An 85,587-nucleotide genomic window follows, 5' to 3' on the forward strand; every position below is an offset into this window, starting at 1 on the left:
CACGCGGCTCGTCAGCGGAGAGTTTCCCCTCGGACTCGGCCTGTTCGTACTCCTGCTACTGCCGGAGACCTTCGTGCCGATTCGGCAGGTGGGCTCGGCCTTCCACGCGTCGACCGAGGGTCTCGCGGCCGCCACCCGCGTCTTCGACATCATCGAAGACGACGGCGACGCTGCACGTGTGCGCTCGGCGACTGCTGCGGCGCCGGCTGCAGCGGGGGCGGGCGCCGATGCGGAAGCGGTTCGCGGCGTGCGTTTCGACGCCGTGAGTGTGGCGCGCGGTGGGCGCCGCGTGGTGGGCCCCGTGAGCTTCGACGTCGCCCCCGGCGAGGTCGTCGCGCTCGTGGGCCCTTCGGGCGCCGGCAAGTCCACGCTGCTTGCAGCCCTCCTCGGCTTTACCGCGCCGATTCGCGGTACGATCACCGCGCCCGAGCGCCTCGCGTGGGCCGGCCAGCGCCCGGGCCTCCTGCACGGCACGATCGCCGACAATGTCGCGCTCGGTGCCGATTCCATTGATCATGAGCTGGTGCGGTCGGCACTGGCCGACGTGGACCTCGCAGACCTTGATACGGCGTTCGAGCTCGGCGCCGGTGGTACCGGGGTGTCAGGCGGACAGGCGCAGCGCATCGCCGTGGCGCGCGCACTGTACCGGGCGCGCGTACTCGACTGCGGCGCGCTCGTGCTCGATGAACCGAGCTCTGCCCTTGACGCCGCGAGCGAGGCGCGCATCGGCATGATCGCCCGCGCCGAAGCCGACGCCGGCCGTGCCGTGCTCCTCGTGACGCACCGCGCCGCGCTGCAGGCGACGGCCGACCGCGTCGTGCAGGTTGTTCCAGCCGCCGCCGAAGCTCCCGGCACCGAAACGTCCGTCTCGGAGGTGGCATGATGAGTCGGCTCACCGAAACCGCGCAGCGAACGGACGGGCAGCGCACCGGCCTGAGGCGCACCGCAGCACAGCGGGCCGTGCTCGAGCGCGCGATGCCCAGCCGTCGACGTCGTGCTCCCGGCATCGTGCTGGGCATTCTGGCCGATGCCTGCGTGGTGGGCCTGCTCGGTCTGAGCATGTGGCTCATCGTTCGGGCGGGCGAGCAGCCACCCATTCTCCACCTCACGTTTGCGATCGTGGGGGTGCGGGCGCTCGCGATCGGGCGTGCCGCGTTCCGCTACGCGGAGCGTCTCTTCAGCCACAATGCGGCGCTCGCGCAGCTCGCCACGCTGCGGTCGCGCACCTTCGCAGCCCTCGTGCCCCGGGTGCCGGGCGGCATCGAGTCCCATCGCCGCGGAGAGGTGCTGGCCGCGTTCGTCGATGACGTCGATCAGCTGCAAGACGAACCCCTGCGCGTGCGTCAGCCGCTCATCGTGAGCATTGCGGTCACGGCCCTCAGCGTGGTGGTCATCGCGGTGATCTCCCTGCCCGCCGCCCTGGTGCTGCTCGCGGCGCTGCTCGTCGGTGGCGGCGCAGCTGTGGCCGTCGCCTCGCGTTTCTCGGGGGCCGATGATCGCCGGGTGAGCGCCGCGCGCGCTGACGTCGTCGACGCGCTCCTTGAGCGGTTCTCTGCGGCCGAGGTGCTGTCCGCATTTGGGGCGGTGGATCACCAGCGCGCTCGCATCAGCGACGCCGAGCGTCGGCTCGCGCAAGTGCAGCTCCGCCGCATCCGCACCGCCGGATTCTCGGGCGCCGTGCTCGGCCTGGCATCGGGACTCGCGGCGATCGTCGGCCTGCTCGTGATGCTGCCTGCGCTCGGCGCGGAACCCGGTGCCCTCACCGCACCCCTGTTCGCTGCCGCCGTCGTGGTTCCCGCGGCGGTGTTCGAAGTGTTTGCCCAGGTGCCGGCAGCGCTCAGTGCCCGGCGCGCAGTGCAGGCGAGCGCGGAGCGCGTCGCCGACTTGACCGAGCGCTCGCTTCCGGCTGAGCTCGTGCCGGCCGCGTTCGCCGACGACGCAGATGAGACCGTGTCGGCGTGTGTGCCCGAACCGGGGGCACCGCTCGTCGAGGTGCAGCAGCTCGCGGTGCGACACCCGGGCGCCGACCACGATGCGGTCTCGGGCGTCTCGTTCAGCGTTGCGGCGGGGGAGACGCTCGTAATCACCGGCGCGAGCGGGGCCGGCAAGTCCACGTTGGCTCTGGCACTCGTGCGCTTCCTCGAGTCGCGCGGCGGGTTCGCAGTCGGTGGCCGGGATGCCCGCGAACTGGCACCCGAGAGCGTGCGCGAGATCATCGGACTCTGCGAGCAGCGCCCGTACCTGTTCGACTCCGACCTGCGGCAGAACCTCAAGTTCGCTCGCGACAGCGCTGCACGCGGTTCGGCGACCGATGACGACCTGTGGGCCGTGCTCGACCGAGTCGGGCTCGCCGATTGGGCACTGGAGCGCGGCGGACTCGACGCGCGTCTGGGCGCCGACGGCGCGTGGATTTCGGGCGGTCAGGCGCAGCGCATCGCGCTCGCACGCGCCATCCTCGCGGACTTCCCGGTGGTCGTGCTCGACGAGCCGACTGCCGGGGTTGACCGCGAACTCGCCGATCGACTGCTGACCGACCTGCTCGGCGCGGTCCCCGCTGACCGCGCGGTGATCCTGATCACCCACACCGAGCTGCCGGAGGGGATCAGCGCGGCCCGTCTGTCGCTCTGACCGGCTCCCAGCTCCGGTCGAGCACGGCGCGGAAGCGCTCGAGTCGCTCGGGGTTGGGCGAGACGAGAGGCGTGCCGTCGAGGTGCGTGACCGGCCGGATGCCGTGCAGCGCATTCACCGCCCACATTTCGCTCGCGCGGAGTTCGTCGGGGGTGACACGCGCGGGCGACAGGTTCGTCACTGCCGCCCGTAGTGTGGCCTCAGTGACCGATGGCACGCGAGCGGCCTGCGCCACGACGGAACCCTGGTGCGCGGTTCCGCGATCCGGCCACCAGATGACGCTGGTCGTCGCGCCCTCGAGCACCCAGCCGGCCTCATCGGTGAGCAGCGGCTCGGCCCCGAGGTCTCGGATCAGCGCGCCGTAGCGGGCGATATTGGGGCCCTTGCGCTCGGCCCCGGGTGCAACGCCGCGCGGCGCCGACGCAAGTGACACCTGGTCACTGAGCACGGGGAGCGGGCGCAGCGCGAGTGCCAGACTCGGTGCGGACGCCTCAGCGGTGGACTCAGCACTTGCCGACCAGAGTTCGAGCCGAGGGAATCCATCGCCCGACACAGCGATGCGCTCGCGGGCCTCGGAGATGAACGCGGCGAGTGCCTCCGCGATGCGTTGCGGGTCTGCGGTGCGATCGTGCTCCAACCACGCGGCGCTTGCCGAGGCGGCGAAGCGCGTCAGATGCGCACTGAATGCCCGCACCTGGGGTTCGCCCGCGTGCGTGCTGACTCGGAAGGAGTCCGCGGCGAGCAGGTGCGGCTCGGAAGCCGGCTCGTGGCGCCCCGCGCCACTCGAGACCGACAGGGAGCTCACGCGGAGCTCCGGTGCGGAGCCGGGTGATCGCTATCGGGCGCCGCAGCCGGTGCTGCGAGCACCGAGTATCCCGCGGGCAGAGAAGCTCTGCCGGTGAGCGTGAGCAGCAGCGTGGCGCCAGACCCGCCTCGGGCCGCGAGCGACCCGGCCAACTGCAGGCCACCCGCGAGCACCTCGGCCGGCGGATCGCCAGGCCTGTCAGACGATGCACCGCGTGAGCCGGCGGTGGCGCGTTGAATGTCGAGACCGTGCACCACGAGCTCGAAGGCCCGGGTCGGCAGATATACATCGAGTCGCATGCCGCCCACGATCGTCTCGATCACCGGGTTGCCGGCGTCGCGCACGGCGCGCAGCACGCGGGCGGCGATCTCCGCGAACGCCAACGCCGGGTCAGCGCCGAGTGCCGCGCCGGCATCGACGCCGCGCTGCAGCACGGCGGCCTCGTCTGCGCTGGGCTGCGCGAGGGTGCGCGCGTAGTAGTCCTCGGCGCTGCGCACCACCTCGACATCTGTGGGCCGGGCGAGGTACGTTTCGACGGTGAGCAGGGCCCGGCTCGTGTGCCCCACGAGCGCGCGCAGGTTCCACGCGCCGAGCCCAGGCCCCTCCCAGTCCGCGTCGCCGAGCGCATCGACGACCTCGACCGCCCAGACCGCGGCCGCAGCGAAGTTCGTGCGCGACTCCGCGATTCCGTCGATCTGCATGTCGCGAGCGTAGCACCGGCGGTACGCTGTGACGATGCCCGAAGACCGGTCCGATCCGCGCGCTGCACCGAGTGGTGCCGTGCGTTTCTTGGGCACGTTTATCGAGGACGCCGTCGAGCTCGCCCGGCGCTTTGCGGCCACAGGACGGGCCTGGTGCTGGTTCGATGGCGCGGTCTCGGCGCCCGGAGAATCGCGAGTGTCGTACTTCGCGCTCGCGTCGGAGGTGCGCCGTGCCGAACGCGGACGCGAGTCGGCATTTCTCGATGCGCTGCGGGCGGACGATGCGGCACCGACCGCGGGCACCGGCGACCGCCCGGTTCGCAGCGGTTGGGCCGGCGGTTGGGCGGTGGCGCTGGGGTACGAGTTCGGAGTCGCGCTGCTCGGCCTCGAGCCGCTTGCCGATGTCGACCACCGAGTCCGCGACGATCGTGATGCCCAGCTCGCACCCGGGTTCGCGCTTCGCTGCGAGGTGGTGCTCGCCATCGACCACGAATCGCTGACCGCGCGACTGCACGGCCCGAGTGAACACGCGATCGACGCCTGGCTCGCCGAGCACGGTGGCCTCCTCGCCGCAGCGGCATCCGCGCCGGCACCCACACCCACACCCGCAGCCGAACCCGGGCCTTCGGCCGATCCGCGTGGCGCCGCAATCGCGCCCGGGGCACAGGTCTCAACGCATCCGCAGTGGCGCCGCGACGACGCGAGCTACGCAAGAGAAGTGGATGCGTGTCGCGCCGCGATCCGGGCGGGCGACGCGTACGTGCTGTGCCTGACTGACACGGCGGATGCGGCGGGGGTTCCGCACGATGCGCGCAGCGCCGTCGACATCTATGCGCGGCTGCGCGCCGTCGGCACGCCGATACGCGGCGGCATCATCGATGCGGGAGACCGGGCGCTCGTGAGCGCCAGCCCCGAACGATTCCTCTCCGTGCGCGGCGATCGTGTGGTGACGCACCCGATCAAGGGCACACGGCGCCGAGGCGACACCGCCGCCGCAGATCGGGAGCTCGCGGCGGAGCTCGCGGGAGACCCGAAGGAGCGCGCCGAGAACCTGATGATCGTCGACCTGATGCGCAACGATCTGAGCCGCGTGTGCGTGCCGGGCACGGTGCGGGTCGAGCGATTCCTCGAGGTCGAGAACCACGCGCACGTGCATCAGTTGGTGAGCACCGTCGCCGGCCGGTTCACCGAGCACGCTGGAATCTGGGACGCGATCACCGTGGCATTCCCGGGCGGATCGATGACGGGCGCCCCCAAGCGGCGCGCAGTGGAGCTGCTCCAGGAAATCGAGGGCGGCCCGCGCGGGCTCTATTCGGGGTGCTTCGGATGGGTCGATCGCGGAGGCGACGCCGAGATCGCCATGACCATCCGCAGCGTGGAACTGCTGCGCGAGCGCCGCGACGGCGGCGCAACCGCCACCGTGGGCGCGCGCCTCGGCGCGGGCGGCGGCATCACGATCGACTCGGTGCCGCAGCGCGAGGTCGCCGAGAAGCACCTCAAAGCGGCGGCACTGATGGCCGCGCTGACGCCCGAGGCGATCGCGGACTAGGCGCCGGACGCCTCACCCTCGGCGATGCTCGCGAGGCCTTCGGTCGCAGCGGTCCACCCTTCGGTGAAGCCGAGGTCCGCGTGCGTCTGGCGATCCCGCGCCGTCACATGACGAGCGGTCGCCCGATATTCCGTGCCCTCGGGGTGATCGGTGAATGTGAATTCGGCGGTGAGAGCGATCGGAGCGGGAGCCACCGGTCGCCACTCGGCGTCGATCGCGTTGGTGAAGACGATGCGCCGGGCCGTTTCGGCCGTGAGGAAGACCGCGCTCATGTGCGGAACAAACGTCGAGCCGTCCTCGCTCATGCGGGTGACGAAGGCACCTCCGGGCACGAGCTCCAGGCGGTCGATGCGGGTGGTGATCGGTCCCGGGATCCACCACTGCGCGAGGCGCTCCGGGTCACTCCACGCCCGCCAGACGACCGCTCGCGGCGCGCGAATGATGCGGCTGACTTCGAGGTCGAGCTCGGCGTCGAACGGGGTGAATGACATGTCGGCTCCTGTCGGTGAGTGCCGGGTGCTGTCGGCATTGGATGGCGGATCGCACGGCGTCGTCTCAGTATGCGCCGCAGGCGCGGTCGACGCGAGCATTCCGCAGCGCTCGACGCGGTATCCTGGACGGAAGTGTGCGCTCGCGACGGCGGGCGATTCCGAACGAGATCGAGGTATGTGTGACCGAGCAGCAGGGCCGCGACGCCGAAGGCTACGACTTCCAGGCGATTCAAGACCGCTGGCTTCCCGTATGGGATGAGCTGAAGCCCTTCGAGGTGACGAACGAGGGTTCGGAGAAGCCGAAGAAGTACGTGCTCGACATGTTCCCGTACCCCTCGGGCGACCTGCACATGGGCCACGCCGAGGCGTTCTGTTTCGGCGACGTGCTCGCGCGGTACTGGCGCGGGCGCGGCTACGACGTGCTGCACCCGATCGGCTGGGACTCGTTCGGTCTCCCCGCAGAGAACGCGGCGATCAAGCGCGGCGTCGACCCGCGCGAGTGGACGTACGCGAACATTGCGCAGCAGAAGGCCTCGTTCCGCCTGTACGCGCCGTCGTTCGACTGGAGCCGCGTGCTCCACACGAGCGATCCCGAGTACTACCGCTGGAACCAGTGGCTGTTCCTGAAGATGTACGAGAAGGGTCTCGCGTATCGCAAGGCGAGCTGGGTCAACTGGGATCCGGTAGACCAGACCGTGCTCGCCAACGAGCAGGTGCTCGCCGACGGCACGTCCGAGCGCTCGGGCGCGATGGTCGTGAAGAAGAAGCTGACGCAGTGGTACTTCCGCATTACGGACTACGCGGATCGCCTGCTCGACGACCTCGACAACCTCGAAGGCCAGTGGCCCACCAAGGTGCTGAACATGCAGCGCAACTGGATCGGCCGCTCGCGCGGTGCCGAGGTCGAGTTCGAGATCGAGGGCCGCGATGAGAAGGTGCCCGTCTTCACGACCCGTCCCGACACCCTGCACGGGGCGACCTTCATGGTCGTGGCCCCCGACTCCGACCTCGCGGCCGAACTCGCCGAGGGCGCGTCCGAGGAGTCGCGTGCGGCGTTCCAGGAGTACCTGGCCGCGACGCAGAAGCAGACCGAGATTGAGCGTCAGAACGCCGATCGCGAGAAGACCGGCGTCTTCCTCGACCACTTCGCGGTCAACCCGGTGAACGGTGAGCGCATCCCGGTCTGGGCCTCCGATTACGTGCTCGCCGATTACGGTCACGGCGCGATCATGGCGGTGCCCGCGCACGACCAGCGCGACCTCGACTTCGCGCTGAAGTTCGAACTTCCGGTGCGCGTCGTCGTCGACGTGCGCGACGCCGACGGCGCCGAGCTGCCCGATCCCGCCGAAAGCGGCGTCGCGACGGCAGGCGAAGGCGTGCTGATCAACTCGGGCGAGCTCGACGGCCTGCCGAAGACCGAGGCGATTGCGCGCGCGATCGAGGTGCTCGAGCAGCGCGGCACCGGCCGCGCATCGACGACCTACCGCCTGCGCGACTGGCTGATCTCGCGCCAGCGCTACTGGGGCACGCCGATCCCGATCTTGCACGGTGCCGATGGCGAGATGCGCCCGGTCGACGCCGATGCGCTGCCGGTCGAGCTGCCCGCCTCCGAGGGGCTCGACCTCAAGCCGAAGGGCGCTTCGCCGCTCGGCGCGGCCACCGAGTGGGCGACCGTGGTCGACCCCGAGACCGGCGACACTTGGACGCGCGACCCCGACACGATGGATACGTTCGTCGACAGCTCGTGGTACTACCTCCGGTTCCTGTCGGCGACCGACAGCACGCAGGCGTTCGACCCCGAGGTCGTCAACGCCTGGGGTCCGATCGATCAGTACGCGGGTGGCGTCGAGCACGCCATTCTGCACCTGCTCTATTCGCGCTTCATCACCAAGGTGCTGCACGATCTCGGCTACCTCGACTTCGATGAACCCTTCACCTCGCTGCTCAACCAGGGCATGGTGCTGCAAGACGGCGCGAAGATGTCGAAGTCGAAGGGCAACCTCGTCGAGTTCGCGAGCGAGCTGCAGGCGCACGGCGCCGACGCGCTGCGCGTGACGCTCGCGTTCGCCGGCCCGCCCGAAGACGACATCGACTGGGCCGACGTGTCGGTGCAGGGGTCTGCGAAGTTCCTGGCGCGCGCCTGGCGCATCGTCGACGACGTCGAAGCCTCGGGTGCGGCCCGCGGCGCCGACTTCGCGGCGGGCGACAAGGCACTCCGCCGGTCGACCCATCGCTTGCTCGCCGACGCCCCGGGGCTCGTCGAGGCGTACAAGTTCAACGTCGTGGTCGCGCGCCTCATGGAGCAGGTCAACGTGACGCGCAAGGCGATCGACTCGGGCGCCGGTGTTGCCGACCCGGCCGTGCGCGAGTCGGCTGAGGCGATCACCCAGATCCTGTCGCTCTTCGCACCCTACGCGTCCGAAGATATGTGGGCGAAGCTCGGGTACGAGCCGAGCGTCGCGCTCGCCGAGTGGCCGTCCGCCGACGAGTCGCTGCTCGTCGAAGACGAGGTCACCATGGTCGTGCAGGTCGATGGCAAGGTGCGGGATCGCCTGACGCTTCCCGCCTCGGTGTCTGAGGCGGACGCCGAAGCAGCGGCCCGCGCATCGGCCGGTGTGCAGCGCGCGATCGGCGACCGCCAGATCGTCAACGTCATTGTGCGCGTGCCGAAGATCGTAAGTATCGCGACGAAGCCCGCGGCGTAGGTCGCGGCGGCGCGGCATCGTGCTCGCGCTGTGCCGCACGCGTCCACAGCGTCGCGTATGACGCCCGTGGTGGAGATCTGTTCACAGATTGCCACCACGGGCGTTGTGCGTACCCGACGCCCCCATAGCGTTTCGGCATGGATGTGGAGCAAGCCGGTCGCGGTGCGGCAAGACATGAAGCGATCGAATCACCTCGTGGGCCCGAGACTCAGGCAGTGCTGCATGACACCGTGCCGGTCGATATCGCCCCCGCCTGGACATCGGAGCGTGTGCTCGAACGCGGACACTGGGCCCGAGGCGAATCCTCGGGTCTGTCGAGCGATGCTGCCCCCGGGGCGCTGGCCTGGGCACCCGCGACGCGCGTCCGAGATCGGCTGAAGCGTGCGGTTGCTCTCCCCGTGCTTGTCGGCGTGGTGGTATTCGTCGCAGCCGTTGCCGTGGCGATTGGGTTCACGATGGTCCGCGGGCACGCGGTGCCCGCGGACGCAGCCTCCCTCGACACCGATCTCGTTGCTGGGGAGAACACCGGCGATGGTGATACCGATGAGGGTGCTCTTACCGATGGAGTGATCGAGTCAGGGGGCGGCGCCGCACGTGAGCGGTCGTCGAGCGGTGCAGACCCTGCTGCAGCCGGCGGCACGGTGACCCTGCACGTGGTCGGCGCGGTGGCAGCCGCGGGCGTCGTCGAACTGCCTGAGGGTGCTCGGGTGTCCGATGCGATTGCTGTGGCGGGCGGCGCCACCGAAGCGGCTCAGCTCGATGCGGTGAACCTGGCGCGCACCGTCGTCGACGGCGAGCAGATCGTCGTGCCCGACGCCGCGCTGGCTGCGGTCTGGGCCGAACAAGGCTCGGGAGGGCTCTCCGCTGGGCAGAGCTCGGCGGCCGAGGCACCGCCGGGCTCTGGAGGGCCCGGAGGGGCAAGCGCGAGCGCGGGCAAGATGTCGCTCAACTCGGCGACGATCGCCGACCTCGAGACCCTGCCGCGGATCGGGCCCGCGCTCGCGCAGCGCATCATCGATTGGCGGGAGGCGAATGGCGGATTCGGCTCCGTGGATGAGCTGCTCGAGGTCTCCGGGATCGGAGCGAAGACACTTGAGGGGTTCAGAGATCTGGTCGTGCCGTGACCCGCCGCCCCGCACCCGCGATCGATGATCCCTCAGCCGTGAGCGGCCACTCCGCACCCACGACCGACCAGTTTGTCTCCGCGACGCGCGCGCCACCGGGAATCTGGCGGCTCTTCGCCCCGGCACTCGTGATCTGGGCCGTGGTGTCCGTGTGCATCGTGCTCCCGGGCACCGGCGGCCGGCTTGCTATCGGGGCGGCACTAGCCGGCACGATCGCGATCATCTTGACGCGCTGGTTGACTGCGCGACGTGTGCTCGCCTGCGTGGTCGTGCTGTGCGGGTTCGCCGTGGTGCTGGGCGCGCGAGTGGACGCGCTCGAAACGGTCCGAGCCGACCCGGGGTTCCGCAGTGCGGCCGAGCGCGGCTCACCGCTCGAGCTCGAGGTGACGCTGCGTGCGTTTCCGAAGCTCGGCACGGATGCCGACGGACGACGTGCCGGGTGGGTGTCTGCTGCAGCTCAGAGTCGCAGCGGGGCGGTGCCGGTGGTGTTGTGGTTCGACGACCCGAAAGGGGTGGAGCAGTGGGCCCCGGGCTCTCGGCTTCGGGTGCAGGGCCGACTGGTGATGCTCGAACCCGGCTCATCGGCCGCATACGGCGTGCGCGTGTCGGAGGCCGAGATGAAGAGCGACCCCGATGGGGCGAATACGGTGCGTCGAGCGCAGGCGGCACTTAGCCGGTGGGCGACGCATCTGCGCGGGGGATTGCGCGATCTGTCAGCGGGCGCACCCGGGGCATCGCTCGTGCCAGGATTTGCCGTCGGCGATACGTCCCTGGTTTCCGAGCAGCTGAACGCCGACATGCAGCAGAGTTCATTGACCCACCTCGTCGCGGTGTCCGGCGCCAATTGCGCGCTGGTCGTGTCGGCGATGGCTTCGGTCGTCGCGAGACTCGGTGTCGGGCGGCGGGGGCGAATCATCGGTTCGGCGGTGGCACTCCTCGGCTTCGTCGGTGTGGTCGGGCCCGATGCGAGCCTGCAGCGGGCAGCGGTGATGGCCGCGGTCGTGCTGGTCTCCGGGTACGGCGGAAAGCGCGCATCGGCGCTTCCCTGTCTGGCGCTCGCGATTCTCACCCTGCTGATCGCTGATCCCTGGCAGGCGCTGCAACCCGGTTTCGCGCTCTCGGTCACGGCCACCGCGGGCATCCTGCTCTGGGCACCCGGCATATCGCGAGCGATTGGTCGAGTGTTCGCGGTGCCGCAGTGGGTGCGCCTCCCCGTTGCGGTGGCGATCGCCGCACAGTTCGCCTGCGGGCCACTCTTGCTGCTGGTGCAGGATGGCTTTCCTGCTGCCGGCTTGGTCGCGAACGTGCTCGCCGCGCCGGCCGCGCCGTGGGGCACGGGCCTCGGACTGCTGGCCATGCTCGCGGAACCGGTCTCGAGCTCGGCCGCGGCGGTGTGCGTGTGGGGCGCGGCGATTGCGGCGAGATGGATCGAGGCAACCGCTGCGGTGACCGCAGCGCTTCCGGCCGCGCGTTGGCTCTGGCCGGGTGGGTGGAGCGGCGCGCTGCTGCTCGGAGCGGTCGAGGCGCTGGTACTGATCGTGTGGTGGATCCTGCGCGATCGCCCGGGAGAGGGAGGAGGCCGGTCGCAAGGCCTGAGTGCTCGGGGGAGTCGCAGCGCAGGCGAGGTGGGTCGAGAAGCCTGCGCCGAATCTTGCTCCTCGCTGGCGAGCGGGCCCGACCCCTGGGGCGAGGTGCGCCCGCGTCCGACCAAGATACGGGTCTGGCTCGCCGCACTCTCGGCTGCGGCTGCCGGAGTGTTCCTCGGCCCGACGTTGATCGTGCCGACTGCGGATCAGATCGGCACTCCCGGAGACTGGAGCGTGGTGGCCTGCGACGTGGGGCAGGGTGACGCACTGATGCTGCGCGACCCCGCCGCACCTGACGCGGTCATGATGGTCGACACGGGCGATGACGTTGATTTGCTGACCGCATGCCTGGATCGTTTCGGCATCGGGCGTGTGGCGATCCTCGTCCTGTCCCATGACGATCGCGACCATGTCGGTGCCCTCCCGGCCATCATCGATCGTGTCGATCGTGCCTTGGTCGCGCCGAACAATCGTGAGGACGGGGACGCGAGGCCGGTCGTCTCAACGCTCTCGAAGGCCGGCGTGCCCGTGACTCCCGGGGTCGCCGGCGTGCGTGGTGCACTGGGAGACCTGCGCTGGGAAGTGCTCGCGCCCGCCCCAGATATCGTGCCCGCTGATACGAACGCGGCCAGCCAGGTGCTGCACGTTGACACCGGTGAATTCACAGTGCTCCTCCTCGCCGATACGGGGGAAACCGAGCAGGTTGCACTCGAACGGTCAGGCGCAACGCTCGAGGCTGACGTCATGAAAGTCGCGCATCACGGCTCGTCTGACCTCGATCCGGCGCTATTTGCGCGCGTGCACGCCGAAGTCGGATTGATCTCGGTCGGGGCAGACAACTCGTACGGTCACCCAACGGCCTCCGCGCTCGACGGGCTGGCGCGGGCGGGGACGCGAGCGCTGCGCACGGATCAGCTCGGGTCCATCGCGCTGAGCGGGCGTGCGGGGGCGCTGCGCACCTGGGTGGAGCGGGGGAGATGAGGTCAGCTCTCCGCCGGTATGGACGGCCGCAGGCGTCTCGATGTCGGAGCGCGCCGGTAGGCTGGTGAGGTGGCACAGGCACGGAAAGCGGCACCCCGATCGGCTTCTGCGAAGGCGAAGATTCAGCAGCTCGACTGGAGCGAAGCACGACCGGCTTCTGTCGTGCTCATTTCAGGTCCCGAGGCCTTTCTCGCCGACCGCGCCGGCCAGGCGATCAAGTCTGCTCTCGTCGATGCGCACACCGACCTCGAAGTACACGATGTCGATGCCGCTTCGTACACGGCAGGGGAGCTCTTCACCATCGCCAGTCCGTCGCTCTTTGCTGAGCCCCGACTCATTCGGGTCGACGGCGTTGAGAAGTGCTCCGACGCGTTCCTCGAAGATGCGAAGCGTTACGTGGTCGAGCCCGCAGACGACACGACGCTCGTGTTGCGACACTCGGGCGGGCAGCGCGGAAAGGCGCTGCTCGATCTGGTGCGTGGTGGCGCGGGGGCCGGCATCGAAGTGGTCTGCCCTGAAATGAAGAAGGATCAAGACCGACTGGCGTTCGTGCAAGCCGAGTTCCGTCGGGCCGGCGCGCAGGCGACTCCGGGCGCCGTGCGCCAGCTCGCTGCGGCGTACTCAGGCGGAATCGGTGAGCTCGCCGGTGCGATCACGCAACTCGTCTCTGACGTAGGTACGCGCATTGACGAAGATCAGGTCACCCGCGCCACCGAAGGGCGCGTGGAGACGAACGCCTTCCGCGTGGCAGACGCCGCGACAGCGGGGCGCGCAGCCGACGCGCTCGTGCTGCTGCGTCAGGCGTTCTCGACCGGCACCGATCCGATTCCGATGCTCGCGGCATTGAACATGAAGGTGCGCGCGATGGCTCGGGTGTACGGAGCCGCGGGATCCGGCGGCCAATTGGCGAAGGAGCTCGGCATGGCACCGTGGCAGGTCGACCGCGCATTGCGTGAGGTGCGGGGGTGGCGCGAGGAGGATCTCGCGCGGGCCATCGATCTGGCCGCGGAAACCGAGTGGCTGCTGAAGGGTGGCAGTCGTGATCCCGAGTACGCGCTCGAGAAGTACTTGCTGTTCGTCGCGAAGCGCGGCAGGGTGTCGTTGCGCTGAAATGCGGTGGCGCGCGCGAAGCGCGTCGTCCTCGCGCGGCACGTCATCGACCGCTGGAAAATGGCGCACGAAAAAGGGCCCCGCCGAAGCGGGGCCCTCAAGACTGCTGCGCAGTGAGCGTTAGAGCGCTGCGACCTGTGCAGCGAGGCTCGACTTGCGGTTCGCAGCCTGGTTCTTGTGGATGACGCCCTTGGAGACGGCCTTGTCCAGCTTGCGGCTTGCAACCTTCAGCTTTGCCTCGGCAGCTGCCTTGTCGCCACCGGCGATAGCGGTGCGGGTCGCGCGCACGACGGTGCGGAGCTCGCTCTTGTACGCACGGTTGCGCTCGGTCGCCTTGAGGTTGGTCTTGATGCGCTTGAGCTGCGACTTAATGTTTGCCACGTTGAGATGTGTCCTTTGAAATCCAGTTGACGGGTTTGATCCGCACGGTGAGAGAGGGCACCTTACGGGAGGTGTGGTTGTTGACCACACGCAAGCCAAGAGTCGAGTCTAGCAGAACTCGGAACGTGATACCCGGCATTGCTGCCGTGTCAAGAATGTCGGTGGTCCCTGGTGAGATGGAAGCATGACCCCCGACACCCGTGAGCACCCCGCCACAGGCGGCGAGATGACTGTGGCTGGTGCGGCCGCAGGAGGTCTGTCGGCTCCGTCGGCTCCATGTTCCGCAGCCGGTGCGGCTCGGCGTGCGCGCGTCGATGAGTTGCTGAACTGGGTGGAGCACCTCGAAGGCGTGCAACGGGCCCTCGATGCGGCGCGGAGCGAGTTTCTCGGTGCGGCGGTCGAGCTGGCCACCGAACCCGGTGAAGGGCGGAGTACCGAGTTGGAGTACCGGTCACTGCGTGCGGAGGCGGCACTCCTGCTGGGAACGAGCGAGCGCGCCGCCGAGGCGCGCATGGATGCGGCGTACACGCTGCGTCGTCACTATCGCGGCGCGCACTCGGCACTCGCGAGCGGCGAGATCTCGGCGACGCATGCGCGAGTCATCGTGGATTCCGGCCTCGTGATTGGGGCGGGCGATGCCTCGACCACCGCCGCGCGCCGCGCGGACTATGAACGCGCAGTGCTCGTGCACGCGCGCGTCGAGACTGCCAACCGACTGCGGCCAATCGCGCGCAGACTCGCCGAGGAGTACGCCGAGCGCACCCTCGATGAGCGACACGAGGAGGCCGTGCGCCAGCGCCGCGTTGTCGTGACCGCGGTCGCCGACGGAATGTCCGAGCTGACGGCGGTACTGCCGACCGTCGAAGCCTTCGCGATCCACGACCGGTTGACGCGCATCGCTCGCGAGGTGGATCGAGTGTCGACGACTCGAACACGTGACCAGGTGCGAGCCGACGTACTGTGTGACTTGGTGTTGGGAGGCAGCGGGGCGGGGCTGCGTATTGCGCGACACCCCGACGGCAATCGGGCCGGCGAATGCGCCATCGATGCCCGCGTGCAGGTCATCGTGCCGTGGGAAGCGCTACACGCGCCACGATCGGGCAATAGCGCACCTGTGGCAGAGCTCGTCGGTGCGGGCCCGGTACCGCTGCAGGGCATCCGCGCACTCGCGGCCACCTCACCCGTGTGGCAACGCGTCGTGACGCATCCCCAGACCGCCGACGTGCTCAGCGTTGACCGGTACCGCCCGAGCGCGAGCATGCGCCGTCGGCTGGGAGCACGCGATCGGCACTGCCGCTTTCCCGGGTGCGGCGTCCCCGTCGCGCGGTGCGACCTCGACCACACGGTCGACGCGGCGCTCGGCGGTGCGACTGCCACCGACAACCTCGCCCACCTGTGCCGTGGTCACCACGTGCTGAAACACCACTCCGATTGGCGCGTGCGGCAGAGCGACGACGGTGTGCTGCACTGGACGAGTCCCGCTGGTCGTGCATACGCAGACCGGCCTCCGGGCCGCGTGAGATTCGCGCGTTCCGCTGAGGGGGCTGCGTCGGCGAGAAGGCCGCCGGGTGACGATGAGGTTGGAGACCAATCGGATGGCGATGCGTTCAGAAGGCCCTACCCGGGTGAGCCCTTCTGATGCTCCAGAACGACCAGATGTCGGCACGCGCGCGATCCGGCGCCTGCGCGTGCGATAATTGCGAACAATGTCTCCACGCAGCTTGAACCCCCCGGCACCGGCGTCGACCGACCCCGCGAAGATCCGCAACTTCTGCATCATCGCGCACATCGATCACGGCAAGTCGACGCTTGCCGACCGCATGCTGCAGGTCACCGGAACGGTGCCCGACCGTGAAATGCGCGCGCAGTACCTCGACAAGATGGATATTGAGCGCGAGCGCGGCATCACGATCAAGTCGCAGGCGGTGCGCATGCACTGGGCAACCGATGCGGGTGACTTCGCTCTCAACATGATCGACACCCCGGGGCACGTCGACTTCAGCTACGAGGTATCGCGCTCGCTCGCCGCGTGCGAGGGGGCGATCCTGCTGGTCGACGCCGCGCAGGGCATCGAGGCGCAAACGCTCGCGAACCTCTACCTCGCGATGGAGAATGACCTCGAAATCATCCCGGTCCTGAACAAGATCGACCTCCCGGCTGCCGACCCCGAGCGCGTGTCGCGCGAGATCGCTGATCTGATCGGTGGCGATCCCGACGACATTTTGAAGGTGTCGGGCAAGACCGGTGCCGGCGTGGAAGAGCTCCTCGATCGCGTGGTTGAGCGCATCCCCGCGCCCGTGGGCGTGGCCGATGCCGCCCCGCGAGCGATGATCTTCGACTCGGTGTACGACCCGTACCGCGGCGTCGTCACCTACGTGCGCATGATCGACGGCAATCTGTCGCCGCGCGAAAAGATCCAGATGATGTCGACCGGGTATGACCACGAGGCGCTCGAGATCGGCGTGTCGGCGCCCGAGATGCGACCGACGCAGGGGCTTGCCGTCGGCGAGGTCGGTTATCTGATCACCGGTGTGAAAGATGTGCGGCTCTCGAAGGTCGGCGACACCGTCACCGCAAAGCGCAACCCGGCGACCGAGGCGCTGCCCGGCTACACCGACCCGAAGCCTATGGTGTTCTCGGGCCTGTACCCGCTCGACGGCTCCGATTACCCGGTGCTGCGTGAGGCGCTCGACAAGTTGAAGCTCGAAGACGCAGCGCTCCAATACGAGCCCGAGACGTCAGTCGCGCTCGGCTTCGGCTTCCGCTGCGGCTTCTTGGGCCTGCTCCACCTCGAGATCATCTCCGAGCGACTGCGCCGCGAGTTCGACCTCGACCTCATCGCGACGGCGCCGAGCGTCGTCTACCAGGTCACAAAGGAAGACGGCACTGAAGTAACGGTGACGAACCCGTCGGAGTACCCCGACGGCAAAATCCGTAACGTGCGCGAGCCCGTCGTGAAGACGGCGATCCTGGCGCCGAAAGACTACGTCGGCGCCATCATGGAGCTCTGCCAGAGCCGCCGCGGCAGCTTGCTCGGCATGGAGTACCTGGGCGAGCGCGTGGAGCTCCGCTACAGCATTCCGCTCGGCGAGATCGTCTTCGACTTCTTCGACCACCTGAAGAGTCGCACGCAGGGCTACGCAAGCCTCGACTACGAACCCATGGGCGATCAGGAAGCCGACCTCGTGAAGGTCGACATCCTGCTGCAGGGAGACACGGTCGACGCCTTCAGCGCGATCGTGCACCGCGACAATGCCTACAGCTACGGCACGATGATGGCGGAGCGACTCCGCAAGCTCATCCCGCGTCAGCAGTTCGAGGTGCCGATTCAGGCAGCCATCGGCGCGCGAGTGATCGCTCGCGAGACGATCCGCGCGATTCGCAAGGACGTGCTCGCCAAGTGCTACGGCGGCGACATCAGCCGCAAGCGCAAACTGCTCGAGAAGCAGAAAGAGGGCAAGAAGCGCATGAAGATGGTGGGGCGCGTCGAGGTTCCCCAAGAAGCCTTCATCGCAGCGCTCTCCGGAGATGTGGAGGGCAAGGAAGGCGCCAAGCGATGAGCAAGGAGCAGCCCCCGCGTCGCAGCAGCCACGTCGAGATGCCGGTGACGTATGCCGCTGTCGGCGCGTCGAAGCAACCCGATATCGTCAAGTTTCCGCCGGAGGGCATGACCTCATACGAGGAAGAGCTCCGCCTCGGCAGCGGACAGGAGCGCTTCCTGCTCGCATCGAGCCTGCTCATGACCTGGGGTGCGCAACGCGGTTCGGGCGTGCGCGTCACCGACATCGTGCGCGGCTCGGGCGCGGAGTACGCCGGCCCGTCGTTCTCGGGGGACGGCATCCCTGAAGCCGCGGGTGAACTCGAAGAGCACTTCGGGCCCGATGGCGAACCGTTCATCGTCGCGGGAACGACAGCGACGCTGCACGCAGGCGGCCAAGACCCACGAGGCATACTCGTGATCTACACCATCGATGACGACCGATGCGTCGGTTTCGCGTGGGGCACCCGAGACGAGCAGGGCGCCGTGGGGGAGCAACGCTTCGCGATCGAATTCCGCCCCGATGACACGGTGTGGGCGGTCGCCCGCGGATTCGTCGCTGCCCCGAAGAGCGGGCTGCTGGGACTCAAGGGGCGTGCCGACGTGCGCATCGCACTCGACGCCGTGAAATCGCAGCTGGCGAGCCTCGCCCCGGGCGCACAACCCACACCGAACTTGGGGGCGGCAGACGATGAGACATCCGTCGCCATCGCTGACGACGGCGATGCCGCTGACGTCAGCGGGCGAGTCGAATCGTCGCCGGAGGCATCCGAAGTGCTCGAACCGGAGTTCGTCGAGTCGGGGGAGACGCCCGCGTCCGATGAGCCGTCTGAGCCAAGTGCGGCATCAGAGCTGATCGTGGAGGAGGAGACGGTCGCGTTCGCTGAGCCCGAAGTGTCTGCCGAGCCGGACGCATCTGCCGAGCCGGAAGCATCGCAAGAGCGCACAGCTTCGCCCGTACCCGAAGCATCGCCCGAGACAGAAGCTTCGCCACTGCCCGAAGACTCGCTGGAGCCCGAAGCATCTGCAGTGACCGCAGATTCACCGCAACCCAGTCCGGTGGCTGAACCTGTCGAGACTGCAGGCGACGACTCCTCCACCTCCGAAGTGCCCGTGTCGACCACGCATCAGCGTCGGCCGAGCAGCCGTCGGTGATCCGCCGTGCCGAGCGCGCTCCCCGAGGGTGATCCGGCTCCCGATGACGGCTCGCTTCCTGCGAGTGTCGCAATCGGGGCCGAACACCGAAACTTCGGCGTCTACGTGCACGTCCCGTACTGCCGTGTCCGCTGCGGGTACTGCGACTTCAACACCTACACCGCGAGTGAGCTCGGCGGCACGACCCGCGACGATTACGCGTCTCAAGTCGGCCAGGAGCTCGCGCTCGGTGCATCGGTGCTCCGCGACGCGGGTCTGCCAGAGCGCCCGGTTTCGACCGTATTCTTCGGGGGTGGCACGCCGACGCTGCTGCCGGCGAGCGATCTTGCGACCATGCTCGGCCGCATCCGCGAGGAGTGGGGGCTGGCGCCGGGAGCCGAGGTAACGACGGAAGCGAACCCCGATTCCGTTGACGCCGCGTACCTGCGCACGCTCGCCGAGGCCGGTTTCACCCGCGTGAGTTTCGGCATGCAGTCGGCCGTGCCGCACGTGCTGGCCACGCTCGACCGCACCCACTCGCCCGAGCGCGTGCCGCTCGTCACCGAATGGGCTCGCGACGCTGGCCTCCAAGTCAGTGTCGACCTCATCTACGGCACGCCAGGCGAAAGCCTTGCCGATTGGGAACGCTCGATCGACGCCGCACTCGCGTGCGCTCCCGATCACATTTCGGCGTATGCGCTGATCATCGAGCGCGGCACCAAACTCGCAGCGCAGATTCGTCGTGGCGAGGTGGCGGAACCCGACGAGGATCTGCACGCCGAGATGTACGAGCTCGCCGACGCGCGCTTCGCTGCCGCTGGCTTCTCGTGGTACGAGATCAGCAATTGGTCGCGCACCCCTGAGACCCGCTCCCGGCACAATCTCTCGTACTGGACGGGCGAAGACTGGTGGGCTGCGGGGCCAGGCGCCCACAGCCACGTCGGCGGCGTGCGGTGGTGGAACGTCAAGCATCCTGGTGCCTATGCGCAGCGCATGGCAGCGGGCGTCTCCCCAGCGCACTCACGCGAGACCCTCACCGATGCGTCACGCCGTGAAGAACGCATTCTGCTCGAAACCCGGATCGCCGAGGGCCTGCCTGCCGAGGTGCTGACGGCGGAGGAGCGCCGGGCGATCCCGCAGCTCATCGCCGACGGACTCATCGACGGGCGAGCCGCGATCGGCGGCCGGGTGATCCCGACCCTGCGCGGTCGGTTGCTCGCGGATACCGTCGTGCACCGGCTGCTCGGCAGCTGACATGAATCGAGCTCACGCCTCAGATCTCGCCGCAGGCGAACACGGAGCCGCCACTCCGAATGCCGCCTGATCGTCGGACTGCGGTAGGCTTAGCACTCGGAATATGCGAGTGCCAGTGCCCGTGCGCGAGGCCCGCATCCACGATTCGGCGTCAGGAGGGGCAATGGTTTCCGAGCGCAGCCTCGCCGTACTGCACGCGATTGTCAGTGACTACGTTTCCTCGAACGAACCGGTGGGCTCGAAAGCGATCGTCGATCGCCACAGCTTCGGGGTGTCTGCGGCGACGATTCGCAACGATATGGCGCTGCTCGAAGAAGACGAGTTGATCGCGCAGCCGCACACATCGTCGGGCCGCGTCCCCACCGACAAGGGGTACCGGCTCTATGTCGACACCCTGGCTCGCATTCGCCCATTGACGGTCGCCCAGCGCACGGCGATCGAGCGGTTCCTCGGCGATTCTTCAGACCTCGACGACGTCATGGCCCGCACCGTGCGTCTGCTCTCGCAACTCACCAATCAGGTTGCTGTGGCGCAGTACCCGTCGTTGCGTCGCACCGCGGTGCGGCACATCGATCTCGTGGCGCTCGGTGAAGATCGGGTGCTGAGCGTGCTGATTCTCGGCAGCGGGGTCGTCGAACAGCAGGTCGCCTGGTTGCCGGCCTCGCGCGTCACCGAGGCCTGGGTGCACGGTCTGCGTCAGCGGATCGCCGAAGCGGCGGTCGGCATCGACGTCGAGTCTGCAGCCGCGGCCGTCGCCGAACTCGAGGCGGATATCGAGAGCTGGGCGCAACCCGACGAAATCGACCTCGTGCGGCGCGTGCTGACCGTCGTCTTCGACCAGCTCCAGGCCAATCGCAACGACCGCATCGCCGTCGCCGGCGCAGCCAATCTGTCGCGCCCCGACGGTGAATTCGCCGGATCGTTGCCCGTGGTGCTCGAAGCGATCGAAGAGCAGGTGACCCTGCTGCGACTCTTCGGCGAACTCGCGCACGATGGCAGAGAAGTTTCTGCGTCGATCGGGCGAGAAAACGAGCCGTACGGGTTATCCGAGACCTCGATCATCGCGTCCACATACGAAGAAGGCACCGCCGTGTCGAAGCTCGGCGTGCTCGGCCCGCTGCGCATGGACTATGCCGGCAACATTTCGACGGTGCGCGCGGTCGCCCGATACCTCAACCGATTCCTGGGTGAAGAGCGGTAATCCGCCGCCTCATCCGACCAGCACTTCCCACCACCAACCCCTAGGAGTACAACAGCGTGGCCGATCACTACGAGACCCTCGGAGTCACCCGCGAGGCGACCCCCGAAGAGATCAAAAAGGCCTACCGGCGTTTGGCGCGCCAGCTGCACCCGGATGTGAATCCGAGCGAAGACGCGGCAGAGAAGTTCAAAGACGTGACGCACGCGTACGACGTGCTCAGTGACCCCGAACAGCGTCAGCGCTATGACATGGGTGGCGGCCAGGGCGGGGCGGCGGGCTTCGGCGATATCTTCGAGACCTTCTTCGGGGGCGGCTTCGGCGGCGGTCAGCGCGGCCCGCGCTCGCGTTCGGAGCGCGGTGACGATGCGATGATTCGCGTGGACGTCTCGCTCGAAGACGTCATCTTCGGCACCCAGCGCGAGATCACGGTCAATACGGCGGTGCTCTGCAACGTCTGCCAGGGCAGCTGCTGCCAGCCCGGCACCCACCCCGTCACCTGCGATGTCTGCGGCGGACAGGGCCAGGTGCAGCGCCAGGTCCGTTCGCTGTTCGGCAACGTGGTCACGATGCACCCGTGCGGCAGCTGCCAGGGGTATGGCACCGTCATCGAGCATCCCTGCGTTGAGTGCGCGGGCAAGGGGCGCGTGCGCGAGCGCCGCACCTTCCCGATCGACGTGCCCTCGGGCATCGACACCGGCACTCGCCTGCAGATGCGTGGCGGTGGCGAGGTCGGCCCGGGCGGTGGGCCCAATGGCGACCTGTTCATCGAATTCCGCGTGATGCACCACGATATCTTCAGCCGCGACGGCAATGATCTGCTCTGCACGATGCAGCTGTCGATGACCGACGCGATTCTCGGCGCGAGCGCGAAACTCGCGGGGCTCGACGGCGAGGTCGAGGTCGAGGTCGAGGCCGGCACCCAGTCGGGCGACATGCTGACGGTGCGCGGGCGCGGCATCCAGGGGCTGCGCAGCACGACGCGCGGCGACCTGAAGATTGCGGTGCAGGTGGCGACGCCGACCAAGCTGTCGAACCGAGAGAAGGATCTGGTGCGCCAGCTCGCCGCGCTGCGCAAGGACGAGCAGCCGCATCTCGGGGAGTTCCACCAGGGCTTCTTCGGCAAGATTCGCGACCGCTTCTTCCGCCAGGGCTGAGCATGGCGAACCTCTACTACCGCGAAGATCTCGACGATGCGGCGTTCGCTCCGGGCGCGCTGGTCGAGATCACCGGTGAGGAGGCGCGGCACGCGGTTCGCGTGAGCCGTCTGCGCGTGGGCGAGCGCATTCTCGTGGGCAATGGTCGCGGCGCGATCGGTGCCGGCACCGCAGAGCAGGTCGCGAAGGATCGCTTCAGCGTGCGCATCGATCACGCCGAGGGCGGTGACGCCGCGGTCGGGCCTCGCCTCGTGCTCGTTCAGGCACTCGCCAAGGGCGATCGCGACGAGCGCGCTGTCGAGCAGGCGACCGAGTTCGGCGTCGACGCGATCGTGCCCTGGCAGGCGAGCCGCTCCGTGTCGCGCTGGGACGGCGCGGGCGGTGCGGAGAAGACCGCGAAGGGCGTCGCAAAGTGGCAGCGTATTGCGCGTGAAGCGGCGAAGCAGTCGATGCGGGCTGCGATTCCCGTTGTGGGCGAACCCGTCGCACTGTCCGACCTCGAACTGCTGGCACGGAGTGATCGTTCCGCGGTGATCGCTCTGCATCCGCGGGGTGCGCTGACGCTGTCGGAGTGGGGGCGATCCGCCGCGGCCAGTGCAGATGCGATCGACGACGTCGTACTCGTCGTCGGCCCAGAAGGCGGGTTTGCCGATGCCGAGCTCGACGCGCTCGAAGCGGCGGGGGCACACGTTCTCGTGCTCGGCACGACCGTGCTCCGCACCTCTTCGGCGGGCCCGGCTGCGATTGCCGTGCTGAATACGACGTTCGGGCGCTGGTAAGGGCCGAGGCGCTTTGGCCCCGGCCCACCATCGCCCAGTGCGTTCAGTTCACTTCGGCGGGAATCCGTTCGGCGACGGCACGCTGCGGCTGCGGCGCGGTCGACGTCGTGTTCGCGGCGCCGTGCCCGTCGCCGGCGAGCATCGACTCGTCGAACGGGAGCGCTCCGCCGAGCACGCGACGCACACGCTCGGAGTCGATCTGCCGCGTCCACGACCCGATGAGCAGCGTTGCCACCGCGTTACCGGTGAAGTTGGTGAGCGCGCGGCCCTCCGACATGAAACGGTCGATGCCGACGATCACGCCGACGCCGTCGACGAGTTCGGGGCGGTAGGCCTGCAGTCCACCCGCGAGCGTCGCGAGACCCGCACCGGTGACTCCGGCGGCACCCTTCGATGCGATGATCATGAAGACGAGGAGGCCGATCTGCTCGCTCAGATTCATGGGGTCGCCCATGCCCGTCGCGATGAAGAGCGACGCCATGGTGAGGTAGATCGCGGTGCCGTCGAGGTTGAAGGAGTAGCCGGTCGGCACCGTGATGCCGACGACGGGCTTCGAGACCCCGACGTGCTCCATCTTGGCGATGAGGCGGGGGAGCGCCGACTCCGATGACGAGGTGCCGACGATCAGCAGGTACTCCCGGCCGAGGTACTTCATGAGACTGAAGATGTTGACGCGGGTGACGGCGTAGAGCAGCGTGCCGAGCACCCCGACGATGAACACGATGCAGGTGAGATAGAACGCAATCATCAGTACGCCGAGGCTCCAGATCGCCGCGATGCCGGTCTTGCCGACAACGGCGGCGATCGCCCCGAATGCGCCGACGGGAGCGATCCACAGGATCATGCTGAGGATGCGGAAGACCAACGCCTGCAGGTGCTTGATGCCCGCCATGATCGGTGCGCCGCGCTCGCCGAGCCCTTGCAGCGCGAAGCCTGCCAACAGTGCGATGAAGAGCACCTGCAGCACGCTCTCGCCGGTGAAGGCGGAGAAGAACGTTGTGGGGATGATGCCGAGTAAGAATTCGTGCGTGCCACTTGCAGCGCCTTCGGTGGCGTACTCGGCGCCCTGCATGTCGAGGCCGGCGCCGGGGTGGATGACGTTACCGACGACCAACCCGATGGCGAGTGCGAGGGTCGACATGGCCATGAAGTAGACCAGGGCGAGGCCACCGATCTTGCCGACCGTCGCCGCCTTTGCGATCGACCCGACGCCGATCACGATCGTGCAGAAGATGATCGGTGCGATCATCATCTTGATCAGACCGACGAAGGCCTTGCCGAGCGGCTCAAGGGCAACGGCGAAGTCGGGTGCCACCAAGCCGACCGCGGCGCCGAGCACGACCGCGATGATGACGGAGACGTACAGCCAGGTGTGCTTGTCCCACCGACGCCGGCGGGCCGGGCGTGGGTCGTGTGCTTCGTTCGGGCGGGAATGCCGCGCGGGGGCCGGGATGACCATGAAGTTCCTCCTGAGAACGCCGTTGTCCATGTGCAATGCGGCGGTGATCGAGAAGCACTCGGTGCCGTCGCGTTCAACACGCTAAGCGGCGCGAAGATGACGAGTGCATTTCGGGCTTATCGGACCCCGGCGGGGTGAGATCGGAGCGTTCGGGCGGGGTCCGGTCCGTGCCACAATGTTCCGCATGGCAGCGAAGGCGGTACCGCGAACGGCGCGCAGCGCGACGTCCCGGGTGTTCCTCGTGCTCTCCGCCGCCGTGCTCGTCGTCACGGTCGCGGTTACGGCGCTCCTCGTTTGGGACAGCCGCCGCGCGGAATACGGCGAGGCCGAGCGCACGACGCACGCGCTCTCGCTCGCTCTTGCCGCATCTCCCGCGACCGCCACGGCTTTGGGCGAAGGGATCGATTCGGAACCCACCGAGGAGCTCCGCGCGCTGGTATCGCGTCTGAGCCGTGAGGCCGGCGTGAGCTATGTCACGGTGATGGATGCGCAAGGCATTCGGTTCACGCACCCGGACGCGAGCGAGATCGGCCAGCACTATCGCGGCACGATCCCCGCCACCCCCACGGTGCTTTCCGAACGGTGGACCGGTACGCTGGGCCCCTCCGTGCGCACGATCGCTCCCGTGGTCGCGGTGGGGGATCCGGCGGCTCCTGACCGTGTGCTCGGCTGGGTGTCGGTCGGCATCACCGTCGAGTCGATCGGCGGTGAGATCGTGCAGGATCTGCCGCTCGTGTTCGGGGTGAGTGCCGTGTTCGTCGCACTGGGCGTGCTCGCCGCGGTACTCGGCCGGCGTGCGACGCGGCGCATCACCGGAGATCTCTCGGCGTCGGCGGTGCACGAGGCGCTCGTGTCGCATGAGTCGCTCCGCACGCTGAGCGAGTCGCTGCGCGCCCAGACTCATGAGCACGCGAACCGTTTGCACACCGCGATCGCGCTGCTCGAACTCGGTCGCACCCCAGACGCGATCGAGATGCTTGCCGACACGTCGCGGCGCAGTCAGGAGCTCGTCGATCGTGTGACCGCGCCGACTGCGCTCGATCCGGTCGTGAGCGCGCTGATCCTGGGAAAGACGGCGCAGGCGGCCGAACGCGGCGTGGAACTCGACGCCGACATCGACCTCGCGCCCGGAGACGCACAGCTCGTGGAAACGATCGCGCTGTCGACCATGGACCTGGTCACCGTTATCGGCAATCTTCTCGACAACGCCATCGACGCTGCCGCGTCCGGCGCGGCGCGGCCGAGGAGCGTCTCTCTTGAAATCGTGTGGACGACGGAGGGCGGGCTCCGCGTGACCGTCTCGGATTCGGGCGACGGTATCGATCCGGCGCTGCTCGAGCGCGTGTTCGACTGGGGCGTCTCGACCAAGACGACCGCGATGGGTGCCGCTCCCGAAGAGCGAGGGGTCGGGCTCGCGCTCGTGTCCCGACTCGTCAGGAACGTTGGAGGAGACGTGGCGGTGTCGAGCGAGCCGACGCGGTTCACCGCGGTCGTGCCCGCCAGCAACGTCCCGACCGTGTCCGCTGAGGTGGTGCCGTGACGCAGTTCGCTTCCGAAGCTTCCGGATCATCCGCCGCCATCCGGGTCATCCTCGTAGATGACGACCCACTCACGCTCGAACTGCACCGCGCCCATTTGCAGCGCGCGGGTGGGTTCTCGGTGGTGGCGGAGTGCCGCGATGCGCGTTCGGCGGCACGCGCCGTCACCGACCCCGGACTCGCCGCCGATCTCGTGCTGCTCGATGTGACGATGCCGGATGGGACCGGCCTCGAGGTACTGCGGCACGCACGCGCACGCGGTGTGCGCACCGACGTCATCGCGGTGAGCGGTGTGCGTGACGTCGACGTGGTGCGCGAGATGGTGGCCCTGGGGGCGGTGCAGTATCTGATCAAGCCCTACACGTTTGCGATGTTCCGCGAGCGAATCGAAGCGTTCCGGGAGTACCACCGCAGGTCGCATCAGACCACCGGCGACGCGACACAGCACGAGGTCGATGCGATGCTCGCATCGTTGCGAACCGCGCCGGTGAGCACCCTGCCGAAGGGGATCGCCGCGGCCACCCTCGAGTCGGTCACCCGTGTGGTGCGCGATCGCGGCCCGAGCACGGCGAGCGAAGTCGCTGCCGGGCTCGGAATCTCGCGCGAGGTGAGCCGGCGCTATCTGGAGTACCTCGCAGACGCCGATCGCCTGGTGCGCGAGCCGCGGTACGGCGCGCGCGGTCGACCGCAGGTCGAGTACCGCTGGCACGACGGGGCGGCGCCCTCCGGCAGCGTCTAGACTGGACGCATGGCAGTAGACACCGTGTTCGGCAAGATCGTGTCCGGCGAGATCCCGGTCGAGATCCTCGCGGAGACCGAGCGCGTCATCGCGTTCCCCGACATCAATCCGCAGGCACCGGTGCACATCCTCGTGATCCCGAAGACCACGGCGTACGAGAATGTTGTGGAGCTCGCGGCGGCCGAGCCCGAAACCCTTGCAGAGATGGTCGCGGTCGCGAAGCGGCTCGCCGAAGAGCACGCGAACGGTGAGTTCCGCCTCGTCTTCAACAGCGGTGCGACCGCGGGTCAGACCGTGTTCCACGTTCACGCACACGTGCTCGCGGGCGACCTCGAGGAGCGTTCACTCGGTGACGCCTGATCCTGAGCTGCAGCGCACCATCCTGCTCGCCGGGGTCGACCTCGCGTCGTTCCTCGGGCATCGCGACCAGTTGATCTCCGATTTGGAGGCGCAGCACCCCGACGTGCGATTCCATGCGCGCGACCAGGTGCTCACGCTGCACGGGCCGTCGGGCGCGGTGCGTGCTGCCGAGCAAGTCGTCAACGAAATACTCGAATTGGCACGTCGCAGTGGTGCGGTGTCGCGACGCGACGTGCAGGAGGTGACACGCATGGTGCACGACGGTCAGGGGCCGACGGCTGCGCAGGTGCTCAGCGAACCGATCCTGTCGGTGCGCGGGCACGCCGTGCGCGCGCAGACCCGCGGGCAGCGCGCCTACGTCGACGCCATCGATCAGCACACCATCGTGTTCGGCATCGGGCCGGCCGGAACGGGGAAGACCTACCTCGCAATGGCGAAGGCCGTGCAGGCGTTGCAGCGCCGCGAGGTCGCGAAGATCATTCTGACGCGCCCCGCGGTCGAAGCCGGGGAGCGTTTGGGGTACCTCCCGGGCACGCTCGAGGACAAGATCGACCCGTACCTTCGGCCGCTTTTCGATGCGATCGGTTCGATGATGGATGCCGACGTGGTGCCCAAGCTCCTCGCGAGCGGCACGATCGAGGTGGCGCCGCTCGCCTACATGCGCGGCCGCACGCTCAACGAGTCCTTCGTCATTCTCGATGAGGCGCAGAACACGACCCCCGAGCAGATGAAGATGTTTTTGACGCGTCTCGGCTACGGCTCGAAGATGGTGGTCACGGGTGACATCACGCAGGTCGACCTGCCGATCGCGGCAAGCGGTTTGCGCGTCGTCAACCGCATTCTCCGCGGAGTCGAAGACATCCACTTCGCCGAACTCGGCTCTGACGACATCGTGCGGCACAATCTCGTCAGTCGCATCGTCGACGCCTACAGCGCATACGATCAGTCGGCCCAGCAGCACCAGAATGGAGGCGCCCAGTGAGCGTCGAAATCAACAACGAGTCAGGGATCGACGTGGAGGTCGGGCGCATGCAGCGCCTTGCCGCATTCGTGCTCGAGTCCCTGCACGTGCACCCCGATACCGAGGTGGGCGTCATGCTCGTCGACGAGGGGTCCATCGAGCGCCTGCACATTCAATGGATGGACGAGCCCGGGCCGACCGACGTGCTCAGCTTCCCCATGGACGAGCTGCGACCGGGGCGATCCGACGCGCAGACTCCCGCCGGCCTCCTCGGTGACATCGTGATCTGCCCGCAGGTTGCCGAGGCGCAGGCAGACGCGGCGGGGCATGATCTGCCCCAGGAGATTTCCGTGCTGCTCACCCACGGCATGCTGCACCTGCTCGGGTTCGACCATGCAAACCCGGAGGAGGAGGCGGAGATGTTCGGGCTGCAGCGCGATCTGCTGCTCTCCTTCGCCATGCACGAGCGCTCTCGATGAGTCTGCCGCTCGCACTGCTCTTTCTCGCAGCTGCGGCGGTGCTGCTGGCGGTCGGCGGCCTGCTTGCTGCGACTGATGCTGCCCTTGGGGTGCGCTCCAAGGCCGAACTGCTCGCGCTTGCCGAAGAATCACCGCGCACCGGCGCTGCGATTCGCGCGATCGCGGAAGATGAGGCCCGCCATGCGAATGCGCTCGGATTCGCGCGCGTGTTCGCCGAAACACTGTCGGCCGTGCTCATCACGCTGGTGCTCGCATACTCGCTTGAGCAGTTGTGGCTTGAGCTGGTGCTCGCCACCCTGGTCATGACCGCGGTGACCTTCGTGCTGGTGGGGTCGAGCCCGCGCACGGTGGGTTCGCACCACCCCGACGCCGTCATTCGTTTCGCAGCCCCTTTGCTGCGCGGGCTGCGCGTCATTCTCGGCCCGATCGCCACGGGTCTCGTGCACTTCGGCGATCGAGTGACTCCCGGGCGCGGCACGAATCGGCGCATTCGCGATGAGCAGCAGCTGCTCTCGATGGTTGATCAGGCCGCCGAGCAGGCCGTGCTCGAAGACGACGATCGCGATTACATTCACTCGCTCGTCGAATTCGGCGACACGCTGGTGCGTGAGGTGATGGTGCCCCGTATCGATATGGTGACGGTCGATGCCGATCAGACCGTTCGTGAAGCCCTGGAGCAGCTGCTCGCGGCGCGGCATTCGCGAGTGCCGGTCATCGACGGCGACGTCGACGACGTGGTCGGCATCGCCTATCTCCGGGATGCGAGCGGGTTCATGCTCCGCCGGCCCGAAGAAGCCGAGCAGGCGCCGGTCACGCGCATCACGAAACCCGCGATCTTCGTGCCCGAAGTGCAGCGCGCCGACCGACTGCTGCGACAGATGCAGCAGGAGTCCAACCATCTGGCACTCACCGTCGACGAATACGGCGGCATCTCCGGGCTCGTCACACTGGAAGACCTGATCGAGGAACTGCTCGGCGACATCTCGGACGAGCACGATCGAGATGTTCCCGAGATCATCACTCGCGACGACGGCTCGTTCCTCGTCGGCGCGCGCCTCTCGGTCGACGAGCTCGGTGAGCTCTTCGGCATCGAGCTGGAGGACGACGAGGTCGAGACCGTCGGCGGATTGGTCGCGAAAACCCTGGGTCGCTTGCCTGAGCGCGGCGATACCGTCACTATTGCAGGAATTGAGCTCACGGCCGCCGACACGGAACGACGGAGACAGCGGTTGCGCACTGTCGAAGCGCGCTGGGTCGGGCAGGCCGAAGGAGAGGAAGAACTATGACCGAGCAGCCAGAGGAGACCACGGTGGATTCGCCGGAGTTCCGGGCAGGATTCGTCTCGTTCGTGGGGCGCCCGAACGTCGGAAAGTCGACGCTGACGAATGCCCTCGTCGGGGAGAAGATCGCCATCACGAGCCCGAAGCCGCAGACGACGCGGCGGGCGATCCGAGGTATTGCGCATCACGCGCATGGCCAGCTCATCATCGTGGACACTCCGGGGATTCACCGTCCGCGCACCCTGCTCGGTGAGCGTCTGAACGCGCTGGTTGAAGCGACACTCGGCGATGTCGACGTCATCGGGTTCTGCGTCCCCGCAACCGAGAAGCTCGGCCCCGGCGACAAGTTCATCAATGATCGCCTCAACGATTTCCCCCGTGCGAAGAAGGTCGCCGTACTCACCAAGGTCGACCAGGCGTCGAGCGGCGAGATCATCGATCAGCTCACGCGCCTCGGTGAGCTCCGCGAATGGGACGCGGTGGTGCCGATCTCGTCAGTGACGAATGATCAGCTCGACGTGTTGACCGACGTGCTGCTCGAACTCATGCCGGTGTCGCCTCCGCTGTACGAGGAAGAGCAGACGACCGACGAAGGCGAAGACGACCGTATCGCCGAGCTGATTCGCGAGGCGGCGCTCGAAGGGGTGCGCGACGAGCTGCCGCACTCGCTGGCAGCGACCGTCGAAGACCGCGAAGAGCGTGAAGACGGACTTCTGGAGATCTACGCGAACCTGTACGTGGAGCGCGACAGCCAGAAGGGCATCATCATCGGGCACCGCGGGTCGCGCCTCCGCGACGTGGGCGAGCGAGCGCGCAAGGAGATCGAAGCGCTGCTCGGCCGACGCGTTTACCTGTCGCTTCGGGTCAAGGTACTGAAGGAGTGGCAGCGCGATCCCAAAGCACTGGGAAAGCTCGGTTTCAACTAAGCTCTCGCGTAGGTGGCGCTGCAGGGGTGCCAGCGCATCGAAGGGGTCGCCATGGATATCACGGACGAGACGCAGATCACCACGTTGTTCCAGAGCTACGGCATCGTCGGCATCGCCTGGTACATCGTCATTGCGATCGCGCTCTGGCGCGTGTTCTCGAAGGCGGGCTATCCCGGAATTCTGGCGATCATCCCGATCGTCAACGTCTTCGTCCTGGTGAAAGTAGCCGGGTACTCCGCGTGGATGGGGCTGCTCTACCTGATTCCGATCGTCAACATCATCTTCGGCATCTTCGTAGCGATCCGGCTCGGTGAACGCTTTGGCAAGGGTGGCGCGTTCTCGTTCTTCCTGCTCTGGCTCTTCGCGTTCATCGGCTACCTCATCATCGGGTTCGGTGACGCGAAGTACCGACGCAGCTGAACCGTCGGGGCGAGGGGGCGGGCCGATCACCGTCCGCCGGAGAAGCCACCGCCCCCGCCACCGCCGGCAAACCCACCGCCGGTCGATCCGCCAGAACTGCTCGAGGTGTAGCTCACGGATGAATTCAGCGACTGCGTGAACTGTGAAATCGTGCTGGTCGCGTGTTCGATCCCGGCGAGCCCGACGGCGGGGTACCACAGCGGCACGGACGCCGAGTGCTCCTGATAGGCGACTTGAAGCACGCGCGTCCACTCTTTCTCCAGGCCGAACAGCATGGCATAGGGGAGCAGGCGTTCGTACAGGTGCACGACGTGCACTGTGCCATCCGCTGCACGCTCCGCACCCGTGTACGACTGCAGCATCCTGAGTCGATCGGCTTCAGCGACGCGGATGAACTCGCGAACGCCCTCGAGGTACTCGCGCGCCTCGGCGCCGGCGGGCGTGCTCACGCGCTGCTTCACGATCGACCCGATCGCGAGAACCGCAGCGAACAGCCCCATCGCGATGAACGCGACCGCGAGTCCGTTGTTGCGCTGCGCAAGCGCGAGGAACGTGAGCACGGCGAGCACCGCGACGCACGCCAGGGAGATCCACCCCCAGCGCCGGGCGGGACGACTCACGATGCGTTCCCAGTACCCGCGATCCGTCGCCGCGGTGGTGCCCGCCGACTGCAGCGCCGCCATACGCTTGCCGAACTTCTCGTCGCGCTTCGGGATCGAGAACGCCTCGCCCGGCGTCCCTGACGGAAAGAGCTCGCGCAGCGTCGCGATATCGAGGGGATCGGCGGCCCGTGACGGGTCGATGAGGCGGAGCACGGGCTGGCCGGGCTTCTCGCCGAAGAAGCCGTGTTCTGGCTCGCCATCTTCAATGCGGATCGCCCCGCGCACCGCCAGGTGCACGAGTTGGGCGGAGGCCGTCTTGTCCGAAGCCCCCACGAGGGGGCCGGCGATAAGCGGCGGGAGCGAATCGGGCACGTCGTACTGCGCGACGATGGTGCCCCGGCCGTGGGCGCGCTTCCGACGCGTGGAGAGTGCAGACCCGACGCCCGCACCTGCCGCGGCGAGAGCGGCGCCGCCGACGATGAACGGCAACGCGTCGAGTGTGAAGTTCGGCAGCCGAGCGGCTGGCTGAGCGACGGTACCGGCGACAAGCCCGATTGCCACGCTGAGTCCCTGCCGAGGGGCAAGGGGGAGCGGCGCGATCTCGAATGACGTGCCCGCCCGCGTCATCGCGCATGCGTCGGTCGAGCCGGCAGCACCCGCAAGACAGCGCATATTGCCGTTCAGGTGATCCGCCAGCGCATCTGAGAAGTTGACTGTGGCGCTGAACGCTGCCACGGGTTGCAGGTGCTCGAAGTCCATCAGGTCCCAAAAGAACTCGTCTGCGTCGCCGTCCGCACGCGCGAGCACGACATCGCGCAGCGTGTATGAGATCACGTAGGTCTGTTCGCCGTGCACGTACTCGTCGGTGCCGGTGAGCACCGCGATGAACCCATCGTCTTCCTCGATGTCAAACGGCACCGCATCGCCTCGGGCATCGGTGACGGTGAAGTTCGACGGATCGGTATCGACGCCCTCGTACTTCTCGGGGAGGCCGCGAACGATGCCGCGATTCTGATCGACATCGGGGAACTCGGCGACGAGCGTCTCCGTGATGTGAGCGGTTGCCCGGCCCTCGGCATCCGTGTCGAGGTGCACATCGACATGCCAGCTCCGGTAGGAGAAGTCAGAGACGTCGGCGTGGGCCGGGGCGGAGGGGAGTCCCCATCCGAGGAACGCGAGTGCCGCGAGCAGCAGTGCACCGACGGTCGTACGGGCGAGGCGGGAACGAGTGGCCATGCATGCCAGGCTAGGGCACTCGTGCGGTGAGCGCCGAGGTCACGTGTGCGTCTTCGAGGCGCGCACATCGTCCGAACGCGGAGCCGCGAAGTGCTAGAGTGATCCACATGCTGTTCGGCTCGCTTCTTCTTAGCTGCCGCGACGAGTCCTCGACTTCGAACTAATCAGTCTCTGGCCTCTCTCGTCGCGGCGTTTGTGTTTGGCTGAGCAAGTTTTCGACGAGAAAGACGAGTCCATGCAGAATCTGCAGCAGCCTTCGGGAATGCCCACGCACCGTTACCGCCCGTTCCACGAGATCATCGACGTGGAGTTGCCGGATCGCACCTGGCCCTCGCGCCGCATCACGGAGGCCCCGCGCTGGTGCGCCGTCGATCTCCGTGACGGCAACCAGGCGCTCATCGACCCGATGAGCCCCGAGCGCAAGCGCATCATGTTCGATCTGCTCGTGAGGATGGGCTACAAGGAGATCGAGGTCGGCTTCCCCTCGGCGAGCCAGACCGATTTCGATTTCGTGCGTCACCTGATCGAAGACAACGCGATCCCCGACGACGTCACCATTCAGGTGCTGACGCAGGCGCGCGAGCACCTCATTACTCGCACGTACGAATCCCTGATCGGTGCGAAGCGCGCCATCGTGCACCTCTACAACTCGACCAGCATTCTGCAGCGCGACGTCGTCTTCCGCTCGGACCGCGCAGGCATCAAGCAGATCGCCGTCGAAGGCGCGAAGCTGTGCAAGGCGAGCGAGCACATTTGTGCCGACACCGAGATCTACTACGAGTACTCGCCCGAGTCGTACACCGGCACCGAGCTCGAGTACGCCGTCGAGGTGTGCAATGACGTGCTCGAGGTGTTCGAACCGACGGCGGAGCGCAAGGTGATCATCAACCTCCCCGCGACGGTCGAGATGGCGACGCCCAACGTCTACGCCGATTCGATCGAGTGGATGAGTCGGCACCTGAACCACCGCGAGAACGTGATTCTCTCGCTGCACCCACACAACGACCGCGGTACGGCGATCGCGGCGGCCGAGCTCGGCTACCAAGCCGGTGCCGACCGCATCGAGGGCTGCCTGTTCGGCAACGGCGAGCGCACGGGCAACGTCGATCTCGTCGCCCTGGGCATCAACCTGTTCACGCAGGGCATCGATCCTCAGATCGATTTCTCGCGGCTCGACGAGGTGCGCCGCACCGCCGAGTACTGCAACCAGCTCCGCGTGCCCGAGCGCAGTCCCTGGGCCGGTGACCTCGTGTACACCGCGTTCTCCGGATCGCACCAGGATGCCATCAAGAAGGGCTTCGAGCGCATGTCGCACGACGCCGACGCAGCGGGCGTGACCGTCGACGACATCGAGTGGGCCGTGCCCTACCTGCCCGTCGACCCGAAAGACTTGGGGCGCTCGTACGAGGCGGTCATTCGCGTCAACTCGCAGTCGGGCAAGGGTGGCGTCGCATACCTCCTGAAGACCGATCACCACCTGGACCTGCCTCGTCGCCTGCAGATCGAATTCAGCTCAGTCGTGCAGGGCGTGACCGACTCCGAAGGCGGTGAGGTCTCGAGCGACGAGATCTGGCGCATCTTCCAGGACGAGTACCTTCCGTCGCAGCACGCCGATGCCGAGCGATGGGGCCACTACGAGATCTTCCGCACCTCGTCGACGAGTGCCGGTGACGGGGTCACTGAACTCACCGTCGATTACCGAGTGGGGAGCGAAGATCAGCAGACAACGGCGCGGGGCAATGGTCCGGTCGACGCATTCATCGCCGCGTTGAACGCTGGTGGGCATTCCGTGACGCTCTTCGACTACGTCGAGCACGCGATGAGCTCGGGCGGCGACGCGGTCGCTGCGTCGTACGTCGACCTCGAAGTCGACGGTCAGCGGCTGTGGGGCGTCGGCATCGACCCCGATACGAGTCGGGCGACGCTCGAAGCGATCATCAGTTCGGTGAACCGATCGATCCGTAATGCGGCTGAGACCGGCGCGACCGCAGAGCCGGCCCAGCTCGGCGCCTGACGCATCGGCAGCGCCGCTCCCGAATCGTACATATGTTCGATTGCACGGAGTGGCGCTGCGGCCGATGTCGATGGAACCTCGTAGGGTGATGGGGTGATTGCTTCGATTCGCGGGCCGGTGCTCGCCTCCGGTGCCGGCTGGGTAGTGATCGAGGTCGGCGGCCTCGGTATGCGTGTGGAAGTGCCGCACGGGCGCGTCGCTCAAGCGGTACCCGGCGATGAACTTCTCCTGTTGACGTCGTTGGTCGTTCGCGAAGACTCCCTCACGCTCTTCGGGTTCGCCTCGCAGCAGGAACTCGACGTCTTCGGCCACCTGATCGCGGTGTCGGGTGTCGGCCCACGGAGTGCGCTGGGTGTGCTCTCTGCCTTGACGCCCGGTGAGATTGCCGGCGCCGTTGCGAACGACGACGAGAAGCCGTTCCGCAAGGTGTCAGGCATCGGTCCGAAGACGGCGAAGCTCATCACTGTCTCGCTCGCAGGCAAGCTCTCCGAGATTGCCCTTGGTGCGGGGCCTGGCGGTGAAGCCGCATTGGTTCCGGACGCCGGTGAGGCGACCGCCGCCGCCGTGGCCGACGGGCTCGCGGGACTGGGCTGGAGCGAATCCGATGCTCGCGTTGCCGTCGATGACGCGGTCGCGGCCGGGGCGCCCGCCGACCACGCGGGGCTCCTCAGGGCAGCCCTGGCGCTGCTCCAAGCGGGTCGCAGCGGCAGTCGTGGGTCGAGAGGCGCCCGATGACGGGGGAGCTGTCGGCGCAGGCGACGCCCTCCGAGCAGGGCTACGAGGGTGCATTGCGCCCTGCGACGCTTTCAGAGTTCGTCGGCCAGGCGAAGGTGCGTCGGCAGCTGTCACTGCTGCTCGATGCCGCGACCATGCGTCGCCACACTCCGGATCACATCCTGCTCGCTGGGCCGCCCGGGCTCGGCAAGACCACGCTGTCGATGATCGTCGCCGCTGAACTCGACAAGCCGTTGCATCAGACCTCAGGCCCGGCGATTCAGCATGCGGGCGACCTCGCCGCTGTGCTCTCCGCGCTCACCCCGGGCGAAGTGCTGTTCATCGATGAGATCCATCGCATGGCGCGCAGCGCCGAAGAGATGCTCTATCTGGCGATGGAGGACTTCAAAGTCGACATCATGGTCGGCAAGGGAGCCGGAGCAACATCGGTGCCCCTCGATTTGGCGCCGTTCACGCTCGTCGGCGCGACGACTCGCGCCGGGCTGCTCCCGAACCCGCTGCGCGATCGTTTCGGGTTTACCGCGCATCTCGAGTTCTATGCCGATGAAGAGCTGGCCAGTGTCGTGCGCCGCGCAGCCGGACTGCTCGGCTTCTCGTTATCTGAGACCGGTGTCGAGGAGATCGCCCGTCGTTCACGCGGAACGCCGCGCATCGCGAACCGACTGCTGCGACGCGTGCGCGACTACAGTCTGGTGCACGAGGCACCGGGTGATACCGGCACCGTGCGCGCCGCGCTGGCACTCTATGACGTGGACGAGCACGGACTTGACCGACTGGACCGCGAGGTGCTCCGAGCGGTCGTCGAGCGCTTCAACGGCGGGCCGGTCGGCTTGTCGACGCTCGCGGTGTCGGTCGGCGAAGAAGCGGAGACGATCGAGGCGGTCGTGGAACCGTTTCTCGTGCGCACCGGGTTGCTGTCGCGCACGCCCCGCGGACGTGTCGCGACGCGCCTCGGGTGGGAGCACGTGGGCCTTGAGCCCCCGACGGCGGGGTAGCCGCATCCGCTCGTGCTGGCGGGAGCATGTGATCCACCCAGAAAATCATCAGATGGCGGGGGCATTCACAGCGACCTCCCGATAAACTGATCGAATCTGTGCCTCACGAGACGCACGTGCACGCCCATTGAAAGGACCATTGTGGCTCTGGACCCGATCACTATTGTGATGTTCGCGCTGATCGCGCTGTTGATCTTCTTCATGTTCCGCAACGGCAAGAAGCGTCAGGCAGCGATGCAGGAGCTGCAGAATAACGTCCGCCCCGGTGCCGAGGTGATGCTGCAGTCGGGCATTTACGGCACGATCGATTCGATCGACGAGGAAGACAACAAGGTAACCGTGCGCAGCGGCACCTCGACCTTCGTCGTGCACCGTAACGCGGTCTCGCAGGTCGTTTCGCCGGTTGATGCAGCTGCCGCTGCACCCGCTGCAGATCTCGCACCCGATGACGACCCCGCGTTCGGCGAGCGTCTCGGAGCTCAGAGCGAGACGTCGCCGATCGCGGATGCCGCTGCGGAGGCCGAAACGGCTTCGCAGAATGGCGCTGCCGCCGCTGAGTCCGATATTGCGGGCAACACCGGCGAAACCCCCGATGCCGATGAGACGGGAACCGGTTCAGCGCCCAAGGCCTGATCCTGTGGTTGCGGCTCTCGGGCCGCAACCATCCCCGCTCGTGTAGAGAGAAAGCAGTCCAGTCTTGGCGTCTTCACCCGCCGTGAGGCGAGCCCGTCGCTCACTCATCTTCCTTCTGATCATCATTGTGGGCCTCTCCGGTCTCATCGCCTACGGCGTGTTCCGGAGCAGCGCAACGTGGACGCCAAAGCTGGCGCTCGACCTCCAAGGCGGAACTCAGATTCTGCTCGCGGCAGAGCAGACCGATGGCGAGACGGTCGCGGGCGACCAACTGCAGCAAGCAGTGTCCATCATCCGCCAACGTGTCGACGCCGCCGGCGTCTCCGAGGCCGAGATCACGACGCAGGGCAACCAGCACATCTCGGTCTCGATTCCTGGTAAGGCCGATGAAGCCACGTTGCAGCGCATCGAAGCCTCGGCGAAGCTCGACTTCCGCCCGGTCCTGACGTACAACGTCGGTGCGAGTACCGCGACAGCGGATACCGAGGGCAGCGAAGACGATGCGGCAGCGGCAGAGGATGACGCGAAGGACGCTGACGCGAAAGCCGACGACGCGGCCGCGACTGACACGAGCGATCTCGACCCCGAGACGATTCCTGAGAGCGCGGGCGATCTTGCCTGGATCACCCCGGCGCTCCAGGAGAAGTTCGATGCGTTCACTTGCAACTCCGAGGACGCGCTGGGAGCCGGTGACGCTCCTGACGACCGTCCGCTTATTACCTGCGACGACACGGGCTCGCTGAAGTACATTCTCGGCCCCGTTGAGCTCGACGGTTCCGTGATCAGCGACGCGACGGCTCAGGTCGGCACGACATCCACGGGCGCCTCCACCGGCGAGTGGGTCGTGCAGATCATTATGAACAAGCAGGGCACCGAGACGTTCGGCAAGATCAGCACGCGCCTCTTCGGGGCGACTGCGCCCCAGAACCAGTTCGCCTTCGTGCTCGATGGTCGCGTGCTCTCCGCGCCGACGATGCAGGCTCAAATTCTCGACGGTCGCCCGTCGATCAGTGGCCAGTTCACACAGGAGTCGGCTGCCGCGCTCGCCGATCAGCTGAAGTTCGGCGCACTGCCGATCGACTTCACCGTGCAAAGCCAGGAAGATATCTCCGCGACGCTCGGCACGAACCAGCTCGCGGCCGGGCTCCTCGCCGGTTTGATCGGCCTCGTGCTCGTGGTCATCTACTCGGCGTTCCAATACCGCGCGCTCGGTTCGCTCACCGTCGCATCCCTGGTGATCGCCGGTATTCTGACCTACCTCTTGCTCACCTTCTTCTCGTGGCGACAGGGCTACCGATTGTCGTTGGCCGGCGTCGCGGGCATCATCGTCGCGGTCGGGTTCACAGCGGACTCGTTCATCGTGTACTTCGAGCGCATTCGAGACGCGCTGCGCGACGGGTTCTCCATCGAGAGCGCAGTCGAGCACGGGTGGAAGCGCGCATTCCGCACGGTGCTCGCCTCGGACGGCGTCAACTTCCTTGCCGCAGTGATCCTGTTCATCCTGGCTGTGGGCAACGTGAAGGGCTTCGCGTTCACACTGGGCCTCACGACACTCGTGGACGTTGCAGTCGTGGCACTCTTCACACACCCGATGATGACGCTGCTCGCACGGACCCGGTTCTACCAGGGCGGGCACCCCTTCTCTGGGCTCGATCCGAAGAAGCTCGGCGCGGTGTACCGAGGTCGCATGCAGTTCCGCGAGCCGGTGGTGGCCAGCCAGGGCGCCGGTAAGAAGAACGCACGCAGCCAGGGCGAAGCCGCCCGTCGCCAGACGATCGCCGAGCGCAAGGCCCTCGCAGCCGACGCCTCGACCGGAAAGGACAGCTGATCATGGCTCGTCGCTCATTCGCCGAGTTCGGCAACGCGCTCTATACCGGTGAGAAGTCCATCAACTTCGTCGGTCGACGCAAGACGTGGTACCTGATCTCCGTGATCCTGATCGTGATCTCGATCGCGGGTCCTATGCTGCGCGGCGGGTTCGCTTTCGGTATCGAATTCACCGGTGGCAGCCAGTTCCAGGTGCACCTCGCCGACGGCCAGGACCGTGACCCGGCGATCGCCGAAGCGGCGGTCAAAGAGGCGTTGCCATCGAGTGCGCCTCGTGTGTCTCAGCTGGGCCCCACCGACATTCGTGTGCAGACTGAGGCGTTGGACGACGCGGAGAACCGTGTCGTCGCCGAGGCGCTCGCCACGAAGTACGATGTGCCGGTCGATGAGGTCACGACCTCCTACATCGGACCTGCGTGGGGGCAAGACATCACTCGTCAGGCGATCATTGCTCTGATCGTGTTCATCTTGTTCGCGGCCTTGGTCATGGCGATTTACTTCCGCACCTGGAAGATGTCGCTCGCCGCCATAATCGCGTTGCTCCACGACCTGGTGATCACGGCTGGCATCTACGGAATCTCCGGGTTCGAGATCACGCCTGCGGCGATGATCGGGTTCCTCACGATTCTGGGCTACTCGCTGTACGACACCGTCGTGGTGTTCGATAAGATCCGTGAGAACACGGCGCCGGGGGAGCTGAACGATCGACGCACGTTTGCAGAATCGGTCAACTTGGGCGTGAATCAGACGCTGGTGCGTTCGATCAACACCTCGATCGTCGCGCTGTTGCCCGTCGGTTCGATTCTCTTCATCGGTGCATTCGTGCTTGGCGCGGGAACACTGCGCGACATCTCGCTCGCGCTCTTCATCGGTATCTTCGTGGGAGCGTATTCCACGATCTTCATCGCCTCTCCGGCATATGCGCACCTGCGCGAGAGCGAAGCGGCGATCAAGAAGCGCGATGCCAAGGTGCTGCGGTTGCGCGAGCGCAACGACGCCGCGGATGCGGTGGCAGACGCCGGCGACGGCGGGCTCGAGGAGCCGGTACGCTAATGCGCGTCTACGAAACGCCGAGGGAACGGGTTGCCGTCTCCCTCGGCGTTTCGTGTATCCATCGGGGTACGCGCGACACTTCGCTCGTTTTGCTCCGCGCTGGGCGCGGGGTGTAGCGTTCAATCATTCCAGGGAGGTGAGCCGTGGCGACACAAGACGCAACGACCAGTGGCACGACGGCGCTCCGGCGCTTGGTGCCCAGAATCTTCTCGCGGGGCAGCGCCCCGGGGGCCGTGGATCAGTTGATTCGCACGGTGCGAGGCAACCACCCGCGCGCCGACCTGTCGGTGATCGAACGAGCCTACGCGGTTGCCGAACGCGCGCACCGGGGCCAGAAACGGCGCAGTGGCGAGCCGTACATCACCCACCCCATCGCGGTCGCCCAGATTTTGGCCGACTTGGGCATCGCGCCCGTGGCCATTGCGGCTGCGCTGCTCCACGACACAGTCGAAGACACGGAGTACACGCTCGACCAGTTGAGCCAGGAATTCGGCGACGAGATCGCGATGCTCGTCGATGGCGTGACAAAGCTCGACAAGGTGAAGTACGGCGACTCTGCACAGGCCGAGACTGTGCGCAAGATGGTCGTCGCAATGTCGAAAGACATTCGTGTGCTCGTCATCAAACTCGCTGATCGACTGCATAACGCGCGAACCTGGGGGTTCGTGTCGAGCGATTCCGCGAAGCGCAAGGCGCAGGAGACCATCGAGATCTACGCGCCGCTGGCGCATCGACTCGGCATTCAGTCGATGAAGACTGAACTCGAAGATCTCTCATTCGCCGTATTGAAGCCCAAGCTCTACGCCGAGATCCAGAACCTCGTCGCGCAGCGCAACCCGCAACGCGATGAACTCGTTGGCGTGGTGATCAGTTCCATTGAAAGTGATCTCCGCGAGTCGAAGATCCGCGGTGAGGTCACCGGTCGCCCGAAAGAGCTCTACTCGATCTATCAGAAGATGATCGTGCGAGGTCGCGACTTCGACGAGATCTACGACCTCGTGGGAATCCGTGTGCTGGTGAACTCCATCCGCGATTGCTACGCGGTGTTGGGCGCTGTGCACGCGCGGTGGACTCCGATACCCGGCAGGTTCAAGGACTACATCGCGACGCCGAAATTCAACCTGTACCAGTCGCTGCACACGACGGTGATCGGGCCCGACGGCCGAGCAGTCGAAATTCAGATTCGTACCGTCGAGATGCATCAGCGTGCTGAGTACGGTGTCGCGGCACACTGGAAGTACAAGCAGCGTCAATCGGGCCAGACGCAGACGTCAAACGATATGGCGTGGTTGGCGCATATTTCGGATTGGCAGGCCGAGACTGAAGACCCGAGCGAGTTCCTCGACGCGCTGCGCTACGAGATCGGAGCGAAAGAGGTCTACGTCTTCACGCCGAAGGGGCGCGTGATTGGGCTCCCGGCGGGAGGAACGACCGTCGACTTCGCGTATGCCGTGCACACCGAGGTTGGCCATCGCACGATGGGCGCGCGCGTCAACGGGCGCCTTGTGCCGCTCGAAACCGCGCTGCAGAACGGCGATGTGGTCGAGGTCTTCACCTCCAAAGACCCGAATGCCGGGCCCAACCAAGACTGGCTCAATTTCGTTCAGAGCAAGCGGGCGCAGAATAAGATCCGTCAGTGGTTCACGAAGGAACGTCGCGAAGAGGCGGCGGAGGCTGGCAAGGTCGAGATCACGAAGGCGCTGCGCAAGCAGGGTCTCCCGCTGCACCGTGTCATGAACTCTGCGGCGCTGCAACAGATCGCCCTGCAACTGCGATATCTTGACGTCACCGCTCTCTACGCCGCCGTGGGCGAAGGGCACGTCTCCGCGCAGTCTGTGGTGGAGAAAGTCACTGCTCTGGTCTTCGACGAGCAGACGTCAACGGAACCGGCGCTTGCCACGCTGCCGATCATCGAGGCTCCACGTGCACCCAAGAGCACCGACTCAAGCGGCGTCGTGGTCACCGGGGCGTCCGATGTGCTCGCAAAGCTCGCGAAGTGCTGCACCCCGGTTCCCGGCGATGAGATCCTCGGATTCGTCACCAAGGGCCAAGGGGTCTCGGTGCATCGTGTGGATTGCCATAATTTCCTCGCGCTTCGCGAGCAGGAAGACCGCGTAGTGGGCGTCGAATGGGCGCCGACGTCGAAGAGCGTTTTCCTCGTGCAGATTCAGGTTGAAGCACTGGACCGTTCGGGCTTGCTTTCGGACGTCACTCGCACACTCTCAGAGCACCACGTGAACATTCTTTCGGCCTCTGTGAACACGTCAAGCGCGCGCCTCGCGATCAGTCGTTTCGTGTTTGAGATGGCGAACGCGACGCACCTCGAACACGTGCTCAACGCTGTTCGGCGCATCGACGGCGTGTACGACGTCTATCGCATCACGAATTAAATTGACCGGTCAGTGCCTGCGCACTGAGCTTGGTCTGGGGAGCTCACAGAGCGGCCAGACGGCGCAGCGCGACTTGTCGATGGCGAAGTGGGCCCCGCTGCAGAGCCTCGGTCACTGCGTGTCGTGCGCGGTCAATACGGAGGAGCAGCAGTCTGCAGGCGACTCGATCTGACCGTGAGAACTCGCCGGGTGTACGGAGCAGATCGCAGATAACGCGAATCGGTGCTGCGACGCCGAGACCACCGAACCACGATGCATCGCAGGTGTCGAGCGCATACTCGTGGATGACCACTCCGGGAGGCGGTATGTGCGGGTACCGCTGTCGTCGTTGCGTAGAGAACTCGAGCGGGGTGCGCGGTGCCCGAGCCACGCCCCATACCCACGCAGCGGTCGAAGAAACGGCGATCAGCCGTACATCGCTATGCCCGAGCAATACGGACGCTTCAAGCGCGGCGAGCCGTATCCGAGGGTTCTCAGGCCAGCCGATCGGCCGGTACCCCGGGCCGCACGAGACGAGTGATCCACGCAGGCGCTCAGCGGCGATGACCGCAACCGGCCAACGCCCCAGTGCCGGAGGCGTTCGGCGGGGGATTCGTGCGCTGGGAAGCGGTGGAAAAGCGTTCGAGCGGGTCATTCTCCCATCATGATGGGAGTCCGACCCGCCCGAACGTGAGTGCGGCGGAATTGTGGAGAACTCGAGCGCACGGCTCGAAGATCGTGCCTAGAGTTAGTCGCCGAGTGCCGCGAGCCACGACTGCTGCGCCGCAAGCTTCTCTTCGGCGTCGGCGACCTTGCGGGCGTTGCCGGCGCTCCGCGCGGCGTCGAGCTCAGCAGTCAGGTCGGCGATCGACGACTCCAGCTGCCCGCGCAGACCTTCGCTCCGAGCCTTCGTCTCGGGGTTCGTCTTACGCCAGTGCTCTTCTTCGAGCTGCTTGACGTGATCTTCGATCTTGCGGAGACGACCCTCGATGTCTCGAAGAGCCTCGCGGGGCACGCGTCCGAGCTCGTCCCAGCGCAGCTGCACCGCGGTCAGCTGCTTGCGCGCTGCCGCATGCTCGGTGACCTGCAGAATGGGCTCTGCCTCGTCGAGCAGTGCCTGCTTTGCAGTCAGGTTTTCTGCGTACTCTTCGTTGGTCTGCGCGGCTTCGGCAGCCTTCGCCTCGTAGAGCACGTCACCCGCGGCCTTGAACCGAGCCCACAGCTGATCGTCAAGCTTGCGACTCGCGCGCCCGGCTGCCTTCCAGTCGTCGAGCAGCGATCGATACGCGGGGATGCCCTCGATGCCGCGCGGTGCCAGTGCCTCCGCAGCGGCGATGATGCGCTCCTTGCGCTGCTTGACGTCCTTGTTCGTGGCGTCCATCTGCGCGAAGTGCGCACGGCGAGCGCCGTCGAAGCTTTGGCGTGCACTGCGGAAGCGCTTCCAGAGCGCATCGGCTTGCGCCTTCGGGATCTGAGGGCCCGTGCGCTGCGCGGTCTGCCAATCAGTGAACAGCTGCTCAAAGGCCTGGCTGGTGTCTTTCCAGCGAATGGAAGCCTCGGGCTGTGCGGCCAGGCGTTCGGCTTCGATCGCGATCGCCTCGCGCTGGGCGACGGCTTCCTGCCGGGCGGCCTCACGTTCTGCCTGCTGCTTCTCGCTGAGCGCAGCGGTCTTCGTCCCGAGCTTCTCGACGCGTTCACGCAGCGCGGCAATGTCCCCGACGGCGGCAGGTTCAACGAGCGACTCGCGGAGCTTCGCGACGGTATCGGCGGCAGAAGCGTCGGCGGTTCCGCGGGCGATGCGCGCTTCGAGCAGCGTCACCTGACCTTCGAGGTCTGCGAACTTGCGCGTGAAGTAGGCGAGCGCCTCCTCAGGGGTGCCATCGGGGAAGGACCCCACGACGCGCTCAGCATCGCCTTCGCGCACGTACACGGTGCGGTCCTCATCGACTCGTCCCCAGGACGTCTCGTTGCTCGCTTCGCTCACGATTCTGCTCACCTGTCGTGTGTGGGGCCGGGGTTCCGGCCAGACGGAATAGTCACCCCCACTATGCCATAGTGCGCGGCTGAGAACCCGAGCGCTGGGAGGAGTTCGAACGGAGGTGATCCTGCGCTCGTTACGATGGATGCGTGCAAGCCCGACCCGTACCCGCGCAGACTGCGCCGCTTGCGGTGCGCATGCGCCCGCAATCGCTCGACGAGGTCGTCGGGCAGCAGCATCTGCTGAAGCCCGGGTCGCCGTTGCGCACGCTGGCCGCAGACGCCGAAGGCGGCGGCGGGGCGGTGTCGGTGATTCTCTGGGGGCCGCCGGGTACCGGCAAGACCACGCTGGCGCAGGCGATCGCGCATTCGAGCGGCCGTCGATTCGTCGAGCTGTCCGCGATCACAGCGGGTATTAAAGATGTGCGCACCGTGATGGAGCGGGCGCTGAACGACCGAGACCTTTATCAGATCGCGACCGTTCTCTTTCTCGATGAGATTCATCGTTTCACCAAGGCGCAGCAGGATGCGTTGCTGCCCGGCGTCGAGAACGGATGGGTGACGCTCGTCGCCGCGACCACGGAGAACCCGTCGTTCTCGGTGATCAGCCCCTTGCTGTCACGGTCGCTCCTGCTCACGCTCGAACCGCTTGAAGACGCTGACCTGCGCACGCTGCTGGAGCGCGCCGTGCATGATCCTCGCGGACTGAACGATGCCGTCGATGTCGATGACGAAGCGATCGACGCACTGGTGCAGCTCGCCTCGGGCGATGCCCGCCGCGTGTTGACCGGGCTCGAAGCCGCCGGTGCCTCCGCGATCGCGAGTGCAGAGGGCGAACAACGACCGGTGGTGACCGCGGAGACCGTGGCCGTCTCGATCGATCGTGCACTCCTGCGCTACGACCGGAACGGCGATCAGCACTACGACGTCATCAGCGCGTTCATCAAGTCGATGCGCGGCTCCGACCCCGACGCGGCCATCCACTATCTCGCGCGCATGATCGAAGCGGGGGAGGACCCCCGTTTCATTGCGCGCCGACTGATGGTGCACGCCGCGGAAGACGTGGGAATGGCGGATCCGCAGGCGCTCCAGATCGCGGTGGCCGCCGCAGAGGCCACGCAACTCATCGGGCTTCCCGAAGCGCGCATTCCGCTCGCCGAAGCGACCATCTACATCGCGACGGCGCCGAAGTCGAACGCCGTCATCAGCGCCATCGACGCCGCGATCTCCGATGTGAAGGCCGGCCGCTTCGGTCTCGTGCCCAAACATCTGCGCGACGCCCACTATCCGGGCGCGAAGCGCATGGGGCACGGAAAGGGCTATCGGTATCCCCACAGCGATCCCCGCGGCGTTTCCCCGCAGCAATACCTTCCCGACGAGTTGCGAGATCGCGTCTACTACGCCCCGACTCAACACGGGAACGAGCGGGAAGTGTCGGATCGTCTCGAGAAGATTCGTCGGATCACTCGAGGCTCGAGCGGCGACCCAAGTTAGGCGGTTCGGCGTAGACGCCGAATCAGTGATAAGATCTTCCTTGGCCAACTTTGCTTTTCGCTGCAGGCTGCAGGTGAGAAGCAAACGGCAGTCGCCCTGTAGCCGGGTTTCTGCGCTGGTCGTTCCCTCACCGAACAACGGTTCGTTGTGTCGCGTGCATCACTCGTTGATGCGGGCACAGCCTGGCCGAGAGAACCTGTGCGTGCGCGAGCACGCACTGTGATTGACAGAAAACCCGAAAGGACCCACGTGTCGACTACGTCGCGTACCCGTTCCCAGACCCGACTTTCCCGTTCGCTCGGGATCGCGCTGACCCCCAAGGCTGCGCGCTACCTCGAGAAGCGCCCCTACGGCCCCGGCCAGCACGGCCGCACCAAGCGTAAGAGCGACAGCGACTACGCCGTTCGTCTGCGTGAGAAGCAGCGTCTTCGCGCCCAGTACGGCATCCGCGAGAAGCAGCTCACCATTGCGTTCAAGGAAGCCCGTCGCCAGGACGGCCTGACCGGTGAGAACCTGGTCGAGCTGCTCGAGATGCGTCTTGACGCACTCGTGCTCCGCGCAGGCTTCGCACGCACCACGGCGCAGGCGCGCCAGCTCGTCGTGCACCGCCACATCCTGGTCGACGGCAAGATCGTTGATCGTCCCTCCTTCCGCGTGAAGCCGGGGCAGCTCATCCACGTCAAGGCACGCTCGGAGGCTATCGAGCCGTTCCAGGTCGCTGCAGCCGGCGGCCACGCCGAGGTGCTCCCGAATGTTCCGGGCTACCTCGAGGTCGAGCTCGACAAGCTCCAGGCGCGTCTCGTGCGTCGCCCGAAGCGCGCTGAGGTCCCCGTGACCTGCGAAGTGCAGCTCGTCGTCGAGTACTACTCGGGCCGCTAAGCCTCAGTACACTCCACTCGAAGGGGGCGCCGGATTCGATCCGGCGCCCCCTTCGTCGTATATGGGCCCCAACGGCTGTGAGGGGTACCCGAGACCGAACGGCCCACCCGCTAAGCTTGTCGGGTGCCGTTGCACGCGCGCCGATGGGCGCGACCGCTGCCGTTGGGAGGATCGAGACATGGGCAAGCTGTTCTGGCTGGTCACCGGAGTCGCGCTGGGATTCGTCGGTGCGCACTTCGTGAATCAGACTCCTGAGGGGCGTCGTTTCTTCGCTCGCGTCAACCGCGGAGTGGATGAGTTCGGCCGCGCCTTTACTGCGGGCTATGAAGCCGAGGCCGACGAGGAGCTCTCTGAGGCTGACGCAGCGGAACTGGGCGATGCCCTGCGCGAGCGCGGCTGATCCCGCACCTCGGCATTCCACCCCACGTACTTCACCACTGACTTCCACAGAAGGACCCCGGATGCAGACCGCTGAAATTCACCGTCGCTGGCTCGACTTCTTCGAGAAGAAGGGGCACTCGGTTGTTCCTTCTGCATCGCTCATCAGCGATGACCCCAGCCTCATGTTCACGGTCGCCGGCATGGTGCCCTTTGTGCCGTATCTGTCGGGAATCGTTCCCGCGCCCTTCCCGCGGGCGACGAGCGTGCAGAAGTGCATCCGCACGAACGACATCGAAGAAGTGGGAAAGACCCCGCGTCACGGCACGTTCTTCCAGATGTGCGGCAACTTCTCCTTCGGCGATTACTTCAAGGAAGATGCAATCCGCTTCGCGTGGGAGCTGCTGACCTCGAGCGAGGCCGATGGCGGCCTGGGCTTCGACGCCAAGGACCTCTGGGTCACGGTCTACGAAGAAGACGACGAGGCGCTCGCCCTCTGGCAACAGCACTCGACACTGCCCGACGAGCGCATTCAGAAGCTCGGCAAGGACACCAACTACTGGTCGACCGGGCAGCCCGGCCCGGCAGGCCCCTGCTCCGAGATCTTCTTCGATCTGGGCCCCGAGTACGGCATCGACGGCGGCCCGGCGACGGATGACGACCGCTACGTCGAGATCTGGAACCTCGTGTTCATGCAATACCAGATCACAAACGTGCGATCGAAGGTCGATTTCGACATCGTCGGCGAACTGCCGAAGAAGAACATCGATACGGGCATGGGTCTCGAGCGCGTCGCCTTCATCAAGCAGGGCGTGCAGAACATGTACGAGATCGACCAGGTGCGCCCGGTGCTCGATCGCGCTGCCCAGATCGCCGGCAAGACTTACGGCGCGGATCACACCGATGATGTGCGGTTGCGCGTCATCGCCGATCACGTGCGCAGCGGGCTCATGCTGATCGCCGATGGAGTGACGCCGTCGAATGAGGGACGCGGCTACATCTTGCGCCGTTTGCTGCGCCGGGTCACGCTCTCGATGCGCCTGCTCGGTGTCGAAGGACCCAGCTTTGCCGAGCTCTTCCCGGTGTCGCGCGACGCGATGGCCGGGGGCTACCCGGCAGTCGCCAACGACTTCGACTTCATCTCACGGGTCGCATACGCCGAGGAGAAGACCTTCCTGCGCACCCTCGCATCGGGCATCCAGATCTTGGACACTGCGGTCGACGCCGCGAAGAGTGCGAGCTCAAGCGTGCCCGGCGACACCGCCTTCCTGCTTCACGACACGCACGGCTTCCCGATCGAGCTCACGCTCGAGATCGCCGAAGAAGCCGGTGTGCCGGTCGACGCAGAGGTGTTCTCGTCACTCATGCAGGAGCAGCGCGATCGCGCCAAGGCTGATGCGAAGGCGAAGAAGGGGCAGCGCGCCGATCTGTCCGTCTACAAGGAGCTGCGCGGTCTGGGCGAGACGCTCTTCACGGGGTATGACGAGCTCGTGCACGAGGGCAAGGTCCTCGGCATCGTCGTCGATGGTGCCCCCGTGCGCGAAGCCCGCGAGGGCGACGTTGCCGAATTGGTGCTGTCAGAGACCGCGCTCTTCGCCGAGTCGGGCGGCCAGGATTCGGATCAGGGGCTCATCGTGGGCGACGGATTCGAAGCCGAGGTGCTCGACGTGCAGAAGCCGGTGCCCGGCCTCATCGTGCACACGGTCAAGGTGACCATCGGCACAATCGGCGTCGATGCACGCGCCGAGACGCGTGTCGATGCCGAGTACCGACGCGGCGCCACGCAGGCCCACTCCGGTACCCATATCGTGCACGCAGCGCTTCGCGAAGTGCTCGGCCAGGGCGCCCACCAGGCGGGCTCGTACAACAAGGCGGGGTATCTGCGTCTCGACTTCACGCATTCCGAGGCGCTGTCTACGGAGACGAAGAGCGAGATCGAGGAGATCTCGAACCTCGCCATTCGCTCTGACTTCGAAGTCGTCACGCGCGAAATGGCACTCGACGATGCGAAGGCGCTCGGCGCAATGGCGCTGTTCGGTGAGAAGTACGGCGACCGCGTGCGCGTCGTCGACATCGGCGGGCCGTGGTCGCGCGAACTCTGCGCGGGCACGCACGTCGCGAGCTCGTCGGAGATCGGCATGATCAATCTGATCTCGGAGAGCTCCGTCGGTTCGACGAACCGTCGTGTGGAGTCGCTCGTCGGTATCGAGGCGTTCCGGAATTTCGCCGCAGAGCGCGCCATCGTGCAGCAGCTCACCGGCGGGTTGAAGGTGCCGCGCACCGAGCTCGTCTCGAAGGTGCAAGATCTGGGGTCGCAGTTGCGCGCGGCCGAGAAGAAGATCGCCGCCCTCGAAGCTGAGAAGCTCAGTCAGCGCGTTCCGCAGCTGCTCGCGAATGCTGAGCAGCTCGGCGGTGTTCGCGCCGTGGTCGCCTCCCTGGGATCGGTGGGGTCGGCAGACGATATTCGCGGCCTGGCACTGCGCGTGCGCGAGCAGCTTGGCGCCGAAGCAGGTGTCGTCGTGCTCGCCGGTGAAGCCGCCGGAAAGCCCGTGGTCATCGCCGCAACGACCCCTGCGGGCCGTGACGCCGGCGCGAAGGCCGGGGCGCTTGTTCGCGTCGGTGCTCAGGTGCTCGGCGGCGGCGGCGGCGGGAAGGACGACCTCGCCCAGGGCGGCGGCACCGATGTCTCGCAGATCGATGCCGCCCTGGCTGAGATCCGCCGGAGTCTGGTCGGCTGACGGTGCGTGTCGGCGTGCGTATCGGCATCGATGTGGGGAAGGCCCGCATCGGTGTTGCTCGAAGCGATCAACACGGGATGCTCGCGACTCCGGTCGAGACGGTGCCTCGTGAGACGTCGGGCACGGCCGACTTGGATCGCATCACGGCGATCGCGAGCGATCTCGATGCGTTTGAAGCCGTGGTCGGCCTCCCGTTGAATCTGCGCGGCGAGCGCACACTTTCGACCGAAGACGCCGAGGCGTTTGCCGGGCGGTTGGCGGCTCACCTGCGAACGCATGCCATCGCAGTGCGTCTCGTCGACGAGCGGCTGTCGACGGTGTCCGCGCATGGTCAACTGCGGCAAGCGGGCAAGAAGACCAAGCAGAGTCGTTCCATCATCGACCAGGCGGCAGCCGTGGTGATTCTGCAGCACGCGCTCGATATCGAGCGGGCGCGGGGTACTGCGCCCGGCGATCCGGTGCTGCTTCCCGGTGTCGACGAGACGGACGAACAGGCTCGAGAAGATCTGGCTGACGTGAGCGACACGTCCGCTGAAACGCACACACCAGTGACCGAGGAGGCCACGGAATGAATGCACGCACGCGCGAAGATAGGCGCCAGACGGGGCGGCGTGTCATCATCTCGTTGCTCGTGACCGTTCTTTTGCTCGGCGGTCTCGCCGGTGCGGGAGCCTATCTCTGGTCCCATTATGGCTCCGGCATCTCGAAGGCGCTGGGGTGGACCTCGGACGACTATGAGGGTGAAGGCCACGGTGAGGTGCTGATCACGGTGACGTCGGGGCAGATCGGCTCCGACGTGGCAGACGCCCTCGCCGAGGCGGGCGTCGTGAAGACTCCTGAGGCGTTTTACGACCTCCTGCTCGAACAAGACGACGAGGTGCAGTTCCAAGTCGGAACGTACCGCTTGAAGCTCGAGATGAGTGCGCAGTCGGCCCTCGACGCCATGCTCGATCCGGCGAATGTGATGGAGCTTACGGTCACGATCCCCGAGGGGATGGCCGCGATGGACGCGCTGCAGACGACCGCCGATGTGGTCGGCATTCCGATGGCCGATTTCGAGGCAGCAATTGCCGACCCCACGAAGTTCGGAGTTCCGGCGCAGTTCCCATCCATCGAGGGGTTCTTGTTCCCGGCAACTTACACGTTCGAGCCCGGCGACACGGCCGAAACGATCGTGCAGACCATGGTTGATCGCATGAAGCAGGCGCTTGCCGAGCACGGCGTCCCCGAGGGCGACGAGTGGCGCGTGCTCACGCTCGCGTCGGTGGTGCAGCGCGAGGCCGGCGCGAATCTCGACGACTTCCCGAAGATTGCGCGGGTGTTCTTGAACCGCATCGATCAGGGCATGCTGTTGCAGTCGGATGCGACGGTCGCCTACGGTACGGGGAATACGCACACCGTGTGGACCACCGAGGAAGAGCGCGCGAACGCATCGAACCTTTACAACACGTATGCGAACCCCGGCCTGCCCGTGGGACCGATCGGTCTGCCCGGTGACGTCGCCATCGATGCCGCGATCCACCCGGCAGATGGCACCTGGTTGTTCTTCGTGCCGATCAACCTCGAGACCGGTGAGACAGTGTTCTCCACGACCAACGAGGAGCACGATGCCGCCGTGGCGAAACTCGGCGAGTGGTGCACGGCGCACCGCGACGCCGGCGGCACGCGGTGCGACTGAGATGACGACATCGTTGGAGAGCCTCGCGCAACTGGCGGTGCTGGGCTCTCCGATCGCCCACTCGCGCTCGCCGCGCATCCACGAGGCCGCGTATCGCGTGCTCGGCCTCGACTGGGCATATCGTGCGATCGAGTGCAGTGAACGCGACCTCGAAGCGTTTCTCGCCGAGCGCGGCCCCGAGTGGCTCGGTTTCTCGGTCACGATGCCGCTGAAAGTCGAAGCCCACCGAATCGCGTTCGAGCTCGACGAGGTCGCGCGCGAGAGTGGTGTCGTGAACACGCTGGTGCGACGCGAACTCGGTTGGTATGGCGCCAATACTGATGTCGCGGGGTTGGCTGCGGCGATCACTGGTGCGGACCTCGACGTGCGGAGCACGACTGTGCTCGGATCTGGCGCAACGGCAGTGTCAGCGATCCTCGCGTTGCGTCGTCTGGGAGCGGAGCACGTGACGGTGCGCGCGCGCAATCGCTCAGCGGTGGCCGATCTCGTCTCGCGCTTCTCGAGAGACGCGACGGGAGCCGGGGGAGCCGCTTTCATCGTCGAAGCGCAGGAGGATGCGCTTCAGGCTTCGCCGACCTTGGTTGTCTCCGCGCTTCCCGGGCAGGCAGCAGCGACGATCGATGTTCCTGAATCGCTGCTCGCCGTCCCCCTCTTCGACGTGGCCTACGATCCCTGGCCGTCGCCGCTGGCCGCGCTCTGGCGGGCCGCAGGCGGCACCGCCGTGGCCGGCACGGAGATGCTGGTGGAACAGGCCCTCGTGCAGGTGCGCCTGTTCCTGAATGGCGATCCGGATCGCCCGCTCGACGATGAAGCCGAGGTGCTTCGGGCGATGCGCGCCGCAGTCTAGCGTCGCAGCGGGCGGAGCCGTCTTGCGTTGCGGAGTCGGTTCGTACCGCCGTGATGTGGGAGGATAGCGGGTATGCTGCGTTGGCTGACCGCCGGAGAATCTCACGGCCCCGAACTGATCGCCGTCCTTGAAGGGCTGCCTGCGGGCGTGCCCGTTTCGCTTGACGGGATCCGTGAAGATCTCGCTCGTCGCAAGCTGGGCTATGGCCGCGGCTCGCGCATGAAGTTCGAGCAAGACGAACTCAATGTCTCGGGCGGAGTCGTGCAGGGCGTCTCGATCGGCGGCCCCGTCGCGATTCGCATCGGCAACACGGAGTGGCCGAAGTGGACCGAGGTGATGTCCGCGGAGGCGACCGAGCTCTCCGAGAAGTCCCGCGGCCGCGGTGCTCCATTGACGCGCCCCCGACCGGGGCACGCCGACCTCGCGGGAATGCAGAAGTACGGCTTCGATGAAGCGCGCCCGGTGCTTGAGCGCGCGAGCGCGCGCGAGACCGCCGCCCGCGTCGCGCTCGGTGCCGTCGCCCGCGCATTTCTCGCGGAGCTCGGCATCCGCCTTGTGAGCCACACACTCTCGATGGGCGAGGTCGCCGTGCCCGCAGATGCGCCGCTGCCGCGCCCCGACGATGTCGCCGCGCTCGACGCTGATCCGCTGCGGTGCTTCGACGCGGAGACGAGCGCTCGCATGGTCGCCGAGGTGGACGACACGAAAAAGTCGGGCGACACGCTCGGTGGCATCGTCGAGGTGCTCGCCTACGGGTTGCCGCCGGGGCTCGGATCATACGTGCACTGGGATCGTCGTCTGGATTCGCGTCTGGCCGGCGCCCTCATGGGCATCCAAGCGATCAAGGCCGTCGAGGTCGGTGACGGCTTCGAGACCACGCGCCGTCGCGGGTCGGTCGCGCACGACGAATTGCATATCGAGGGCGGACGCATCGCGCGCGAAACCACGCGCGCCGGAGGCATCGAGGGCGGCATGACCACTGGGCAGGTGCTTCGCGTGCGCGCTGGCATGAAGCCCATCGCGACGGTGCCCCACGCGCTTCCGACGGTCGATGTCGCCACCGGTGAAGCGTCGAAGGCTCACCACCAGCGCAGCGACGTGTCGGCGGTGCCTGCTGCGGGTGTCGTCGCCGAGGCGATGACGGCGCTTGTGCTCGCCGATGCGGTGACCGAGAAGTTCGGCGGCGACAGCGTCGCCGAGACGCGTCGCAATCTCGAGGCGTACGTTGCGGCAATCCCGGAGCGGTTGGCGACCGTCATCGAGTCGTGAGCGGTCAAGCGCGATGAGTGCGCATCGGCGCGTCGCGCGCGATGCCGGGCCACCGGCGCATCGCCCGAAGCCATCGCCTCCGACGAGCCCGTTGCAGATCATCACGGCAGCCGAGGCGGCAGCGGCTGCCGAGACAGACCGCGGAGTACAACGGTCTGATCGGGCGAAGGCCGAGAGTGCCGCCGCCGGAGCGTCGCCCGCGCGCTCACGCAATCGACGACGCCGGCGACGGAAGCCGGGGGCACGACTCCCGGATCGCGCGATCGTGTTCGTCGGTCCGATGGCTGCAGGCAAGACCAGCCTCGGCAAGCGCGTCGCTCGTGAGCTGGGTGTGCCTTTCGTCGACACCGACGCCGTGTTCGTGCGTCGGCACGGCGTGATCACCGAGTTCTTCGCGGCACACGGCGAACCCGAGTTTCGGCGCATTGAAGCCGAGGTCATCGCGGAGGAGCTCGCTGCTGAAGGCTGCCGAATTGTCGCCCTCGGCGGCGGTGCGGTGCTGTCGGAGCGAACCCGAGAACTGCTGAACTCGCACCCGGTCGTGTTGCTGATGACGACGCAGGAAGCCGTGCTGCGCACGGCAAATCTGTCGCGTCGACCCCTGTTGCGCGACGACCCGGAAGCGTGGGGGCGCATTCTGAAGGAGCGGCGCCCGCTCTATGAAGAGGTGGCCGATGTCACCTACCGCACCGACCGTGCGACGCAGGAACAACTGGTGCGCCGCGTCGCGCAGTGGGCTCGCGGCCACGGCCGAAGCCAGCGCCCGCAACGCACCGACCGATCAGTATCCACGGAGGAACACGAATGACCGAGGCCGCGCAGAGCGACACGCAGGTGACTGAGATCCAGGTCACAGGGGAGACGTCGTACACGGTGACCGTGGGTCGTGGGCTGCTTGAGCGCGTGCCTGAGGCGCTCGGTGACCGCGTGGCGAAGGTCTTGATCGTCCACACGCCGACCGTGGGCAAGATTGCCAATGACCTCCGTGAGTCGCTCCAGGGGCGCTATACCCAGGTGCTGCTCGCGGAAGTGCCCGATGCCGAATCGGCGAAGCGCGTCGAAGTGGCTGCATTCTGCTGGCAGATCCTGGGGCAGTCTGATTTCACGCGTACCGATGCCGTGATCGGTCTCGGTGGTGGAGCGGTGACCGACCTCGCCGGGTTCGTTGCGGCGACCTGGTTGCGCGGCGTGCGTCTGGTGCAGATTCCCACGACCGTGCTCGGCATGGTCGATGCGTCCGTCGGCGGCAAGACCGGCATCAACACCACTGAGGGAAAGAACCTCGTCGGCAGCTTTTACGCGCCCGCCGCGGTCATCTGCGACTTGGAGCTGCTCGACACGCTGCCGCGCAACGAGATCCTGGCCGGTTTCGCCGAGATCGCGAAGTGCGGGTTCATCGCCGAACCCGAGATTCTCGACATCCTCGAGCGCGACGTCGACCGGGCGACCGACCCGTCGACTCCCGAGTTCCAGCGCGTCGTCGAGCTGTCGATTGGTGTCAAGGCCCGGGTCGTCTCCGAAGATTTCAAGGAGGGCGGGCTCCGAGAGATCCTCAATTACGGGCACACGCTCGGCCACGCGATCGAGCACGCCGAGCGTTACCAATGGCGGCACGGCGTCGCGATTTCGATCGGCATGATCTACGCTGCCGAACTCGGACGGATGGCGGGTGCGCTGTCAGACGAGGCCGTCGACCGGCACCGGCGCATCCTGTCGTCGCTCACGCTGCCGCTCGCGTATCCCGCTGGCCGCTGGCCTGGGCTGCTCGCCGCGATGCAGCGCGACAAGAAGGCGCGTGCGGGCATGCTGCGATTCATCGTGCTTGACGAGATCGGCAAGCCGCGGGTGCTCGCCGGTGTGGACGAGTCGATGCTGCAGTTCGCGTATCAGGAGATCGCGAACTAGCGCGAAGGCGATCCGGCAGCTTCGGCTCACAGGCCGCCGAGGCGGAATCCCTGCCCCTCGAGGATCAGTGCGAGCACGCGCCGGTCTTCGCGGTGCATGGTGCCCTCGACGAAGCGGGTGAGGGCACGCTCGAGGGAAGTCGCTCCGGCGCTGCCGGCCACCTTGCGCAGGATCGCGACCAGCGTTCGGGGCGCCAGCACCGTCTCCTCGAGACCGGGCCGACCGTCGATGCTGCGCTCGGAGCTGACGTATTCGGAGAACCCGGTGCCGTGAGCTCCGGCGAACACCTGCTGACTGATGAACGCGGCGCGGGCGACGCGGGTCAGCGCGTCGACAGGTACGTGGCTGGGGAGTCGGCCGTGCTTGTCTGCCACCGACGCGACCGCGAGCAGGGCATTCTCCGCAGGGAAGTCGGCGTAGTCGTTGCCCGAGTCGGGGTAGTGCACGCGGTAGGCGTGGGCGCCGAATCGGTTGACGAGCTCTGCGCTCAGCCGATCGAGGCCGCGATAGCGGTGCGGGGTCTGCTCGTTCGCGGTCGCGATAATGGCGAAGCCCGGAGCGATCTCGACGCGCCGGCCCGCGTCCTCTTGCACGTCGAGGTGGTCGCCGGGGCGCAGCTGCAGGATGCGATTGAGGCGCTTCAAGAACTCGGCGGGCATGGCGTTGACCTCGTCGAGGATGACCGGCCGGCCCTCTGCCATGGCGCGCACCAGGGGCCCGGGCGTAAATACGGTGACGGTGGCACCGCCCTCCGCTCGGAGTTCATGCGTGCCGATGACCTGCGCGCTCGTGATGTCGCCGTAGCCCGACACGAGCTCGGGCTCGCGGTCGAGTCCGTGGCGGGAGAGGTATTCGGCGAGCGCGGTTTTCGCGCCGCCGGTCTCACCAATGAGCAGCACCGGATCACCGAGCCGCAGCCCGGGGAGCGCCTCCGAGATGATGCTGCGCATCTGGGAGGTGCGCAGCAGGCCGTCCCGTAGTTGGCCGCGCGCCTCGCGGATGCGCACGGCGCCGAGTGCATCGAGGACCGCGTCGCGTCGCTGCTCGGTGGTGATGCCGGATCGCCAATCGCCCGACACGTCCACAGTGTCTCGGCGCGAAACGTGCGTGCGACGGCCCTCGCGCAGGTCTCGCGCGGCGCTGCGGAGGGAGGCGATGCGAACCGACTCACCGCGCGTGATCTCACGGGTGCTGCCGGGATGCGCCGCGTGCGAGGCGCTCGCGAGGATGGCGTCGGCGTCGGCGTCCAGGCGTTCGCTGTGGCGGACATCGACGCGCACGCGGGCGGCCAGTCGAAGCGTCGCCGCCCGTTCGTCGAGCGCGCGGTCGATCCGAGCACCGTGATCGGGGTGCTGCAGCAGCGCCGCCAGGTCGCCCTCCGCGGCGGCGAGGTCGTGCTCGAGGTCGACGCGTTGCGAGTCGGCGTCTGCGAGGTGCGCGCCGGTGTCGATGGAGGCGAGCGCGCGCAGAATGCGACGGCGTTCGGCGCGAAGCCCCGCTGCCTCGAGCACGACGGGATCGGAGACGAACGGCGACATGAGCGTCACGCTACCACGGGCGCGAATGTCGGAGCCCGGCGATAGGGTGGCGACATGATCGACCCGGACGGTACGCCTGCGGCAGCCCCTGCGGCGGCGCGTGCCGAGTGCGCAGCCGAAGCGGTTCCCGGCGCCGACGCCGAGGCGCGGGCTCAAGCCCGAGCCCAGTTGGAGGCCGTACGTGCGATCATCGGCATCACCCTCGATGTCAGCGACGGCGATCACTGGGAGCGCACCGACGATGGGCTCTCCGTCGGTCTCGGCTGGTACGCCGCGCGGGGGCACGGGGTGCGGGAGACCGTCGCGCTCGCACTGCTGCATCTCTGGGAAGGTCCCCGAGCTGAACGCGTTGAAGTGCCTCGATCTCGACGGCGGGCGTCGCTCGCGCGGCTTCGTCCGAATGCGATTCCGCTCTTTGACGCGGTGCACCGCGCGCAAGCCGTTGCCGAGCTCATTGGTGTGATGCCGGGGCTGCGGTCCGCGCTGGGCGCAGCACTGGCGCGGAGCCTGCCGACCGATGTGTCGGCACTTCCGCGTCATCTGCAGTGGGTCGTTCTGGTGCTTGCTGCGGCAGTCGATGTATCGGATGCGGACAGGATCTCGGGGTTCGACCGTGAGGTGCGCGTGGAATGGCAGGCGGTGAACGCCGAGGCGGACGTCAGTACTGGAGTATTCGGCGTGCGTCGGGTTCTCAACACCGATCGGCGTCGATCCGCACTGCAGCGGTACCTGCGCGCGATCGCACTTCTGCTTCCGGGCTACGAACGTCTGCTGGTGCTTGACGCGCGTGAGCGCGGCTTGGACGCCGATGGGGCGAACTCGGACGCCGACGCTCGCGGGTCGGAGCATCCCGATGACGTGCCCGCCGACCTGGGGCTGACGGCTCCCGGGAGCGGCGACTCAGATGCGAGTGCGCAGTCGGCCGATGATGCCGAGTCCACGCCTGACCCCGGTGCGGATCCGAACGCAACAGACGATCGCGCACGTGCGGGCGAGGGGCGTGAGCGGGCGGAGGGGGCAGACCTGTTCGCTGCCGAGCACGCCGGATTCGTCGAGCGGATGCTCGATACGCCGATGCCCGGCGGGGGCCACCTCGACAGCCGCTTGCCGGTACCGTCAGATCGCGCGCGCGACGCGGAGCCGGACCCCTCACCGACGCAGCGCCGTGAGAACTCCGGTGCCGGATCCGGGGGTGGCGCCGCGCGAGTCTCGCTCGATGCCTATCGCACGCGGGCCGAAGCGCTCTCAGCAGAGATCGAGCGCATGCGGTCGGTCTGGGCGGAGGTGATCGCCGACAGGTTGGTGCCGCGTCGACACCCCAGCTCGCGGCCACGGTCCACGGGGTCCGAGCTCGCCATCGAGGCCCTCGCGAGTGCCGTTGCCGAGGCCCGGGCCGGTGCGCCGCAACCGCGCGCCTTCCGAGATCACACCGTGCGCATGCGGCGCACGCGTCGCACTGGCAGCACCGACTACGTGCTGATCATCGACCGCTCAGCCTCGATGCAGGGCGCCGCGGCCTCCCTCGCTTCGGACGCCATGCTCATCATGTGCGAGGGCCTCGCGGGTGTCGCTCGCGACGTCGCTGACGCCGAACGCGTGGGCGGACTGCCGCTGGACCTCGACATCCGGGTGGCCCTGATCGTGTTCGACTCGACGGTCGAGGTGGTCAAACCGCTTTCTGCGGGCATGAGTGATGCGGCCCGCATCGCCGTGCACGCTGCGCTGCGCGAGCCGCGCGGTTCGACCAACGATGGCGCGGCACTGCGCGCTGCTGCCACGGCGCTCGGGCTCGAAGTCGATTCGGGTCAGCTCACCACCGAACCGCTTGAGCGGCGGCGCGTGGTGATTCTGGTCACCGACGGCGGATCCAACGATCCGCTCGCCGCCGAGCACGCGGCAAAACGTCTCCGTCGAGCGGGCATTCGGGTGCACGCGATCGGACTCGGCGCCGGCGACACGGTGGTGCGCTACGCTCCCGACGCGCGACGTATCGACGACGTGCGGGCGCTTCCCGACGCCTTGCGCGCACTCGTCGTCGACGAAGTCGCGTCGTCGCGGGTTCGGGGCTGAGGCGCACGTGTGCGACACGAGGCTGCGCTCCGAGGTATCGTGGCGACGGTGAGAGGAGCAAGACGTGCGCGCGAAGCATGATGCGGTCGGCATCGATGGAGCAATGGCTGTCGCTAGTGACGCAACGGCGCTGCCGGTGGAAGGTGCTGATGGAGGGGCCGGAGTGCCGCTCGCGAGACTGCTCTTCCCGGAGCTCGCGACCCAACTCGATTCCGCGCTCGCCGTGCACGGCACGCGAGACGCGGCGGCGGTTGCGGCTGCGGCGGCGGATACCGAGCTCGATCGAGCGGCGTCACAACTGCTACCGCACGCGGCATTCGCCGACGTGGCGGGTGCTGCAGCGACCGCGTTCGCCGAGCGCTCGTTCGCTGCGGCGCGCACTGCCGCTGGCTGGCTCGGCGTATCGTTGCCCGAGCCCGAGGCGTTTGCCGCCGCAGGGGTCGATCTTGCGGAGATCGCGCGGGTGCTGCCGCATGACGACGAGGCGCGCGCGGGTCGTGGCACTCGTGGCGCGGGGCGCGAGGGTGGCGCTGCAACGGGGGAGTACCTCGCAGTGCCCGCCCCGCACGGTCTCGGCCGCGATCGCTGGATTGCCGGGTTCACGCGTGCCGCTGAGTCGGGTGCGGGTCAGGCGTACGCCGAATCCGCGGAGGGTGCACCACTCGTGCTCGGGCCCGAAGCCGAGCGGGAGTTCCCGTTGCTCAACGCGGCTCCGGAGGGTTCGCCCGCGGTGCCGGGCGCGGATGCCGTCTGGACACTCAGAGCCGTGCCGTCGGGAGCCCGCCCACCGGTACTCGGACTCGGGTTCGACCACGGGCCGCACGCGACCCTCCCCGAAATGCTCATGCTGCAGCTGATGCGTGCGGCCGCTGGCGAACCGCCCGTCGACAGTGCAAGCTTCACTTGGCTTGCGGGGCCGCTTTCCGAGGGGCGTCTCGCGGCCAGGCACGTCTACGATGCCAGCGAGCGGGCGATCCGCATCACCTGCCGGGAGATCGGGAATCAGGGCCCCCACCTCGGAGCGCGCACCCCACTGGGTTAGCGCCGCGAGTCGGTCCAATCGCTGATCGCGTCCGTTCGGGTCGACGGGAGTCGCGTCGTGCGTCCCCACTCGAGCACGTCGTCGGGCACGACGAGCTGGGCGGGGTCGGCGCCACTCTTTGCGAGAATCTCGTCGACCGGCACGACGCCGCCCGACCGCCGGAGGATGCGCGCGCGCACCACTGCGCGGGCATAGATGTCGGGTCGTCGCTGCGCGTCGGGGCGCACGAATCGCTGCTCCATGTACACCGCCTGGTCGTCGAACCCCAGGATGCGGGATTCGATCCAGAACCGCATCCACGGGTTCAAAGATTTGCGGTACGAGATGGTCTGGCCGACGACGACCGGGTACCAGCCCTCGCGCGCGAACAGCTCCCATACGCCGTTGCGCTGGATGAGGTCGAATCGTGCGACATCCATGATCGACAGGTACTTGCCGTTGTTCATGTGGCGGAGGATGTCGAGATCGGTGGGCCATACGCGGAATCGGGATCGCGAGACCCCGTCGAATCCGAGTTTCTGGCCGCGCCGGCCGACGAACCACTGATGCCAGAGCGTTCGAATGATCATGTGCATGCTGCGAGCTTAGAAGAATCGTGCACGTCGCAGCCTCTACATTGTAGAGAGCGTCCAAAGTGGGTGCCGTGTATGCTGGTTCGGCGCGTATTTGGGCGCTTGAACTTTACAGAATCCGGAGAAACACTGCATGGCCAGCTCGAATGACATCAAGAACGGTACCGTCATCAAGGACAACGGCCAGTTGTGGAGCGTGGTGGAGTTCCAGCACGTGAAGCCGGGCAAGGGCGGCGCCTTCGTGCGCACCAAGCAGAAGAATGTCGTGTCGGGCAAGATCATCGACAAGACCTACAACGCGGGTGCAAAGATCGAAACCGCGAATGTGGATCGCCGCGACTTCCAGTACCTGTACCAGGATGGCCAGGACTTCGTGTTCATGGATCAGAGCGATTACGATCAGCTCACCGTGTCGAACACCGTCGTCGGCGACGCCGCGAAGTTCATGCTCGAGAACCTTCAGGTGCAGATCGCGCTGCACGAGGGCGAGCCCCTCTACATCGAGCTCCCGGCGTCGGTGGTGCTCGAGGTGACCTACACCGAGCCCGGCCTGCAGGGCGATCGCTCGACCGGCGGCACGAAGCCCGCAACCGTCGAGACCGGTGCGGAGATCCAGGTGCCGCTGTTCCTCGAGACCGGCACGAAGGTCAAGGTCGACACCCGCACGGGTGACTACCTCGGTCGCGTCAACGACTAATCCTGAATGTCTGCACGTACTAAGGCGCGCAAGCGCGCGCTCGACATGCTCTACCAGGCCGACTTGCGCGGCGAGTCCATGGCAGCGATCGTGAACGCCGAGGCGCAGCGCGCCGCGGGTGAACCCGATCGAGCTGCGTCCTGGTTGTACGCCCGCGAGATCGTCGACGGGGTCTCCGACCACCGAGACGAGATCGACGAGCTCATCGTGAGCTACGCGCAGGGGTGGACCCTGGAGCGTATGCCTCATATCGATCGCGCGCTGCTGCGTCTCGCGGCGTGGGAAATCATCCACAACGATGAGGTGCCCGCCGCCGTCGCGATCGACGAGGCCGTGGAACTCGCGAAAGAATACTCCACCGATGACTCCGGCCGGTTCGTCAACGGGGTGCTCGGCAAGATCGCGGATCACGCCGGCGCCTGACGCCTCTGCTCTGAAGCCCCACCTGCCGGCATGCCCGGAGGTGGGGCTTCGTCGTTCTCGCGGATGGAGCGCACGATCGGGACCTGCAGATGCGGTAGGCTGGCGGGGTTGCAAGCTTTTCTTTAAATTCCGTCCCGTGAGGCGGGGAAGGGGGGCTCGGTTAATGGGAACGCGAACGGTGCTGGAAGGCGCTGAAATCTCGCGTGCGCTGACCCGAATCTCGCACGAAATCATCGAGGCTAACAAGGGCGTCGAGGGGCTCGTTCTCGTGGGCATTCCGACCCGCGGCAGTCACCTCGCCCGACGCATCGGTGACATCATCTCGCGCATCGAGGGCGTTGACGTACCCGTCGGCAGCCTAGACGTGACCATGTACCGCGATGATCTGGCGCAGCACCCGACGCGTGCGCCGCACCCGACGGAGATGCCGGTCGTCGGCGTCGACGGCGCGACGGTCGTGCTGGTCGACGACGTGCTGTACTCCGGTCGTACCGTGCGCGCAGCGCTCGATGCGCTGAATGATCACGGGCGGCCGCAGGTCGTCCGCCTCGCCGCGCTGATCGACCGCGGCCACCGCGAGCTGCCCATTCGCGCGGATTACATCGGCAAGAACCTGCCGAGCGCGAAGCACGAGCGCATTGCGGTGCGACTCGAGGAGCACGACGGCGTTGACGAGGTGACCATTACCTCGGAGGTCGCGACCCCCGCTGACGGTCGCGCCAGCGTCGAGCCCGGAGCGAGCACGGAGCCCACCGCATGAGGCACCTGCTCGACACGCGGAGCCTGTCGCGCGACGACGCGATCCTGATTCTCGACACCGCAGAAGACATGGCGGCGACGCAGCAGCGCGAGATCAAGAAACTCCCCACCCTGCGCGGCAAGACCGTCGTGAACCTCTTCTTCGAGGACTCGACGCGCACCCGCATCTCGTTCGAGGCTGCCGCGAAGCGTCTGAGCGCCGACGTCATCAACTTCAGCGCCAAAGGATCGTCGGTGTCGAAGGGCGAATCGCTCAAAGACACGGCGCAAACCCTGCAGGCGATCGGTGCAGACGGTGTGGTGATCCGCCACCCCGCCTCGGGTGCGCCGGCGAAGCTGGCCAGCAGCAACTGGATCGATGCCGGAGTGCTCAACGCGGGCGACGGTACGCACGAGCACCCCACGCAGGCGCTGCTCGACGCGTTCACGATGCGTCGTCGCTTGTTCGGCGACGCGAGCCGCGGCCGCGATCTCGATGGGGTGTCCGTCGTGATCGTGGGCGATATCGCCCACTCGCGGGTCGCTCGGTCGAACCTCTGGCTGCTCACGGCGCTCGGCGCCCACGTGAGCTTCGTCGCTCCCGAGACGCTGCTGCCCTACGGCGCCCGAGGGTGGCCGGTGACCGTGCACCACTCCTTCGACACCGCGCTGCGCGAGGAGCAGCCCGACGTCGTCATGATGCTGCGCATCCAGAGCGAACGCATGCACGCCGCCTTCTTCCCGAACGAGCGCGAATACGCGCGCATCTGGGGCCTCGACGACGCGCGCCTGGCGACACTCACCGAGCGCGCGATTGTGATGCATCCTGGCCCGATGAACCGCGGTCTCGAGATCTCGTCGAGCGCTGCCGACTCGGCGCGATCCACGGTGCTCGAGCAGGTCGCCAACGGCGTCTCGGTGCGCATGGCGGCCCTCTATCTTCTACTTTCCGGCGAGCGAACGGAGCAGGCATGACCGACACGACCTCAGGAATTCTCATCCGCGGCGCCCGACTGGCCGGCGCGCTCACGCAGCGCGGGCAGCAGGTGTTCGATGCGGCGGCGGTGGATCTGCGGATCGCCGACGGCGTCATCGTCGAGCGCGCGACCCAGGCCGCGGGCGGTCTCGAGCCCCGTGCGGGCGAGCGCGTCATCGACGCGGAGGGACTCGTTGCCCTCACCGGTCTGGTCGACCTGCACACCCACCTGCGCGAGCCCGGGTTCGAACAGTCGGAGACGGTGCTCACGGGCACGCGCGCGGCCGCTGCGGGCGGCTTCACGAGCGTTTTCGCAATGGCCAACACGCTGCCCGTGCAAGACACGGCGGGCGTCGTGGAGCAGGTGCAGGCACTCGGCGATGCGGCGGGCTACGCGACGGTGCGCCCCATCGGGGCGGTCACCGAAGATCTCGCGGGGGAGCGCCTCAGCGAGATCGGCGCGATGGCCGACTCGCGCGCCGCCGTGCGCGTGTTTTCTGACGACGGCAAGTGCGTGCACGACCCGCTGCTCATGCGTCGGGCCCTCGAATACGTGAAGACCTTCGACGGTGTGATCGCGCAGCACGCGCAAGACCCGCGCCTGACCGAGGGCTCCCAGATGAACGAGGGGGCGCTGTCGAGCGAGCTCGGGCTGAAGGGCTGGCCCGCGGTCGCCGAAGAGTCGATCATCGCCCGTGACGTGCTGCTCGCCGAGCACATCGGCGCGCGTCTGCACATCTGCCACCTGTCGACGGCGGGCTCGGTTGAGGTGATTCGCTGGGCCAAGGCCCGCGGGGTGCAGGTGACGGCTGAAGTGACGCCGCACCACCTGATTCTCACCGAGGAGCTCGCGCGCAGCTACGACGCGCGGTACAAGGTGAATCCGCCGTTGCGTCGCGAGGAAGACGTGCGCGCCCTGCGTGCGGCGGTCGCCGACGGCATCATCGACATCATCGCGACGGACCACGCGCCGCACCCGGTCGAAGCGAAAGACTGCGAGTGGGACGCCGCGGCGTTCGGCATGGTCGGCCTCGAGTCCGCCCTGCCGATCGCGCTGCTCACCCTCGTGCAGGAGGCGCACGCGAGTTGGGCCGAGCTCGAGATGCTGCTCTCGCAGCGCCCGGCCGAGATCGGCCGACTCGAGGGGCACCCGAGTGCGTTGGAAGCGGGCCAGCCCGCCGACCTCGTGCTCGTCGACCCGAGCGGCACGAGCACGTTCTCGACCGACCACCTGCGCGGTCAGAGTGTGAACTCGCCGTTCCTCGGTATGGAGCTGCCCGGCCGGGTCGCCTACACCGTGCGCCGCGGGTATCTCACGGTCGACGACGGAGAGCTCGTCGCCGCCGAAACCGTGGCTGCCGCAGGAGCCGCCCGGTGAGCCGCGGCACTTTCGCGATCATCATGATCGCTATTGCGGCAGTCATTCTGCTCGGCATGTGGCTCGGATGGCGTGCGCGAGCACGTCGCCACGGCAGCTTCGCCGAGCACGGCGCGGTGCTGGTCGGCGCAGTGCTCGCCGAGTTCCCGCACGCGAGTTACGTCTCGACGACCCCGATCGGTGCGCCGCTCGAGCGGCTGTCGATTCCGGGCCTGCGCTACAAGGGCTTCGCTGACCTGACCGTCCGTGCCGACGGCGTCACGGTCGCGGTGACCGGCGAGTCGCCCGTGCACCTGCCGGCGAATCGAGTGCTCGGCTTCGGTGTCGCGAGTCGCCGCGTCGGCAAGGCAGTCGAGCGCGATGGCCTGTCACTACTGCAGTGGCGGGCAACCGAGGGCCGCGAGGTCGAATCGAGTTTCCGCTTCACCGATCCCGCCGAACAGGTGCGCTTCGAGCGCGCCATCGCCGCACTCTCACCGGCTGCGCTGGCCGACCCAGCTGCGCCGGCTTCTCAGACCCATACCCCTTCCCACACCACCCAGGAGGATGCGTGACCACGAACACGACCGAAGAGACGGCAACCGCCGTGACGCCCGAAGGCGTCACCGTGCCCCCGGCTGCGGCGGTGCCCACGGGCAACGCCGTGCTGGTGCTGGAAGACGGCCGACGATACGTGGGGCGCGCATACGGGGCGACCGGGCGCACGCTCGGTGAGGTTGTGTTCTCAACGGGCATGACGGGGTACCAGGAGACTCTGACGGACCCGTCGTACGCCGGGCAGATCGTGCTCATGACGGCACCGCACATCGGCAACACGGGCGTGAACGACACCGACATGGAGTCGCGCAAGATCTGGGTCGCCGGGTTCATCGTCCGCGACCCCGCGCGGCGCGTGTCGAACTTCCGTGCGGAGCGCTCGCTCGACGAGGACCTGGTGAATGACGGCGTCGTGGGCATCTCCGGTGTCGACACGCGCGCGATCACCCGCCACATCCGCTCGGCCGGCGCCATGCGCGCAGGCGTGTTCTCGGGAGCCGACTTCGATCTCTCGGACGAGGCGCAGCTCGAACTCGTGCGCGAGCAGGAGTCGATGGCCGGCAAGAACCTCTCCGAGGCCGTCACGACCCCGGAGCGCTACGACGTGCCGGCAGCCGAGGGCGTTGACCGCGTCGGCTCGATCGCGGTGCTCGACCTCGGGATCAAGCGCGCCACGGTGCAGTACCTGTCGGAGCACGGCTTCGACGTCATCGTGCTGCCTGCGTCGACGTCGCTCGAGGAGATCCGCGCGATCGCGCCCGACGCGCTGTTCTACTCGAACGGTCCCGGCGATCCTGCAGCGAGCGATGCGCAGGTCGTCGTGCTGCGCGAACTGCTGCGCGACGGCGTGCCCTACTTCGGCATCTGCTTCGGCAACCAGCTGCTGGGTCGCGCGCTCGGCTTCAGTACTTACAAGCTGCCGTTCGGTCATCGCGGCATCAACCAGCCCGTGCTCGACAAGCGCACCGGTCGCGTTGAGATCACCGCGCAGAACCACGGCTTCGCCGTCGACGCGCCCATCGAGGGCGAGATCGATGCGCCCGAGGGCTTCGGTCGCGTGCAGGTGAGCCACTTCAGCCTCAACGACCAGGTCGTCGAGGGCCTCGAGTGCCTCGACATCCCCGCGTTCTCGGTGCAGTACCACCCCGAGGCGGCCGCCGGCCCGCACGACGCGTTCTACCTCTTCGATCGATTCCGCGCTTTGGTCACCGAGCGCAAGACCACCGCCACGGAGGCCTAAAGACATGCCCAAGCGTTCAGACATCAACTCCGTTCTCGTCATCGGTTCGGGCCCGATCGTCATCGGTCAGGCCTGCGAGTTCGACTACTCGGGCACCCAGGCGTGCCGCGTGCTCCGCGAGGAGGGCGTGCGCGTCATCCTGGTGAATTCGAACCCGGCGACGATCATGACCGATCCGGACTTCGCCGATGCGACCTACGTCGAGCCGATCACCCCCGAGGTCATCGAGTCCATCATCATCAAGGAGCGCCCCGATGCGATCCTGCCGACGCTCGGTGGCCAGACGGCACTCAACGCGGCGATCGCACTGCACGATCGTGGCATTCTCGAGAAGCACGGTGTCGAGCTCATCGGCGCCAAGGTCGACGCGATTCAGCGCGGTGAGGATCGCCAGATCTTCAAGGAGCTCGTGCTCGAATCGGGCGCGGACGTGGCGCGCTCGCACATCGCGCACACGATCGAGGAGGCGAAGGAGTTCGCCAAGGATCTGGGGTACCCCCTCGTCGTGCGCCCCTCGTTCACCATGGGCGGTCTCGGTTCGGGCTTCGCCTACACCGAGGAAGAGCTCGTGCGCATCGCTGGCGACGGCCTCCACTACAGCCCGACTACAGAGGTGCTCCTCGAAGAGTCGATCCTGGGCTGGAAAGAGTACGAGCTCGAGCTCATGCGCGATACCGCCGACAACACGGTGGTCGTCTGCTCGATCGAGAACGTCGACGCCGTGGGCGTGCACACCGGTGACTCGATCACGGTCGCGCCCGCGCTCACGCTGACCGACCGCGAATTCCAGAAGCTGCGCGATATCGGCATCGACATCATTCGCCGCGTGGGCGTCGACACCGGTGGCTGCAACATTCAGTACGCCGTCGATCCCGTGACCGGCCGCATCATCGTCATCGAGATGAACCCGCGCGTCTCGCGCTCGTCGGCGCTCGCATCGAAGGCCACCGGCTTCCCGATCGCGAAGATCGCCGCGAAGCTCGCACTCGGCTACCGCCTCGACGAGATTCCGAACGACATCACGCAGAAGACCCCGGCGAGCTTCGAGCCGTCGATCGACTACGTCGTCGTGAAGACCCCGCGCTTCGCGTTCGAGAAGTTCCCCGCCGCCGACGACACGCTCACCACCACCATGAAGTCGGTCGGCGAAGCGATGGCGATCGGTCGCAACTTCACGACGGCGCTGCAGAAGTCGCTCCGCTCGCTCGAGAAGCGCGGCACCTCGTTCCATTGGGGCGAAGAGACCCGCCCGGTCGCCGAGATTCTCGAGATCATCAAGCGCCCGACCGATGGCCGCATCGTGGACGTGCAGCAGGCGCTGCGCCTCGGCGCGACCATCGAGCAGGTGTTCGCGTCGACCGCGATCGATCCCTGGTACCTCGACCAGATCCAGCTCATCAACGAGGTCGCGGAGGCCGTGAAGCAGGCGCCGCAGCTCACGCTCGAGGTGCTGCGCGAGGCGAAGGATCACGGGTTCTCCGACGTGCAGATCGCTGCGATCCGCGGCGTCTCGGAGTCCGAGATCCGCGGCCTGCGTCACGGGCTCGGCCTGCGCCCCGTCTTCAAGACGGTCGACACCTGCGCGGGCGAGTTCCCGGCGCTCACGCCGTACCACTACTCGTCGTACGACTTCGAGACCGAGGTCGCGCCGAGCGACCGCAAGAAGGTCGTCATTCTCGGCTCCGGCCCGAACCGCATCGGCCAGGGCGTCGAGTTCGACTACTCGTGCGTGCACGCGTCGTTCGCGCTGTCTGACGCGGGCTATGAGACGATCATGATCAACTGCAACCCCGAGACGGTGTCGACGGATTACGACACCTCGGATCGCCTGTACTTCGAGCCGCTGACGCTCGAAGACGTGCTCGAGGTCATCCACGCCGAGCAGGCGTCGGGAGAACTGCTGGGCGTCGTCGTGCAGCTCGGCGGGCAGACGGCCCTCGGGCTCGCGCAGCCGCTGAAGGATGCCGGGATCCCGATTCTGGGCACCACGCCCGAGGCGATCGACCTGGCCGAGGAGCGTGGAGCATTCTCTCGCATCCTGGAGCGCGCGGGTCTGCTTGCGCCGCGCAACGGCACGGCGATCGACGAAGAGGGTGCGATCCGCATCGCCGAGGAGATCGGCTACCCCGTGCTCGTGCGCCCGTCGTTCGTGCTCGGCGGCCGCGGCATGGAAATCGTCTACGACACGGAGTCGCTGCACGGCTACTTCGGTCGCATCGAGGGCCACGCTCTCGTGGGCCCCGGCCACCCGCTGCTCGTCGATCGCTTCCTCGATGACGCGATCGAGATCGATGTCGATGCGCTCTACGATGGCGAGCAGCTGTACGTCGGCGGCGTGATGGAGCACATCGAGGAGGCCGGCGTGCACTCGGGCGACTCGAGCTGCACCCTGCCGCCCGTCACGCTCGGCCACGACCAGATCGCCCAGGTGCGCGAGGCCACGCTCGGCATCGCCGAGGGGATCGGGGTTCGCGGGCTGCTCAACGTGCAGTTCGCGATCGGCCAGGGCGTGCTCTACGTGCTCGAGGCCAATCCGCGCGCATCGCGCACCGTGCCGTTCGTGTCGAAGGCGCTCGGGATCCCGCTCGCCAAGGCCGCCTCGCGCATCATGGCGGGTGAGAGCATCGCCGAGCTCATCGCCGCGGGCCTGCTGCCCGAGCGCGACGGTTCGCGCGCCCCGATCGACGCACCGATCGCGGTGAAGGAGGCCGTGCTGCCCTTCAAGCGATTCCGCACCAACGAGGGCCTCGTGGTCGACTCGCTGCTCGGGCCCGAGATGCGCTCCACCGGTGAGGTCATGGGCATGGACCGCGACTTCCCGACCGCGTTCGCGAAGAGCCAGTCGGCGGCCGGCAGCGAGCTGCCGCAGAGCGGAACCGTGTTCTTGTCGGTGGCGGATCGCGACAAGCGCTCCATCGTGCTCCCCGCGCTGCGGTTGCAGGAGCTCGGCTACCGCATTCTCGCGACGCAGGGTACCCAGGTGGTGCTCGGCCGTAATGGCATCGATTCCGAGGTTGTGCGCAAGCACAGCGCCGGCGCCGACGGCGACACGATCGTCGATCTGATCAACCGCGGCGAGATCGACATGATCATCAATACGCCGTCGGGCAGCTCGGCGCGTGCCGATGGCTACGAGATCCGCGCCGCAGCGGTGGCAGCAGACAAGCCGATCTTCACCACGGTGTCCGAGCTGTCGGCCGCGGTCGGGGCGATCTCGGCGCAGCGTGTCGGGTTCGACGTGAAGTCGCTGCAGGAGTACCAGGCCGACCGCGACGCGGCGCTCGCCGGCTGATGACGTCGACGACATTCGGTGACCGGCTCGCGGCAGAGTTCGCTGCGGGCCGGCACCTGTGCGCCGGTATCGACCCGCATGGGCCGTTACTCGACGCCTGGGGTGTCGCGGACGATGCGGCGGGGGCCGAGCGCATGGGGCGCAACGTGGTCGCCGCCGCTGCCGGGGTCGCGGCCTGTGTGAAACCGCAGATCGCGTTCTTCGAGCGTTTCGGTTCGGCGGGGTTTGCGGCGCTCGAGCGGGTGTTCGCGGATGCGCGTGAGGCCGGCGTGCTGGTCGTTGCCGACGTGAAGCGCGGCGATATCGGGTCGAGCTTCGGTGCGTACGCCGACACCTGGTTGGCGCCGGGATCTCCGCTCGAAGCCGACGCCATGACGGTGGTCGCGTATCAGGGCTTCGGCACGCTCGATGGTGCGCTCCGTCACGTGACGGAGAACGGCAAAGGTCTGTTCGTGCTCGCAGCGACCTCGAACCCTGAAGCGGTCGACGTGCAGCGTGCGCGCCGCGCCGATGGCCATACGGTCGCTGCGGCGATGGTGGCGGATGCGGAGGCCTGGAACGCCGAACACGCGGTATCCGGTGCCGCTTCGGTCGGCTCCGTCGGCGTAGTGCTCGGGGCGACGCTGGACCTCTCGAGTTTCGAGATCGAGACCGCCGAGCGGGCCGCTGGGCCGGCGCTGCCGGTACTGGCGCCAGGGTTCGGGCACCAGGGTGCGCGCATCGAGGACGCAGCAGAAATCTTCGGCGGCATCGGGCACGCGCTGCTCGCGAACGAGTCCCGGAGCATCCTGCAGGGCGGCCCCGACGGGCTCGGCGACCGCATCCGCGAGCGCGCTGAAGCGATCCACTTCGCGTTGAGCGGCGAAGCGGCCTAGGCTGTAACCCGACTACGCAACGAATGCGCACAGGGATATCAGGGGAGTGGACTGTTGACGACGAGTGAACGGACGATGCCGGAGGTGGATCGCGTTGCGGCCAACCGTGCCGCCATCGCGGCACGCCAGGCCCGTGCCGAGTTGAAGCGCCGTCTCCGCTCCGGCGAGGTGTCCCCGTTCCGGGTGATGGAGCAGTCGCGTGTGCCGGGCACCCCGGCCGCGTCCCTGCGCATTACCGATTTCCTGCTCTCGTTCCCGGCGATCGGGGCGGTGAAAGCGGAGCGCGTGCGCGACGATCTCGGCATCTCCGAGCGCAAGCGCCTCGGCGGTCTCGGCAAGCTGCAGCGCGATCGGCTCGAGTCGTTCGTGCGGGATCGCACTGGCACCGTGCGCGTCGGCCCTCGTCCGCCGCTGACGGTGCTGGCCGGTCCGACCGCTGTCGGGAAGGGCACGGTCGCGACCTATATTCGCGAGCATTACCCGGAAGTGAAGCTCTCGGTCTCGGCGACGACGCGAGCCCCACGACCCGGTGAGGAGCACGGCCGCCACTACTACTTCGTCGACGACGAAGGGTTCGATCGGATGCTCGCTGCGGACGATCTGCTGGAGTGGGCGACGGTGCACAACCGCTCCCGCTACGGCACCCCGCGTCGCCCGGTCGTCGAAGCCGCAGAGCGCGGCGAGCTGATGCTCCTCGAGATCGATTTGCAGGGTGCACGTCAGGTGCGCGCGAGCATGCCGGAAGCCCGCCTGGTCTTTCTTGCTCCGCCGAGCTGGGACGAGCTGGTTGATCGTCTGGTTGGTCGCGGTACCGAGGACGAGGAAGAGCGTGCACGTCGTCTGGAAACGGCGAAGGTCGAACTCGCGGCGGCCGATGAGTTCGACGAGATCATCGTGAACGACGAGGTGCCGCGCGCTGCGGCGAGGCTCGTAGAACTGATGCGCGGGGACGAGGGCGACCGGTAACGGCAACCCTGCGGCCAGCCGCAGTGTCACGGCGACCAGCACCCGCTAGGGTGAGGGTGTGCATTCGAGCCTGATCATCGCCGCCTCGCACGTCGCGAGCATTGGTCTTGCCGACGCGATGGCTGAGGTGACGACGCTCGACCCCAAGCAGTTCTTGGGTATTCCGCTCGCGCTCGTGGGTGCGGCACTGCTCGCGTTCGGCGCGCAGTATCAGTCGCGCGGACTCAACAAGGTCGAGCGCATCACCGGCGAGAGCGCCGGCTCGGGGCTCTCGTTCCGTCATGTGGCCAACCTGCTCCGTCGCCCGTCGTGGGTCGTCGGCACGCTGTTTCTGGGTCTCGCGGTGGCATTCCAGATCGGATCGCTGTCGTTGTCGCCGCTGATCATCGTGCAGCCCATCGGCGTCGTCGGGCTCGTGATCACGTCGATTCTGAATTCGCGGGTGAGCGGCGTGCAACTGGGCAAGCGTGTGCGCTGGTCGATCGGCCTCGCCGTGCTCGGCATCGTGGTCTTCGTCTCGATCGCGGCGTTCACGGCCTCCGATCAGCCCGTGACCGACACGAAACTGATCGAAATTCTGATCACATTCGGCGTCGTCTTCGCGCTGATTCTCGGGCTCTTCATCGGGTTTCGCCACCGCAGTGTCGCATTGATCTACATCGTCGGTGCCGGGGTGCTCTACGGCTTCGTCGCCACCTTTGCGAAGGCGGTCATTGGTCGGTTGCAGCAGGGGGAGTTCGAATGGCTCACCTGGGTCTGCGTCGCGGCGCTGCTCGCAGGCGCACTCATGGGCATGGTCTTCGTGCAGAACGCCTATTCGTCCGGTCCACCAGATCTCGTGGTCGCCGGGCTGACCGTGATCGATCCCATCATTGCCGTGTTGATCGGCATTATCGTGCTCGATGAGGCGGCCGGCGCCCCCGCCTGGGCCATTGTCGCATTCGTCGTCTCGGGCGCGGTCGCGGTGATCGGAGTAGTCGGCCTCGCGAAGTTCCATCCGCAAAGTGGCGCGTCCGCGCTCGAGACGAACGAGAGCAATTCTACGAACGCGTAATATCGCGAATGCGTCCGTGTTCGAGGCGCAACCGGCGCTTCGCTCGCTTCGCGACCGCCGAGTCGTGAGTGACCGCGATGATCGTGAGCCCCTCGGCGTTCAGCTGCTCGAGCAAGCCGAGAATCTCGTCGCGCATCGACTCATCGAGATTTCCCGTGGGCTCATCGGCGAGCAGCACGTGCGGCTCCGCGACAAGCGCTCGAGCGATCGCAACGCGCTGCTGCTGACCTCCCGAAAGCTCCATGGGCCGGTGCTCGCCGCGCTCGGCGAGGCCGACTCTCGCGAGTGCCGCGCGGACGCGCGCGGCGCGGTCAGCGGGTGAGATGCCCCGACCCTCGAGCGCGGTGTCCACATTCTCGCTTGCGGTCAACGTGGGAAGCAGGTTGAACGACTGGAAGACGAATCCGATGCGTTCTTTGCGCACTCGCGTGAGCTCGGCGTCCGAGAGGTGCGAGAGGTCGGTGCCATCGAGGGTGATCGTGCCGGAGGTGGGGCGATCCAGCGCCCCTAAGAGCTGCAGCAGCGTTGACTTGCCGCCGCCGGTCGGGCCCTGAATGGTGGCGAAATCCCCGGTGGCGACGTCGAGGTCGAGACCGCTCAGAGGCGTGATTCGCTGGCCCTTCTTCTCGTACTGCCGGGTAATGCCGGAGAGCCGGTAGATGGGGGCTGGAGATGAATCCGGTGATGCGGAAACGGCTGTCTCCGTGGTGGTGAGTGACATGGTGCTCCTCAGATCTGCAAGTGGTGTGGTCGGTGAGTCACGCGACGGCGCGCAGTGCCTCGACGGGGCTGAGTCGGGCCGCGCGCCACGAGGCGAAGGCGCCGGCGAGCAAGCCGCCGAGCAGGCTGACGCCGAGCGCGGCGAGCACGACCCAGAGGGTGACGGGTGCGTGCAACACGATGTCTGCCGTGCTTGAGGCGTTCTGGCCGAACCCCCCGCCACCGAATCCGCCCATGGCGCCTGCGGCATCGCTGCTCGAAGTGCTCCCCGCAGCGTCCGATCCGGGCATGCCGCCGCCCTGCATGCCGCCACCCTGCATGCCGCCGCCGGTGCCGGGGCCACCAGCCGTGCCCGAAGCCGTCGTCGATGCCTGCAAGGTCGGCGAGATGAGGTTGATGATCCCGATCGCTCCCAGGCCGAGCACGAGTCCCGCTGCGCCGCCGATGAGGGCCTGGATGCCCGATTCTCCGGCGAGCTGGCCGATGATGCGTCCGTTCGACCAGCCGATGGCCTTCAGCGTGCCGAACTCGCGAGTGCGTCGTGCGACGCCGGCACCGGTGAGCAGCACCGCAATCGCCAGGGCGACGGCCAGCACGATCATCGAGAGCCACGTGCCGAGGCTGCTGATCAGTGATGACGCGCTCGCCAGCGAACCTGAAACCTGTGCGGCAAGGTCAGCTTGCGAATTCACCGTCGCGCCGGGCAGGGCGCTCTCAATCTCTGCCTTCACGCCGTCGATCGACGAGGAGTCATTCGCAACGACGTACACCGTCGACACGACGTCATCGGAGTCGGAGAGTGTACGGGCGGTGCCGAGCGGCAGGAAGACGTTGGCCGCGGCATCGGCGTCGGTGCTGGTCGATGCGAGTACGCCGACAATCTCGACGGAGTCCGAACCGACTTCCAGAGTGTCGCCGACTGCGAGATCCTGGGCGGTCGCGTAGCTCGCGTCGACGACGGCGACGAGTGCGTCGGCGTCATCCGCGGTGAGTGCGCGCCCATCGGTGATTTCGGTCGCCGAGAGGGGCCCCACATCGGTGGCCGCGGGATCGACGCCGAGCACGCTGAAGCTGTCGACGCCGAACGATCCGCCGCCGAAGCCGCCGCCGCCTCCGCCGAAGCCGCCGGGTGCGCTCCCCGCTGCATCGCCGGTCGCGGCTGCACCGGCAGCCGGGTCACTCGTCTGCGACATGTCGGGGAGTTCTCCCGAGAACGAGGTGTTGGTCAGGCTGAGCGTGCCTGTCGCGGCGGCGACGTCGTCGAGTTCGGCGATGGTGCTCACCGCCGAGGCATCCAGCGTGCCGCGACCCGGCTGCGTCATGAGGTTCGACTGCGTCACCCGCGTCGTGCCTTCGTCATCGGTGTCTCCCGACTCGGAGCCGAAGTCGAAGCGCGGACCGCCGCCGCCCTGACCGGGCTCCGCAGCTGCCCCTGTGACGGTGAGATCGGTGCCCACGCCGGTCACCCCCTCGAGCGCTTGCGTCTGCGCCTGCTTGATGCCGGTCGAGAGAGATGACACGACGATCACGAGTGCGATCGCGATGGCGAGGCCGACGGCGACGACGATCGTTTGACGGCGTCGGCCGAGCAGCTCGCTGCGGAGCATGGTCCAATACATGGAGGTCCTTTCAGTTGCTGCTGCGAGTCTCGCGGCTGTCAGACTCCCGCGCGTCACCCCGTCGGGTGCACCTGGGTACTGCATCTGCGGTACGCGGATCTGCCGCGTCGGGTGGATGCTTCCCATAGGAACCACGGGCACACTGGTGCTCGTGTCGGTTCTCCCTGTCTCCTCTGCGCCTGCCTCGCACGATGCTCGGGCGCTCCGTGGCGGTGATGCGAACTGGCGGATCGAGGTGATCGTCGTCGGTGTGGTCGTGGTCGCCGGGGTGCTCTCCGCACTCCCCGCGCTCCGCGGGTTCGCCGGGAGCACTGGGTTCTTCGGCTTCCCCGGTTCCCCGGGAACTGCAGGGTCGCCGACCGGATTCGGTCCACCTGGGGGCGGTCGGGCGATCGAAGTTCCGGTGTGGTGGGATCTCGCGCTGGTTGCGCTGATCGTCGTGTCGGCAGGAATTCTCGCGTTGCGACTCCGCTGGCCCGTGTTCGTGCTCGGTGCCGCACTGATCCTGTTCTTCCTTGCCAGTGGGCTTGGCTGGCCGACGCTCGGCCCCATGCTCGCGCTCGCGATCGCCGCCTACAGTCTTGCCTCGCACTCGGAGCGGATCGTGACGGCGGTCACGGTCGGCGTGAGCGCGGCATGGATCCTCGTCATCAGTTTCGCGGTGACAGACTGGCAATCGTCGGATCCTCGGCTGTTGCAGGCGGCCGCCGCCGCAGCGATCGCCGGCGCGCTCGGCGACAGTGCGCGGTCGCGCCGCGAACTGTTCGAAGCCGCAACGGAACGCGCACGGCGCGCGGAGGAGACCCGTGAAGCCGAAGCGTCGCGTCGCGTCTCCGAAGAACGGCTCAGAATCGCGCGTGACCTGCACGACACGGTGGCCCACCAGATCTCGGTCATCAGCCTGAACGCCGGCGTCGCATCGAGCGCACTCCGCACCCGACCGGAGCGCGCAGAGTCGGCGCTGGGCACGATCCGCAGTTCAGCGCGCGGAGCGCTCTCAGAAATCGGCGAGTTGCTCAGGCATCTTCGGTCAGAGGAGATCGCAGCGTCGGGTGAAGCGGCTGACCGTGCCATCGAGGCAATTCCGGACGCACCGCAACCCGGGATCGCGCGTATCCCGGCGCTCGTGAGCGACCTTCGGGCCGGCGGCCTCGAGGTGCACTCGGCGATCACCGGTGCAGCATCGTCGGTACCGGATGCGGTCGGAGTGGCCACCTATCGGATCGTGCAGGAGGGGCTCGCGAACGCGCAGAAGCACGGCGCAGATGGGCCGGTCGAGTGCTCCATCGACATCTCCGCATCGCATGTATCGGTGCGCATTGCGAACGCGGTGCCCACAGAACCGCGCCGAGACGCACACCGCGCCCCCGCATGGAGCGGTTACGGACTCGTCGGCATTCGCGAGCGCGCAGCGGCGCTCGGTGGCAGCGTCTCAGCGGGTCCCGTCAATGGCGCGAGTGCTGACGACGTCGGGGGCGCGCGCTATGTGCTCGAGGTGCGTCTCCCGGTGGAAGCGGCACGCGTATGACCGCAAGCCGGAACATTCGCGTCCTCGTGGTCGATGACCAGATGTTGATTCGTCAGGCCGTGAGCGACATTCTCGACGGGCACCTCGATATCGCGGTGGTGGGCGTGGCTGCCAACGGGGCCGAAGCGGTAGAACGCACGGCGGTCCTGCGCCCCGATGTCGTGCTCATGGATATTCGAATGCCCGTCGTCGATGGGATCGCCGCGACCGAGCAGATTTGCGCAGACCAGTTGAACGCGGCGACGCACGTGCTGGTGCTGACCACCTTTGAGGAAGATGCTTACGTGGTCGCTGCACTTCGCGCCGGTGCGAGCGGGTTCATCGGCAAAGGGTCGGAGCCCGATGACATCGTGCGCGCGGTTCGTTCGGTGCACGCGGGGGAAGCGCTGCTCTCACCGGTTGCGACGCGAAGCCTCATCACGCGGTACGTGATGCCCGCGGTACCGCGCGCCGAAGTTGCGGCAGCCCCCGAACTCGCGCTGCTCACGGAGCGCGAACGGGAGGTGCTGCTGCTTGTTGCGCGCGGTCGCTCGAACCAGGAGATTGCCACGTCGCTGGTCATCTCGCCGCACACGGCGAAGACGCACGTCAACCGCATCATGTCGAAAGTGCACGCTCACGACCGCGCGCAGCTCGTCATTCTCGCGTACGAGACCGGACTACTGAGCCCGGGAGTCTAGGCGAACGGTCGGCGGGGCTGCGGGTCGAACACATGGCCGACGACATCTGGCCGTGGAGCACCTCGACCCGAGCGAAAGGCCGACACCGTCGGGTCGTCCGGAATCCAGAATCGCCACGGGAACTCGGGCCCGCCCGCCGCACCGGCAACACCGACTCGTGGCCCGTGCGCGATGCGAGGCGCCAGGGATTCGGGGAGTACCAGGCTGAACGGCGCCGCGAACAGCGAGTGTCCGTCGTGCACGTCGCGGCGGATGCCGAGTGCCTGGGCAACATTGCCAGGGCCCCGCGCGAGCTGCCGGGGCTGAAGTGTCGCTTCAGGTCGACGGGCACTGCGCCGTCTCCGCGCCAGATCGGCGCCCGCCCGTACTTCGCCGGCGCGCAGCAGCACCCCGGAAGCCGTGCCCTCGGGCGAGCACACGACATTAATCGCGAAGTGCATGCCGTAGGAGAAGTAGACGTAGGCATGGCCGGGCGGGCCGAACATCGATGCGTTGCGGTCAGTCTTGCCGTTTCGTGCGTGCGACCCGAGGTCTGGTGGGCCCGGCGATCCGACACCGTGGTATGCCTCGACCTCGGTGACGCGGAGCGAGACTGCGCCCTCGGGCGCATCGACCGTCAGGAGCGCGTCGAGCAGCATCGGCGCAACCTCGAGCGCCGGTCGTGAGAAATCATCAGGGGTCATCGCCCACCATTGTGGCAAACTGCGTCGTGTGCAGGGACGCGAATCGTACGCTGCTGGCGATCAGCCTGCGAATTCGAGGCTTCTGCTCGACCTCGACGCATAGCATGGGGCCAACGCCGCACCCGCAGCGTTGAACCGCTCCGTTGAACAGTACTGCCCGGAGGTCTCCGTGTCCCAGTTTCCGATGCCGTTCCCGTCTCCCCGTGACGCAGGCGCTTCGGGCGAGCCCGGACGCCGCTTTCCGAAAGCAACGGTGATCACCATCGGCGTGGTCGTTGCGCTGATCGGCGTCGGCCTCGTGGTGTGGCCGTTCTTCTCGGCGAGCTGGATTCTGGTCGTGCTTTTCGGCACGGCGCTCATCGTCAACGGCATCGCCGTGCTGGTGCGCGGTCGTGGGTCGATCACCGCAGGAATCGGTGGCGCACTGCTGATCGTCGCGGGACTGATCGCGATGGCATTCACCGGGGCGACGGCTCGCGCGCTCGTGAGTTTCGCCGGCTTCGGGCTCATCACGATCGGGGCTCTGTGGCTCGCGGTCGGCATGCGATTCGCGAGGGTGCGACCCGGTGTGGCGATCGTGCCCGGCGCCGTGCTGGTGGTCGCGGGCGTGCTCGCCCTGGTCTGGCCAGGGGTCGCGCTCGCGATCGCCGCGGTTGTGGGCGGCATCGTTCTCGTGCTCATCGGCATCGCGATTGCCTGGGGCGCGACGCGGGCTCGGCCCGGCGTCGGCCCTGACGACGCATCGCGCACGACGATCATCATCTGAATCGACGCTGCAACCGGCCTACTCGCGCATCGATGCCGGCGACGGGCGACGGCGGATCGCCAGCACGGCAGTCACCAGGCCCAGTGCCGCACCCGCGCCGATTCCGACCGCCATCGCGCGGGCGGAGCCCAGCGCACCCGGGCCGCCCGCCGCGACGAGCACGCCGACCACCGCTGAAGACACCGCGTTCGCGATGAGCTGGGTCGTGCTCACACCGGCGGCGGCTTTCGCGCCCTCGACAGGATCGTCCGTGCTGCGCATCGCGGCGACGCTCAAATGCGGGAATGCCATGCCGATGCCGCAGCCGGCCGCGAACAGCGCGATCGCCCAAGCTGCCACGCGCCACGCGTCTGCGTCTGCGGTCACCAATGCCGCATAGGTGCCGAGACCGACTGCGAGGAGCGCCGGCCCCAGTACGATGACGGTGCTTCGGCTGCGGTTCGAGGTGAGATTCACGCTGCTGAGCTGCGCAACGGTCCAACCCACGGAGAGCGCCGCACCGAGAAAACCGGCGGTGATGGGGGAGAGCCCCGCCAACTGCTGCCCGAAGAGCGGAATGAATGCTTCGGTCATCGCTCCGGCGCTCAACAGGCCCAGGGTCAGGTACACCCACTTCAGTGGGTTGCCGGAACGATACGTCGACTGGGGGAGTACGGTTGCCGCTGCCCGGCGCTCGCGAATCACGAATGCGACGAGCAGTGCAGCTGCGACGACGAGGCCGACGACCGTGCTCGCGCCACGAGGGAGGACCGCGGTCACACTGAATGCGGCGGCGGCCAGCGCGAGCAAGACGAGCGCGAACACCGGCACGGGCGGTACGAAGGCGCTTTCGTGTCCTGCGGTGTGCGCACCCGGTACGGCGCGCCGCGACACCCAAGCGAGCACGAGCGCGATCACGGCGAGCAGTACGAAGGCGCCGCGCCACCAGCCCAGCTGTGCGAAGACCCCGCCGAGTGTCGGGCCGAGCAGATTGCCGACGCCCCACATTGCGGAGACGAGCCCGGCCGCGCGCGTCCAGAGCCGATCAGGGAGGGCGGAGCGAATGACCGCGTAGCCGAGGCCGGCGAGCAGGCCACCGCCGAGGCCCTGCACAGCGCGGCCGATCAGGAGGACCTCCATGCCGGGCGATGCGGCGTTCACGAGCGTGCCGGCAGCGAACACGAGAAACGCCGCGACGTAGGCGACGGCTGGCCCGAATCGCGCAATAGTGCGCGTGACGAGCATCGACGTGATCACCGACGCGGTGAGAAACGCGGTTGCCGCCCAGGCAAAGTACTGGGCTCCGCCGAACTCCTCGACGGCTGAGGGAAGCAGCGCTGCGGTCACGTACACGTTCGTCGCGTACATCGCGACGCCACCGGCGAGCACGAGTGCGGCCGGCAGATATTGCGGGCTGAAGAGCTCGCCCCAGCTTCCTGGTGCGGGGGTGCGGCGCGCCTCGGTTCGCTGGGTGTCTGAAGCGATCGGGATCTCTGAGGTGTCAAGTGGCATGATAGCTACGGTAAAACCTCAAGTTACGTTGAGGTCAAGTGGAGAGGAGTTGGCCGTGTCGCGAGCGCCCACTGACCTGCTTACCGTCGGTGAAGTTGCCCGACGCACCGGCGTCGCGGTGTCTGCACTCCACTTCTACGAGCGCGAGGGCCTCATCGCCAGTACGCGCACCGCGGGCAATCAGCGTCGGTATGCGCGACACGTGCTCCGCCGAGTCTCGATCATTCGCCTCGCCGCGCGCATGGGCATCCCGCTCTCGGAGGTGGCGGCTGAGTTCGCTCGGTTGCCCGACGATCGAATGCCGAGCAAGCGCGACTGGGAGCGCATCAGCGCGCACTGGCGCGGCCGCCTCGAAGCCCGTCGGCGCGAGATCGAACGGATGGAACGCGAGCTCACCGGCTGCATCGGCTGCGGATGTCTCTCATTGCGGACGTGCCGCGTATTCAACCCCGAGGATGCGCTCGGGGCTGAGGGAGCGGGGCCGCGCTTGCTGCCGGAGATCGACCCCGAGTGAACGGGCTTATCGGGCGTCGGTGATCCGATGCTCGTCGACCGTGCCCGCGATGCTGCTCCCGTTGAGGTCGAGGTACACCTGACCCTCGGTGCGCGACACGGTGAGGGTGTTGCGACGCGCCAGTGCTGCGACGGTGCCGTCGACGAGCGCGGAATCGACGGCGAAGAGGACAATATCGTCGGCTCGGTGAATCGTCTTGCCCGACCACGCCGCGAGTACTTTCGCCGGATCGCGATGCGTGTAGACGACGGCTCGCTCGGCGAGCTTGCTCCCGGAATGCACTCGCGCCGCATCGGGTGCACCGACCTCGATCCAGGCGGTCATCGCGCCGGTGAGGTCGCGGACGAGCACGGCGGGCTCGTCGGTCGTGGACACGCCACCACCGAAAGCGATGCCCTCGACGTACTCGAGGCAGTACGCCAAAATGCGCGTCACCATGAACGCCTCGGTCTCGGAGGGGTGCTTCGCGACCCGAAGCGTGAACTGCTCGTACACGCCGCGGTCCACGTCGGCCAGGTCCACCTCGAAAGTGTGCATCGTCGATCCGATCGCCATAACTCTCAAGTCTACGGGCTCGCCGTGGCGAGCATTTTGGCAGCAGGCTCCCATGTATCGCTCAGCATGTCGGATTATGTTGCTGAGTATCGTTCGAACGAGTATCGGAGGCGGTCATGCATCAGTCATTCGGAAGTTTCGGATTCACCCCGGGAGCTGCCGGGGAGTCGCTCTGGGAGGCGGTAGACCAGTTGCGCAGCGGGTTCGAGAAGCGCGCCGGTTCTCGAGTCGCTCGCGGAGACGTGCGTGCTGCAGTGCTGTCGCTGCTCGCCGAGGAGCCGATGCACGGCTACCAGATCATTCGTGAGATCGAGCAGCGCAGTGGCGGATCATGGAAGCCGAGCGCCGGTTCCGTGTACCCGACGCTGCAGCTCCTCGCCGACGAGGGCTTGATCACGGCCGAGGAGTCGAACGGGCGCAAAACGTACGCCCTCACCGATGCCGGGCGCGATGCCGTCGCCGAGGGCGAGGGTGAAGCGCCCTGGAAGACCGCTGTCTCCGGCGACTCGCCGAAACGTCACGGCGCGCTTGCGCAGGCTGGCTTCGATCTCGCGCAGGCTGCGGCCCAGGTCGGTCGCACCGGGACTCCGGAGCAGGTGACCGAGGCGGTTGATGTGCTCGAGCGCGCACGCCGGGAGCTGTACGGCATCTTGGCGCAGGACTAAGGGGTGTCGGTCGAAAGACCGCTCGAGTCGCGCTCGGGCTCTGCAGCGGTCTCCGAGATCGACCGGGCCCGGTACCGCCGAATACTGCGATTCGCATCGCGGCACCTCGTGGTGGCGTGGTGGTTCGAACTGGTGCTGCCGCGGTTCGGTCTCGGGTTCATCGCGGAGCGCACGCGATCGCGGCGCATGCAGCGGTTCGCGCGATCGTTTCACGGGTTCGCGATTGAGCTCCGCGGTCTCATGATCAAGGTTGGGCAGTTCATGTCGTCGCGGCTCGACGTGCTGCCTCCGGAGGTGACGGCCGAGCTCGAAGGTCTGCAAGACGAAGTTCCGGCGGAGTCGTTCGCCGATATTACGCGTCTCGCGGAACACGAGCTCGGGGTCTCGCTCGGTTCGGTGTTTACCGAGATCGACCCGGCGCCCGTCGCTGCGGCTTCACTGGGCCAGGCGCACCGCGCAGTGCTCAGTGGCGCACTCGCGGCCGATGCCGGGTTCGAGCGCGCGGTGCTCAAAGTGCAGCGGCCCGGCATTGACGGAGTAGTCGCGGTCGACCTGGCAGCGCTGCGACGGGTGGGGCGCTGGCTGAGTCATGTGCGGCTCGTCTCGCGACGCGTCGACATGCCCGCGCTCGTTGAAGAGTTCGCGGCAACAAGTCTCGAAGAGATCGACTATGTGCACGAGGCCGCGAATGCGGAACGCTTCCGCGAGTACTTCGCGGACGACCCCGGAGTGGGCGTGCCCGAGATCGTCTGGGAGCGCAGCAGTACGCGGGTGCTCACGCTCGAAGACGTCACCGCGATCAAGATCACTGACGTCGACGCGCTGCGCGCTGCCGGCATCGACCCCCATGAGGTCGCGCTGCGCTTCGCGCGCGTCATGTTCGATCAACTCTTCACCCACGGCTTCTTCCACGCCGACCCGCACCCCGGCAACGTCTTCGTCACGCCGACCGATGGCGACTGGCGGCTCACGTTCATCGACTTCGGCATGATGGGGGAGGTTCCGTCAGGCACGCGCTCCGCTCTGCGGTCGCTGCTCGTCGCCGCGGCCTCGCGCGACGGGCGCGGTTTGGTCAATGCCATGCAAGAGGTCGGTGTGCTGCTGCCTAGCGCGGATACCGCCGAGCTCGAGCGGGCGATGACGCAGCTCTTCGCCCGTTTCGGCGGCATGGGTTTTGCGGAGCTCCGCGACGTCGACCCGCGCGAGTTTCGCGACTTCGGCCGCCAGTTCAGCGATGTCATTCGCACCCTCCCGTTCCAGCTCCCCGAAAACTTCTTGCTGATCGTTCGTGCGATCTCGTTGACGTCAGGCGTCTGCAGCGCGCTTGACCCGCGCTTCAACCTGTGGGACGCCGTCGAACCCTACGCACAACAACTCATTCGCGAGGAGCGCGGCAACCTCGTTCGCGACTTCGCGGGGCGGGCGCTGCGGACGATGCAGGCCGCTGCACGTGCGCCCGGGCGGCTCGACGCGATCCTGAGCCGCATCGACGATGACGATCTCGAGGTGCGCCTGCCCCGTCTCGAGCGGCGTCTGCAGCGGCTCGAAACCGCGCAGCGTCGGATCATCGCCGCGGTCACCGGCACCGGCCTGCTGATTGCCGGTGCCGTGGTGGTCAGCGCAGTGCCAGTGCTCGGTACCGTGCTCATGATCGCGGCGGCGGTGCCGTTCATCGCCGTGTTGGTGGGATTCTTGCGGCGCTGATGTGCGGCTCTGCAAATCCGGGAGTAGGGCGTGCGGGGCTTGAACCCGCGACCGACGGATTATGAGTTTGGAGCCCCGTCGAGATTCTTTCCGAATGGCGAGATGCGCGAGATTCACGCTCGCTCGCAGCGGTGTGACACTTCCGAACGACGCCAAGCTCCTGCAGGAGTACCGGCTGCATCTACTTCGCCAAGGCCGATCACCTGGGACGCGCGAACAGCGCCTCGGCGACATGCGGCGCTTGCTCGCGGCGATCGGCCCCGCAGATGCGATCAGCCGGCAGAATCTCGAAACCTTCATTGATGAGTGCACGGAGCATTGGTCCGCGGCGTACCGCAAGAAGGTGTACGCGTCGTATCGGATCTTCTTCTACTGGGCTCGTAAGCGACAGCTCATTCAGAACAACCCGGCGAAGCACCTAGCTGTAGTAAGAGTTCCCAGGTGTCTCCCGCGGCCGGCACCCGAAGAGGTCGTGATCGAAGCGTTCGACGGCGCCCCTTTGATCGAGTCCGCCATGCTGAGCCTGGCCGCAGCGCAAGGGCTACGCCGTGCGGAGATCGCGAGCGCTCACCCGATGAACCGTGACGGAGACCTGCTGCGGGTGACCGGTAAAGGTTCCAAAGAGCGCGTGGTTCCGCTCGACGCTCTAACGCTAAGTCTGCTCGAGCAGATTGAAGCGATTCAGGGACGTCAAGAGTTCTACTTCCGAGGCCGGTTCGGTGGACACCTGCACCCCGCCACCGTGTACAAGTGGTTGAAGCGGTACCTCGGCGATGATTGGAGCACCCATAGTCTGCGTCACCGGGCCGCGAGTCTTGGGCTGCGGGTGACGGTTGATCTTCGGGGTGTGCAGGAACTGTTGGGCCATGCGTCGCTGGCGACAGCTCAGGTGTACAAGCTCGTGGACACGCATCAGCTCGCTGCGATTGTCGAGGCGACATCGTTGCAACAAAAAGTGATCGAGCATCGGCTCAACAAGGTGCTCTTGAAATCTCCAACGCAGGGAGTCCAAACCGAGGATGTCCTTGCGGCGATGAGTGTGCTCGCGACACATTTGCGCGACATTGATCGCGACGCGACACTTGCAGCTTGAGGCCCCGGCTGGAGCAGTCGGCGGCAGATTGAGGAGAGACGCGACATCGTTGACAGCTCGATAGATGTCGCGAGTCGCGCGTAATGGGGACATGTCGCGAGTCGATGTCGCGACATTCGGCGTGTCGCTCGATGTGTCGCCGGGGGAGTGGCGATCGTTGTCGTTGTCGTTGTCGTTGTCGTTGTCGTTGTCGTTGTCGTTGTCGTTGTCGTTGTCGTTGTCGTTGTCGTTGTCGTTGTCGTTGTCGTTGTCGTTGTCG

At 67.1% G+C, this 85,587-nt stretch carries 73 protein-coding genes (1 of these 73 only partly in view); 59 read left to right on the forward strand and 14 right to left on the reverse strand.

The features are described from left to right. Together cydD and cydC are read left to right on the forward strand one after the other, a co-directional pair. Nucleotides 1-883, forward strand: partial view of a thiol reductant ABC exporter subunit CydD gene (gene cydD / locus AMS67_RS16280; RefSeq protein ID WP_053388261.1) — the 3' portion only. The gene continues 836 nt to the left of window position 1, outside the view; only the last 883 of its 1,719 coding nucleotides appear in the window; its start codon lies off the left edge, out of view; it ends in the stop codon at nt 881-883. After that, nucleotides 880-2,628 (forward strand): thiol reductant ABC exporter subunit CydC, encoded by a 1,749-nt coding sequence (gene cydC, locus AMS67_RS16285; protein ID WP_241488121.1) that lies wholly within the window; start codon nt 880-882, stop codon nt 2,626-2,628. The genes cydD and cydC overlap by 4 nt, the downstream gene beginning before the upstream one ends. Here cydC and AMS67_RS16290 read toward each other — a convergent pair. Together AMS67_RS16290 and AMS67_RS16295 are read right to left on the reverse strand one after the other, a co-directional pair. Then, complete coding sequence (locus AMS67_RS16290) at nt 2,603-3,433, reverse strand: aminotransferase class IV (protein ID WP_053388262.1); 831 nt, start codon at nt 3,431-3,433, stop codon at nt 2,603-2,605. The genes cydC and AMS67_RS16290 overlap by 26 nt on opposite strands. After that, nucleotides 3,430-4,134: a maleylpyruvate isomerase N-terminal domain-containing protein gene (locus tag AMS67_RS16295; protein WP_053388362.1), complete on the reverse strand. Its 705-nt coding sequence runs from the start codon at nt 4,132-4,134 to the stop codon at nt 3,430-3,432. Before AMS67_RS16295 ends, AMS67_RS16290 begins: the two co-directional genes overlap by 4 nt. A gap of 34 nt (nt 4,135-4,168) precedes the next feature. On the opposite strand from AMS67_RS16295, the gene AMS67_RS16300 reads away from it, so the two are divergent. Beyond that, the gene (locus AMS67_RS16300; RefSeq protein ID WP_082305588.1) at nt 4,169-5,683 is read left to right on the forward strand and encodes an anthranilate synthase component I family protein; all 1,515 of its coding nucleotides are present in this window, start codon (nt 4,169-4,171) and stop codon (nt 5,681-5,683) included. Here AMS67_RS16300 and AMS67_RS16305 read toward each other — a convergent pair. Continuing rightward, the gene (locus AMS67_RS16305) at nt 5,680-6,174 is read right to left on the reverse strand and encodes an SRPBCC domain-containing protein (protein ID WP_053388264.1); all 495 of its coding nucleotides are present in this window, start codon (nt 6,172-6,174) and stop codon (nt 5,680-5,682) included. The genes AMS67_RS16300 and AMS67_RS16305 overlap by 4 nt on opposite strands. Before the next feature lie 179 nt (nt 6,175-6,353). Between AMS67_RS16305 and leuS the strand changes: the two genes are divergently transcribed. The 4 genes from leuS (at nt 6,354) to holA (ending at nt 13,680) form a co-directional block, all read left to right on the forward strand. After that, entirely contained in the window at nt 6,354-8,879 is a 2,526-nt protein-coding gene (gene leuS / locus AMS67_RS16310; RefSeq protein WP_082305572.1) for a leucine--tRNA ligase, read from the forward strand. Between the two features lie 215 nt (nt 8,880-9,094). Continuing rightward, nucleotides 9,095-10,003, forward strand: coding sequence for a ComEA family DNA-binding protein (locus tag AMS67_RS16315; RefSeq protein WP_053388265.1), 909 nt, complete (start codon nt 9,095-9,097; stop codon nt 10,001-10,003). After that, nucleotides 10,000-12,570 carry a ComEC/Rec2 family competence protein gene (locus AMS67_RS16320; RefSeq protein ID WP_241488122.1) on the forward strand — a complete coding sequence of 857 codons (2,571 nt, stop codon included), beginning with the start codon at nt 10,000-10,002 and terminating at the stop codon, nt 12,568-12,570. Before AMS67_RS16315 ends, AMS67_RS16320 begins: the two co-directional genes overlap by 4 nt. 69 nt (nt 12,571-12,639) lie before the next feature. Then, nucleotides 12,640-13,680, forward strand: coding sequence for a DNA polymerase III subunit delta (gene holA, locus AMS67_RS16325; RefSeq protein WP_053388266.1), 1,041 nt, complete (start codon nt 12,640-12,642; stop codon nt 13,678-13,680). A gap of 120 nt (nt 13,681-13,800) precedes the next feature. On the opposite strand, the gene rpsT is transcribed toward holA, so the two are convergent. Next, complete coding sequence (rpsT, locus tag AMS67_RS16330) at nt 13,801-14,061, reverse strand: 30S ribosomal protein S20 (protein WP_053388267.1); 261 nt, start codon at nt 14,059-14,061, stop codon at nt 13,801-13,803. A gap of 184 nt (nt 14,062-14,245) precedes the next feature. Here rpsT and AMS67_RS16335 point away from each other — a divergent pair, with 184 nt between their 5' ends. From AMS67_RS16335 to AMS67_RS16365, 7 genes are all read left to right on the forward strand, one after another. Continuing rightward, nucleotides 14,246-15,700 carry an HNH endonuclease signature motif containing protein gene (locus tag AMS67_RS16335; RefSeq protein ID WP_053388268.1) on the forward strand — a complete coding sequence of 485 codons (1,455 nt, stop codon included), beginning with the start codon at nt 14,246-14,248 and terminating at the stop codon, nt 15,698-15,700. Between the two features lie 67 nt (nt 15,701-15,767). Beyond that, nucleotides 15,768-17,621: a translation elongation factor 4 gene (lepA, locus tag AMS67_RS16340; protein ID WP_053388269.1), complete on the forward strand. Its 1,854-nt coding sequence runs from the start codon at nt 15,768-15,770 to the stop codon at nt 17,619-17,621. Then, a complete protein-coding gene (locus tag AMS67_RS17025; RefSeq protein ID WP_075201459.1) occupies nt 17,618-18,754 on the forward strand; it encodes a DUF1990 domain-containing protein in 1,137 nt (378 codons plus the stop codon). The genes lepA and AMS67_RS17025 overlap by 4 nt, the downstream gene beginning before the upstream one ends. 6 nt (nt 18,755-18,760) lie before the next feature. Then, nucleotides 18,761-19,987 (forward strand): radical SAM family heme chaperone HemW, encoded by a 1,227-nt coding sequence (gene hemW, locus AMS67_RS16350; RefSeq protein WP_053388270.1) that lies wholly within the window; start codon nt 18,761-18,763, stop codon nt 19,985-19,987. A gap of 163 nt (nt 19,988-20,150) precedes the next feature. Further along, nucleotides 20,151-21,188, forward strand: a complete 1,038-nt coding sequence (hrcA, locus tag AMS67_RS16355; RefSeq protein ID WP_053388271.1) for a heat-inducible transcriptional repressor HrcA — start codon at nt 20,151-20,153, stop codon at nt 21,186-21,188. A 56-nt stretch (nt 21,189-21,244) separates the two neighbouring features. Then, nucleotides 21,245-22,342 carry a molecular chaperone DnaJ gene (gene dnaJ, locus AMS67_RS16360; RefSeq protein ID WP_053353187.1) on the forward strand — a complete coding sequence of 366 codons (1,098 nt, stop codon included), beginning with the start codon at nt 21,245-21,247 and terminating at the stop codon, nt 22,340-22,342. A 2-nt stretch (nt 22,343-22,344) separates the two neighbouring features. Beyond that, on the forward strand, nt 22,345-23,121 hold the full coding sequence (locus tag AMS67_RS16365) for a 16S rRNA (uracil(1498)-N(3))-methyltransferase (protein WP_053388272.1): 777 nt from the start codon (nt 22,345-22,347) through the stop codon (nt 23,119-23,121). Between the two features lie 43 nt (nt 23,122-23,164). Here the strand turns inward: AMS67_RS16365 and AMS67_RS16370 are convergent, their stop codons facing one another. After that, complete coding sequence (locus tag AMS67_RS16370) at nt 23,165-24,580, reverse strand: cation:dicarboxylate symporter family transporter (RefSeq protein WP_082305573.1); 1,416 nt, start codon at nt 24,578-24,580, stop codon at nt 23,165-23,167. Nucleotides 24,581-24,764: 184 nt separating this feature from the next. On the opposite strand from AMS67_RS16370, the gene AMS67_RS16375 reads away from it, so the two are divergent. From AMS67_RS16375 to AMS67_RS16410, 8 genes are read left to right on the forward strand one after another with little or no spacing between them, the layout of a single operon-like run. Beyond that, nucleotides 24,765-26,120 (forward strand): sensor histidine kinase, encoded by a 1,356-nt coding sequence (locus AMS67_RS16375; protein WP_075201487.1) that lies wholly within the window; start codon nt 24,765-24,767, stop codon nt 26,118-26,120. Continuing rightward, a complete protein-coding gene (locus tag AMS67_RS16380) occupies nt 26,117-26,857 on the forward strand; it encodes a response regulator (RefSeq protein WP_241488123.1) in 741 nt (246 codons plus the stop codon). The genes AMS67_RS16375 and AMS67_RS16380 overlap by 4 nt, the downstream gene beginning before the upstream one ends. A 9-nt stretch (nt 26,858-26,866) precedes the next feature. After that, nucleotides 26,867-27,217, forward strand: a complete 351-nt coding sequence (locus AMS67_RS16385) for an HIT domain-containing protein (RefSeq protein ID WP_053388274.1) — start codon at nt 26,867-26,869, stop codon at nt 27,215-27,217. After that, nucleotides 27,207-28,199 (forward strand): PhoH family protein, encoded by a 993-nt coding sequence (locus AMS67_RS16390; protein ID WP_053388275.1) that lies wholly within the window; start codon nt 27,207-27,209, stop codon nt 28,197-28,199. Before AMS67_RS16385 ends, AMS67_RS16390 begins: the two co-directional genes overlap by 11 nt. Beyond that, a complete protein-coding gene (gene ybeY, locus AMS67_RS16395) occupies nt 28,196-28,657 on the forward strand; it encodes an rRNA maturation RNase YbeY (protein WP_053388276.1) in 462 nt (153 codons plus the stop codon). Before AMS67_RS16390 ends, ybeY begins: the two co-directional genes overlap by 4 nt. Then, nucleotides 28,654-29,943, forward strand: coding sequence for a hemolysin family protein (locus AMS67_RS16400; RefSeq protein ID WP_053388277.1), 1,290 nt, complete (start codon nt 28,654-28,656; stop codon nt 29,941-29,943). Before ybeY ends, AMS67_RS16400 begins: the two co-directional genes overlap by 4 nt. After that, a complete protein-coding gene (gene era, locus AMS67_RS16405; RefSeq protein ID WP_053388278.1) occupies nt 29,940-30,863 on the forward strand; it encodes a GTPase Era in 924 nt (307 codons plus the stop codon). The genes AMS67_RS16400 and era overlap by 4 nt, the downstream gene beginning before the upstream one ends. A gap of 51 nt (nt 30,864-30,914) precedes the next feature. After that, on the forward strand, nt 30,915-31,283 hold the full coding sequence (locus tag AMS67_RS16410) for a DUF5684 domain-containing protein (protein WP_053388279.1): 369 nt from the start codon (nt 30,915-30,917) through the stop codon (nt 31,281-31,283). Nucleotides 31,284-31,309: 26 nt separating this feature from the next. Here the strand turns inward: AMS67_RS16410 and AMS67_RS16415 are convergent, their stop codons facing one another. Next, complete coding sequence (locus AMS67_RS16415) at nt 31,310-33,121, reverse strand: DUF2207 domain-containing protein (protein WP_053388280.1); 1,812 nt, start codon at nt 33,119-33,121, stop codon at nt 31,310-31,312. Between the two features lie 235 nt (nt 33,122-33,356). On the opposite strand from AMS67_RS16415, the gene leuA reads away from it, so the two are divergent. From leuA to AMS67_RS16450, 7 genes are all read left to right on the forward strand, one after another. After that, entirely contained in the window at nt 33,357-35,135 is a 1,779-nt protein-coding gene (leuA, locus tag AMS67_RS16420) for a 2-isopropylmalate synthase (protein ID WP_053388281.1), read from the forward strand. Nucleotides 35,136-35,228: 93 nt separating this feature from the next. Further along, nucleotides 35,229-35,870 carry a Holliday junction branch migration protein RuvA gene (ruvA, locus tag AMS67_RS16425; protein WP_053388282.1) on the forward strand — a complete coding sequence of 214 codons (642 nt, stop codon included), beginning with the start codon at nt 35,229-35,231 and terminating at the stop codon, nt 35,868-35,870. Next, nucleotides 35,867-36,865, forward strand: coding sequence for a Holliday junction branch migration DNA helicase RuvB (gene ruvB, locus AMS67_RS16430; RefSeq protein WP_053388283.1), 999 nt, complete (start codon nt 35,867-35,869; stop codon nt 36,863-36,865). Before ruvA ends, ruvB begins: the two co-directional genes overlap by 4 nt. 141 nt (nt 36,866-37,006) lie before the next feature. Further along, nucleotides 37,007-37,498, forward strand: coding sequence for a preprotein translocase subunit YajC (gene yajC / locus AMS67_RS16435; protein ID WP_053388284.1), 492 nt, complete (start codon nt 37,007-37,009; stop codon nt 37,496-37,498). 64 nt (nt 37,499-37,562) lie between these two features. Continuing rightward, a complete protein-coding gene (gene secD, locus AMS67_RS16440) occupies nt 37,563-39,326 on the forward strand; it encodes a protein translocase subunit SecD (RefSeq protein WP_053388285.1) in 1,764 nt (587 codons plus the stop codon). Nucleotides 39,327-39,328: 2 nt separating this feature from the next. Next, nucleotides 39,329-40,378, forward strand: a complete 1,050-nt coding sequence (gene secF, locus AMS67_RS16445) for a protein translocase subunit SecF (protein ID WP_053388286.1) — start codon at nt 39,329-39,331, stop codon at nt 40,376-40,378. A gap of 143 nt (nt 40,379-40,521) precedes the next feature. Beyond that, entirely contained in the window at nt 40,522-42,768 is a 2,247-nt protein-coding gene (locus tag AMS67_RS16450) for a RelA/SpoT family protein (protein WP_053388287.1), read from the forward strand. 727 nt (nt 42,769-43,495) lie between these two features. Here AMS67_RS16450 and AMS67_RS16455 read toward each other — a convergent pair. Next, nucleotides 43,496-44,734, reverse strand: coding sequence for a DUF349 domain-containing protein (locus tag AMS67_RS16455; protein ID WP_370726598.1), 1,239 nt, complete (start codon nt 44,732-44,734; stop codon nt 43,496-43,498). A gap of 188 nt (nt 44,735-44,922) precedes the next feature. Here AMS67_RS16455 and AMS67_RS16460 point away from each other — a divergent pair, with 188 nt between their 5' ends. From AMS67_RS16460 to aroB, 10 genes are all read left to right on the forward strand, one after another. Further along, nucleotides 44,923-46,218 (forward strand): replication-associated recombination protein A, encoded by a 1,296-nt coding sequence (locus AMS67_RS16460; protein WP_053388368.1) that lies wholly within the window; start codon nt 44,923-44,925, stop codon nt 46,216-46,218. Nucleotides 46,219-46,467: 249 nt separating this feature from the next. Further along, nucleotides 46,468-47,097 (forward strand): 30S ribosomal protein S4, encoded by a 630-nt coding sequence (rpsD, locus tag AMS67_RS16465; protein WP_053388288.1) that lies wholly within the window; start codon nt 46,468-46,470, stop codon nt 47,095-47,097. 178 nt (nt 47,098-47,275) lie between these two features. Then, nucleotides 47,276-47,497, forward strand: coding sequence for a hypothetical protein (locus tag AMS67_RS16470; RefSeq protein WP_053353167.1), 222 nt, complete (start codon nt 47,276-47,278; stop codon nt 47,495-47,497). A 61-nt stretch (nt 47,498-47,558) separates the two neighbouring features. Continuing rightward, a complete protein-coding gene (alaS, locus tag AMS67_RS16475) occupies nt 47,559-50,213 on the forward strand; it encodes an alanine--tRNA ligase (RefSeq protein WP_053388289.1) in 2,655 nt (884 codons plus the stop codon). A gap of 14 nt (nt 50,214-50,227) precedes the next feature. Further along, entirely contained in the window at nt 50,228-50,785 is a 558-nt protein-coding gene (gene ruvX, locus AMS67_RS16480; protein WP_082305589.1) for a Holliday junction resolvase RuvX, read from the forward strand. Next, nucleotides 50,782-51,891 carry an endolytic transglycosylase MltG gene (gene mltG / locus AMS67_RS16485; RefSeq protein WP_053388290.1) on the forward strand — a complete coding sequence of 370 codons (1,110 nt, stop codon included), beginning with the start codon at nt 50,782-50,784 and terminating at the stop codon, nt 51,889-51,891. Before ruvX ends, mltG begins: the two co-directional genes overlap by 4 nt. Nucleotide 51,892: 1 nt before the next feature. Next, a complete protein-coding gene (locus tag AMS67_RS16490) occupies nt 51,893-52,738 on the forward strand; it encodes a shikimate dehydrogenase (RefSeq protein ID WP_053388369.1) in 846 nt (281 codons plus the stop codon). 72 nt (nt 52,739-52,810) lie between these two features. Further along, on the forward strand, nt 52,811-54,007 hold the full coding sequence (gene aroC / locus AMS67_RS16495; RefSeq protein ID WP_053388291.1) for a chorismate synthase: 1,197 nt from the start codon (nt 52,811-52,813) through the stop codon (nt 54,005-54,007). Nucleotides 54,008-54,020: 13 nt separating this feature from the next. After that, nucleotides 54,021-54,815 (forward strand): shikimate kinase, encoded by a 795-nt coding sequence (locus AMS67_RS16500; RefSeq protein ID WP_053388292.1) that lies wholly within the window; start codon nt 54,021-54,023, stop codon nt 54,813-54,815. Beyond that, entirely contained in the window at nt 54,812-55,912 is a 1,101-nt protein-coding gene (gene aroB, locus AMS67_RS16505) for a 3-dehydroquinate synthase (RefSeq protein ID WP_053388293.1), read from the forward strand. Before AMS67_RS16500 ends, aroB begins: the two co-directional genes overlap by 4 nt. Before the next feature lie 26 nt (nt 55,913-55,938). Here aroB and AMS67_RS16510 read toward each other — a convergent pair whose 3' ends face one another. Next, nucleotides 55,939-57,450, reverse strand: a complete 1,512-nt coding sequence (locus AMS67_RS16510) for an AAA family ATPase (RefSeq protein WP_053388370.1) — start codon at nt 57,448-57,450, stop codon at nt 55,939-55,941. 54 nt (nt 57,451-57,504) lie between these two features. On the opposite strand from AMS67_RS16510, the gene AMS67_RS16515 reads away from it, so the two are divergent. Both AMS67_RS16515 and AMS67_RS16520 read left to right on the forward strand, forming a co-directional pair. Next, a complete protein-coding gene (locus tag AMS67_RS16515; RefSeq protein WP_053388294.1) occupies nt 57,505-59,520 on the forward strand; it encodes a vWA domain-containing protein in 2,016 nt (671 codons plus the stop codon). Nucleotides 59,521-59,584: 64 nt separating this feature from the next. After that, nucleotides 59,585-60,562 carry a hypothetical protein gene (locus AMS67_RS16520; RefSeq protein WP_241488124.1) on the forward strand — a complete coding sequence of 326 codons (978 nt, stop codon included), beginning with the start codon at nt 59,585-59,587 and terminating at the stop codon, nt 60,560-60,562. Here the strand turns inward: AMS67_RS16520 and AMS67_RS16525 are convergent. Beyond that, a complete protein-coding gene (locus AMS67_RS16525) occupies nt 60,559-61,137 on the reverse strand; it encodes a thioesterase family protein (RefSeq protein WP_053388295.1) in 579 nt (192 codons plus the stop codon). The genes AMS67_RS16520 and AMS67_RS16525 overlap by 4 nt on opposite strands. Nucleotides 61,138-61,267: 130 nt before the next feature. Between AMS67_RS16525 and efp the strand changes: the two genes are divergently transcribed. The 11 genes from efp (at nt 61,268) to AMS67_RS16580 (ending at nt 73,310) form a co-directional block, all read left to right on the forward strand. Beyond that, nucleotides 61,268-61,831 carry an elongation factor P gene (gene efp / locus AMS67_RS16530; RefSeq protein ID WP_053353158.1) on the forward strand — a complete coding sequence of 188 codons (564 nt, stop codon included), beginning with the start codon at nt 61,268-61,270 and terminating at the stop codon, nt 61,829-61,831. Between the two features lie 6 nt (nt 61,832-61,837). Next, nucleotides 61,838-62,254 (forward strand): transcription antitermination factor NusB, encoded by a 417-nt coding sequence (gene nusB, locus AMS67_RS16535; protein ID WP_053388296.1) that lies wholly within the window; start codon nt 61,838-61,840, stop codon nt 62,252-62,254. A gap of 163 nt (nt 62,255-62,417) precedes the next feature. Continuing rightward, a complete protein-coding gene (pyrR, locus tag AMS67_RS16540; protein ID WP_053388297.1) occupies nt 62,418-63,014 on the forward strand; it encodes a bifunctional pyr operon transcriptional regulator/uracil phosphoribosyltransferase PyrR in 597 nt (198 codons plus the stop codon). Next, a complete protein-coding gene (locus AMS67_RS16545; protein ID WP_053388298.1) occupies nt 63,011-63,967 on the forward strand; it encodes an aspartate carbamoyltransferase catalytic subunit in 957 nt (318 codons plus the stop codon). Before pyrR ends, AMS67_RS16545 begins: the two co-directional genes overlap by 4 nt. Beyond that, the gene (locus AMS67_RS16550; RefSeq protein WP_193787094.1) at nt 63,964-65,346 is read left to right on the forward strand and encodes a dihydroorotase; all 1,383 of its coding nucleotides are present in this window, start codon (nt 63,964-63,966) and stop codon (nt 65,344-65,346) included. The genes AMS67_RS16545 and AMS67_RS16550 overlap by 4 nt, the downstream gene beginning before the upstream one ends. After that, the gene (locus AMS67_RS16555; RefSeq protein ID WP_053388299.1) at nt 65,343-65,900 is read left to right on the forward strand and encodes a PH-like domain-containing protein; all 558 of its coding nucleotides are present in this window, start codon (nt 65,343-65,345) and stop codon (nt 65,898-65,900) included. The genes AMS67_RS16550 and AMS67_RS16555 overlap by 4 nt, the downstream gene beginning before the upstream one ends. 53 nt (nt 65,901-65,953) lie before the next feature. Further along, nucleotides 65,954-67,123: a glutamine-hydrolyzing carbamoyl-phosphate synthase small subunit gene (carA, locus tag AMS67_RS16560; RefSeq protein ID WP_193787098.1), complete on the forward strand. Its 1,170-nt coding sequence runs from the start codon at nt 65,954-65,956 to the stop codon at nt 67,121-67,123. 4 nt (nt 67,124-67,127) lie between these two features. Beyond that, complete coding sequence (carB, locus tag AMS67_RS16565) at nt 67,128-70,415, forward strand: carbamoyl-phosphate synthase large subunit (protein ID WP_053388300.1); 3,288 nt, start codon at nt 67,128-67,130, stop codon at nt 70,413-70,415. Then, nucleotides 70,415-71,290, forward strand: coding sequence for an orotidine-5'-phosphate decarboxylase (pyrF, locus tag AMS67_RS16570; protein WP_053388301.1), 876 nt, complete (start codon nt 70,415-70,417; stop codon nt 71,288-71,290). Before carB ends, pyrF begins: the two co-directional genes overlap by 1 nt. A 75-nt stretch (nt 71,291-71,365) precedes the next feature. Next, nucleotides 71,366-72,256, forward strand: a complete 891-nt coding sequence (gene gmk / locus AMS67_RS16575; protein ID WP_053388302.1) for a guanylate kinase — start codon at nt 71,366-71,368, stop codon at nt 72,254-72,256. Between the two features lie 58 nt (nt 72,257-72,314). Further along, nucleotides 72,315-73,310, forward strand: coding sequence for a DMT family transporter (locus AMS67_RS16580; RefSeq protein WP_241488125.1), 996 nt, complete (start codon nt 72,315-72,317; stop codon nt 73,308-73,310). On the opposite strand, the gene AMS67_RS16585 is transcribed toward AMS67_RS16580, so the two are convergent. Next, nucleotides 73,297-74,031 (reverse strand): ABC transporter ATP-binding protein, encoded by a 735-nt coding sequence (locus AMS67_RS16585; RefSeq protein ID WP_206541780.1) that lies wholly within the window; start codon nt 74,029-74,031, stop codon nt 73,297-73,299. The two genes, AMS67_RS16580 and AMS67_RS16585, sit on opposite strands and share 14 nt — an antisense overlap. Before the next feature lie 37 nt (nt 74,032-74,068). Further along, nucleotides 74,069-75,649: an ABC transporter permease gene (locus tag AMS67_RS16590; RefSeq protein WP_053388303.1), complete on the reverse strand. Its 1,581-nt coding sequence runs from the start codon at nt 75,647-75,649 to the stop codon at nt 74,069-74,071. 151 nt (nt 75,650-75,800) lie between these two features. Here AMS67_RS16590 and AMS67_RS16595 point away from each other — a divergent pair, with 151 nt between their 5' ends. Together AMS67_RS16595 and AMS67_RS16600 are read left to right on the forward strand one after the other, a co-directional pair. Beyond that, nucleotides 75,801-77,177: a sensor histidine kinase gene (locus AMS67_RS16595; protein ID WP_162230868.1), complete on the forward strand. Its 1,377-nt coding sequence runs from the start codon at nt 75,801-75,803 to the stop codon at nt 77,175-77,177. Further along, nucleotides 77,174-77,857, forward strand: a complete 684-nt coding sequence (locus AMS67_RS16600) for a response regulator transcription factor (RefSeq protein ID WP_053388305.1) — start codon at nt 77,174-77,176, stop codon at nt 77,855-77,857. Before AMS67_RS16595 ends, AMS67_RS16600 begins: the two co-directional genes overlap by 4 nt. On the opposite strand, the gene AMS67_RS16605 is transcribed toward AMS67_RS16600, so the two are convergent. Further along, nucleotides 77,854-78,540, reverse strand: a complete 687-nt coding sequence (locus AMS67_RS16605) for a DNA-3-methyladenine glycosylase (protein WP_053388306.1) — start codon at nt 78,538-78,540, stop codon at nt 77,854-77,856. The two genes, AMS67_RS16600 and AMS67_RS16605, sit on opposite strands and share 4 nt — an antisense overlap. A 169-nt stretch (nt 78,541-78,709) precedes the next feature. Between AMS67_RS16605 and AMS67_RS16610 the strand changes: the two genes are divergently transcribed. Then, complete coding sequence (locus AMS67_RS16610) at nt 78,710-79,306, forward strand: DUF308 domain-containing protein (RefSeq protein ID WP_241488126.1); 597 nt, start codon at nt 78,710-78,712, stop codon at nt 79,304-79,306. Nucleotides 79,307-79,324: 18 nt separating this feature from the next. On the opposite strand, the gene AMS67_RS16615 is transcribed toward AMS67_RS16610, so the two are convergent. Next, nucleotides 79,325-80,797, reverse strand: a complete 1,473-nt coding sequence (locus AMS67_RS16615; protein WP_082305575.1) for an MFS transporter — start codon at nt 80,795-80,797, stop codon at nt 79,325-79,327. Nucleotides 80,798-80,852: 55 nt separating this feature from the next. On the opposite strand from AMS67_RS16615, the gene soxR reads away from it, so the two are divergent. Next, on the forward strand, nt 80,853-81,311 hold the full coding sequence (soxR, locus tag AMS67_RS16620; RefSeq protein WP_053388308.1) for a redox-sensitive transcriptional activator SoxR: 459 nt from the start codon (nt 80,853-80,855) through the stop codon (nt 81,309-81,311). A 6-nt stretch (nt 81,312-81,317) separates the two neighbouring features. On the opposite strand, the gene AMS67_RS16625 is transcribed toward soxR, so the two are convergent. Then, the gene (locus AMS67_RS16625) at nt 81,318-81,866 is read right to left on the reverse strand and encodes a YaeQ family protein (protein ID WP_053388309.1); all 549 of its coding nucleotides are present in this window, start codon (nt 81,864-81,866) and stop codon (nt 81,318-81,320) included. A 116-nt stretch (nt 81,867-81,982) separates the two neighbouring features. On the opposite strand from AMS67_RS16625, the gene AMS67_RS16630 reads away from it, so the two are divergent. The 3 genes from AMS67_RS16630 to AMS67_RS16640 all read left to right on the forward strand — a co-directional run bounded on the left by AMS67_RS16630 (nt 81,983) and on the right by AMS67_RS16640 (nt 85,328). Continuing rightward, on the forward strand, nt 81,983-82,531 hold the full coding sequence (locus AMS67_RS16630) for a PadR family transcriptional regulator (RefSeq protein WP_053388310.1): 549 nt from the start codon (nt 81,983-81,985) through the stop codon (nt 82,529-82,531). Nucleotides 82,532-82,534: 3 nt separating this feature from the next. Continuing rightward, nucleotides 82,535-84,235 carry an ABC1 kinase family protein gene (locus AMS67_RS16635; protein ID WP_053388311.1) on the forward strand — a complete coding sequence of 567 codons (1,701 nt, stop codon included), beginning with the start codon at nt 82,535-82,537 and terminating at the stop codon, nt 84,233-84,235. 241 nt (nt 84,236-84,476) lie between these two features. Next, nucleotides 84,477-85,328 (forward strand): tyrosine-type recombinase/integrase, encoded by an 852-nt coding sequence (locus AMS67_RS16640; RefSeq protein WP_162230869.1) that lies wholly within the window; start codon nt 84,477-84,479, stop codon nt 85,326-85,328. Nucleotides 85,329-85,587 lie beyond the last annotated feature (259 nt).

Origin of the sequence: Leucobacter japonicus, from assembly GCF_001273855.1 — a bacterium.
In the GTDB taxonomy this organism is placed as follows: Bacteria; Actinomycetota; Actinomycetes; order Actinomycetales; family Microbacteriaceae; genus Leucobacter; species Leucobacter japonicus.

Bases quoted from the DNA above. Each gene is read 5' to 3' on its own strand.
- AMS67_RS16305 (WP_053388264.1), bottom strand. From the start codon at position 6,174: ATGTCATTCACCCCGTTCGACGCCGAGCTCGACCTCGAAGTCAGCCGC.
- carB (WP_053388300.1), top strand. From the start codon at position 67,128: ATGCCCAAGCGTTCAGACATCAACTCCGTTCTCGTCATCGGTTCGGGC.
- AMS67_RS16365 (WP_053388272.1), top strand. From the start codon at position 22,345: ATGGCGAACCTCTACTACCGCGAAGATCTCGACGATGCGGCGTTCGCT.
- aroC (WP_053388291.1), top strand. From the start codon at position 52,811: ATGCTGCGTTGGCTGACCGCCGGAGAATCTCACGGCCCCGAACTGATC.
- secF (WP_053388286.1), top strand. From the start codon at position 39,329: ATGGCTCGTCGCTCATTCGCCGAGTTCGGCAACGCGCTCTATACCGGT.
- AMS67_RS16335 (WP_053388268.1), top strand. From the start codon at position 14,246: ATGACCCCCGACACCCGTGAGCACCCCGCCACAGGCGGCGAGATGACT.
- AMS67_RS16585 (WP_206541780.1), bottom strand. From the start codon at position 74,031: ATGTCACTCACCACCACGGAGACAGCCGTTTCCGCATCACCGGATTCA.
- AMS67_RS16630 (WP_053388310.1), top strand. From the start codon at position 81,983: ATGCATCAGTCATTCGGAAGTTTCGGATTCACCCCGGGAGCTGCCGGG.
- AMS67_RS16590 (WP_053388303.1), bottom strand. From the start codon at position 75,649: ATGTATTGGACCATGCTCCGCAGCGAGCTGCTCGGCCGACGCCGTCAA.
- AMS67_RS16545 (WP_053388298.1), top strand. From the start codon at position 63,011: ATGAGGCACCTGCTCGACACGCGGAGCCTGTCGCGCGACGACGCGATC.
- AMS67_RS16295 (WP_053388362.1), bottom strand. From the start codon at position 4,134: ATGCAGATCGACGGAATCGCGGAGTCGCGCACGAACTTCGCTGCGGCC.
- AMS67_RS17025 (WP_075201459.1), top strand. From the start codon at position 17,618: ATGAGCAAGGAGCAGCCCCCGCGTCGCAGCAGCCACGTCGAGATGCCG.
- AMS67_RS16615 (WP_082305575.1), bottom strand. From the start codon at position 80,797: ATGCCACTTGACACCTCAGAGATCCCGATCGCTTCAGACACCCAGCGA.
- leuA (WP_053388281.1), top strand. From the start codon at position 33,357: ATGCAGAATCTGCAGCAGCCTTCGGGAATGCCCACGCACCGTTACCGC.
- AMS67_RS16370 (WP_082305573.1), bottom strand. From the start codon at position 24,580: ATGGTCATCCCGGCCCCCGCGCGGCATTCCCGCCCGAACGAAGCACAC.
- gmk (WP_053388302.1), top strand. From the start codon at position 71,366: ATGCCGGAGGTGGATCGCGTTGCGGCCAACCGTGCCGCCATCGCGGCA.
- aroB (WP_053388293.1), top strand. From the start codon at position 54,812: ATGACCGAGGCCGCGCAGAGCGACACGCAGGTGACTGAGATCCAGGTC.
- cydC (WP_241488121.1), top strand. From the start codon at position 880: ATGATGAGTCGGCTCACCGAAACCGCGCAGCGAACGGACGGGCAGCGC.
- pyrF (WP_053388301.1), top strand. From the start codon at position 70,415: ATGACGTCGACGACATTCGGTGACCGGCTCGCGGCAGAGTTCGCTGCG.
- AMS67_RS16415 (WP_053388280.1), bottom strand. From the start codon at position 33,121: ATGGCCACTCGTTCCCGCCTCGCCCGTACGACCGTCGGTGCACTGCTG.
- AMS67_RS16400 (WP_053388277.1), top strand. From the start codon at position 28,654: ATGAGTCTGCCGCTCGCACTGCTCTTTCTCGCAGCTGCGGCGGTGCTG.
- AMS67_RS16490 (WP_053388369.1), top strand. From the start codon at position 51,893: ATGACGACATCGTTGGAGAGCCTCGCGCAACTGGCGGTGCTGGGCTCT.
- AMS67_RS16460 (WP_053388368.1), top strand. From the start codon at position 44,923: ATGCGCCCGCAATCGCTCGACGAGGTCGTCGGGCAGCAGCATCTGCTG.
- AMS67_RS16375 (WP_075201487.1), top strand. From the start codon at position 24,765: ATGGCAGCGAAGGCGGTACCGCGAACGGCGCGCAGCGCGACGTCCCGG.
- efp (WP_053353158.1), top strand. From the start codon at position 61,268: ATGGCCAGCTCGAATGACATCAAGAACGGTACCGTCATCAAGGACAAC.
- AMS67_RS16500 (WP_053388292.1), top strand. From the start codon at position 54,021: ATGAGTGCGCATCGGCGCGTCGCGCGCGATGCCGGGCCACCGGCGCAT.
- AMS67_RS16300 (WP_082305588.1), top strand. From the start codon at position 4,169: ATGCCCGAAGACCGGTCCGATCCGCGCGCTGCACCGAGTGGTGCCGTG.
- hrcA (WP_053388271.1), top strand. From the start codon at position 20,151: ATGGTTTCCGAGCGCAGCCTCGCCGTACTGCACGCGATTGTCAGTGAC.
- mltG (WP_053388290.1), top strand. From the start codon at position 50,782: ATGAATGCACGCACGCGCGAAGATAGGCGCCAGACGGGGCGGCGTGTC.
- AMS67_RS16600 (WP_053388305.1), top strand. From the start codon at position 77,174: ATGACCGCAAGCCGGAACATTCGCGTCCTCGTGGTCGATGACCAGATG.
- AMS67_RS16625 (WP_053388309.1), bottom strand. From the start codon at position 81,866: ATGGCGATCGGATCGACGATGCACACTTTCGAGGTGGACCTGGCCGAC.
- AMS67_RS16515 (WP_053388294.1), top strand. From the start codon at position 57,505: ATGATCGACCCGGACGGTACGCCTGCGGCAGCCCCTGCGGCGGCGCGT.
- alaS (WP_053388289.1), top strand. From the start codon at position 47,559: ATGCAGACCGCTGAAATTCACCGTCGCTGGCTCGACTTCTTCGAGAAG.
- AMS67_RS16385 (WP_053388274.1), top strand. From the start codon at position 26,867: ATGGCAGTAGACACCGTGTTCGGCAAGATCGTGTCCGGCGAGATCCCG.
- AMS67_RS16470 (WP_053353167.1), top strand. From the start codon at position 47,276: ATGGGCAAGCTGTTCTGGCTGGTCACCGGAGTCGCGCTGGGATTCGTC.
- AMS67_RS16510 (WP_053388370.1), bottom strand. From the start codon at position 57,450: ATGTCGCCGTTCGTCTCCGATCCCGTCGTGCTCGAGGCAGCGGGGCTT.
- ruvB (WP_053388283.1), top strand. From the start codon at position 35,867: ATGACGGGGGAGCTGTCGGCGCAGGCGACGCCCTCCGAGCAGGGCTAC.
- AMS67_RS16525 (WP_053388295.1), bottom strand. From the start codon at position 61,137: ATGCACATGATCATTCGAACGCTCTGGCATCAGTGGTTCGTCGGCCGG.
- pyrR (WP_053388297.1), top strand. From the start codon at position 62,418: ATGGGAACGCGAACGGTGCTGGAAGGCGCTGAAATCTCGCGTGCGCTG.
- lepA (WP_053388269.1), top strand. From the start codon at position 15,768: ATGTCTCCACGCAGCTTGAACCCCCCGGCACCGGCGTCGACCGACCCC.
- nusB (WP_053388296.1), top strand. From the start codon at position 61,838: ATGTCTGCACGTACTAAGGCGCGCAAGCGCGCGCTCGACATGCTCTAC.
- AMS67_RS16410 (WP_053388279.1), top strand. From the start codon at position 30,915: ATGGATATCACGGACGAGACGCAGATCACCACGTTGTTCCAGAGCTAC.
- AMS67_RS16605 (WP_053388306.1), bottom strand. From the start codon at position 78,540: ATGACCCCTGATGATTTCTCACGACCGGCGCTCGAGGTTGCGCCGATG.
- AMS67_RS16550 (WP_193787094.1), top strand. From the start codon at position 63,964: ATGACCGACACGACCTCAGGAATTCTCATCCGCGGCGCCCGACTGGCC.
- era (WP_053388278.1), top strand. From the start codon at position 29,940: ATGACCGAGCAGCCAGAGGAGACCACGGTGGATTCGCCGGAGTTCCGG.